This window comes from Pseudomonas californiensis (genome assembly GCF_021147775.1).
GTDB lineage: Bacteria > Pseudomonadota > Gammaproteobacteria > Pseudomonadales > Pseudomonadaceae > Aquipseudomonas > Aquipseudomonas californiensis.
This window is the reverse complement of the sequence record NZ_JAGTPK010000015.1, coordinates 57,672-159,022: the sequence shown is the minus strand read 5'-3', so window position 1 is coordinate 159,022 and position 101,351 is coordinate 57,672. Positions and strand designations below refer to the sequence as shown.

The following is a 101,351-nucleotide window of genomic DNA, read 5'->3' as shown; positions in this document are numbered from 1 at the left end:
AATCGATGGTCTCAATCTCTATCGGTTTGCCAGGAACAACCCGAGCACCCTGAGTGATCCTGACGGGATGCAGCCGGAGGTCACGTTGCTGTATGGGTTCAGCGATGCTCGCAGTGCATATCTGCTCAATGAGGAGAATGAAAGGCCCGAGCGCAGGATGATAACGATTAATGAGCTTAATGCTGCCCTGGGTATAGATTTCTCATCGGTGGGTGGAGATTTTGGGCTTATCACCAAGCTCAAGGAAGGTATGGAAGTGGATGAGAGTAAAGTGACCAGGCTCATGGAAAACTCGCTTCCTAAATTCAACAGCACTCGCGATGAGGCACGCACAATGCTGGAAAGTTGGACGCATTATCTTGCTGACCATTCCAGCGCGTTCGACTTGAAAACAAAAATCAATTCGAACACCACCACCGCCAAGGTGGATGAGTTCTGGAAGAAGAACCTCAGGTGCTACGTGCCCGCCGACATCACCGATCGTTCAACGAAACTGTTGATAAGAAGTCCCTATGCTTTTATGCAATCCGGCGAGATATACATCTATAAGAAAGATATGCGTAAGGCAGCGGTCACTTGGCTGTTCCGGCGTATATCCAAGCTAGGGCTTGATTGGGTCATCAGCGGGTCAGCACCTTTACCAATCGTTGTGGAGTTTCTGAATGTCGGATTCAGAACAACAGCGTATTCTGATGTGGAATGGGGAGACCTGACGATGGAAGAGGTATTGGTTCAGCCCCACAAAGAGGCCGACTCTTGCGGTTTTCAACCAATCACATTCTCCGAAAGACGTCATCTTGAGCGCAACCGTTCCTCATTGTCGACACGCGTCCGATTCATCGGCAAGGCTCAGATGATGGGGGGATAGCACCCGAAAACAGGACGCACACGACGAAAAAAGCCCCGACTCTTGCGAGGCGGGGCTTTTGCTTGCAGCGCTGCGGTGTCAGACCAATGGGTCGCCGACGTGCAGGATCTTCATGCCATTGGTGCCACCAATGGTGTGGTAGCTGTCGCCCTTGGTGAGGATGACCCAGTCACCTTGCTCGACCAGCCCACGTTTGAGCAGCTCGTCGACCGCGGCCTGGCTGACCTGACCTGGCGGCAGGGCTGCCGGGTCGAACGGTACGGTGTAGACGCCACGGAACATCGCTGCACGCGCCTGAGTACCACGGTGCGGGGAGAACGCGTAGATCGGCACCGAGGAGCGAATGCGCGACATGATCAACGGGGTGTAGCCGCTTTCAGTCAGTGCGATGATCGCTTTCACGCCAGGGAAGTGGTTGGCGGTGTACATGGCGGCCAGCGCGATGCTTTCGTCACAGCGAGTGAACGAGTGGCCGATGCGGTGGCTGGAGGTCTTGCCGGTCGGGTGCTTTTCAGCGCCAACGCAGATACGCGCCATGGCCTGAACGGCTTCGATCGGGTAGGAACCGGCGGCGCTTTCAGCCGACAGCATGACGGCGTCGGTGTAGTCGAGCACGGCGTTGGCCACGTCGGATACTTCAGCGCGGGTCGGCATTGGGCTGGAGATCATCGACTCCATCATTTGCGTGGCAACGATCACCGCCTTGTTGTGGCGACGTGCGTGCAAAATGATGCGTTTTTGTACGCCAACCAGTTCAGCGTCACCAATTTCTACGCCCAGGTCGCCTCGGGCAACCATGACTGCGTCACTGGCGCGAATCAGTGCGTCGAGGACTTCGTCGTTGGCGACGGCTTCAGCGCGCTCGATCTTGGCAACCAGCCAGGCTGTGCCGCCGGATTCGTCACGCAGCTTGCGGGCGTATTCCATGTCAGCGGCGTCGCGCGGAAAGGAAACGGCCAGGTAGTCCAGGTCCATCTCGGCAGCGAGCTTGATGTCCTGCTTGTCTTTTTCGGTCAGCGCAGGTGCTGTGAGGCCACCGCCGCGACGGTTGATGCCTTTGTGGTCCGACAGCGGGCCACCGATCAGTACCGTACAGTGCAGCTCGTCAGCGGTTTGGGTATCAACGCGCATGACCACGCGACCGTCGTCGAGCAGCAGCTCGTCGCCTACGCCGCAGTCCTTGACCAGATCCGGGTAGTCGATGCCCACGATCTGCTGGTTACCGCTGGTCAGCGGGTGTGCCGTTGAGAAGGTGAACTTGTCACCGACTTTCAGCTCGATCCGCTTGTCGGTGAACTTTGCGATACGGATTTTCGGACCTTGCAGGTCGCCCAGCAGAGCGACGAAACGCCCGTGCTTGGCGGCGATCTCACGGATCAGCACGGCGCGCGCCTTGTGCTCATCCGGGGTGCCGTGGGAGAAGTTCAGGCGAGCAACATCCAGACCCGAGAGGATCAGTTGTTCGATGACTTCCGGCGAGTTGCTGGCAGGGCCAAGTGTGGCGACGATTTTGGTGCGGCGAACGGTCATGCACAAACTCCTTAATTGAAGCGCAGCGAGAGGCTACTCCTGTCTGTGCCTTTAGTCATTGTTCCTTTGCACTACCTTGCTGCCATCGGGCAGGGCAATCGGCTGACGACTGGCGCTCGATTTGCCTGAAGAAATCGGCGTTCGAGCCGATAGAGGGCAGAGAACAGGAGAGTCCCATGCGTATTGTAACGATTGTTGTATTACTGGCTGCGGTCAGCGGTTGCACCCGTTGGGCAATGAACTCCAATCTGGATCATGCCTACCGTGCCTATCAGGAAGGCGACTGCGACCGGGTCATGCTCGACCTGTCAAAGGTCGAGCGTCAGAGTCGTGCACGGCGCTACGTGCAGCCGGAAGTTTCGATGCTGCGAGGTCAGTGCCTTGAGCGGCAGAAACTGTACGTCGATGCGGCGCAAACCTATCAGTTTCTGTTGGCGCAATACCCTGGCAGCGAGTACGCATACCGTGCACGCGCGCGTCTCGATACGCTGGCGCAGTTGGGCCATTATCCGCCCGCGCAGCCAGCGAGGCCCATCCCTGCTTCAAAATAATTACACTCGAATGAGTGAAAATTATCGTATATGAGTGGATCTTGGAAAGATTTGCGCTAGGCTGACTGTCAAGGGAATGAAAGGGCCACGGCTCTTCGTCAAGGGAGTTTCCTGCAGCAACGCATTAAACGACTGCGGCGAATTCGAGGTTTTTATGTGGCCATGCAAGTGGCCTCTGAAGGCGGCCTGCCATGTATACAGATAGAAGAATCGAGCGACACCAGTTGCGGGATTACCTTCAGGTTTTCAACCAGCACAACGACAAGCTTCTGGGCTGTCTGGGCAACATTTCCGAGGAAGGACTGATGTTGATCAGCAGCCTGCCATTGTTGGTAGGTGCCAGATTCGATTTGTGCCTCAAGGCACCTCGTGGAGAGGGGCATAGGACCATTGATGTGCATGCGACATGCCTGTGGTGCCACGAAGATGAGACACCCGGTTGCTATGATGCTGGTTTTGAGTTGACCGAGGTGTCCGCTGAGTACTTTGAATTGATCGAGTCGTTGCGCCGATACTTTTGCTTCTACCCCTCAATGGAAGCCTCAGCCTGAGGTAGCAAAGACGCAGCCTGTCACAGCGTCCCTGCTTTTTTCCAGCTCATATAGCGATTTACCAGTTGCGCGCCCAGCTCTCCAGGGCGCGCGTCCAGCACGTTGACGCCATGGGCAATCAGCCGCTCATGCAGTGAGTGACGTGCATTTACAAAATTGACTGACCCGCAGTAAACCAGCGCTTGTTCATACGTTTCGACGGGTGAATGGCGAAGCCTGTCCAGTACTTCCTCCCTGAGGCTGGCAACCAGTACGCGGTGCTGGCGCCCCAGTTGTTTGACGGACATCATCAGTTCTTCATCGTCTTCATCCCGTACATTGGTCACCAGTACGATCAATGCACGCTTTTTCTGCCGCGTCAGTAACTGACGTACCGCGGCGCCATAGTCGGCGGGGCGCTGGGTCGTTTGCAGGTCGAAGACGGTGTTGAGCATCCGGTTCAACTGGCTCGGCCCCTTGACCGGCGACAGGTAGCGATTCTGTTCACCTGCGAAAGTCGTCAGCCCCACGGCATCCCCCTGTCGAAGTGCGACGTAACTCAGCAGCAGGCACGCATTGAGTGCATGATCGAAATGCGAGAAGTCGCCATCCTGACTGCGCATCCTCCTTCCGCAATCAAGCATGAAGATGATTTGCTGATCACGTTCGTCCTGATATTCGCGGGCAATGGGTGCGCGTTGCCGGGCGGTGGCTTTCCAGTCGATCTGGCGCAGGCTGTCGCCTTCACGAAACTCACGCAGTTGATTGAATTCCAGTCCCAGGCCCCGACGCTGCAACTGACGCACGCCCAGCTGGCTCAGCCAGTTTTCCACCGCCAGAAGCTGTCCACCGTAAACGCGGGTAAAATCGGGGTAGACGCGGGTCGTATCGGGCAACGGCAAGTATCGTCTGGTCGACCATAAACGCAGCGGGCTATGCAGCTCTATCTCGCACTGTTCAAACGTAAAATTGCCACGGCTCAGCGGGCGTAGTCGATAACCGATTTGAGCAGTGCCCTTTGCGGGCAGCATGATTGATTGCGGCAGCTGTCCGGATTCGAGGCCGTGCGGCAGGTGATCAAATACGCGGGCTCGGGTGGCCGCTGTTCCGTCGTATTGCAGGTCCAGTTGTATGGCATGCCAGCGGTCAAGTGTCATGCTGCCCGGCAAATGGCGTTGCAGCCGGGGTGAGGGCAGGAGGCCCGCGCGCCAGCCGTCCAGAATGCTTACCCCGGCAAGCGTCAGCAATCCGGCCCAATAGAAAGCGTTCAGGTGCGCGGAATACTCAATGCCCAGTGCATTGAGCGTACCCGACAGTATGGCTACGCCAGCAAATCCGCCAACCCAACGCAGCAGCAATGTCGAAGGCTTCATGACCTGCTTCATAGGCGAGGGGCCGGCACCTGATCGAGTAACTGGCTGAGTACCTGGTCCACCGAAAGGCCTTCGATATCCAGCTCCGGGGATAACCTCACTCGATGTCGCAATACGGCCAGCGCGCAGCCCTTGACATCATCCGGGATGACGAACTCGCCGCCCCGCAGTAATGCGCGAGCCCGACCGCCGCGGATCAGGGCAATGGACGCGCGAGGGCCTGCGCCCAATGTCAGGCCGGGCCAACTGCGAGTACTGCGCGCCAGACGAACTGCATAGTTCAGCACTTGCTCATCGACAGGCAACTCGCTGGCAATGCGTTGCAGGGCCTGCACTTCGCGCGCTTGCATGATCACCCTGAGCGGCCGCACGTCGAGCATGTCGGCGCGCGTCGAACGGGTGACCTGGCGAACCATGCTCAGTTCATCATCGAGCAATGGATAGTCCATGCGCAGCTTGAGCATGAAACGGTCCAGTTCTGCTTCAGGCAGTGGATAGGTGCCTTCCTGCTCAATCGGGTTCTGGGTGGCCAGCACCATGAACGGCTGGGCAATGGGCAATGCTCGACCTTCCAGCGTGACTTGCCGTTCCTGCATGGCCTCGAGGAGCGCTGCCTGAGTTTTGGCCGGAGCCCGGTTGATTTCATCCGCCAGCAACAGGTTGGTGAAAATCGGCCCTTTGCGCAGCTTGAACTGTTCAGTCTGCAGGTCGTAGACGGCGTGACCGGTGACGTCGCTAGGCATCAGATCAGGCGTGAATTGTATGCGGGCGAATTCGCAACCCAGGCAACTGGCGAGGGCGCGCACCAACAGGGTTTTGCCCAGCCCTGGCACCCCTTCTAGCAGAACGTGACCGCCACCTATCAGCGCGGTCAGCACATCGTCGACGACGGCACTCTGGCCGATCAAAGCCTTTTGCAGTTCGGCACGCAGCGCCTGAGCCAATTGGCTGGCGCGTTGTCGCTGCTGTGCCTGAGTGCTCGCAGTGGTTTCCGGCGTTGTCGCCGCCGCTGGCTGGGCAGGCGGTTCGATACTGCCTGAGGGGTCGGGCGATTGATCGCTCATAACGCATTCCTGAGAGTTTGCAGGTGGGCCACCTGACGGGTGAATTCGCTGTGTGAGAGGCGCTGCTGCGGTCTTGGGCGCAGTGCGTCGCTGATGGCGCTGGTGGGTTGTCGCGTCAGGCGTGACAGGACTTGCCATTGATCGGCGACGCTCAACAGCTCAAAGCCGGGATGGAGCAGTCGCGCGCGCCGCAGGACGTCCTGTTGCAGGCTCTTGAGCGGCGTCTGCTGGCCACCGTGCCTGCGTAGAAACTCGGCGCTGGCGCTCAAATGCTCGGTCAACTGACGCCTGGCGCGAGTGGCGGGTAATTGCACAGCGCCTTCGCGGACCCCCAGATGCCAAAGGCCCAGGCCAAGCAGCAGGCCCAATGCGGCCAGTGCCAATGAAAAGTGGTGCAGCAGCAGGCTCAGCAGGTTGTCGTGCCCGGTTTGCAGTACCAGCGTCACGTCGCTGTCCTGAGTCAGGTACCACAGCAGCCAGGCATTGTCGTATTGGTCGATGGCGCTGGTTTTCCACAGGTCGGCGTCGGTCAGTACAGTGATCAGTCCAGCGCCCTCGCTGATCTGCAGCATGTGGGTCGCGTTGGCGCTATTGGCCCAGGCATGCGCGAGGTCTTCAGGGTCTTCCAGGTGAAAGGCAGGATCGAAACTCATGTAGGCCGGCGCCTCTTCATTTTCGAGATACAGACGAGTCAGTTCCGGCCATTTGACCTTCCGGGTCGCGGGTTGCGGCATCATCAACGGTATTGGCAGCGCTGGGCGGGCATCGCTTTGCTGCGGGTCCAGGGTGTCGAGGTCTTTGCTCAGGTACTGACGAACCTTGATCATGTCGAGCAACAGATCGTCGCTGCGACCTTTCTGGTCATCCCACAGCTGTTCGGCCACGAACAGCAGGTGACCGCCCGAACGTGCCCAGTCCAGCAAGCGCTCCGCCTGTATGGGCGTCATGTTGCTGCGGTCATCGAGCAGCAGCAGTGTTTGCGATCGAAGGTGCAAGTCCGGGAGGTTGGCCAGGGTGTCGGTGATCTGTACCGGAGTCGCACGGTGACGCAGAAAATGGGTGGCTGCCAGATAAGGGTTCGCCTTGGCTTCTGGAGAGGGGCCGTGATCAACGGTTTCCTCATAGCGTTCCAGATGACTGCCGACATAAAGGCCGATGAGCATCAGCGGTAGCAAAATGGACAGCCCGATCAGAAACCGTTTGCGCAGGCTCATGGCTGCACGCGCGCGTTGAAGAGGTCACGCCAGCCGCTGCAGAGTTCCTGCTGCACATGAGTGGGAGGCAGTCGATGGCCGTAGGCAAGATTCTGCCAGTGGGTCATCAGGCTGTGGCTGAATGCGCTCAACTGCGGTTTGTTGAGTTGGTCGATACGCGCCAGCACCTGTCCTTCGGTGTCGGCATTTTTCAGCGGCAGTCGATAGTCCGTCAGCAGTCTGCTGAGCAGGGCGCGGTACAAAAGGCTCAGCGCCTCACGCGGTGCTTGTGACCAGAGAGCTTCGGCACTGGCCGCGACGTCATTCGGAAGGCTGTCTTCACTGACCTGCAGGCCGAAGAGTTGCTGTGGTGTTTCGCGTTTATGCACGGGTTTGCGGGCGTCACGGCTGACAAACGTTTTCAACCACAGACGGTAACGCCAGATCAACAGGCCCACCAGCAGCAGGACGGCTGTCCAGATCAGCAACTCGAACAGGCTGGCCAGCGCGCCTGCGAACTTCATCAGGCCGTTGAGCCAACTGATCAGGCCGCTTTCGCTGCCTTTTTTGGCGGTCTTCTCGAGCCCTTTTTCAGACTCCGGGAATCGCCAGCCGGAAACGATCGTAGGGTTTTTGAACGGTGGCTGCTGTAACAGCGTGGTGATTTCGCTTCTGGCCGCTTCGCTGGTCAACGCCTGGTGGGTAAGGCGCGGGGTGTCGGGTGGCGGCAGTGTTTCGGTGGTTTCGGGCTCTGCCATGTCGGGGCGCGGGCAACTGTAGCTTTGCGTTTCGGCCCATGCTGGCCCTGGCGCAGTCGAGAACGTCAGGCCCATGGCCGTGATTATCAGCAGGGCATAAGCGCTGCCCGACAAACGTTGACGCAGCCGCCTGAACGTCAGTTCGATGTCCCAGGCTTCAAGCACGGTTCGCCGGTTGAGGTAGAGGGTAAAGCCGCAGGCAACGTAGACAGGGCCCCAGATGATCAGTGCCAGCGCGTAAAACAGGTTGGTCAGGTGTTCAAGCCAGTTCAAGTCGGCGTGGGTGTCGAGCAGGCTCATCCACTGCCAATCGACTTCGACCTGTTGCGGTATGAAGGCATAGAACAGGATGATCAGGCCGATCCATAACGAGCACTCCAGATGAGCTCCTGCGATGGTGAGCAACCGTGCGGCCCAGCTGTCTTTCAAATCGAGCAGGTTGATACGCAGCGCACGCTCTGTGCCGGAGAGGTTTTCCAGTTGCTGAACCGGCAGGTGAAAGCTGCGACTCAGGCTCAGGCGCCGCCAGAGCAGGCTGGGTAGTAACTGATTCCTGAGAGTTGCTGGCCAGGCCTTCAGCGCTTGCTTCAAAGTCGGTGCTGAGCCGAACAATGCCTGGGAAAGAATCAGTAGAGGCAGGCGTTCATAAGCTGGCTTGAGCCACCAGAACAGAAAGATCGCCAGAGAAGGATAATCCCAGAGCACCACAGAGAGCAGCGTGAACAGGGGCAGCGTGACGATGGCCCAGCTGGTCATCAATAAAAACCGGTGTTCACGCGCCAGCAGAATGCCCAGATCAATAGCTTCCCAGGCTGGACGTGGGCGGATTGCAACGCTCGATTCAGTCAGGCGCATGCGGAGTCCGCCCGGCCAGTGTCAGGTACAAGGCCACCAGCAGCCAGAGGGTTGCGCCCACCAGATACTTGATCAGCGGCGAGGGCCAGGTCATCGATGACCAGTAAGCTTCAATGAATGCCGCAATCAGCAGCAACAGCATCACTCCGCCGATCAGTCGCACGCTGCTTTGTGCCGCTATTCGTAACGCCTCGCTGCGTGTCAGGTGTCGGGGCGCCAGCAGCGCCCAGCCCAGCTTCAAGCCAGCAGCGCCGGCGAGCGCGATGGCAGTCAATTCGAATGCACCGTGGCCGATGACAAACGACCAGAACGTCTGTCCGGAGCCGATGTCGGTCAGATGGCCAGCAACGGCGCCGATCATCAGGCCGTTGAACAACAGAAAGAACAAGCTCCCCACGCCAAACAGCAACCCGCTGGCATAGGTCTGAAAGGCGATGCCGATATTATTCATTATGTAGTAACCGAACATCATCCAGTCATCGTCGGATGCACGCTCCAGCGCCTGACCAATGCGGCTCGCCGCCGGGTCGTACTGGGTCTGGATATCGCTGAGCTGTGCCGGGCTGACGATGCTGTAGATCAAGTCGGGGAAACCGTAAACAAGGAGCCCCATGCCTGCCAGGCTGCCAAAAAACAATAGACTGGCGACCAGTACGAAACGCCACTCGGCACGCACTTGTCGAGGAAAGCCAGCAAGGATAAAGCTCAAGAAGCGTGCACCAATGGCGCTGCGATGGCGATAAAGCTGCTGATGGCCGCGCATCGCGAGTTGGTGCAGCTCATCAATGAGGTGGCTGCTGTAGCCTCGCTCCTGAGCCAGCGCCAGTTGATGGCAAAGACGGCGATAGTCGCCTGGGAAGTTGTCTTGGGTAGCGGGGTCGTTCTTGCCACGCTCCAGGGCATCCAGACATTCACGCAAGCGCTGCCACTGCGACTGATGCCGGTTTTCAAACTGGCTCTGCTTCATGACTGACCCAGCAGGCTGCGGGCCATGCCGTTGACGTGTGCGATCGCCGTGTTGACAGGTATGCGCAGGGGCTCGGCGAGGATCACGGCCAACTCCTGGGTACGTGCTTCTGACAGTTCAACCTGACGTTCGGCAAGGCTCAGCAGCGCACGTTGTTCTTCGATCAGCAGCGCGACCGGTATCAGTACAGGTGCCGCCGTTGGCAGGTTCGGGCGCTGAACGGGAAGGTCGGTATGGATCACCAGTGTACCGGCGGCCAGGTCTCCCAGACGTTTGAATGCTGGATGGTTCAGGCAAGTGACGGCTCCGACGCCGTAGCCCAGCGGCAACATGTCGATGAAGCGCAGCAGATTGCGAATCAGTGAGGAAGCCCAGCCGATCGGCGTGCCGTCATCATGAACGACACGCAAGCCCATGGCGCGTTTGCCCGGCGTGCGTCCCTGGTTCAGTACCTCGAACAACACCATGTACCACCAGTTCACCACGAACATCGTGATAGCGCCCAGTCCGATACCGAATGAGCCAAACAGCTGGAACAGCAGCAACAGCGCCCCGATCACCGCGATGCGGATGCCCAGGTCAATACCGAAAGCCAGGGCACGACAAACCAGACCGGCAGGGCGAAGGATCATATCGATGCCTTCCGGGGTTTCGATAGCAATGCGGGTATCCAGCGTCGATGGCTGCGCTGCGTTCCCTGGCGAGGGGGGAGGGGATAGCATTATCGGAGGGCGATACCTGAAGACGAAAGCTGATGCTAGCTACCGCGGCCGTGCTAAGCAACCGACCATTGAAAGCAGCGCCTGTAAGAAAACGTTTCACAGAGCAGCGGACATCGCCCGATTAGCTAATTACGGGTTGCAAGCCCTACACTTCCAGGGTCTTTTGTTCAGGATCAGCCCGTGACCTCCAGCATCTTCTGGTACGACTACGAAACCACCGGTATCAACCCGCGCAATGATCGCGCCTTGCAGATGGCGGGCATTCGTACCGATGCCGACCTCAACGAAATTGCGCCTCCCGTCAATCTCTACTGCCAACCCAGTGATGACATCCTGCCTCATCCTGCCGCATGTGTGATCACCGGGATAACGCCTGCGCGATTGGCCGAAAAGGGCCTGTGTGAAGCGGATTTCATGACGCGTGTGCACGCTGAACTCTCTGCGCCAGGGACTTGCGGCGCAGGCTACAACACGCTGCGCTTCGATGACGAGGTGACTCGTTACAGCTTGTATCGCAACTTTTTCGATCCGTATGCCCGGGAGTGGCAGGGCGGTAACAGCCGCTGGGATTTGATTGATATCGTGCGTGCCGCTTATGCCCTGCGCCCTGACGGCATCGTCTGGCCGCAGGAAAATGGAAAGGTCACGCTCAAGCTGGAGCGTCTGACAGCCGCCAATGGTATTGATCACGGTCAGGCTCACGACGCGTTGTCTGACGTGCGTGCAACGATTGCGCTCGCGCGCTTGATCCGGGAAAAACAACCGCGTCTTTTCGCTTGGCTTTTTGCACTGCGCAGTAAACAAAAGGTTCAGGAACAGATTCAGCTGATGCAGCCACTGGTGCATATTTCGGGGCGCTTCTCCGCTGCCCGTAATTATCTTGGCGTGGTGTTGCCCCTGGCGTGGCACCCGAATAACCGTAATGCGCTGATCGTGTGCGACTTACATCAGGACCCGTCGCCCTTATTGGAGCAGGATGCTGAAACACTAAAGCACCGTTTATATACCCGTCACGAGGCGCTGGGCGAAGGCGAGCTGCCGGTGCCGCTCAAACTATTGCATATAAATCGATGCCCTGTGATTGCACCCTTGAGCGTGTTGCGCGAGCAGGATCAAGAGCGCTTGCAGCTGGACATGGCCTGCTATCAGTCACGGGCGGTGCAATTGAGCGAAAGCCAGAAAGTTTGGGAGGACAAAGTCCGCGCCCTTTACGGCAAGGAGGATTTCATTGCAAGTGAAGACCCCGAGCAGCAATTGTATGATGGCTTTATTGGTGATCGGGACCGTCGCCTGTGTGAGCAAGTACGCAATGCAGAGCCCGAACAACTGGCACGTGACGCCTGGCCTTTTGACGACGCGCGATTGCCTGAGTTGTTATTTCGCTATCGGGCCAGAAACTTCCCCGAGACCTTGAATGAAGAAGAGCAACAGCGCTGGCGTCATTTCTGTCAGACACGGCTGTGTCAGCCGGAACGGGGTGCGCCCAACACGCTGCAAGACTACGCGAGCGCACAGGCTGAGTTGTCGCTTAGTGCCACGCCAGAGCAGCTGGCGGTGTTGCGGCAGTGGCAGGATCATGTTGATCAACTGCGCGCACGGCTGTCGATCTGAGGCGTTGCTGAACAAATCCTGAACAATAAAAAACGCCAGCAAGCTGGCGTTTTCACGTCGGGTTAAATGACGCGGTGAAGCTTAGCCCAGCAGAGTGGCCCAGCTTTCAACCTCGTCACCGCCCCACTTGAGTTTCCACTCTTTCAGCGTCTTGTGGTTGCCACCTTTGGTTTCGATGACTTCGCCGTTATGCGGGTTCTTGTATTGCTTGACCTTGCGAGCGCGCTTGGTGCCGGTGGTTTTCACAGCGCCGCCACGCGGAGCCTTATTAACCTTGGAGTCCGGGTCCAGCAGAGCAATGATGTCACGCAGCGATTTTTGATATTCGCCCATCAGCGTGCGCAGTTTGCCTTCGAATTCCAGCTCGGTTTGCAATTTGTCGTCTTGCGACAGATTCTTCAAACGGGCTTGCAGTTCTTTGATTGCTTCTTCTGTAGCACGGTATTCGTTGATCAGGGACATGAGGGTGACCTTATGTTGTGAAGGGTGGCAGGGAGACAGTGACGCAATAATAGTCAGAGGGCTTGATCAAGTAAACATTAAATAAAAGTTTTATTTGAATTATTTAGAAATATACGACTGTCCTACAGAATCCCAAACTAGAAGGCGGTGACGTTCATTACTAACGCGCGCCGCTATAAAGCGCCGTTTAACTACGGCGCTTGTTTAGCAATTCGGCATGATAGCGCGGTAATGGCGCGGTGCAGACTTTCAGGTCTGTTTCGCCTCGCGCCCCGTCTGAATTCAGGCCACACAGATACTGCAGTTTTGGCGCACAGTCGCTAGAATGGCGCCTTTGCGAAGTTCTGGAGTTTCCCTAATGCGCACTTTTCGTCTGGTCATTGCCTGCCCGGACCGTGTCGGCATCGTTGCCAAAGTCAGTAACTTTCTGGCCACTCATAACGGCTGGATCACCGAAGCGAGCCATCATTCGGATAACCTCAGCGGCTGGTTTTTCATGCGCCACGAGATTCGTGCTGATACGCTGCCGTTTGATCTCGAGGGTTTCCGTGAGGCCTTCACGCCTATCGCCGAAGAGTTTTCGATGGACTGGCGCATCACGGATTCGGGCCAGAAAAAGCGTGTGGTGCTCATGGCCAGCCGTGAATCTCACTGTCTGGCGGACTTGCTGCATCGTTGGCACAGTGATGAGCTTGATTGCGACATCGCGTGCGTGATTTCAAACCACCAGGACCTGCGCAGCATGGTCGAGTGGCATGATATTCCGTACTACCATGTGCCGGTTGATCCGACGGACAAAGAACCTGCTTTTGCCGAGGTATCACGTCTGGTCGGCCATCATCAGGCCGATGTCGTGGTCCTGGCGCGTTACATGCAAATTCTGCCGCCACAGCTGTGCCGTGAGTACGCTCATCAGGTAATCAACATCCATCACAGCTTCCTGCCGTCTTTCGTAGGAGCCAAGCCTTACCACCAGGCGTCGCTGCGTGGCGTGAAGCTGATTGGTGCAACCTGCCATTACGTGACTGAAGAGTTGGACGCCGGGCCGATCATCGAGCAGGACGTGGTACGCGTCAGTCACCGGGACAGCATTGAAAACATGGTGCGCTTTGGCCGTGACGTCGAGAAAATGGTCCTCGCGCGTGGCTTGCGCGCGCACCTCGAAGACCGCGTACTTGTGCATGACAACAAGACCGTCGTATTTGACTGATCGGTTGCGGCAGGGGCGCTCTGCTGGCGCTCCTGTCATCTTCCATTGGCTGCACGACCTTTCAGGCGGACAATTCAATGACCGACCCTCTCGATAAAGCGACTTCAAGCGCGCCTGGCACTCTGGGAGAGGGCTGCCTCAGCCGTTACGACCCCGACGAGCTCACTCCAGAAAACGGTACTGACTTCGAGGGCGCAGGCGAGCTGTGGCGCCAGCTTCATCCGCGTGCCGACGAGCAGGCCACTGAAGACGACGCTGACACCTGAGCATTGAGCCAGGCGATTTTGGTCATAGGCTGGCGGCCATCTTCCAACAAGCGTTTCAGCACGTCGAGCCAGTAGCGACGTGAGCTCTCGTGCAGCATGTCCACCGGGTGCAGGCCCAGACGTATGACTGGCGCTTTACGCAGGCGGATTTCAGTCCATTCGCTGTAGATTCTTGAAGCGACGCGTCGCCACGCGGTTCCGGCACTCCAGACCAGTCCCGGTGCCTGGATCTCTTTGAAGTCCGGCAGCCAGAACAGGTGCCGTGCGTCACTCGTATAGTTCAACGGCAACTGACGCAGCGCTGCTTTTGTGCCCTGGCTCATCAGCCAGGCGGGCGCCACGAAGCCGTAAAGTGGCCAGTCGTTGCGCTTGAAGACTTCGATTCCGGCCTCCAGGCGTGTCAGCGCCTGCTGCTGATCCAGACTGTAGAATTCGCCTTCCCATGTGTAGATACGCCGCATGAACCAGTCATGCAACGTGCGAGGGGTTGGCCCGTCGTCGCAATGGTAGTAACCGTGTAACGCCAACTCGTCCCCGCGCACCAGACGGTCATGCAGCCGCTGCTGAAACCATCTGGCCTCACTCAAGGGGTTGCGTCGGTGGAAGTCGGGGACCACCAGCCAGGTGATGTTTACACCTGTCAGCTCATCGACAGCTGTTACAAAAGGCGCGTATACTCCCAACTGCACGGTGCGACGTCGTGCAATACCAGCAACACGCTTTTCTCAGCCATGCGCCAGCCTCGTTTGGCGAATGCCAAGTACGGCTTGGTACTGTTCGATCAAGCCTGCTACCACCACGTCCCAGCTGTAATGATTTTCTACGTGCCGCCTGGCTAGCCGGCCTTTCTCGCGCACATCGTGGCTAAACAGTTCGATAACGACGGCGGCCATGCACGCGGGACTGTTTGCTTCGCACAGCACAGCACACCGCAGTGGGCAGGCACGATCTCAGTGAATGCCCCGGCAGCCACTGCTACCACCGGGATACCACTGGCCATGGCCTCCAGTATCACCAGACCGAACGTCTCCTGATCACCTGCGTGTATGAGTGCGTCAGCGCTGGCCAGCAGGCGCGCCAGTTGAGTTGCTTTGCAGAAACGGTTGATGACCGTGACGTTGTCAGGGGCTTGCGCAGGCATGTGCGAGCCGACCAGCAACAGGTGATAGCGCGTCCCGAGGTTTTTCATGCAGTCGAGCAGTACCGGCAGGTTTTTCTCTTTCGAACCGCGCCCGGCGAAGATCAGCAGTCGGGTGTCGTCAGTCAGGCCCATCTCCTTCTTGAGGTGAGCGTCTCTGTAGCGGGGATTGAACGCCTCCAGGTCCACGCCCAATGGCTGGACATACACATTCTCGACGCCCAGACCGATCAGTTTGTCCGCCATGATCTGGCTGGGTGCCAATACCCGGTCGAAGTTGCCGTAAAGTTTGCTGATGTAAGCTTCGACGTTGGTGCTCATCCAGTGGCCCATACGATTACGCACCAGCAGCGGAAGGTCGGAGTGGTAAAAGCCGATCACCGGTATACCCAGTTGGCGACGTGCGTCGAGTGCCGCCCACGCTGTCAGGTAGGGGTCGCCCGCTTCGATAAGGTCGGGTTGCAGCGTTCGTAGCGCCGTGCGCCAGGGCGCCACCCGCACGGGGAAACGGTAGCCATTGCCAAACGGTACGGCGGGTGACGGCATTTTGTAGATCCCGTCGAGATGTGTGGCGTGTGCGCCGGGGATCAACAGGCTGTGGCGAACGTCTGGCTGACGTGCCAGCCGTTGGTGTTTGGCATCGAGGTAGGTGCGCACGCCACCGCTGGCTGGCGCATAGAACATCGTCATGTCCGCAATGTGCACGGCAACACTCCTCGGAACGGGGCTCGTCCTGTTCTTGACCCTTCTTCAGAATAGTTGTTGAAGCGTCTGTCCGCTGTCTGACGCAGGGTGGTGCGACAGGCTGGACAGGTCGATACTGCAATCACTGCGCGACCGGTCTGCGCGTCTCACGTTTGAAGAGGGTTATCCATGCACGATTCTCAGGAAATGATTTTAGGTGCCGACCCTGCGGGGCTACCTATTTCCCAGGATTTGCGACTGGCCAACCGCCACGGTTTGATCGCGGGCGCCACCGGCACCGGCAAGACGGTGACCCTGCAGCGTCTGGCGGAGGCATTCAGTGATGCAGGTGTCGCGGTTTTTGCAGCAGATATCAAAGGTGACCTTTGTGGTCTGGGGGCGGCAGGTAACCCGCAAGGCAAGATCGCTGAACGAATTGCCGGCATGCCCTGGCTTGACTATGGGCCTCGGGAGTATCCGGTGACCTTGTGGGATATCGAAGGCAAGTCCGGTCATCCGCTGCGTACCACCTTGAGTGAAATGGGCCCCTTGTTGCTGGGTAACTTGCTGGAGCTGACCGACAGCCAGCAAGCTGCGCTGTACGCGGCGTTCAAGGTGGCTGATCGTGAAGGGCTGTTGCTGCTCGATATCAAGGACCTCAAGGCTCTGCTCAATCACTTGCGTGAGCACCCTCAGTTGCTGGGCGAAGACAGCGCATTGATGACAACAGGCTCAAGCCAGGCATTGCAGCGTCGTCTTGCCGTGCTTGAGCAGCAGGGGGCCGAAGCGCTGTTCGGTGAGCCTGCGCTGCAACTCGAAGATATCCTGCAGCCTGCCGGTGATGGACGAGGGCGTATCCATCTGCTGGACGCCAGCAAATTGGTGCACGAAGCACCGAAGGTGTATGCGACGTTTCTGTTGTGGCTGCTGGCCGAGCTGTTCGAGCAATTGCCCGAGCGCGGCGATGCTGACAAACCGCTGCTGGCGCTGTTTTTTGACGAGGCGCATTTGCTGTTTGCCGACACGCCCAAGGCCTTGCAGGAGCGGCTCGAACAGGTGGTGCGTCTGATCCGTTCCAAGGGCGTGGGGGTCTATTTTGTGACGCAGTCTCCTGGCGACTTGCCCGATGATGTGCTCGCTCAGCTCGGTTTGCGCATCCAGCACGGCCTGCGTGCTTTCACTGCCAAGGAGCAGAAATCGCTGCGTGCCGTAGCTGATGGCTTTCGACCAAACCCTGCGTTCGATGCGCTCGGTGTGCTGACCGAGCTGGGTATTGGCGAGGCGCTGGTGGGCACCTTGCAGGACAAGGGCACGCCCGCCATGGTGCAGCGCGTACTGATCGCGCCGCCGCAATCACGTATCGGGCCGCTGACCGAAGCCGAACGCGCCGTCCTGATCGCCCAGTCGCCGCTTGGCAGGCGCTATGAGAAGCCCATTGATCGTGAGTCAGCCTACGAGATGCTGGCAGCCCGCAAGGTGGCTGAACCGCAGCCGGCGGAAAAGACGGACATGCCTGCTGACAAGCAAGATGAGAGTTTCAGCGACAAGGCGGGCGCGTTTCTGGGCGGTCTGGCGGGGCAGGCGATGAAGAACGCTATGCGTCAGGCGGCCAGTCAACTGGGGCGGGAGCTGGTGCGGGGTTTGATGGGGTCGTTGCTGGGGACGAAGAAGCGCAAGTGATCGGGTCAGACGGTGCGAAGGTCGCACCGTCTGACATGCTTCAGATCAGGACAGCGCCTTGGATGCCAGCCAGAACAGAGCGGCAGACAGGGCAACGGTCGCAGGCAGGGTCAACACCCAGGCCAGCAGAATGGTGCGAACGGTCCCGCTTTGCAGGCCGCTCTTGTTGGCGACCATGGTGCCAGCAACGCCCGACGACAGAATATGCGTGGTGGAAACAGGCAGGCTGAACACGTTGGCCAGACCAATGGCACAGGCCGTAGTGATTTGCGCCGACATGCCTTGAGCGTAGGTCATGCCCTGTTTGCCGATTTTCTCGCCAATGGTCAGAACCACGCGCTTCCAGCCGACCATGGTGCCGATGCCCAGCGCCAGCGCAACCGCCAGAATTACCCAGAACGGCGCATATTCAGTCGTACCGGTCAGGTCCTTGCGCAGCTTCTCAAGGTCGGACTTTTCACGCGCAGCCAGGTTCGGCAGCTTGCCGACCTTGCGTGCGGTGTCATCCAGGCAGAGCAGGTAGCGACGCACTTCGATACGGGTTTCAGATGTCAGCGAGTGGTAGTCGGAAACACCTTTCAACCGGTCGAGCAGAGCGTCGATGGTTGGTTCAGTCTGCTCCGGGTTGCACGCCGAGCTGGACGGCAGATCGCCTTTTTCTGCCTTGCCCATCGCCAGGTACTCGCCCAGCGTGCTGCTGTTGCGCTGGTAGAACTGGCTGAGGTGCAGGGTGGCGTCGCGGGTACGTTCAATCTGGTACGTGGTGCTGTTGAGGTCCAGTACAAATTGGCTTGGCACGATGCCTATCAACACCAGCATGATCAGGCCGATACCTTTCTGGCCATCGTTTGAACCGTGCACAAAGCTGACTGCCATCGCGGAGATGACCAGCACCAGACGATTCCAGAACGGCGGATGCTTTTTGTCATCGAGTTTGCGGCGTTGCTCAGGTGTCTTGTGCATCTTCGACAGCGGACGCCACCATTTGAGCCCGATGAGCACAAGCCCCGCCACCACAAAGCCCGCCAGCGGCGAGAACACCAGCGATGCACCGATATCAATGGCTTTCTGCCAATTGACGCCGTCTGCCAGCGGGATGTCGTTGATCAGGGCGTTGGCCAGGCCAACCCCCAGGATCGAACCGATCAGGGTGTGGGAGCTGGACGCCGGAATACCGAAATACCAGGTGCCCAGATTCCAGGTGATGGCCGCTGCCAGCAGCGAGAACACCATGGCCAGCCCGTGACCTGTATTCACGTTGATCAGCAGTTCTACCGGCAACAGGTGGACGATGGCGTATGCAACGCCGACGCCGCCCAGCAGAACGCCGAGAAAGTTGAACACGCCGGAAAAGAATACGGCCAGGTGAGGCGGCATGGCTTTGGTGTAAATGACAGTCGCCACCGCGTTGGCAGTGTCATGAAAGCCATTGATGAACTCGAAGGTGAGGACGAAGGCCAGGGCGAGCAACAGGCTCACAAGCACCCAAGCATCTAGCCCGCTGAATAATTCGATCATGTAGATTTTCTGACCCGGTCTGAAGGGGGCGCGATTATGACAGAAAAAATACCGAACGATGCGACGGCCTCGGACCTGTGTCGCCTGAAACCAAAAAAAAGACGCATGAACGCCGCGTCTCTGATGAAAGGACGAGTAGCTTCATATCGATTCTGGTTGGCGAGACACACCCTGAGGGGGGCTGGAACCGTTCAAACCCTGATGGTTACGGCTCTTCTTTCAAGTCCTGTTCCATTTTCTGCAATTCCTGTTTGAAAGCCTGATCCAGGATGCTTGCTCTCTTGCGCCAAGGCTTTCGCTCCGGTTCCGGTTGTGCGGCGTAAGTGGTTATTTCCCCGCCGTAGACATCCTTGAAACGTTGCTCCTGGCGCTCAAGTTCCGCGCGCAGTTCATCTTTAGTCACTGTATTACCTTATCAAGTCGATTGAAGTCTGGTGATCACGCGAGGTACTGCAACGCTGTTCACTTCCGTGGGGTGCAGGACAGCGCAATGCGTGAAGCATGCAATCCAGGCAGTCCGGAAGATGTTTGAACAGCGTGTCGCCGCTCGCGGCTACGGGCACCAGTAAACAACTGTCGTAGCGACATTCGATTATGGGTACAAGCAAAACGGTCTGCATTGACATTCGCGGGCAGCGGGTGCGTCGAACACAGTGTGTTCATGCGTCGATTAAAAATGCTACCGCGAATCGTGAGCAGTGCGCTGACAATAAAGCACTGTCCAGTCAATGGACGGACACTATCTCCAAGAAGTTCAATGCCGTCAACTACGGCGACTGCATTTGAAACGAGCCGGCAGGTGTAAGAATATTCCGAATTACCGGTCGGCCACATATATGACGAAACTTTCATCCGCGAGTGTCTGAAAACCCAGGCAAGCAATTGATACTCATGCCGGATCCTGACAATTTCACAAAAAAGAAGCAGGTCGGGCGAAGGAGGGAGTGACGTGTTGCGCAGATGGCCTGTTTATCAAGCTCGAATATGATACGGGCTGTAATAAAAACGGCCTCGCTTCGTGGGCAAGGCCGCTGCCTTTGGACTTCTCAGTGGGTACCTGACCAGTAATTTCCAAGAAGTCACTTCATGGCAGTGGTAAAGGTATAAGTATATTTATGGCGGGTCAATTGCGATTATCGGCCATTGGTTCGATAATCGCGCAAGCCGAGGTTGGCGGATGCGTTGCATCGGTCTGAAACCAGCGGCACACAGGGCCTGGAAGGGTGTTACTGAGGGTGCGGTAATGAACGATGAATTGCGTAATTCTTTTGCGTCGCTGGCTCCACCTATTGTGGCATCGCCTGCCAAACGCATTCAGGCACTGACCGGCGATCCTGATTTCATGACCTCGCTGGCGCGTGGACTGGCCGTGGTTCATGCGTTTCAGGAGCGCAAGCGTCATCTGACCATCGCGCAGATCAGCCACCGAACCGAGATACCTCGCGCCGCGGTACGCCGCTGCCTGCACACTCTGATCAAGCTGGGCTACGCCACCACCGATGGCCGCACCTATTCGCTGTTGCCCAAGGTTCTTACCCTGGGGCACGCCTACCTGTCTTCGACACCTTTGGCAATTTCGTCGCAGCCTTATCTGGACCGAATGAGCGACCAGCTGCATGAGGCGTGCAACATGGCGACGCTTGAAGGCGATGACATTCTGTACATCGCTCGTTCAGCTACGACACAGCGGCTCATTTCCGTGGACCTGTCAGTGGGTGGCCGTTTACCTGCTTATTGCACGTCGATGGGGCGCATATTGCTGGCAGCGCTGGATGACGTGTCGTTACAGGAGTACCTTGACCATGTCGACCTTCAGCCCAAGACCAGTCGTACCATTCGCACGCCTGAGGCGTTACTCGAGTGCCTGCAGCAGATTCGTCAGCAAGGCTGGTGTATTGTCGATCAGGAGTTGGAACAGGGTCTTCGTTCCATCGCTGTGCCGGTCTATGACGCATCGGGTCAGGTACTTGCTGCGCTCAATGTCAGCACCAGCGCCGGGCGCGTGGCTCGCAGCGAACTGGAGCAGCGTTTTTTACCGATCATGCTCGATGCCAGCCGCGACCTGAGTACGCAGTTGTTTACCTGACTTTTTACCAGGCTCACACCACTCGATACGGTAAGTGAATTTGTTCGATTAACGAACAGTTAATCGATTATCGGATTGTTTGCCGCAGTGCTCAGGCATAACCTCATTTTCATTCCGGCGCAGAGTTTCGCGCTGATCAATGAAACGTGATGTTGGGTTCGGAGCACCTCATGGCAGAAATTCTTTCTCTACGCGATGCAGTGAAGCAACTGGTCAACGATGGCGACACCGTTGCACTGGAAGGCTTTACGCACCTTATTCCCACGGCGGCGGGTCATGAAATCATTCGTCAGGGCAAGAAAGACCTGACGCTGGTACGCATGACCCCAGACTTGATCTACGACCAACTGATCGGTGCTGGCTGTGCGAAGCGTCTGATTTTCTCGTGGGGTGGTAATCCGGGCGTTGGCTCGCTACACCGTCTGCGTGATGCCGTCGAAAAGCAATGGCCGCGGCCGATGGAAATCGAAGAACACAGCCATGCCGACCTGGCGAACGCCTACGTAGCCGGTGCATCTGGCCTGCCATTCGCGGTGCTGCGCGCTTATGCGGGCTCTGACTTACCCAAGGTCAACCCGTTGATCAAGACCGTAACCTGCCCGTTCACGGGCGAAGTGCTGGCTGCTGTGCCTTCGGTGCGTCCTGACGTAACCGTTATTCACGCACAGAAGGCCGACCGCAAGGGTAACGTGCTGCTCTGGGGCATTCTCGGGGCGCAGAAAGAAGCTGCTCTGGCTGCCAAGCGTTGCATCGTCACGGTCGAAGAGATTGTCGATGACCTAAAGGCACCCATGAACTCCTGCGTGCTGCCCACTTGGGCATTGAGTGCCGTTTGCCTGGTGCCTGGTGGTGCTCACCCGTCGTACGCTCACGGTTACTACGAACGGGATAACCCGTTCTATCAGGCCTGGGACCCGATTGCCCGAGACCGTGAAACCTTCAAGGCGTGGATTGATGAATACATCCACGGCACTGCGGATTTCAGTGAATTCCAGAGCAAGCTGGCTCGCGCATCGGAGGCAAAATAATGTCGTACACCACCAGTGAAATGATGACGGTGGCCGCCGCTCGCCGCCTGCGCAACGGTTCGGTCTGCTTTGTCGGTATCGGTCTGCCTTCCAAGGCGGCGAATCTGGCGCGTCTCACGTCGTCGCCTGACGTCGTGCTGATCTACGAATCTGGCCCGATCGGTGCCAAGCCGACTGTACTGCCGCTCTCTATCGGTGATGGTGAGTTGGCCGAAACCGCTGATACCGTGGTCTCCACCAGCGAGATTTTCCGCTACTGGTTGCAGGGCGGTCGGGTCGATGTGGGCTTCCTCGGCGCGGCGCAAGTCGACCGCTTCGGCAACATCAATACCACCGTCGTAGGCGATTACCACAACCCGAAAGTGCGGCTGCCGGGTGCTGGCGGTGCGCCGGAGATCGCCGGGTCTGCCAAGTCGGTACTGATCATCCTCAAGCAGTCGGCACGCTCGTTCGTCAACAAGCTCGATTTCATTACTTCGGTAGGCCATGGTGAGGGCGGTGATTCACGCAAACGCCTGGGTCTGCCCGGTGCTGGCCCCGTGGGGATCATCACCGACCTGTGCATCATGGAGCCGGAGGCGGGCACCCACGAGTTCGTGGTGACCACGCTGCACCCCGGCGTGACGCGTGAGCAGGTCGTTGCCGCCACGGGCTGGGACATTCGTTTTGCCGACAATGTGGTCTTTTCCGAAGAACCTACCGACGTCGAACTCACTGCGCTGCGTGATCTGGAAGCCCGGACCGCAGCCGCCCACGGCCAGGTTGCAGGAGAAGCATGATGCGTGATGTCTTTATCTGCGACGCGATTCGCACGCCGATCGGCCGTTTTGGCGGCGGCCTGTCCTCGGTACGTGCCGATGATCTGGCCGCTATACCAATCAAGGCGCTCATGGAGCGCAACCCGTCGGTCAACTGGGAGGAGGTCGACGAGGTGTTCCTCGGTTGCGCCAATCAGGCGGGCGAGGACAACCGCAACGTGGCGCGCATGGCTGCGCTGCTGGCCGGCTTGCCGAAAAGTGTGCCGGGCGTGACTCTCAATCGTTTGTGCGCCTCCGGAATGGACGCCATCGGTACAGCGTTTCGTGCCATTGCGTCGGGTGAAATGGAGCTGGCGATTGCCGGTGGGGTCGAATCCATGTCGCGTGCGCCGTTTGTGATGGGCAAGGCTGACGCCGCGTTTTCGCGCAACATGAAGCTCGAAGACACCACCATCGGCTGGCGCTTCGTCAACCCGGCTATGAAGGCCCTGTACGGTGTGGATTCCATGCCGGAAACCGGTGATAACGTCGCCGCAGACTTCAAGATTTCTCGAGCCGATCAGGACGCTTTCGCCCTGCGCAGCCAGCAACGCACTGCCGTTGCACAGGCTGCGGGCTTTTTCGAGGAAGAGATCGTGCCCGTGCGTGTCGCGCACAAGAAAGGCGAAACCATCGTCGACAAGGACGAGCATCCGCGTGGCGATACCAGCCTGGAAACCCTGAGCAAGCTCAAGCCGGTCAATGGCCCGGACCAGACAGTGACGGCAGGCAATGCCTCTGGCGTTAACGATGGTGCCGCCGCGTTGATTCTCGCCTCGGCCGAGGCCGTAAAAAAGCACGGCCTGACACCGCGCGCCCGTGTGCTCGGTATGGCCAGCGCCGCAGTTGCACCTCGGGTCATGGGCATCGGTCCTGTGCCTGCGGTGCGCAAACTGGTCGAGCGTCTGGGCATGGCGGTGTCCGACTTTGATGTCATCGAGCTGAATGAAGCATTTGCCAGTCAGGGCATTGCCGTACTGCGCGAGCTTGGACTGGCGGACGACGCACCGCAGGTCAACCCCAATGGCGGCGCGATCGCGCTGGGGCACCCGCTGGGCATGAGCGGCGCACGCCTGGTGCTGACCGCCTTGCATCATCTGGAAAAAACCGGCGGCCGCAAAGGACTGGCAACCATGTGCGTCGGCGTAGGGCAGGGCCTCGCTCTGGCCATCGAGCGATAATCGTTCTGGCGTAGCCAACCGTTCAGCGACCCGGGTCACTGTTTGCCTTCACGAAAAGGCAGATCGGTGGTCCGGGTTGTTGTGCTGGGCGAGCTACGGTGTTACAGATTGTTTCTTACGATTCATGTCAGGGAAAAATAATGACAACCACATCCACATCCAAAGCACCGCATTACACCGGCGAGGAGCGCAGCAAAAGAATCTTCGCGATCGTCGGTGCATCTTGTCGAATGGTTCGACTTTTATATTTATGCCTTCTGTGCGATCTACTTCGCGCCTGCCTTTTTTCCTTCCGATGATCCAACGGTGCAACTGCTCAATACGGCAGGCGTATTTGCCGCCGGCTTCCTGATGCGTCCTATTGGCGGTTGGTTGTTCGGTCGGGTAGCGGACAAGCATGGTCGCAAGAACTCGATGCTGATTTCGGTCACCATGATGTGTGCCGGCTCGCTGATCATCGCTTGCCTGCCGACCTACGCCTCGATTGGCGCCTGGGCTCCGGCACTGCTGTTGATGGCGCGCCTTCTGCAAGGCCTGTCGGTAGGCGGCGAGTACGGTACGACCGCAACCTACATGAGCGAAGTGGCGCTGCGTGGACAGCGCGGCTTCTACGCTTCTTTTCAGTATGTGACGCTGATCGGCGGCCAGTTGCTGGCGGTCCTGACGGTTGTCATCCTGCAGCAGTTTCTGACCACCGAAGAGCTGCGTGCCTACGGCTGGCGTATCCCGTTCGTGATCGGTGCCGCTGCAGCAGTGATCGCCTTGCTGCTGCGTCGCACGCTCAATGAAACCACCACCGCCGAAAGCCGTCAGGACAAGGATGCGGGCAGCATTGCGGCGCTGTTCAAGCATCACAAGGCTGCTTTCATCACTGTGCTGGGTTATACCGCTGGCGGCTCGCTGATTTTCTATACATTCACCACGTACATGCAGAAGTATTTGGTCAATACCGGCGGTATGGAGGCCAAGACGGCCAGTTACATCATGACCGGTGCGCTGTTTCTGTACATGTGCATGCAGCCTTTCTTCGGCATGCTCGCGGACCGCATTGGTCGGCGTAACTCCATGCTGTGGTTCGGTGCGCTGGGTACTCTTTGCACCGTGCCTATTCTGATGACGCTGAAAACCACCACCAATCCGTTCATGGCATTTGTGCTGATCACCCTGGCGCTGGCCATCGTCAGCTTTTACACCTCGATCAGCGGGCTGGTGAAGGCCGAGATGTTTCCGCCTCAGGTTCGCGCGCTCGGTGTGGGGCTGGCCTATGCGGTGGCCAACGCAGTGTTCGGCGGTTCGGCCGAGTTCGTGGCACTGAAGCTCAAGAGTGCTGGAATGGAAAACAGCTTCTACTGGTATGTGACGGCCATGATGGCGGTGGCTTTCCTGTTCAGCCTGCGGCTGCCGAAGCAACCGGCCTACTTGTATCACGACCACTGATCGCTCATTTGCAGGGCAAAAAAAACCCACCGTAAGGTGGGTTTTTTATGAGCGCTGCGATCAGAACAGCTGAACCGAAGGCTTCTCTTTGGAGATGGTTTCGGTCTGGCCTGTTGTCTCGTACCAGCCGCCGCCGAGGGCCTTGTAGAGATTGACCTCGCTGTTGAGCTGGGCCAGTCGATCAGTGATCAGCGTTTGCTGTGCGCTGAACAGCGAGCGTTGTGCATCGAGGAAGGTCAGGTTGCTGTCGATCCCGATGCGGTAACGACGCTCGGCCAGACGGTAGTAGTCCTGGTTGGCGGTGACGAAGTCACGTTGCGCCTGGAGCTGCTCGTCGTAGGTCTTGCGTGAGGCCAGCCCGTCGGACACTTCCTGGAAAGCGGTCTGAATCGCTTTCTCGTAGTTGGCGACGCTGATTTCTTTCTGGATCTTGGAGTAATCCAGACTGGCGCGCAGGCTGCCTGCGTTAAAGATCGGGATATTGATGCTTGGCTGGAACAGCCAGGTCCTCGATCCGCCCTTGAACAGGCCTGACAACTCGCTGCTGCCGGTGCCCGCACTCGCCGTCAGACTGATGCTTGGGAAGAATGCTGCACGTGCTGCCCCGATGTTGGCGTTGGCGGCCTTGAGCGTATGCTCGGCTTGCAGGATGTCCGGACGACGTTGCAGCAAGTCGGACGGCAGACCTGCCGGCATCTCGGTCAGCATGTCGGAAGCAAGAAGCTGGCTGGCTGGCAGGTTGTCAGGCAAGCCTGTGCCCAGCAACAACACCAGACCGTTCTGATCCTGTGCGACCAGACGCTGGTATTGCGCCAGACGGGCGCGCGCGCTTTCGACGGCGGTACGCGACTGACTCAGGTCCAGTGCCGAAGAAACACCGACTTCATTACTGCGCGATGTCAGGCGGAAGCTCTCTTCGTAAGTCTTGAGCGTGTCTTGCGTCAGCTTGAGCAGTTCCTTGTCGGCCTGCCAGGTCAGATAGGCGTTGGCCACGTTGGCGACCAGGCTGATCTGCGTGCTGCGACGTGCTTCCTCGCTGGAGAAGTAAGTCTCCAGCGCCTGTTCGCTGAGGCTGCGTACACGACCGAACAGATCCAGCTCATAGGCGCTGACGCCCAATGTCGCTGAATAGCTGCTGGTGATGGCCGACTGACCTGTCTGGGTCTGGTCGCCAGGTACACGCTGACGGCTGCCGCTGCCGTTTGCCGAAACAGCAGGCAGCAGGTCTGCGCGCTGGATGCGGTACTGCGCACGGTAAGCGTCAATGTTCAACGCAGCGACCCGAAGGTCGCGGTTGTTGACCAGCGCGGTCTGGATCAGACGCTGCAGCGCCGGGTCACGAAAGAATTCGCGCCAGCCTTGCTCGGCTGCTGCCATTTTGGCCGCTTCGGCCGGCGCGTACGCCGGGCCTTGCGGGTATTGAGCGGCAATCGGAGCCTCCGGTTGCTTGTACTCGGGGATCAAAGAGCAACCGCCGAGCACGAACGCGGCGACTGCCAGAGAGATCAGTGACTTGCTCATTGGCCAGCCTCATCATGTTTAATAGGTTTCTGCTTGCCCTTGAAGAGCGCCGAGACCGAGACGAAGAACAAAGGTACCCAGAAGATCGCGAGGATAACAGCGGTGATCATACCGCCGATCACGCCGGTACCGATCGAGTGCTGACTGCCCGAACCTGCGCCCGTAGAGATCGCCAGCGGGACAACGCCCAAGATGAACGCCATGGACGTCATCACGATCGGACGCAGACGCATGCGGCAGGCTTCAATCGCTGCGTCGGCCAGGCTCTTGCCCTGTTCGTGCAACTCTTTGGCAAACTCGACGATAAGAATGGCGTTTTTCGCGGCCAGACCCACCGTCACCAGAAGCCCCACCTGGAAGAACACGTCGTTGGACAGACCTCGCAGGCTGGTCGCCATCAATGCACCGATGACACCCAGTGGTACCACGAGTACGACGGCAATCGGAATCGACCAGCTCTCGTACAGCGCTGCCAGACAGAGGAAGACCACCAGCAGCGACAACGCGTACAGCGCAGGCGCTTGCGAGCCGGACAGACGTTCCTCGTAAGACAGACCGGTCCACGAGATACCAACGCCCTGCGGCAGTTTCTTGGCTAGCGCTTCCACTTCAGCCATCGCGTCGCCGGTGCTGTAGCCAGGTGCCGGAGTACCGAGGATTTCCTCTGCGCCCACGCCGTTGTAGCGCGACAGTTTCGGCGAGCCGAAGACCCACTTGCCGCTGGCGAATGCCGAGAACGGCACCATCTCGCCCGAGCTGTTGCGCACATACCACTTCTTCAGGTCTTCCGGGGTCATACGCGCCCCGGCGTCACCCTGGATGTAAACTTTCTTCACGCGACCGCGATCAATGAAGTCGTTGACGTAGCTACCGCCCAGTGCGATGGACAACGTGTTGTTGATATCCGACAACGTGATGCCCTGCGCACTGGCGCGCTCGTCGTCGATGATCAACTGGTACTGTGGCTCGTCGTTCAGGCCGTTCGGGCGCACGCCTGCCAGGATCTTGCTCTGGGCGGCCATGCCGAGGAACTGGTTACGGGCTTCCATCAGCTTGGTGTGACCCACACCGCCCTGATCTTGCAGGTAAACGTCAAAACCGGTGGCGTTACCCAGTTCGAGTACCGACGGCGGAACCACAGCGAACACCATGGCATCGCGGAAGCTGAAGAAGTGCGCCTGCGCTCGCTTGGCCAGCTCGAATACGCTGTTGTGCGCGTTACGCTCTTCCCACGGCTTGAGCATGACGAAGGCGATCGCCGAGCTCTGGCCACGGCCAGCGAAGTTGAAGCCGTTTACCGAGAAGACCGACTTCACCGCATCTTTTTCTTCGGTCAGCAGGTAGTTGCGCATGTTGTCGATGACTTCTTGCGTACGCGCCGTCGAGGAACCTGCTGGCGTCTGAATCTGGGCAAAGATGACGCCCTGATCTTCTTCTGGCAGGAACGCAGCCGGAATCCGCATGAACATCCAGACCATGCCTGCGCAGATCAGGATATAGCCCAGATAGGCTGGCCATTTATGCTTGAGCATGTTGCCCACACCGCGCTCGTAGCTTTGAACGCTGCGATCGAAGGTGCGGTTGAACCAGCCGAAGAAGCCGCGCTTGGGTTTACCGTGGGTCTTGGGGTCGATCGGCTTGAGCATGGTGGCGCAAAGGGCAGGGGTGAAGATCAACGCCACCACAACCGAGAGGGCCATGGCCGATACGATGGTGATCGAGAACTGCTTGTAGATCACGCCTGTGGAGCCGCCGAAGAATGCCATCGGCAACAGCACCGCCGACAGCACCAGTGCGATACCGACCAGAGCACCCTGGATTTGCACCATCGACTTGATGGTCGCATCTCGAGGCGACAGCTTCTCTTCCTCCATCACCCGTTCGACGTTTTCCACCACGACGATGGCATCGTCCACCAGCAAACCGATGGCCAGTACCATGCCGAACATCGTCAATGTGTTGATGGTGAAACCGAAGGCGGCCAGGATGCCGAACGTACCCAGCAACACCACCGGAACCGTCAGAGTCGTGATGACCGTGGCGCGGAAGTTCTGCAGGAACAGGTACATCACCAGGAACACCAGTACGATCGCTTCGCCGAGCGTGTGAACCACGCCTGAGATCGATTCACTGACGACCGGAGTGGTGTCATACGGGAACACGACTTTCATGCCAGGCGGGAAGAACGGCTCCAGCGACGCAACGGTCGCGCGGATCGCCTTGGCGGTGTCCAGAGCGTTGGCGCCTGTTGCCAGCTTGATCGCCAGACCCGAGGCAGGCTTGCCGTCGAATTGTGAGTCAGTGCTGTAGTTTTCCGCACCCAGGCCCACGGTGGCGACGTCTTTCAGGCGAACCTGCGAGCCGTCGGTGTTGACCTTGAGGAAAATGTTGCCGAACTGCTCAGCTGTCTGCAGCCGAGTCTTGCCAATGATGGTGGCGTTCAGTTGCTGGCCGCTGATGGACGGCAGGCCGCCCAATTGACCGGAAGACACTTGAACGTTCTGCGCGGTGATCGCGTTTCTCACATCGACTGGCGTCAGCTGAAAGTTGTTCAGCTTGGCCGGGTCCAGCCAGATACGCATGGCGTACTGCGAACCGAAAACCTGGAAGTCACCCACACCGGAGGTACGGGAAATCGGGTCCTGCATGTTCGACACGATGTAGTTGGCCAAGTCTTCCTTGCCCATGCTGCCATCTTCGGACACCAGGCCGATCACCATCAGGAAGTTCTTCACTGCCTTGGTCACGCGGATACCCTGTTGCTGCACTTCCTGCGGCAACAGTGGCGTGGCCAGGTTGAGTTTGTTCTGAACCTGAACCTGTGCAGTATCGGGGTTGGTGCCCTGATTGAACGTTGCGGTGATGGTCATGCTGCCGTCGGAGTTACTTTCCGAACTCACATAACGCAGATTGTCGATACCGTTGAGCTGCTGTTCAATCACCTGAACCACGGTGTCCTGCACGGTCTGTGCAGAGGCGCCTGGGTAGGTCACTTGAATGCCAATCGCTGGCGGCGCAATGCTCGGGTACTGGTTGATCGGCAGGCTGGAAATGGACAGCGCGCCGACCAGCATGATCACGAGGGCAATAACCCACGCGAAAATGGGGCGATCGATAAAAAATTTCGACATGGGTTACTCCCCTTTGCTGCCTGCGGCTTTATCAGTGGCCGGGGCAGGCGCCGGGTTAGCTCCTTTGACATTGGTTGCTTCGGCGACTTTTACTTCAGCGCCAGGGCGAACGTACTGCAAGCCTTCGGTAATGATGCGATCACCTTCTTTCAGGCCGTCTTCAATCAACCAGTCAGAGCCGACGGTACGGTTGGCTACCAGCGTGCGCAGCTCAACCTTGTTGTCCTGATTGACGATCAGCGCAGTCGGGGTGCCTTTGAGGTCGCGTGTCACGCCCTGCTGAGGTGCCAGAATGGCCTTGGCGGATACACCGGCCTGCAGCTTGGCGTGGACAAACATGCCCGGCAGCAGGCGGTGTTCAGGGTTCGGGAACACCGCACGCAGCGTCACGGAGCCGGTGGTCTGGTCAACCGAGACTTCGGAGAATTCGAGCTTGCCTTCCTGTGCGTAGGTGCTGTTGTCTTCCAGGGTCAGCTTGACCATGGCGGCGTTGTCGCCTGCCTTCTGCAGCTTGCCGCTCTCCAGATCTGCGCGCAGCTTGAGCATGTCTACCGAGGACTGGACCACGTCCACGTAGATTGGATCGAGCTGCTGGATGGTCGCCATTGCATCTGCCTGGGCGCTGCTCACCAGAGCACCTTCGGTAACGGCCGAGCGTCCAATGCGGCCCGAGATCGGCGCAAGAACCTTGGTATACCGCAGGTTGATCTGGGCGGTCTGCAGCGCAGCCTGTGCTTCCTGAGTCGAAGCCAGTGCTGTGTCGTATTCCTGGCGGCTCACTGCCTGTTCGCTGACCAGTTGTTTATAGCGGTCGGACATCGACTTGGCAGACTGCAACGTCGCCTTGGCACTGTTGGCATTGGCTTCATAGACCGCTGGATCGATCTGATACAGCTGCTGGCCAGCTTTGACGTCGGCCCCTTCAGTGAACAGGCGCTTGAGGATGATGCCGTTGACCTGCGGTCGGACTTCGGCTGCACGGAACGCCGTAGTGCGGCCTGGCAGTTCGGTGGTCAGGGTGTAAGGCTGGGCTTTGAGAGTGACGACGCCGACCTGAGGGGTTTGAGCGGGCGGCGCCGCTTGTTCCTTCTTGCCGCAGCCACTGAGCAGAGTTGCCAGGGCGACGGCAGTGACCAGAACGGTAACAGCTGGCTTGAATTGCATGAAGATCCTCGGGGCAGGAGCCTGATAACTGAGCAGAAATTGAAATGTAAAAAAATATTACGGCTAGATAAGTAGCATGCTAAGGAATATACTTACATTCACGGTTGTTTGTAAATACCTCCAGTGTGCATTCAGCCACTATTCAGGGGGTATAAAGCGGGTTCGGGACAAGGCGACACAACTGCCGCCCGGTCAAATCTCCAGGCATTTGATGCAACACACGCCTGAAGGAAACATTTTGAGGTTTTATTGCCATGGTTCGTCGCACCAAAGAGGAAGCTCAGATCACCCGAATCCAGATTCTGGAGGCTGCTGAACAGGCTTTTTACGACCGGGGCGTTGCCCGTACGACGCTGGCTGAAATCGCGACGTTGGCGGGTGTGACACGAGGTGCCATTTATTGGCACTTCAACAATAAAGCCGAACTGGTGCAGGCAATGCTCGACAGCCTGCAGGAACCGCTGGACGAAATGGCCGAAGCCAGCCAGAGCGAGGAAGAGCAGGACCCATTGGGTTGCATGAAAAATCTCTTGGTTCATCTCTTTCATCAGCTCGCACTCGACCCGAAGACTCGCCGCATCAATGAGATTCTTTTTCACAAATGCGAGTTTACTGACGAAATGTGTGATTTTCGTCGTCAACGCCAGGACAACACCGTTCACTGCCACGACCGGATCCGCAGAGGCCTGACCAATGCGGTTCGCAGGGAACAGCTGCCAGCCAATCTGGACACTGCTCGTGCTGCGGTTGCTCTTTTTTCCTATATCAACGGTTTCATCCACCAGTGGTTACTGGTTCCCGAGAGTTTTTCACTGCCAGGCGAAGCTGAGCGGCTTGTCGACGTCTGTCTGGACATGCTGCGCTTCAGTCCGTCTTTGCGGAGCCCATACGCGGCCAACCCGGTAAATGACCTATCGTATCGCTCAGCAGTTCCTGACGAGCGTAACTGACGTTAATTTAATGTTGGAGCGCCATAAAGTTTACCGTTTGTTTAGGCCAGGACTGGTTAATGCCGCTCGGCGGCGTCAAATTTTTTGACGGTTTGGCCTGAAATTGTAGGATCCCGGTAGGACATTTCCGGATACATGTAGCTGATTTCCCAAACTAATTTGCGTGTATTGATCCGCTGGAAAACTCCCTTCACTCTTCTCCCCCTAATCGACAAAAGGAAGGGGAGATTGCATGTTTGCGTCGAGTCGTGCGCCTGTGTGCCCTAAAATCAAAGGCAATCCTGAAGCTGACCGGGAGATGGACGGTTGCGGCGATTCGCCAGGCGTTTCAAGGGTAGACGCTGCGTTATCGAGTTTGAATTCTGCTCAAGCGAACAGCGTGTTTACTTCATGCAACCGCGAGGTGGGCAACTGATGGCGGACAACGCGACTGCCATGGTGAGCTCGTTGAACCGACTTGAACGTCAATCGGAACGCATCGCCGTGGATTCAGCACTGGGCATGCCTATCGTGCGCCTGGGGCTGATCACCACGTTGTATTTTCGACAGGGTCATACACCGGATGTCAAACGCCGCGTAGAAGCCTGCTTTGCACGCTTCTACGAGACCTTCAAGCCGATGCTGAAATGGCAGCTGTACAAGCGGATGCGCCGGTTGACGCCGTCCGGGTTCGCCTCGTGCAGGCGTCACATCGTGCATAGCTGTCCGGAAGATCAGTTTGTCTGGTCAATTTCCAGTGCCACGCAGGCTGAAGTCGCAACGTATAGCCTGTTTGTGATGAACACTGCCGAGGGGCAGGCCGAAAATGATCGCTCGTGTCTGAAGATGGTGTTGCCCTGGTCGTACCTGGTCGAGCCCGGAGGGTTGAAAAAATACGAGGCGTGGATTCGCTATCTCAGCAGTGAGGTAAATGCCGAGCATGGTTTTGGTGGGCTGGCATGCGTGCTGCCCTGCGACGGCCACCAGTACCTGTCGTGGGAATTCCAGCTGGCGCAGCGCTACATCGGCCTGATTGTCGATCCGGGTCCGCATATAGAGAGCTTGAGATTACTGGACCGAATCAAGGGTGTTGGTTGGTATACGGTCCTCGGTGACACGTTTGTCAGACGGCTGGGAGGCAGCGACCGATTGCGGGGCGAGTTGAGCGCGCACAGCGACATCGTGTTTCACAGTTATACCAGCGGATTGATGATCAGGGCGGGGGACGTACCGGAACTTGGCAGCATCGAAAGGGCTGACTTCTCTCCTTACAGAGCCGTCAATCGGGTGATCAAACCGGTCCGTTTGCAGGACACGGGCAATCTTCATCCTTATCTGCCGCCGGGTGCAGGCTTCAACAAGCACACTACCGCGCAGTGGTTCGCGCGTTTCGACGAAAAAGACCAACCACCGGTGGACGGAGGGAAGCCTTGCCCCCGTGCGGGCTACTGGTTCAGCAATGCGCTGGCACGCTCCCGGCGTTTGTTCGACGAGGGCGAAACCATGCCTGCCTTCGAGCACATCAGAGGCAAGCGTACCCAGTGGTTCTGGGCAAACCAGGCCCCTGACTGAGCCGAAATCCGATGTGGGGACCGGCCTTGGGGTGTTTTATCCCCGCCCGCGCAACAGGTTATTGGGCATCGCCCATGCTGCGGCCAGACCGAACAGAGAGATTGCAGCACTGGTCAGCAGCAGGTGCTTGAACGTCAAGGCAAGCTCTGCGCGCAGAGTGTCCAGCGCCGGGCCGGTGGTGGCGTTGAGGCTGTCGAGCAACACATTTCCTGAGCCCGCTTCATGGCCGATGGCACCTGCACCGAGTTGCCCGACGCCGGTGTGCTGCAGCATCGCCAGCAGTAGGGCGGACATCAGGGCAACTCCGACTGCGCCGCCCAGCGAACGGAACAGGTTGGTGGTACTGGTCGCCACGCCCATTTCTTTCACGTCGACCGAGTTCTGCGTCCCCACCAGTGATGTCGGGAACTGCATGCCGGTCGCGATGCCGGTCAGAACCATGAACAGGCTCATCAGCACTAATGACTGAGGTGGTGTGAAGGCCATGCCTGCAATAGCGATGGGCATAAGCAGCGCACCGGTTGCGATCAATGGTTTGTAGCGCCCTGTCGATGCCGTGCGCCGTCCGGCGAAATACGCGCCCATGGGCATGCCGATGGCCAGTGGGAGCAGGTGCAGCGCAGCGCTGTCGGCTCCACCGCCGGTCACTGTCTGGTAACGCAGCGGCATCAGAACGATCAGCGAGATGGCCTGAAAACTGGTGAAAAAAACGGTGCACCAGCACAGCACAGCACTGCGGTTGGCGAACAGGTGCATGGGCAGCAGAGGCTCGGGAGCACGTCGTTCGCACCAGACGAATATCGCCAGCGTAAAAAGTGCGATCGCCAGTAACAACTGAACTTCTCGATCATCGAGGCCATGGCCCTGACCGATTTCAGTGATGCCCAGCAAAAGAGCCGTAAGGCCAATGATCATCAGCACCGTGCCCAGGTAGTCGATGATCGGCTTGCGTTGCGGAACCGGCAGGCCGTTTAGGGTGCGATATGCAACAATCAACGCCAGTGCACCCAGTGGCAGGTTGATCAGAAATACCCATCGCCACGACAGGTATTCCGTCATCAGCCCCCCCAATACCGGACCTGCAACGCTGGCGACTGCGTACATACTGCTGAAATAGCCCTGATAGCGTCCGCGTTCTCTTGGCGGGACAATGTCGGCAACGATTGCCTGACTGACCGATACCATCCCTCCCGCACCAATGCCCTGTAGTACGCGAGCCAGCACCAGTTGCTCCATGCTTTGTGCAAGCGCGCAGAACAGTGACGCCAGCGTGAACAGGCCCAGGCCAAACAGCATCAGCTTGCGTCGCCCGTACAAGTCGCCGAGCTTGCCGTAGATCGGTACTGCCACGGTCAGCGAAACCATGTAGGCCGATATGACCCAGGCAAGCAGGTCGATGTCCTTGAATTGGGCGGAGATGGCTGGCATCGAGACCGCAACAATGGTCTGGTCCAGCGCGCTGAGCAGCACAGCCATCATCAGCGCAAACAGGATGCTGCGAATGGCGGGAGGTGTTTGATTTAGACTGGTCAAGGCAAAACCTGATGGCCGTGTTGACCCGCCCGAAGCGTGGCGGGAAGAGTGTGGCCAGTCTAATCCGATAGCTTGCTAATCGATAGCTGCCTTTATTCGATTGCTGTGATCATGCCCGCAGGTCGATGATCATCGCAATGCGCTGAACGTTGCATCGGTGGGTACACAGTGGCCGAACGAGCAACTGGCCACGGTGGGCGCCTGTCGTGTCAGTTCATTGCGGTAGGCGCCGGTGGCATAGAGACCCAGTACAGCGAGAAAACCGATAACAGCCGCGCATTTTTTTGTTTTTACTTTCATGACGCACTCCTTACTTCAGCTACAGAGCAGTTTGAAAGGACTGATTGAAGTGTAGGACAAGGAATGGGTGCGTGTGAGGCAAGCGCGGTCATCAGTGATCTACTGTCGTAACCTGGCGCGCCAGAGCGTCATGCCGGTCGGCAACACACCATCAGCCGGACAGGCTAAGATCCTTTTTTGATTTTATTGGCAGGGTTCAATACTGATGGCGCGCAAAGAGTACGACGAGTTCGAGGCGGTTTCGGCCGTGATACCGGGTGAGCAGGGCTACCGCGCGGCCGTTGCCGTTAAAGCTCGGGCTGGCGGTGCGCCGCGGTTTCATCCGGTACTGCCCGGTGAAACATTCAAGACCGCCCACGAAGCCGACCTGGCTGCTACTCAAGAGCTGGAGCGGCTGGCCAGTGTCGACGCCGAAGGCGAGCTGGTGTGGGGCGCTGCTTGATCAGGATGTGGGCCTGTGCATTTTGAACAAGGCTTCCGGGCCCAGCTGGAAGTAGTCTGCCGGGCCGCCGCCGCGCAGAATCGGCTCAGCGGCCGCAGTGTCGTAGACGCCATCCTTGAGTAACCATTTAGCGATGTGCACGGCGACGACTTCTCCCAGAATCAACCAGCTTGGGACCAGCTCCTTGTCTGCGCGTTGCAACTGGATGATTTGCGTCACCTTGCATTCGAACGAGACCGGGGTTTCCAGCACCCTGGGCACCGCGACGATGTCAGAGGCCAGTGGCGTCAGGTTTGCCAGCTCGAACTCGCTGACGTCCGGTGCCACTGGCGCACAGCTCTGGTTCATTGCCTCGGCGAGTGAGCGTGTGGCCAGGTTCCAGACGAACTCCCCGGTCTGCTCGATGTTATTAAGGCTGTCTTTACGACCGACGCTGCAAAAGCCAATGATCGGCGGAATATAATTGAATGCGTTGAAAAAGCTGTAAGGCGCCAGATTCAGCTTGCCGTTGGCGTCCTGAGATGAAATCCAGCCAATAGGGCGCGGGCCTACAATCGCGTTGAACGGGTCATGCGGCAGGCCGTGACCTTTGGAAGGTTCGTAGGAGTGAATTGCGTCTGACATGCTCGATTCCTGATGAACTCAATGACAGTAGATAGGCACATAGTGCTTTGCATCGCCAACTGATGCCAGCGTGTCATGTGTTTCACCCCGAAACTGACAAGCCCGGCATACGCCGGGCTTGGGGTCATACGGTCTGACAATCAGCCCAGACGATTTGCGCCTACGTGATCCGCACCATCAGCAGCCAGACGGTTTGCACCGACGTGGTCAGCACCATCGGCAGCTTGACGATTTGCGCCTACGCGATCCGCACCATCAGCAGCCAGACGGTTTGCACCGACGTGGTCAGCACCGTCTGCAGCCTGACGGTTTGGACCTACGCGATCCGCACCATCAGCAGCCAGCCGGTTTGCACCGACGTGGTCAGCGCCGTCTGCAGCCTGACGGTTTGGACCTACGCGGTCAGCGCCATCAGCGGCCAGGCGGTTTGCACCGACGTGATCAGCACCACCGGCAGCCTGACGGTTTGGACCTACGCGGTCAGCGCCATCAGCAGCTACGCGGATCGAACCAACGTTGGTGTGCTTGGTGCCGCCTTCTGCAACGATGGTTGCGTGGGACAGGTCCTGAGCGGTAGTGACGGCTGGCAGTGCAAACGCGCTGGAAGCTAGAACAGAGAATGTGAGGCCGAAGATCAATTTGGTGGTTTTCATGAGAGTGTCTCCAATTTGTTGGGGTGAGATGTCATCCCGGTATGGAGGCAATGCTACGCGCTGGGTAATTATTAAGAAGTTAATAGGATTGCTAGCGACCATCGCTGAAAATGATAGTAAGCCACAGCGCTCTGTTTTCGGGCCTTTTGGAGGTAAACGCGTCATGTCGGTGCAAATCGTGAAATTTCCCGTAACAAAGCCTCTTGACAAAATAAATACAAAGTTGATTCATAGGCTTATGTCAAAAAACGGGAAAGAAACCGCACCAGTTTGAAACGCTCGGTTACACGTGAGGATGATTCCTCATCAGCGTCGTTATCACTGCCGCGCGAGGCGAACAGCATTGCTGGCATGCTCGAATGATAGGTATGAAAAAAGGCAGCCCTGACCGCTGGCTGCCTTTTTGACCTTGTGAAGCGCAGGATCAGTCGGTTTCGATTCGCGAATGGGTTCGAGTGTCTTTCATGAATACGTACACCAGTAGCGAGCAGGCGATACAGGCAGTGACGTACCAGTAGTAGCCGGTCTCCATGCCAATACTCTTGAACCACAACGCGATGTATTCAGCCGTGCCGCCGAAGATCGATACGGTCAGCGCGTACGGCAGGCCTACGCCCAGTGCGCGGATTTCAGTCGGAAACAACTCGGCCTTCACCACGGCGTTGATCGATGTGTAACCGCTGACGATGATCAGCGCCGCCATGATCAGGAAGAACGCACCCCACCAGGTCTGGATGGTGTGCAGAGTCGTAAGGATTGGCACCGTGCAAAGCGTGCCCAGAACGCCGAACGCGATCAGAATGGGACGCCGTCCGATCTTGTCGGAGAGGGCGCCAATTACCGGTTGCAGCATCATGAACAGAAACAGGGTCGCTGCCGAAATGCTCGTCGAATCAGTAATGCTCATGCCTACGGTGTTCACCAGATACTTCTGCATGTAGGTGGTGTAGGTGTAGAACGCCAGCGTGCCGCCCATGGTCAGGCCGACCACGGTCATCAGTTCCTTTGGATGACGCATCAACGTGCGCATCAGGCTTTCCTTGGCCTTTTCTTTTTTCTTGCGAGTAAACGATTCGGTTTCTTCCATCCCGCGACGCAGGAACAGTGCAACCACTGCGCACAGCGCACCGATCACAAATGGGATACGCCAGCCCCAGGCATACAGCTGCTCAGTGGTGAGAGTCTGCTGCAGCACGATCAGTACGCCCAGTGCGATGAGCTGGCCGGAGATCAGTGTTACGTACTGAAAACTCGAGAAGAAGCCGCGACGCTCCTTGGTTGCCATTTCACTCAAGTAGGTCGCCGAGGTACCGTATTCGCCACCTACCGACAAGCCCTGCAAAAGGCGGGCAAAGACCAGCAGAATCGGCGCGCCGACGCCGATGCTTTCATAGCCAGGCGTCAGTGCAATGATCAGCGAGCCGAAGCACATCAACAGTACCGAGGCCATCAGCGCAGCCTTGCGGCCTTTATAGTCAGCGTAAAGCCCCATCAGCCAACCACCGATCGGACGCATCAGGAAGCCGACGGCGAAAATGGCAGCGGTGTTGAGCAATTGGGCGGTGGTGTCGCCTTTGGGGAAAAAGGCTTTTGCGAAGTACAGGGAGAATGCAGCGTAGACGTACCAGTCATACCACTCGACCATGTTGCCGACCGAGCCACTGAAAATGGACTTTAGACGGCTGGAAGTGGTTTTCTCGGCGGCAGGTGCGCCCGCCGAACCTTTCGCAAGGGGATTGGAAATTTCCATGGTGTTCCTTTCTTTCATTATTTTTAGAAGGAGGCATCGAGGCCCTGGCTCCTTACATAGCAGGAGCTGTGCCACACCAGAGAGGCTTGATCTAGAGGGGTTAATCAATTTTTATGAGCGACAATCCGCTCATCGAAGGCTTTTGAATGAGCGGATTATTGCCGATGGCAGGGCGCAGAAGGCTGAAACACCTCTCGACGGGTGAGCCTCTTCAACAGGCAAGCGGCGTTCTCAGGCGTTCTGCACCGTGTTGCGGCATACCGCCTTGTGCAGAATGGCTGTCAGGTCTTCCATCGAGTAGGGCTTTTGCAGCAGATCGAAGCGATACGTATCGTCTTGCGCGAAGTGGGCGAATTCGTCGCTGTAGCCCGTGGTCAGCACTACTGGCATCCAGGGGTGGCGCGATTCGATCTCGGCACATAACTCGATACCGCTCATGCCTGGCATGGCGATGTCGGAAAACACCACGTGAAAGCGCTCAGGATTGCCGGAAAGCTCTTGCAGCGCTTCACTGCCGCTCGTGACCCAGCACACCTGGAAACCCAGTTGTTCAAGCATGGGGCGGGTATAGGTACCAATGTCCTGGTTGTCTTCGACCATCAATACGCACAACCCTGCCTGCTCAACCAGGGTGCGGGTTTTGTTTTCAGGGATGACGTCATGTTCATGCGCGCTGGGCAGGCACAGTGTAAAACGGCTGCCACTGCCCAGTTCGCTCTCGACGAACACTTCGCCGCCCGACTGCTTGGCGAATCCGAACACCTGCGACAGGCCTAGGCCAGTGCCTTGCCCCACACTTTTGGTGGTGTAAAACGGTTCGAAGATCGCGCTGAGTTTGTCTTTGGCGATGCCAGAGCCGGTGTCGGTCAGCGACACCGTGACATATTCGCCCTCGGTGAGTGCAGGCGCGAGCTCGGTGCATGGTCTCCCCGAGCGTTCAACCTTGATGGTCAGAAGGCCGCTGCCCGCCATCGCGTCGCGGGCATTGACCACCATATTGACCAGCGCGGTGTCGAACTGGCTGCCATCAGCGAATATATAGCAGGGCTCATCGGGTACCTCTATGTGGACCTGAACACGCGAGCCGGTGAGGGTGTCCATCATCTCGCCAATGCGCGCCACGCTTTCGCCCACATCAAATACTTCAGGCTGCAAGGCCTGTCTGCGTGCAAACGCCAGCAGCTGTCCAGTCAGGCGGGCAGCGCGGTCCACCGTGCTCGAGATAGCTTCGACGTATTTGATGCGCCGCGCTTCGTCCAGGTCTGCTGGCTTGAGGAGGTCGCTGCAAGAGCGAATAACTGTCAGCAAATTATTGAAGTCATGCGCCACGCCGCCGGTCAATTGGCCGATAGCTTCCAGTTTCTGGGCTTGATGCAGGGCCTCCTGCGACAGCCTCAGCGCTTCATTGGCTTCTTCTTCTGCCTGAATGTCACGTCCCACCGCGTGGATGAATTGCTTGTCCGGTACCGCTGTCCAGGAAATAGTCCTGTACGAGCCATCGATATGGCGGTAACGGTTCTTGAAATGAGGAATGTTCTTGCCATTTTCCAGGCCGCTCATCGCCCCTAAGGTGCTTTGCACATCCTCAGGGTGCACCAGTTGCAGAAACTGGCTTTCCAGCAATTGGTCTTCTGACCAGCCCAGTGCCTGAGTCCAGGCCGGGTTAACGGCTGATATTGTGCCGTCAAATTTTGCCACCAGCATCAGGTCGGTCGAAAGCCGCCATATGCGGTCGCGGTCCTGAGTCCGTTCTACTACGCGCTGTTCGAGGGTTTCATTAAGGGTGCGAAGGGCTTCTTCTGCGTCTCTGAGCTGGGTCATGTCACGAGAAACGCAGAGGATTTTTTCCGGTTTTCCGTCGTGGCCAAAAATGGGGCTGACTTGCACATGCCACCATTTCAGATTGCCCGCCATGGTCTGTGCCGAACCCATGAAACTGGCATTCCTGCCCATGCGAGCCGCTTCGACAGCCGCCCTGGCGTCCAGATTGCCCTGGTTCTGCCAGAAGTCCGGCCACGGACAGCCGCGAATGGCATTGAAGTCACTGACTTCCATGATGCGTTGGCCGCCGTCACTCATGAACGTCAGCCGCGAGTCCAGATCGAGCACTTTGATGCAGTCATTGATGCTCGACAGGACGCGGTCGGTGAACGCCTCGGTTTCGTTATGTCGTGCCTCGGCCAGGACCTGCGCGGTGGTTTCATTGACCCGGCAGAACACGCCTTCGATCAGGCTGGTATCGCCGAATAGTGGTGAGTAGGACAGCGACCACCAAGTCTGCTCGGGCTTGCCGTTACGATCAACGATGCGTTGAATATTGTCAGAGCGACAGCTCTCTCCAGCGAGCGCGCGCTCAGCCAGGTAGCGAACGTCTTCCCACGCATCACCCCACACGGAACCGATGGGCTGGCCCTGTGCTTTTGAGGCGGCAACGGGTAGCACGGCGCGATAGGCGTCGTTGAAGAACAGTGTGAAATCCTTGCCCCAGAGCAAGTACATGCTGTCTGGGCAGTTGAGCATCAAATTCATGGACGACAGCAGTGCCAAAGGCCAGGCTTGCTTCGGTCCCAGAACAGACGTCGACCAGTCTGTCTCTCGGATGAACTGGCCCATGTCGCCGCCGCCCAGTTGGAGATCGAGGGGAGTATTCACGGTAGAAAATGCCCCATTTTTCGAACTGCCAAAATCAGCTGGAGAGTAGAGTTGAGCATGATGTCATTGTGCCCTGTTGATATCCAGCTATCACGACCAAAGGTGACCGCAACAGTATGCAGACAGGGCTCTCGCGCAAATGTTCGGTTATGCCCGAAAGAAGTCTATGGGCCCGAGCCGGTAATCAACCAAGAAACATCTCGCGGACCAGACCATGGCGCTGCATTTTCTCATTGAGGGTACGGCGTGGCAGTTGCAGTTCGCTGAGCACGGCCTTGATATCGCCCTTGTGCCGGGTGAGGGAGGCCCGTAGACACTGGGCCTCAAAGGCCTCTTGCTGGGCGGCAAGCGATTGCCCGGAGCTATCCGTTTCGGTGCCTGAATCAGACTCGGTCAAACCCAATGCCTGACGCTCGGCAGCGTTCGCCAGCTCGCGCACATTGCCCGGCCAGTCGTGGCTGAGCAGCTGAGTCAGGCGCGTCGCGCTGACGGTCGGCGCTGTGCGACCCATCCGTTGCGCCGCGGCATTGGCAAAGTGGCTGAACAGCAACGGGATGTCTTCCCGCCGTTCGCGTAGCGGGGGTAATCGCAGCTCGGCGACGTTCAGACGGTATGCCAGATCTTCGCGAAAACGGCCGGCGCGTGCCTCTTCCAGCAGGTCAGGCTTTGTGGCGGCGATGATCCTCAAGTCGACCTCGATGCTCTGGTTCGAGCCCAGTCGTTCAAGACGCTTGTCCTGCAGGACGCGCAGCAGCTTGACCTGTTGCGCCATTGGCATGCTTTCGATTTCATCGAGAAACACAGTCCCGCCGTCGGCGTACTCCAGTCGGCCGATCCGCTTGCCCTGTGCCCCGGTGAACGCGCCGCTTTCGTGGCCGAACAACTCTGCCTCGAAAAGATGCTCGGGGATCGCCGCGCAGTTCAGCGCAACGAAAGGTTTGCCCGCGCGCGGTCCGAAGTCATGCAGGCAGCGTGCGACCAGCTCTTTTCCGCTGCCTGTTTCACCACGAATGATCACGTTGACCGGCAGCTGCGACAGCTCCAGCACCTGACGGCGCAAAGTCTGCAGGCTGGGTGACATGCCCAGCAGGGTCACGTCGAGACGGGAACGGGTGTCCGCCTGTTCGTGCAGACGACGGTTTTCCAGGATCAGCTGGCGCTTCTCCAGCGCCCGTCTCAGGTTGCTGATCAGCGTTTCCGGGCTGAATGGTTTTTCCAGAAAGTCATACGCACCTTCACGCATTGCATCGACCGCCATGGGTACGTCGCCATGGCCGGTCAGGAGGATGACCGGCAGATCCTTGTCACGGCCTTGCAGAAGGGCCAACAGTTCCAACCCGCTCATGCCCGGCATGCGCACATCGGTGAGCACCACGCCAGGGAAGTGTTCAGGCAACTGCTCCAGGCAATCCTCGGCACGCGCAAAGACTTGCACCGTAAAGCCGGACAGCGTCAGCCATTGCTCGACTGCCTGTCGGATAGGGGCTTCGTCATCTACCACGATCACCGAATTCAACATGTCGGGTCAGATTTCCAGAAAGTCATTGGGCAGGCTGAACCAGAATATCGCGCCCGTGGCGTGATTCTCCGCAGTCAGTTGGCCGCCCAGTTCATGAATGATCGCGTATGACACGGCCAGCCCGAGGCCAAGGCCGTCTCCTACCGGTTTGGTGGTGAAAAACGGATCGAAGATATTGGCCAGGTTTTCGGCAGCAATCCCCGAGCCGGTATCGCTGACGCTGAGGCGCCATTGATCATTGAGGCTGTCAATACGCACTTCCAGTTTCCTTGACGTGCTGTCACGCATGGCGTCCAGCGCGTTGCGTAAAAGATTGATAAGCACCTGCTCCAGCCGAATCGCATCGCCGCGTACCCAGGCGGGACGTGCCAGGTGTAGAACGCAATCGATATGTTCTTCGCGCAATCGAGGGTCCAGCAGCAACAGTGCCTGATCAACCACCGTGGCCAGGTCCAGTCGCTCACGCAAGCCGCTGGGGCTTTTACGCGCGAAGGTCTTGAGGTGCCCGGTCAGGGCCGCCATGCGGGTCAATTGCTGGTCGACGGGGACCAGCGCTTTGCAGGCTTCGTCGATACGGCCTTGGTCAAGCAGCAGGCGCAAGGTTGCCAGTTGCATGCGCTGGGCAGTCAGAGGCTGGTTGATTTCATGGGCCAGCGCCGCTGACATCTGTCCCAGTGCCGCCAGCTTGGCAGATTGCACCAGGCCGTCCTGGGCGGTCTGCAGATCGCGGGTGCGTTCAAGAACCAGGCGCTCCAGCTCGTCCCGGCTGCGCTCGCGCAAGCGGGCCAGCCGCCAGCGCTGATAAAGGAACAGGGCCAGAAAGACCAACGCCAACCAAATGCCGGCAGCAGCGAGCCCTGCATTGCGAATGTCCTCGTTGGACACCGGCGGTTTGCGCAACAGGTGCAACGTCCAGTTTTCATCGGGCAAGGGTAATGACTGCCAGAGGTAGTCAGCCGTACCGTCCGGGCCTTCGACACGATTCAGATTGCTGTGCGGACCTATGCGATCAATGAGTCGACTGCGCAGCGGCGACAGCGGCTTTTTATCGTATTGGCGGGTGCGCAAAAGCTCGGTGCGATTTTCGACAGAAATGGGCTCCAGCTCGCGGTAACGCCAGCCGGGCTGATTGGCGATAAATACAATACCCTTGTCATCACTGACCAACAGCAGGTCTTCGCCCTGGCCCCATTCCTTTTCAAGCGTGGGGAACTCCAGCTTCACCACCATGGCGCCAATGAACGTGCCCTGGTCGTCCAGCACTGCACTGGACAGGAAGTAGCCAGGGATGCCTGTGGTGACACCCACGGCGTAGAAACGCCCGACGCCCTCGGCGCGGGTTTGCAAAAAATAAGGGCGAAAGCCGTAGTTGTGGCCAACGTAGCTGTTGGGCGTACGCCAGTTGCTCGCGCCGATGGCCAGACCATGACGGTCGAGCAATTCGAGTGTCGACGAGTGGGCGGTGTCGTTGATCTTTTCCAGCTTGAGATTGAGCGCCTGCTGCTCGCTCTCACTGATCGGTGCCTTGAGGGCGGCACGTATTTCAGGGTCAAGTGCCAGCACCGACGGCAGCGCGCGGTAGCGTTCGATCAGGGTATGCAGGGTGTTGGCGTATAACGATAACTGCCCGCTTGCGCGGACAGCGTCTTCCGACACAGCGTGGCGCTGCGCCTGATGCATCGCCAAACCGGCCGAAAGAGCGGCACCTGCCAGTATCAGCAGCACATACAGGGCTAAGCGCAGATAGCGATGCTTGAACGTCATGTCACGTGCACTGCCTGACGAGTTGGATGGGCGCGCTCGTGGGCAGGGTGCTCACGCGTGCGCCATCCGCAGTATTACAACAGGGTGAAGGTCGCTTCTTTCACGGTTTGGGAGTCCAGACCGATCATCACCTTGAAGTCGCCCGGCTCGGCAGCGTATTTGAGCTGCGAGTTGTAGAACTTCAGGTCATCTTCGCTGAGCGTGAAGGTAACAACTTTTTCCTGGCCTGGCTCAAGCTCGACCTTTTCAAAGTTTTTCAGTTCTTTGACGGGGCGGCTGATGGACGCTGCAATATCGCGCAGATACAGCTGCACCACAGTGGCACCGGCAACCTTGCCGGTGTTCTTGACGGTGACGCTGGCGGTCAGTTTGCCTTTACGTGCCATGTTGGCGTCCGACAATTTGATGTCCGAGACGTCGAACTGCGTGTAGCTCAGGCCGTAACCAAACGGGAACAGCGGGCCGTTGGGTTCCTCGTAATAGTGTGAGGTGTAGTTGCCCGGCTTGCCTTCATGGTACGGACGACCGGTGTTCAGATGTGCGTAGTAGACCGGCAGTTGCCCAATGGAACGCGGGAACGACATGGCCAGCTTGCCTGACGGGTTGTAGTCGCCGAACAGGACGTCAGCCACGGCATTGCCGCCTTCGGTGCCGGGGAACCACGTTTCGAGCATGGCGTCGGCCTGCTCCTGTTCATCGACCAGAACCAGCGGACGGCCGTTCATCAGAACCAGTACCAGTGGCTTGCCGGTTGCTTTGAGCGCCTTGATCAGGTCCCGCTGTTTGCCTGGAATGGTCAGGCTGCTGCGGCTTGCCGACTCATGTGACATGCCACGTGACTCACCCACTACCGCCACGATCACATCGGCCTGTTCCGCAACCTTCACGGCTTCGTCGATCATTTCCTGAGCCGGGCGTGGATCAACTTCCACCTCCTTCTCGATGAAATTCAGGTAGTTGAGGATGTGCTCGTTGTCGCTGACATTGGCGCCACGGGCATAGACCAGTTTGGCCTTGTCGCCCACGGCGTTGGCCAGACCTTCATACACGGTCACCGACTGGTTGGGACGGCCAGCGGCCGACCAGCTGCCCAGCATGTCGAGATGACTCTGTGCCAGGCTGCCGATCACAGCGATGGTGCCCTGTTTTTTCAGCGGCAGGGTGTCGTTCTGGTTTTTCAGAAGCACCAGCGTCTTGCGGGCTACGTCACGAGCTTCTGCACGGTGCAGACGGTCGTCGGAGTAGGTGTCGGCAGGATCATCCGCAGCAACGCCGATGCGGCCATAAGGCGAAGCAAACAGGCCCATGTCGTACTTGGCACCCAGCACTTCGCGCACGGCGTTGTCGATTTCCTGTACCGAGACTTCGCCGTCTTTCACAAGGCCTGGCAACTGCTCGCCGTAGGCGACGTCGTTCATGCTCAGGTCAACGCCAGCCTTGATGGCCAGCTTGGCGGCTTCGCGGTAATCCTTGGCCACGCCGTGTTCGATCAGTTCCTTGATCGCGCCGTGATCGCTGATGGTCACGCCCTTGAAGCCCCAGTCCTTGCGCAACAGATCCTGCATCAGCCATGTATTGGACGTGGCTGGCACGCCATTGATCGAGTTGAGCGCAACCATGATGCCACCCGCACCTGCATCGATACCGGCACGGTAAGGCGGCAGGTAATCCTGGTACATGCGGGTCATGCTCATGTCCACGGTGTTGTAGTCACGTCCGCCTTCCACCGCACCGTACAGGGCGAAATGTTTGACGGCAGCCATGATGCTGTCATTCGCGCTTACATTTTTGCCCTGGAGCGACCGGACCATAACGTCTGAAATGCGCGACACCAGATAAGTGTCTTCGCCGAACCCTTCAGAGCTGCGACCCCAACGTGGATCGCGGGAAATATCAACCATCGGAGCGAAGGTCATGTCGAGGCCGTCAGCGCTGGCTTCCCTGGCCGAAACCCGGCCTGTCAGAGCAATGGCGTCCATGTCCCAGCTGGAGGCCATACCCAGGCTGATCGGGAAAATGGTGCGATGCCCGTGTACCACGTCGTAGGCGAAGAACATCGGGATTTTCAGGCGGCTCTTGGCGACGGCAGCCTCTTGCAGCGGACGGTTTTCCGAGCGCGTAATGGAGTTGAACGTGCCGCCAATGCGGCCTGCGGCGATTTCCTTGAGGATCATGGGCTGGGGCATTTCTGAGCTGATACTGATCAGACGCAACTGGCCGATTTTTTCATCCAGAGTCATTTGTTTCATGAGCTTGGAAATGAACGCGTTCTTGGCCTGAAGCGGGACTTTCTCGGAAGGCGCAGCGTTCTGGGCCAGTGCCGACTGGCTGGCAAGACCGACCAGTAAACCTAATACACACAGCTTATTCATGAATAATTTCTCAAGGCTTTTGTCGGTAACTCGCGTTTAATATCCGACAGCCAGTTTTTGGGTTATAGACCTTTGGCGTTATTGTTCGAGCAGGGGGCAACGAGGGCGCGTGCAAGCATGGGTGCGCAAGGTCTCTCCCTGTTGCGTACTGAAACAATCATTTTTGACTGATCTTTGTACACGCTAGCCTGGTCAACGATTGATCGATTCCTGGTCTCTGGCGGGGGATTATGCCGGGGAACTTCTGTTTTGGCTAAGCGTGTCGATTCACTGGATTCAAAAAGTACCGGAGGTCCGATTTTGAAGTGTGTGTTACCGATTATGTTGTTCCTGTTAATGGCGGTGGGAAGTGTGTTTCGAGCCCAGGCAGAACCGCCTGCGCTGGTCTTCCCACCCATGACCGGCAGTGTGATTGACGCTGCCCAGATGCTGGACAGCCAGACCAGCGTGCGTCTCTCCAAACTGCTGCGTGCCCATGAGCAGGCCACCGGTGAACGCGTGGTCGTTGTGACGCTGGCTGATTTGCAGGGCGCCAGCCTGGAAGATTTCGGCGCTCGCCTTGGTGATGCATGGGGCCTCGGCCGGGGCGGCAAGGCCAAAAGCGTGCTCATGCTGATCCATCGTGACAAACGCAAGGTGTTCATTGAAGTGGGTTCCGGGGTGGAGAACCGTCTGACCGGCGCTCAGTCTTCACTTATCGTCGATATGCTGATGATGCCCGAGTTCAACGAAGGCCGTTTCGCAATGGGCATCGAGCGCGGCACTCAGGCAGTGGTCACCGCGTTGGGTGGTCAGGTGCCTGATTATCCCGAGCTGTCCGGAGTGCTCGGCGGGGCTGAGGAGCAGGGCAGGGATAATCAGGTATGGTTGTTGGCGATGGCCTTGACGTTGGTGGTACTGATCATTGTGGCCGTCAGTATCCGGCGCGGTTCTACAGGGCGGGTAGGCAAATGTGACGAGGCATGTGGTCGCAACGGCGGCCGTTTTGGCGGCGGCGGCGCTTCAGGCAACTGGTAATTGACCCGTCAGGGAATGAGAGAGCAATGGCTTTACTGAACAAAGAAGAACAACAATTGGTAGCGCAGGCGATTGATCGCGTCGAACAGCGAACCGATGCCGAACTGGTGACCGTCCTGGCCGCGCGTGCCGACGATTATGCCTATATGCCCCTGATCTGGGCCGGTCTGCTAGGGTTGTTGTTGCCGGGCAGCATCAATTATTGCCTCCAGTGGCTGAGTGCCGATGAGCTGATGCTCGCGCAAATGAGCACCTTCATCGTGGTGGCTCTGGCGTGTCGGATTCCGCAAGTGACCGCCCACCTCGTACCTGCCTCGGTCAAGCATTGGCGGGCCGGTAATCTGGCCAGGCGACAGTTTCTCGAACAGAACCTGCACAAGACTCAAGAAGGCACCGGCATTCTGGTGTTTGTCAGCGAAGCCGAGCGTTACGTGGAGATTCTTGTCGATCATGGCATCGCCAGTCGTCTGCATGACGATACCTGGAAAGCCATGGTTGATGTGTTCACCCAGCAGGTGCGGGACGGCCAGACGCTGCAAGGGTTTCTGGGCTGTATCCATGCCTGCGGTGAGCTGCTGGCCGACCATGTGCCGGTCACGCATGGCAGAAACGAGCTGCCCAACCGGCTGGTCGTGCTTCGCTGAAGGACGCAAGTGCCATTGATTTTCGGGCACAAGGTCAGCGCGTGTTCCACCTGCTGTCCCAAATAACGCTGCCCATGGCCTTCACAGACGCTTAAAATGTGCCTCTGGATTTTTTGAGTCCCGTTCGGGACGACTGAGGCACTTTTTGATGTCAGTTTCTCCTCCCCCGTCCGCTGCCGTGTCCGATCACCGCGCGCAGTTCCTGGCCTTGCTGGACACCAGCCTGTCGCAAAACTCTCTGGTCAAGCTGGTTCTGGCCAAACACGTGGGCAGCGAGGTCGAGTTGCAGCGGGTCATCATCAAGCCGCTGATCGTCAAGGACCAGCCGTGCCTGTCGTTTGTCTATCGCTACAAGACGCGTGACATCACCAAGAATTTTCCGCTGGCGGAGGCGTTGGCGGTTGTTGCAGGCCTGCTGCCTGAGTCGTTCAAAAATGCGCACCTGTTGTCTCTGACCGAAGAGGTCCAGCTGGAATTCAGCAAGAAGGGCAAAACCACGCTGTTCAAGAGCAAGGCACAGCAAGAGCGCGAAACGCCTTCAGCCGGTCATGACCGTGAAAAGAAGCGCTATCTGGAGCTTACTCGTCCGTTTCTGACTGACCTGGGCGTGACCAACAAGCAGCATGAGCTGATCCCGGCCATGTCGCGCAAATGGAAACAGATCAACAAGTTCATCGAGGTGTTTTCCCACGCACTGACTTCATCGCCCTTGAAGCTTGATCAACCGATCAAGGTCGCGGACTTCGGTTCGGGCAAGGGCTACCTGACGTTCGCCATTCATGATTACCTGCGCAATACGTTGCAGGCAGAAGGGATGGTGACCGGCGTCGAGTTGCGTGAGGACATGGTGACGTTGTGCAACAACGCCGCGGCGCGACTGGAACATCCCGGCCTGGCGTTTCAACATGGCGATGTGCGTACGGTTGCGCCCAGCGCGCTGGATGTGATGATTGCGCTGCATGCCTGTGACATCGCGACGGACTACGCCATTCACATGGGAATCCGCTCCGGTGCCTCGATCATCATGTGCTCGCCGTGCTGCCACAAACAGATTCGCCTGCAGATCCAGAGTCCTGTCCTGTTGAAACCGATGCTGCAATACGGCCTGCACATGGGCCAGCAGGCAGAAATGGTCACCGACAGCCTGCGTGCCTTGCTGCTGGAAGCCTGCGGCTATGAGACGAAAGTATTCGAGTTCATTTCGCTGGAACACACCAACAAGAACAAGATGATCCTTGCGGTCAAACGCGCCGAGCCGGTTGATCCGACGCATTTGCAGGCGCGTATTCAAGAGCTGAAAACGTTCTACGGAATTACCGAACACTGCCTGGAAACCCTGCTCCGGGGCGACGGTACTCTGAACTGAAAGAGCGTTAACTGGCGGCTTCGACCGCCCTGGGCGCAATGACCGATGTCTTGCGCCCAAGCATGACGGTGGCAATGACTGCGGCGGCAAACACCCAGGTCATCGGCTCGATATGTTCGCCAAAGAACAGGGCGGACAATGCGATGGTGAAGAAGATCTGCAGCAACTGAACCTGACTGACCCGAGAAATCCCGCCCATCGCCAGCCCTGAATACCAGGCAAAGAAGCCAATGAACTGCGAAAAAAACGCCACGTAGCCGAACGCCCACCACGTGCCGAACGAGATCGTGCCCTGGTGCTGTGCCGCCAGATAAAGACACGGCCCCACCAGTAGGGGGCTTGACAGCACCAGCGCCCAGCAGATGACCTGCCAGCCGCCCATTTCCCTGGCCAGTCGACCGCCTTCAGCATATCCCAACCCGCCAACGGCAACGGCTCCGAGCATCCACAGATCGCCCGCTTGAATACTGCCAGCGCCGCTCATCAGTGCGTAGCTCAGCACCAGCGCGCTACCCAGTGCCGCACACAGCCAGAACGCTTTTGAAGGCCGCTCATGAGAAAGCCACGCGGCATAGATCGCGACGAACAATGGTTGTATGCCGTTGACCAGTGCGCCGTGTGATGCCGGCAGGGTCTGCATGGCCCATGCCGACAGAATGGGAAAGCCGATGATGACTCCGGCAATCACCAGCAACAGCCCCTTGAACTGTTGACGCGTCGGCCACTTCTCGCGCCGCCAGTACAACAATGCGGCCGCAGGAATGGCGGCGAGCAATGCCCGGCCCAGACCATTGAGCAGTGGATGGATTTCCTGCACCACGACGCGGGTCATGGGTAGCGTCAAACTAAAAATAACCACTCCCAGCAGGCCCAGGGCCATACCGGTGTTTTCACGAGACGACATGATTGCGATCCAGTCTTTTTGTTGTGTTTACAAGGACAAGTATCTAGCCATAGTTCGCCATGGCTTGCCTTTACAGCTACCGACGGATTTGGCCGTACAGTTTGCTGGCGTCTCGAAAGGACTCAGGTCGCCGGTTGCCAGCGAGTGCCGGCACGGCGGGTGAGCGGGAGCGCGGAAGATTTGAAAGGGAGTACCGGTTTTTCGAAGCGCCACGCATTTGCCGTTGGCAGGACGCGTGACGCCTGGTTCAACTCAGGTCCCCGATTTGATTTTGGTCCATGCTCGGGTGCGGGCCCGCTCTGCCGCCGCAGGCAGCGGTTGCAGGGTATACAGCGTTTTCATCGCTTCTTCGGTCGGGTACAGATTCGGGTTGTTGCGGATCTCGGGCGTTACGAGATCGTTGGCATTCATGTTGGGGTTCGGGTAACCGACAAAATCGCTGATTGGCGCAATGACTTTGGGTTGCAGCAGGTAGTTGATGAAGGTCAGCGCGTCCTGAGTATTCTTCGCCCCTTTTGGAATTGCCAGCATGTCGAACCAGATCGGTGCACCTTCTTTTGGCAGGCGCATGTCTACGGTCACGCCATTTTTGGCGTCTTTGGCGCGGTTGGCGGCCTGGGAGAAACTGCCTGAATAGCCGACCGCCACGCAGATGTCGCCGTTGGCGATGTCGGCCATGTATTTCGAGGAATGGAAGTAGGTAATGTAAGGCCTGATTTTCAGCATCAGCGCTTCGGCTTTCTTGTAGTCATCCGCCTTGGTGCTGTTCGGCGGCAGGCCCAGATACTGTAATGCCAGCGGCATGATCTCGGAGGGCGAATCGAGCAGGGCGACGCCACACTGTTTGAGCTTGCTGATGTTCTCTTCCTTGAAGATCAGGTCCCAGCTGTTCACCGGTGCGTTTTCGCCCAGTACGGCCTTCACCTTGTCCGGGTTGAAACCGATCAGAATCGTCCCATACATGTAGGGCACGGCGTATTTGTTGCCGGGATCGTTTGCCTCCAGCAGCTTCATCAACTTGGGGTCGAGGTTGGCGTAATGGCTGAGCTTGCTGCGGTCCAGAGGCTGGAACACACCCGCTTCGATCTGCTTGGCGAGAAATACGTTGGACGGCACCACCACGTCGTAACCCGAATTGCCGGTCAGCAGTTTGGCTTCCAGCGCTTCGTTGGTGTCGAAGATGTCGTAGATCAAATTGACTTTGGTTTCGCTTTTGAAGTCGGTGAGCGTCTGCGGGGTGATGTAGTCGAACCAGTTGTAAACGCGCAGCGTGCGTGGCTCGTCGGCCTGTACCGTCGTACAAAGCAGCGATGCGCACAGCAAGGGGATAAAGCGCTTGAGTCGTTTCATCGTTATCTCCAGAGATTAAAGTCAAACGCGTTCAAAACCTTCCAATACATTCACGGCATTGATGCCGATTTCTTCGACGGCGTAACCGCCTTCCATCACGAACAGCGTGGGCTTGCCGAGACGTGCGAGGCGCTCGCCCATAGTCAGGTAATCGTCGCTTTCGAGTTTGAACTGTGAGATCGGATCGTCCTTGAACGTATCAACGCCCAGCGAGATCAGCACGACGTTCGGGTCATAGCGTTCCACCTCCTTGCATGCCTGTTCCAGTGCCTCGCTCCAGCGATCCCAGCCACTGCCGGCGGCCAGCGGGTAATTGAAGTTGTACCCCGCTCCGTCACCTTCGCCGGTTTCGTCGCCATAACCGAGAAAGAACGGGAACTCCGCTTCCGGATGACCATGAATGGAGGTGAACAGAACGTCGCTGCGCGAGTAGAAAATCGACTGCGTGCCGTTGCCGTGGTGATAATCCACATCAATGATCGCGACTTTCGCGGCGCCCTGATCGAGAAAGGCCTGGGCGGCGATGGCAACATTGTTCAGGTAGCAATAGCCGCCCATGACGTCGCTGGCGGCATGGTGGCCGGGCGGCCGACACAACGCGAACGCGCTTCGGGCTCCTGCGTTCATGGCCCGTTGTGCGGTCAGTGCGACTTGTACGGCGCTGTAGGCTGCCTGCCAGGTACCCGCTGTAATGGGCGCACCCGCGTCGAAACTGTAGTAACCCAATTCGCCGTGCAGACTTTCAGGTATCACGCCACGCAACGTGCGGGCGGGCCAGGTGTAGGGCAGCAGATCGCCGTCACGGCCCATGTCGTTCCAGCGCGCCCAGGCTTGCTGAAAAAAGGTCAGATACGCTTGGGTGTGCACGCGCAGCAGCGGGGCCAACCCAAAATCGTCCGGCGGCAACACGGGTCCGATGTTACGTGTGCGAATACGCTCAAGCACATGATCGGCGCGCGATGGCATCTCGAAGCAGGGCATCAATTGCCCGTCAATCAGCTCGCAGCGGCCATGGTGCAGACGGTGGTCGTCCGAATAGATCGTCAGCATTGTTATTTTCCTCGCGGCAGGTTGCTCATTCTTGGCGAGCAGCACCCGTGGCGGGAACGATCATTACGGCCAAAAAAGGATTGATTCGGCCATAAATATTGACCTGATATCGCCCCTTATTGAGGCGCGACGCCCCGTTTGAAGGCAGTTTCAGTTGCGGTAATGACTCGGCGCGACGCCGCTCCAGCGCGTGAAGGCGTGTCGAAAGCTTGCGGTCTCGCTGAAACCCAGCTCTTCGGCAATTCGATGAATAGGAAGCCGGTCTTCGTGTAACAACTCCTTGGCCCGTTCGAAGCGCAGTTCGTCGAGCAAGGCCTGATAAGTGCTACCGTTTGCAAGCAAGTGACGACGCAGGGTGCGCTCTGAGCAGTTCATCTGTTGTGCAACAGCGCCCAGACTGGGCGCGCCTTTCAGTTGGTCGGTGATCAGCCGGCGAACGCGCGCCAGCCAGGCCTGGCGCCCGGTGAACTCGGTGTTCTGTCGCCGACACCGCTCATGCATGTCGCGATGGGTGATGCGGTCAGCCAGCGGCAGGCCATGGTCGAGCCAGATGCGCGCAAATCCGAACGCATTCTCGCTGTGATCGAACTGCACGGGGCTTGCAAACGTTTCGTCATAGCGTTGCAGGTAATCAGGTGCCGAATGCTTGAACCGTGCGCCAATCAGGGGCAGCGGATGCCCCAGCAGGTCGTCGCAGATAAGCTTGAGTGAGGCCAGACACATTTCGGTGTTGAACACCGTCAGTTGCTCATGTGCGCCATAGTTGCTTGCGCCGAGCCAGACTGTGTCTCCATCGTCTACCAGGTGCAGTTCAAACAACGTCCCCAGCAGGGCGGGGTAAGCTAGCGCCAGACGCAATGCATCCCCAAGTGTGGCGCTGGTGAGCAATGCGTAACCCAGAATGCCGTAAGACGACACGTGCATCCGCCTGCCCAGCTCCAGCCCGACATCGGGGCGCAACGCCACCGCATTGGCGTACACGCGCATTTCCTGATGCGTAGTGATGCGGATCTCGGCCCGTTCGAGTTCTGCCACATTGATCCCGCTGCCTTCCAGCAACGCTTCGCGTGTAAACCCCTGCGCGACAAACGTTTCGAGCACCAGTGAAACGGCGTTCAGGGTGGTGAGATGAGCATGCAGCATCGGCGCTTTCCGTTGGCTGACAATCCTGGGCAAAAGATGCACAGCCTGTACCGCCTTGTATATATTGAATGCATGAGTTGCGAACCTGTTCACATCACCTTGGCCGGTATACAACACGCGATCAGGTTGGCTTCACGGACTGAATATTCTCAGGCTCAGAGAGAAGGCTCGCACATGGACACGTTAAGGCCATACGCCCTCATGGATCGGGATGCCTGTCTGCACATTTTCGATACCAATACGCCGCATTATTTTGACCCTTCGGAACGAGAGAAATTTGCCAACTTTCTGCTCGCCCCGCTGGGGGAGTACTTTGTGGCCCAACGCAATGGCGAGACATTGGGCTGTGGCGGTTTTCTTGTTCTGACCGACTCATCGTTAGCCGAACTGACGTGGGGCATGGTGGACAGTCACCACCACGGAAAAAACCTGGGTCGCTTTCTGACTCTGGCCCGGCTGGAACTCATGAAGTCGATCCCCGGTGTGATCAGCGCTTACATCAATACCAGCCAACATGTTCAGGGCTTCTACGCAGGACTTGGCTTTGCTGTGAACCATATTGAGACTGATGCTCATGGCTCCGGTATTGACAGCGTCAAAATGTCGATGACGATTGGACGCACTCCGCTTTCAATAAAAGCGTGTGGAAACACAAAAAGATGAGGCGTTAAAACCTGTACAAGAACACTGCAAATATTCATAAATGTACAAGAATAGTTTTTATGTACTAACAGCAGGCTCGCCATTGATATTTATAGGGAACGTCTCATTTTCAAGACTTTCTGACCGTTAATGACGTATCAAATTGACTTGTCTCAGGAAGACCATGAACGCCTACCGACTTTCCATGCTTGAAATAAAGCACATGATTGAACAATCATTGCTTCCGCATCGCTGTGAGTGGGCCATGGCAGATGGGGGGTCATTGACGTTGACGCTGACCAGCGCCACAAGTCCTCAGGACATGATCTGCATGACCGGTATCAAACTGTCCAGCCTTGCCTCGAGCAGGGCCATTTCCGAGCTGGTGGGTGAGGCTCGGTATCTGTTGTCGATGAGCGGGACGCAAAGTATTGCTCTTGCCGATCAGCCAGCGCCCATGAAGCACTGGAAGTAATACAGCTTTTTCTGTCAGGCGAGATTCCTGTGGGCCTGACGTGTTCGTCGCACGTGTCGGGCGATAACTGCCGCGACACGTTGATTTATGAGTATTAGCCGCCATCACCGTGACGGAATGTCCTCGATATCTCTGACGATATTACGAGGCAAAACGCTGATGAAAAACCTCTCGGTGCGGGAATTTCCTTTATTCGTCACTATCTTGGCCAAGGTTTTCCAGTTTTCCAATTCGCCCCTTATACCGCCCGGCTGCAGGCGCTCAAGGTGCTTGCCGAAATGCAGCACCTCGCTGCCGGACTTCTTCACTGAAATCTGATAGCCGAAATCGACGCTCAGCAGGACGGTATTGTCATCGACGATTGACGATATCAGCCCTCCTTGGTAGTCATTGATTCGGCGCGTGTACACCGTGCTGACGTCCAGCAGGTAATCCGCATCGTCTTTGCTGGCAGCGTAACGATTGGCCTTTTTCAAGCCGTTGATCAGCTCAAGCTCAAATCCGTCTTTCACTTGATCACGGGTCATGAATCTCTCGTTTTCACCCTCCAGCTTGAGTTCGAATGTCTCGACCCAATAGGTGGCTGTTTTCGGGATGTGCGCCGGAGTGGGGGAGATGTAGTAGTCAGGCGTGGAAGCGCAGCCGGCAACAAAGGCAACGGCCAGCAACAGGGCAGCAAAGCGCATTTTTCGTCCTTGAGAAATGGTGGGTGGTAATTCAAATACAGGCCCTTGGTCGGCAAAATCCTGTACAGGTTCCCGTCCCGCACACCTGAGTGCGGATGGCCTGGAGTCGTTACGGCTGAACCGTTTCTGGACGTTTGGTCCGTCCAGGCCTAGCTGAGGCCGTGGTTCTGCGTTGCCTGACTATTATTGAGTCTGGCCGATTTCTGTAACGCAGCTCGCATCTGGAGAAAATTCATGTCCACATTCGACACCGTTGGTTTTCTGGGCTTTGACGTATTTGGCACCGTCGTCGACTGGCGAAACGGCGTGGCCCGCGCGGCTGCGCCGTTTCTGCATCGCCATGACGTGAGCGCAGACCCGCTCGATTTCGCGGACCAATGGCGCGCGCTGTATCAGCCGTCCATGCAGCGTGTGCGTTCCGGCGAGCGCCCCTACGTGACTCTGGATGTGCTTAACCGTGAGAATCTGGAAACCGTGCTCGCCCGGTACGATTTCGATTTCGGCGCGGCGACAGACGCAGAACTCGTTGAGCTCAACCGCGCGTGGGAACAGTTGGATCCCTGGCCGGACGCCGTCGCCGGTCTGACCCGCTTGAAGCGCAAATTCGCGATTGGCGCCCTGTCGAATGGGCATATTGCCGGGATGCTGAAACTGGCGAAATTCGGCGGCTTGCCATGGGACGTCATCCTGGGTGCCGAGATCGCGGGCACCTATAAACCTCAGCCGCAGGTGTATCTGAAATCGGTCAAAACCGCGGGTTTCTCACCTGAATCAGCGGGCATGATTGCGGCGCACAATTCCGACCTGGCGGCCGCTCGTGCCAATGGCCTGAAAACAGCGTTCGTTCGCCGACCCACCGAATACGGCCCCAATCAGACGCTCGATCTGAGCCCGGCGAAAGACTGGGACCTGATCGTTGGTTCCCTGACCGACGTTGCCGATGCGCTGGGGTGTTGAAATGATAGGTGCACGAATGCCTCAACGGTCATACGGCACCACTGGGTAAAAATCATGGATCGAACAGAGGATGGGTCTTTCAGATGAACAGCTGCCGCGTTGCCATTGATTCTGCGGCAGGACCCAAACGTTATTACTCAGGAGAAAGTCATGTCATCCAGCCGCCCCCTCGCTCTGGTCACCGGAGGTTCGTCAGGCATCGGTTTTGAACTGGCCAAACAGTTTGCTCAGAACGGTCACGACGTAATCATTTCCGGGTCCAGCGACAAAGTAAAAACGTCCGCGCAGGAAATCGGCGCGTTGGGCGTCGAGTGTTTCGCCTATCAGGCAGATGCGTCGACGTACGACGGTGTCGAAGCGCTGTGGAATTACGTCATGTCTCTTGATCGTCGACTGGATGCCGCAGCGTTGAATGTCGGCATCGGCCAGGGCGGGGCGTTCGTCGATAACCCGCTCGAAGACGATTTGAAGTTGATCGCCATTAACATCACCGGCACCGTGCACATGGCCAAGCGGGTGGCGACGCACATGCTGGCCAACAAAAAGGGCCGAATCCTCATCACCTCTTCCATTTCAGCCACTCAGCCCACGCCCCATGAAACGGTGTATGGCCCCTCCAAGGCATTCGGATTTTCCTTCGCTGAGTCGCTTCGCGAAGAATTGCGCGGAACAGGCGTCACCGTGACAGCGCTGCTCCCCGGCGCAACTGACAGCGAGTTTCACAAAAAGGCCGGGATGGGCAGCAGCAAGATCGGCAGGTCAGAGAAAAATGACAAGACCGAGGTGGCCAGGCAAGGTTTTGAGGCGTTGATGAATGACGTCGATCATGTTGTGGGTGGCGATGAAGCGACCAAACAGCAGGCCATCGACAACCGCACCACGCCAGAAACGGTAAAGGCGCACAACCATGCCGAGAATGCCCGGCTTCACTAGACGCTTGCCGTCGACGCACCGAGAGGCGCCGCCGGATTGCCCAACGACCTCTGGAACGTGTTCATGAAGAAAAGCGAACTTCCCGTCAAAACCTGCGCAGTCTGCGGCCTGCCGTTTACCTGGCGTAAAAAGTGGGCAAGGTGCTGGGACGAAGTTCGCTACTGTTCAGAGCGGTGTCGGCGTAATAAAGGCACGTGAGCGCTGAGCAAAGGCCCTGAGTCGGGAGATAGCATTTTGCAGAGTGGGGAATGATTTATTCGGGGGTGTAAAGCGAGCCGCCCAGACATGTCTGAATGCTGAGTTTTGGAAGGCTTCTGTTTGATTTCATTGAAGAATATGGAGCGGGTAGAGGGAATCGAACCCTCAACTAAAGCTTGGGAAGCTTTCGTTTTACCACTAAACTATACCCGCATTTAAGCGTTGTTACGGTACGCGTTCGCGAGCCGTTCTGTCAGAACTGTCGCCCTGAAGGGCACCCGCTTTGAGCGGCTGACTTTGTACCAGAAGCAGACCTTGATTTGAAGCGCTAATTTTTTCCGGCTGCAGGTTCAGTGCAGGTGCCTGCCATGGGAGGCCAGCCGCCGAGTGCCGTTGTTCGTGCACTGGCGGTGGTTTCCCCGGCTCTGTCGAGCGCTGGTGTCAGAGGGCGAAGGCATGATGGTTCGGGACCAGGTTGTAGGCGTGGCGCGAGGGCTCGGTCAGGGTTGTTTGCGGTTGCAGAAAGCTCATCAGCGCCAGTTTCGAGTCTCGGCAGGCGGCCTTGTGCTCCATGTCCAAGAAGTGACCGGCGGCCTCAATGGTGCTGAAACGGCTGTTTTTTACGTACTGAGCGAATTGCCTGGCGTCGTCTGCGGCCGTGTATTCGTCCCAGGCACCGTTCATGAACAGTACGGGCACGTTGATGCTGGTGGCTGCCATCAGATAGTTGCCCGGATCGATATCCAGAACCTGACTGATGTGGTGAAGCATCTGGTCATACTCATGCAGGTCCAGGCTGCTCACATGGCGATAATTAAAACGCTTGAACAGTGACGGCAGGTGTTTGCCGATAGTGTCGTTGATCAAGTGCCCCATTTCATGCCGATTGTGGGCGCTCAGGTGGGTGAGGCCGCGTTGCAGGTAGCTGCGCATGTGTTGGTTGATGACCGGCGAGAAGGAGCTGATGACTGCACTTTCAACTCGCTTCGGTCGATGGGAAAGCGCAACGAGCGCGGCGGCTCCGCCCCATGAAAACGACATCACGTGTTCGGCATTGAAGTGGTCGATCAGCTCCAGCAGGATCTGGCCTTCCATTTCCCGGGTGAGATGCGTCTGGTGCAGGTTATGAGGCTTGGATTTCCCGGCGTATGGCTGGTCGTAAAGCACGACGTTCAGCCGCGGGTTGAGATTGCGTACGGTCTGGGCAAAGGATGCCGTAGTGGCCAGTGAGCCGTTGACCAGAATGATGGTCTTTTCAGCGGCCTCTGCGCGATAGAATTCCGTGTAAACCCGAAACTGTCCTTGTATATCAAGCACCGCTTTTTCTGGCGACATAGGTGTAACTCCTGGCGTAAACAGGTAAACGCGCAAACAACATTGCACGAGTTTCGTGACAGGCAGGCATAGCCGATTAAAGGCCCATGTCGATCCTAACGATCTGTTCGACAGGTATTATTATTGGCGGGCAATTTGCCGTGAGCGCTTGGCTCTATACGGCAAAAGGTTTCTTGGAATAGTGGTTTGACTCGTCAGTCACATGCGGACTGACGATCTGGATTCAAACAGGCGAAATCGTAACCCGCAAGGTTCGAGCGGCGGTTGTTTTTTTAATCCGCCGAACGGTTGTGACTTTTCAGAACAGTGCAATTTCCGCAGCATGCAGTTCACGGTAGCTCGCGGGCTCAAGCGTGGGGTCGAGCGGCAATGCGCCCATGCTTTCCCGATGCAATATCAACACTTTATTGTCGAAGTGACCAAACATCCGTTTTATTTGATGGTACCGGCCTTCAACAATACTCAACCGTGCACATCGAGGTCCCAGCAGTGTCAGTTGTGCAGGTTGTGTGGTGATATTTTCGAATGAAAAATAAAAGCCTTCTTCGAACTTCGATATATACCGTTCGTCGATCAACTGCTCGGTTTCGACGTAATAGACTTTCGGCAATTTAGTGGTGGGCTGGGTCAGTCGTCGCGACCATTGTCCATCGTTGGTAATCAGCATCAGCCCCGTCGTGTTGAAGTCCAGCCGTCCGGCGATGTGCAACTCGTGTTTGTCAGGCTCATCGAGCAGGTCAAGCACGGTGGGGTGTTGGGCATCGATTGTCGCGCTGACGCAACCCTGGGGCTTGTGCAGCATGAAATAGCGCGCAGCCTTGCCAGCCTGCAACACTTCGCCATCGAAGGCCACGCAACTGAATTCACGCACGTCGTGGTGTGGATCGACGGTTTTGTGGCCATCAACCGTAACCCGCCCGTTGGCCAGCGCCAGGCGTACGGCCTTGCGATTGAAGCGGGGCAGGTTGCTGAGGAAGCGATCAAGACGCATGACGTTGACGACGTTACGTAGACAGGGAGCGCATGGTACGCGATCTAGCGCGTCGGTTGGCCGGGTGCCGCGTCTGCGATCCCTGCACAACGCGGGCACAGACACGCCTTGTCGCGCAGTTCTTCAGGCAGCGCCTTGAGCACCGCCGGGTCGATGGTTTCTGAAAAGCACCAGCAAGGCTGGCTGGCCGTACGCGGATCGGCAAGGCTGCACTGGTTGCTATAACCGCACACAGGGCACAGTTGGGTCTGGTTCTCGACGGGGTTCATGGCGATGCACGGTCTTGTGGTTCGGGTCACGGTATCTTAGCAATCACAGGCCTCACTGTCGGTGCACGATACACGGGTGAGCGGCCCATCAGCGATGCCAGCGCGGCGCAGCGGCAGTGCACCAGCAGAATCCTGTCGTAATGAATGCCTTGCGCCGAGAGTTTGTTGAAGAGGTCTGCCAGCGTCGGCGACGCACTGCCAAAGCGGTTTCGTACGGTCAGGACGTCCATGGGTATTGCTGGCAACTGCCCACTGAGCGGTGAGCTGTTCGAGTTGCGTACGATGTGTGCGATGTCGTCATAGGTTTCGTCCCTGAGCGTCTGAAATTTGGACAGTGTGTAGTTCTTCAATCTCCCGGTCAGCGACGTGCCTGCCATGACCATGTCGGTGATGACCAGCGGCGCCAGCGTCAGCGGTTGTATCGGTGTATTCCGCGCTGCGGTGGAAGCGGCAAAGGCCTGGACACGGTTGCTGACGACACGGTGCAGTCGCGGGTCAACAAGTTCGTAACCATGAGGGGCATACGTGCGAATCTCCGTGCCGTTGGGGATCTTGACCGTCGAGGTCCATGGCAAGTAATGCCCGTGAGTGCTGACCACCAGGGTTCGGGCCTGACCTCTGTCCGAGGTCCACAACAGAAACCTGCGGCCCAGCTTCCAGGCATGGACAGGCGTGGCGCCAAAGTTCGGATGGCTGACCACGGTCCAGCGCTTGAGCAGGGCGTTGGTGTGGAAGAACTGTACAAGCCGGGTCTGACGCGGGTTTAGGGATGCAGTGGGCCGAAAGCTGATACCCCTAGGTGTCGTTGCTGCCTTTTCCAGCGCCTGCGTGGCGATGCCGGACGGTTTTGATAGCCTGTTCAGCGAGCGCAGCATCCTCGGCGTCTGCGGCCCAAGGTGCATCAAGCCCAGTGACAGCGCAGACAGCAGCGCCTGGTTTTTCTCGGGGTAGCGACTGCCTGGCAGGCGTGCGGAAGCGATATTCAACGACGTGATGCCGGCTTCCGTTACCAGATAGGCGATGAAGGCTGGTGTCAACAGCGGCGCCAGAGGCGCCAGCAAAGATTGCAGATGACGCAGGCGGTTGCTCCAGGCTTCTATCGATATCTGCGAAGACGTGACGATTTCGTCCTGCGCGTCATACAGCGCGTTCTGCTTCAGGACTTGATGCAGAAACGCGAAGAGCGAGCCGCTCAATTTTTTCTGGGTCAGTGAATGACTCATGGCTTTGTGCGTATCGGGGTTGTACAGCGCATCGGTCCACGGGCGAAGGATGGACGCGGGCGCAGACGGTGCCTGCACGCCGCCCCACACGCTGAGCAGGTAGGTCAGACGCTTATGATGCCTGACGGGCACGTAGCGCAGGACGGCGGTGCGCCAGGCTTCGCTCGCCGCGGCCAGTCGCAGATGACGGTGCAGTTCATCGTCGCTGTGAAACTCGATAAAACTCGTCGAATGACCCGCCTGATACAACACGCTCGACCCACCGGGTTGTTCCAGCAACAGCAGCCCCGTGTACTGCTGTTCCATGCCGTCGATCAGCGAGCCCTGCACGTAGAACCCCAGCGTGGACCAGCATGCAGCATCAGGCGCCAGCAGAGCCTGCACTATCGCGTCGAAACCGCTGCGTTTGAGGCTGCCAAGTCTGAGGCTGATCAGTGCGTAAGTGATGAAAGTCGACCTGAACGCGTCTTCAATGGCACCTCTTTGAAGGCTCCAGAAAGTCTCCAGTCGTCGGGTCATCAATGACAAAAAGTCGAGCGATTTTATGTAGTCTTCAACGGCCTTCGGCGTGATGGAAAGCGCCTGTTGATCGGTCAGGCTTGCGGTGCCGCTGGCGTCGTGAAACACCAGACTACGACCGTCGTGGTCGATATAACCGCTTGGGTAGTCGACCCGATAGTTACGAATCAGCGCCTCGCTCAGCGTGATCGGTTTCTCGTCGGGCGTATGAACATGGGTGGATGGCGTGCGGGCATCGCCCAGCGGGGTGATCGAGTTGCCGCGCTGATACGCGATATACACCTGCTCAGGATTGAGCGTCAGCCCGTGATGCTCGCGCAAGTAGTCTGCCATGACCTGGTTTGCGACCGTCGATGGCTGAGGCAATTGTTCGAGTATCGCAGGGCGGGTCTGCCAGAAGTCCACCGCACTGGCCAGGGCCAGGCTGCGGGCGACAGGCTTCAACAGATCAATGCTGTCATAGGCTTCTGTGCTCAGCAGTGCGTAACCAAACGCCTCGTGGGCTCTGGTCATTTCAGCAAACACATCCCCCTCGATCACTTGCGACTCTGCAACAGGCGTGGCGTCGGCGGTTTGCTCCAGCGCACTCAGTACCTGTCGATGCAGGGCGGAGTCGTTGAGGGCGGCGATCAATCTTCTGGTCATCTCTGCGGGGTCATCGCTGATGTATTCGATGATTTTTTCGCGGGCCCCCAGCACATGAATGAAGCAGTGCGAGGTGAGCCTGGACCTGAACTGGAAAAGGCCCGGCACCTGCTCGCCGTTGACACACAGCGTTCGGGTTTCGGCCCTGACATCGAGCGCCGGATCAACGGTCGATGCCGCGTCGGAGGGGAAGTCGGCCAGTCCCATGGCATTGAGCGACAGCAGATAACCTTCCCGAGTGATGCGCGTGCTCGCGTAGTGGCGTGACAGATCGTCGAGGAAGGCCAGCCGCCATAAGGTGCAATAGGTCGCTCGGTGCCGTGTCCAGAATGATTCCAGGGCAGCGGTGTAGTCGTTGCTCCAGGGTGAGTGGAGGATCAACTTGAACGCTTGTGCCGCACTGAGGTTCGAGTCCTCATCTGACAATGGAGCCGGCTCGATGCTGCTTCGAAAAAGCGCCATGGCACGCGGGCCATCGAAACAGGCCAGTGCCGTATCGGTCAGCGACAGGCGCAAGCGGTATCGCTCGCGCCCATCGGTTGCCACCGAGGGATGGGTATCGGTGATAAAGGTGATGTACGACTGGTCCGGATCCATCGGCCAACCAACCTGGTTGATGAGCAGCTCGGCCAGTTGTTCGCGAACGTAATGGCGTCGTCGGGGCGTAAAGTCCATGTCCAGTTGGCAGGCCTCCAGAAACAGTACCGAGTCCTTGATCAGTGCGAAGCCAGGGCTTTTTCGTAGCGCTTTGAAGCGTCGTACAAGCGCCTTGCTTTTATCGGCCACAGGTTCGCCTGCAAAGGGTGGCGGGCCATGTTCGAGAGAAGAAAAAGGCTGCAACGACAGAAAAAACGGCAGAGGCTTTTCGAGCCTTGCGTGCATCGCGCTGCGGTAATCGGGCAGCGGCAGGGCCGTGGATTGTGCAAACGTTGCGGCAAAAGGGTTAAACGGGGTGTCCTGGCGAGGCGGACTCCAGACGGTGTTCATGACGACCTATCGAAGTGAGTGGGTTGCCCACTCACTATGTCGAGAAGACGCCGCAGGGAAGGCATAACTATCTATTGATGGCCTGAAAACGCTTTGGCGGCATGCGTGAGCGTGCCGCCGTCAGCTGCCTTTTCAGCTGCTTTTCTGTTCCAGATAGGCACGCCAGCCGCCCAGGTGGCTGATGTTCAGCGCGCCGTCCAGTCCATAGCCTTCGCAGATAAAGCCGGTTTCCCAGCGTCCGTCGGCGAGTTGTACTTTACCCAACCCCAACGGTGCGGGGATCCCGGTGAGAAAAGAACCCAGCTCGGCGCTCGGCAGTTCCCAGACCTCCACGGCAATCGCCACTCCGTGCTCAGCCACTCTGACCATGCCGGGCCGAAACGGCGGGCCGCCTGCCAAGGCATAGAGCTGGTAATCAGGTGAGCTTTGAGTAGCCTCCAACAGCCGTGCGCCGCGCTGTTTGAGCTGACCATTCAATGCCAGCCCGTCCAGATGCGCGCCACACACCACCAGCCTCGCCTTGTCGTTGCGCGCTGGCTGAGCGATCGCGGGCAGCTGCGGCGACTGGCCTGCAACCAGCGCCAGAGCGCTGTGGCGCTGAAAGGCGTCGGCCAGGCTGAGCAGATACTGATCGGTGAACGCTCTGCCGAACAGGGTCACGCCCCATGGCAGCCCGTTCTCCATGAAGGCGGCGGGAACGGCGACGGCGGCGTAATCGAGCAGGTTGACGAAGTTGGTGTAGTAGCCGAGCTCCGAGTTGCGCAGCACCGGCTCGGCAGCCAGTTCTGCCGATGTCACGGGACGGCCGATGCTCGGTGTAACGACGCAGTCCAGACCTTCCAGTGCCTTGTCGCAAACAGCCTTCAGCGCTTGCAGGCGGTATTGTGCGCGGAAAGTATCCACAGCCGTCACGGCCGGGGCCTTGGCCAATACCGCACGAATGACCGGCAGCACCGCCTCGGGATTGTCCTGCATCAATTGCCCGGCAACGCTGTAGCGCTCGGCGACCCAAGGGCCGCCGTAGAGCAGTTTTGCGGCCTCCAGGAAGGGCGACAGGTCAAGCGTCACGGCTTCACCGCCCATTGCGGTCAGGTGATCAATGGCATCGCTGAACAGCAACGGCCCCTGGATGCAGCCGAAAAACTCCAGGTCTTCGGCACGCGGGACGCCGAAGCGAAACGGGCGTGGCGAGCCGAACGCGCTGGCGTCATTCCAGGCCGGATTGCGCCGGCTGTACTCATCGAGTGGGTCGAGTGTTGCGACCAGCCCCAGCAACTGGCTGGCTTCTCTTGCTGTGGCGGTAAAGGTCGACACACAATCCTGCGTGCGACAGGCCGGTACGACACCAGCGGTAGAGATCAGTCCTTTGCTGGCCTTCATGCCCACCAGATTATTCAGTGCAGCGGGCACGCGTCCGGAGCCTGCGGTATCGGTGCCGAGCGAGAAGCTGCTGACGCCCAGCGCGACTGCCAGTGACGAGCCCGAGCTTGACCCGCCTGATGGATAGTCCCGCAGGACGCTGTTGGGGCATGCGCCGTAAGGCGAGCGACTGCCGTTGAGACCGGTGGCGAACTGGTCCAGATTGGTCTTGCCCATCGGCACCGCGCCGAGCGCGATCAACTGGTCGACGATGGTTGCCGAGCGCTCTGGCGTGTAAGCGTAAGCGGGGCAGGCTGCGGTGGTGGGGATGCCCGCCAGGTCGATGTTGTCCTTGATCGCGAACGGCACGCCATACAAGGGCAGGTCCTTGGGTTCGTGACCTTCCAGCGCAGTCAGATAAGGCTCGAGTTCGGCACTGCTGAGCAGGTGGATGAAGAGGTGGTAGTCAGGGTTCAGCGCTGCCGCTTTCTCCCTCAGCGACAGAATCAATTGGCGGGGTGATACCTGCCCGGACTGGTACGCGGCGCGGACGCTGTCCAGACGAAGATCGCTCAGCAGTGGGGTGTCGGTCATGGCAAGGTCTCCTTGAAATTGAAAGGTTTGATTCAGTCTGCTTCCAGCACCACAACCCGCTGCCCTGCGCGTACCGCAGAGCCAGGTTGCACGCGCACGTCCGCAACAATGCCGCCGACCGTGGCGAGTACCGGGATCTCCATCTTCATTGATTCGAGAATCACCAGCACATCGCCCGCTTTGACTCGCTCGCCTGGCTGCACCTGAACTTGCCAGAGGTTGCCGGCAATCGGGCTGTCGACGCCTTGCTGGCCCTTCTGCAAAGGCAATTCTTCAAGTGCGGGCGCGACGCCTTCGTCGCTCTGAAAGTCGGCCTGACCATTGGCGATCCAGCGATCACGTTCGGCGTTGAACGCGGCTTGTTGCTGCTGACGGAACGCGGCGATGCCATCCGCTTCACGGGACAGGAAGGCCTGGTAGTCGGTCAGGTTCAGGCTGCTGTGCTCAATGTTCAGCACGAAGCGGCCCAGCGGGAAGTCCCGACGAATGCGCAGCAGTTCATCGGCGCTGACCGGGTAAAAACGGATCTGATCAAAGAAACGCAGCAGCCAGGGTTTGCCTTCGAAGGCGGCGACGTCGCGGTAGCGGTTCCACATCTGCAGCGTGCGACCGACGAACTGGTAGCCGCCGGGGCCTTCCATGCCATACACACACATGTAGGCGCCGCCGATACCGACCGAGTTTTCGGCCGTCCAGGTGCGTGCCGGATTGTACTTGGTGGTCACCAGACGATGACGCGGATCGAGCGGGGTGGCGACAGGCGCGCCGAGGTAGACATCGCCCAGGCCCATGACCAGATAGCTGGCATCGAACACCGTGCGCTGCACTTCGTCGAGGTTGGGCAGGTCGTTGATGCGGCGAATGAACTCCAGGTTGCTTGGACACCACGGCGCGTCCTTGCGCACGGTGGTCATGTATTTCTCGATGGCCAACTGGCAGGCCGGGTCATCCCATGACAAGGGCAGGTGCACGATACGCGACGCGACGTGCAGGTCTTTGGCGGCGCACACCGCGTCCCATTCGCCCGCGACGATGTCGAGCAGCGTCTTGAGGGCAAGCTGTTCCGGGCGATAGTGAACTTGCAGGGAGCGAATGCCTGGCGTCAGGTCGATCACGCCGGGCAGCGCCTTGGCTTCGAGCGCCAGCATCAGGGCGTGACCGCGCAGGCGCAGCACCAGATCAAGCTCGGGCGCGCCGATCTCAAGCAGCACATGCGTATCGCCTGACACGCGTGCCACCAGCCGGGTGTCGTCCTGACCGATGTCCAGAATGACCGGGCTTTGCAGGCGGGCGCTCAGTGGTGTGTCTGAGTGGGCGATGCCTTCCCCGGTATCGCCTTCGCTTGCTCGCGAAAAGGCCCACTCAGCCCCCGATGTGCTCAGGCCATGACACGACTCGATGCTCACCGGATGGAAGCGCACCTTGTCGCCCGCCTTCAACTGGCCCAATTGCCACAAGTCCGCTTCGATAATGGTCACCGGGCACACGAAGCCGCCCAGGCTCGGACCGTCCGGACCGAGGATCACCGGCATGTCGCCCGTGAAATCCACCGCACCGATCGCATACGGATTGTCATGAATATTGGAAGGATGCAGCCCGGCCTCACCGCCGTCAGCGCGTACCCATTCAGGCTTGGGACCGATCAGCCGCACGCCGGTACGGCTGGAATTGAAATGCACCTCCCAGTCGGTGGCAAAAAAGGTGTCGATGTACGCTTCGGTAAAGTATTCCGGCGCAGCGTGCGGGCCATAGATCACCCGGATCTGGCGGGTGGCGGCCAGATCAACGAGTTCGTCTGCTGCGATGGCCTGACCGACACTGCGATCAACCAGTGGCGCAACATGCAGCACGTCGCCAGCGCGCAAGGCCCGGCCACCGTGACCGCCGAACTGGCCCAGCGTGAAGGTGCTTTTGCTGCCCAGATAATCCGGCACGTCGAGCCCGCCGCGTACGCACAGGTAACTTCGCGCGCCGGCTCCTGCGATGGTGCCCAAAGCCAGTGTCGAGCCTGCCCGCACCAGCAATGCGGTGTTCACGGCGCACGGCTCACCATCGATGCTCACCGGAATCACCGCCCCCGTCACCGCCACAACCGCGTCAGTATTGAAGCGCAGCAACGGGCCGCTCATGGTGACTTCCAGTGCGGCGCAACCTTCGGCATTGCCAAGCAGCCGGTTGCCTTGACGTAACGCACGGCTGTCCATCGGCCCTGACGGTGGGACACCGACCGCCCAGTAACCCAGACGTCCCGGATAGTCCTGAACACTGGTCTGAGTGCCACCGCTCAACACTTCGAACGTGTCTGCGTGATAAACCAGCCCTTCCAGACAACGGGTCCAGGGTTGGCCGCTGGCGAAGGGGGTGTCGGCGATGATCTGGCGCAGATAGTCGCGATTGGTTTCCACACCGTACAGACGCGTTTCGTTCAGCGCATCGGCCAGCCCTGCGCTGGCTTCATCGCGGGTGGGCGCCCAACTGATCAGCTTTGCGATCATCGGGTCAAAGTAAGGCGGGATCTCACAACCGGCCTCGACCCAGGTGTCGATACGCAACGTTTGGCCGTCGGCCGACGGGAAACTCACAGCGGTCAGCAGGCCTGGGCAGGGCTGGAAGTCGCGGCCCGGGTCTTCGGCATACAAACGCGCCTGGATGGCATGCCCCGCCGGCTTGAGGGTTGTTTGCAGCGTGCTGAGTGGCGGCAGGTCACCAGCGGCCAATTGCACCATCCAACTGACAAGATCGACACCCCATACCTGTTCCGTAACACCGTGCTCAACCTGCAGGCGCGTGTTCACTTCCAGAAAGTAGAAGCGCTGGTCCTCGCTGTCGAAGACGAATTCCACGGTGCCGGCGCTGCGATAATTGACCGCCTTCGCCAGCTTGATAGCGGCGGCGCACAGTTCGTCAGCCATGCCCGCAGGCAGATTCGGAGCAGGCGTCTCTTCAAGCACTTTCTGATTGCGGCGTTGCACCGAGCAGTCGCGAACACCGAGCGAGAGCACCTCACCCAAACCATCGCCGAAGACCTGCACTTCCAGGTGGCGGGCGCGCTGGATGTATTTCTCGATGAATACACCCGCGTCGCTGAAATTGTTCTGGCCAAGGCGTTTGACCGCTTCGAACGAGTCAGTCAGTTCTTCGGCGCTGCGGCAGACACGCATGCCGATACCGCCACCGCCCGCGGTGCTTTTGAGCATCACCGGATAGCCGATGGTTTCAGCAGCGGCAAGTGCCGACGCCAGACTGTCGAGCAGTTCGGTGCCTTCCAGCATCGGAACACCGTGTTGCCTGGCCAGCGCACGCGCCGTGTGCTTGAGACCAAAGACACGCAGTTGCTCAGGTGTCGGGCCGACGAAAGCGATGCCAGCGTCTTCGCAGGCTTGGGCGAACGCAGCATTTTCAGACAGAAAACCGTAGCCCGGATGAATCGCGCCAGCCCCGCTGGCTTTGGCGATGGCCAGAATCTTGTCTACCGCCAGGTACGTCCCGGCAGCACCGCCTTCGCCCAGGCTGTGGGCTTCGTCAGCCTGCATCAGGTGCAGACTGGCGGCGTCGGCTTCGGAATACACTGCCACGCCCTGAACTTTCAATGTCCGCAGAGTGCGCAGAATACGGCAGGCGATGGCGCCACGGTTGGCGATCAGCAGTTTGTCGAACATGGCATAACCCCGGAAACCCGGGCGTACCCGGTTTCGTGATGGGAAGCGGGCCGTCCCGCTATTGGTTTTCTAAGCAACGGTCGTCCGTCGCTGCCAGAAGGCATTCGGGTGGTATCAGTCGCGAATCAACAACTGCGCAGGCGTCGGGTTGTAGCCGTTGCAGGGGTTGTTCAGTTGCGGGCAGTTGGAGATCAGCACGATCACATCCATCTCTGCACGCAGTTCGACGTACTTGCCGGGGGCAGAAATACCGTCTTCAAAGGTCAGGCCGCCGTCAGCGGTCACCGGCACGTTCATGAAGAAGTTGATGTTCGGCCCGATGTCGCCCTTGGTCAGGCGGCCGTCGTGCAGGCAGGCGCGCAGGTAGTTGTCGCGGCAGCTATGCATGTGACGCTTGTCCAGCGCGTAACGCACGGTGTTGCTCTCCTGGGCGCATGCGCCGCCGAGGGTGTCATGCCGACCGCAGGTGTCGTCGACGATGGTCAGCATCGGTTGGCCGAGGTTGGAATACAGCACGCTGCCCGTGGTCAGGTACACGCTGTTCTGGCGGCGCAACGTGCGCTGCACGTCGTAGCGCTCACGCGGGTTGGCAAGGCTGAAGAACAGCGTGTCAACCGCCTGGTTGCCTTCCAGATCGAGAATACGCACGGTCTGTCCGGCTTTGACCTCGGTCAGAAACGGCTCGCCAGCGGCAATGGTCGCGTCGCAGCAATGATGGGCGTTCAGGTTCATGACAGGGCTCCTCAGGCGAACAGGCGATCAGTGTTGATAAAGCCGCGCTCGTTTTCCGGGCGTGATGTGCGGCAATGCTCGGCGACGCTGGCGTCGGCTTTCATCCAGCTCAACTTGAGCGGTTTCGGGGCGTAGTGCGGGTTGGGGTCCATCGGGTGTTGCAGGGCAGTGAGCACCACCAGCGTGTCCATCGGGGCGTAGAGTTCGATGTAGTCTCCGGCTTTCGAATTGTTCTCAGCAAAATGCAGTGTGCCCTTGTCGTCCACGTCGACCCGGCTGAACAGGTTGAGGGTCATCAACAGGTCCGACAGGCCCAGGCCCCATTTGCCCAGCTCGACCATCAGGTTGTCGACGCCGTTGCGAAAGAAACCGTTGCGCAGTTCCTGATAGCGGCCCTGTCCGTATTTTTCAGCGACTTCCTGCGCATTCAGCACTCCACCGATGCTGTCGCTCCAGCCGCAGGTGTCGGTGACGATGGCAGCGAGTACGCGGCCCATGTCCGAGTACAGGCAGTGGCCGCTACTGAGCCGGGCGGTGTGTTGGCATTTGAGGCTGTCCGGCAAATTCAGACGCTCGGTTTTTTCATGGGCGTTAAGCAGGGTCAGGCTGACGTTGGCGTTGCCGTCCAGGTCAGTCAGGCGCAACAGTTCGCCACGCTTGAGGACGAACGAGCGGTGGGCGCCGCCGGGCAACAGTTCTTCAGCGAAAACGGGGTACAGCGTGGTGGAATCGGTCATTGAACGGGTTCCTCTTTAACCGGTTGCAGCGAATCGAGGGCGGCGCGCTCGGCGCGGCGTTCGCTGTTGAGGGGGATGTCGTATGTGATGCGCGCGCCATAAGCTCCGGGTTCGTGCGGGTCATGGCGGATTTTGTCGAACACCAGCAGACGGGTGCCGAGGTTGAAGCCTTCGGACAGGTCGTGAGTGACCATGAAAACGGTCAGCTTTGTTTCGCGCCACAGCTCCAGCAGCAGGCTGTGCATGTCCTTGCGGATACCGGGGTCCAATGCGCCAAAGGGTTCGTCGAGCAGCAGCACGCGGGGTTTCATGATCAGCGCCTGAGCAATCGCCAAGCGTTGTTGCATGCCACCGGACAGTTGCGTCGGGTATTTGTCCAGCGCGTGACCGAGGCCGACTTTGTGCAGCAACTGCGCTGCCTGCTCGCGGGCGTCCCGTTTGGCTTGCCCGAACAGGCGGCCGATCCAGGGCGAGCGGGGCAGCTCCAGGCCCAGCGCCACGTTGTCGAGCACAGACAAGTGCGGGAACACCGAATAACGCTGGAAAACCACACCGCGGCTGGAATCCGGCTCGTTCGAGAGCGGCTGACCGTCCAGCGTGATAGAACCTCGGCTGGATGATTCCTGACCGAGCAGCAGGCGCAGGAAGGTCGATTTGCCGCAGCCAGAGGCGCCGACCAGTGTGCAGAACTCACCCTCGGCCACGTCCAGATTCAGGCCTTCCAGCACCACCTGGTCGTCGTATTGCTGCCAGACGTTGCGCACGCAGATAAAGCTCATGCTCGTGATCCTTCGTACCAGGGGAACGCACGGCGTGTCAGGGCTTTCAGGCCCCAGTCCATCAGCCAGGCCAGCAGCGTGATCCAGACCACGTAAGGCAGAATCACGTCCATTGCCAGATAACGGCGCACCAGAAAAATTCGATAGCCCAGCCCGTCGGTCGAAGCGATGGCCTCGGCCGCGATCAGAAACAGCCAGGCCGAACCCAGCACCAGCCGCAGCGCGATCAGCAGGCGTGGCAGCAACTGCGGCAGGATCACCCGCAGGATCAGCGTCCAGGTCGAAGCGCCGAGAGTCTGGGCCTTGATCAGCAGCTCGACCGGAATTTCACGGGCGCGCTGTTCCAGGTCCCGGGCAAGGATCGGTGTGATACCGATCACGATCAGCATCACTTTCGACAGCTCGCCCAGGCCGAAAACAATGAACAGGATGGGCAGGATGGCCAGCGGCGGCACCATCGACAGCACCGTCAGCAACGGCGACAAGGGTGCACCGAACATCGGCAGGATGCCTGCCGCTATGCCCAGGCACAGCCCCAGTAACGCGCTGATCCCAAGCCCGATCGCCAGGCGTTGAAGGCTTGACGCGGTGTCCTGCCACAACAGGTATTCCCCGGTTCGCGTGTCGGCGGTAAAAGCCATGCGGTTGACTGCATCAGCCATCTGCACGGCGCTGGGCAGCAATTTGTCGTTGGGGTTCTCCGCGAGCCGCGTCGCTGAGCCCATGAAATAGGCGAACAGCAACAGGGCGAACGGCAGGAGCACCAGAATCAGGCGACCTGCGCGGTCCGGATGGCGGTTTATCAAACGCATGGCAATGACCTTTGTGCGAACGGTGGATTACAGCGTGCCGTCGGCAGCCATCTGCACGTAGCTGGGGTCGAAGTGCAGCTTGAGGTTGGCCTTGTCGCCGGTGGTTACGTCATTGGCGAACGTCATGCCGACAGCGCTGGAGTCCTTGGCACCTTCGCCCAGCAAACCGTGACCGAACGAGAAGTCGGCGACTTTGCGCTGGGTTTCCGGGAGCTGTTTGCTGGTCGCGAACTCAAGCGCCTCCTTGGGTGTGGCGAACAGTTTGGTGGTGTTCAACTGCGCCTGGAAACCTGCCAGATCAGTACCGGATGCCTTGGCCATGTGCTCCAGCGCGGCCTTGCTCTGGGCATTTTTTGCGTTCATCAGTGCAACCACTTCAAACCACGCGCCGGTCAGCGCCTTGCCGAGGGCCGGGTTGTCTTTGAGGGTCTGAGTGTTGACGACCATCATGTCCATGATTTCGCCAGGGATCTGGCTGGAGTTGAACACTTCGGTCACGCCAGGCTTGGCTTTGATATCGGCCAGCATGGGGTTCCAGGTGGTAACCGCCTTGACGTCGCTGGTATTGAAGGCAGCAGAAATATCGGCATCCGAGGTGTTGACGACCTTCAGGTCTTTTTCACGCAGACCGACGCTGTCCAGGGCGCGCGCCAGCAGGTAGTGCGAAACCGAAAGCTCGACTAGATTGACGTCCATGCCTTTGAGGTCGGCCACTTTCTTGCCTTCACCCTTGAGCACGATGCCGTCGTTGCCGTTGGAGAAGTCGCTGACGATAAGCGCAGTGCTTTCCACGCCTCCCGCTGCCGGGATGGTCAGCGCGTCCATGTTGGTCATGGTGCAGCCGTCGAACTGGCCAGCGGTGTACTGGTTGATCGATTCGACGTAGTCGTTGAGCTGTGTCACATCAATCTTGATGCCGTACTTTTTCGCCCACTTGTCGACGATGCCCTGTGTGCCGGCATATTCCCACGGCATCCAGCCCGCGTAGATGGTCCAGCAGACATTGAAGTGATCTTTGGGAGCGGCGTGCGCCGAAAAGCTCAACGCAGCAAGGAGACCTGCACCGAGCAGGCTGAGGAAACGAGACTTTTGCTTGTGCATGTCGAGAAATCTCCAGTAGAAAATAGGGCGGCGAGGAGCAACGTGACACCACTGGTGTCCTGTCTCCCGGGCTTTTTTCCCGCCGTGTAACCTCTACTGGAGGTCGCCAACTCTCGGACCAGCCACTTGCCTTTCGGCAAGCCGGAACCCTAGTCGGCTATTGCAAATTGTGGTGCCGCGAACCTGTGTTGACTCCTGCACGAAGAGAACTAAGCGAGAGTTGTGCCAACTCGGCAGAAGCTTTGTGATTGAAGGCTCGCAGGTCATTCTCGGCTGATTTACTGCCGTTACGTTGCCTCTTGCTGGTGCAGCCTCGCACCGCCATGAAGCGCTTGAGGAAATGTTTTGTAGCATCTTTGTAAAAAACGGAAATGTGACGATGTGCCTTGATCGCAAAGGATTTTGAGCAGTATTTGCTTCAATCGCCATTCTGGGAGCCGTCGGGAACTCAGGCACTAGAAGGCCTTTTCGCTGTCTGATCTTTCGTCCGCCAACCGCTTGGTGGACGCCGACCAGCGTCGCTGGTTTGTGCCCAATCGCGGTCCGGGAGGCCGCCATGTATCGAAGACCCTTGCTTATCGTTTTGCTGACCCTTTTCCTTGCTGGTTGCTACGGAGGCCCTGGTTACTACGAATCCGATGTGTACACGCAGCCCACTACAGTGGTGGGTGGCGGTTACGCTTATGACAATGGTTACCGCTCTACCTACTATCAGGAACGGCGCATCTACGTAGCGCCTCAACAACGCTATTACAATCAACCGCGCTATTACACACCCGCACCGCGCTATTACGCGCCGCCACCGGTGCCGCGTTACTACCAGCCGGGTCGTCCGCCCGGCTATGGATGGAGAGGTGACGGCCCGCGCGGCAACGACGGCTACCGAGGTCGTGGAAACCGTGGCTGGGATGACCACGGAGGCCGGGGCGACCGCGGCGACAGAGGCGGACGTGACCATGGGCGTGGCGACGGCCGCGGTGGTCACCGTTGAACCTTTGCGGTTTATCGCTGAGCTGGATCGTTGAACAGACCTGATCAAAACCGCTCCGCCTTCTGGCGGAGCACTTGTTTTGGCCCCTGAATCAATATTCCGACAGATCTGCCAGCGGGTGCCGCCCTTCCCAGACTTTCTCGAAATGTGCCTCGATGACGGCACGCGGTACCTTGGTGACGTCCTGCCAATGCCAGTGCGGCGTCTGATCCTTGTCGATCAGGCGCGCGCGAACGCCTTCGGTGAACTCAGGGTGGCGACAGCAGTTGAGGCTGATGGTGTATTCCATCTGAAACACCTCGGCCAGCGAAAGATGGCGTGCCCGATGGATCTGTTCCCACACCAGATGTGCCGTCACCGGGCAACCCTGGGCGAGATTTTTCGCCCCTCGCGCCAGCAGGGCATCGTCCTGATGCTGCAGATGAACGAGAGCGTTCCAGGCACAGGCCAGATTGCCCACGTCCAGCAAGGCGTCAATCTGCGGCCTGCGCGGCAGCCACTGCGCGTCCGGCAACTGACCGAGCGCTTCGTGTTGCAAGGCCTTGAGCAGGCTGTTGAGCTGAATGTCTGTCTGTTCCTGCCAGTTGAGCTGCAGCAGCCCTTCAATCAGGTCTTCCTGCTGTTCGTCGAGCAGACAGCGGTCGGCGAGGTCCAGGTCAAGTGCATCTCGCCCGTTGATGTGCGAACCGGTCAAACCCAGAAACAAGCCGAGCTTGCCGGGCAGGCGGGACAGGAACCAGCTGGCCCCTACGTCAGGGTACAGACCGATGCTTATTTCCGGCATGGCCAGACGGCTGCTCGGTGTAACGATGCGAATACTCGCGCCCTGCAACAGCCCCATGCCGCCACCCAGCACATAGCCGTGGCCCCAGCAGATCAGCGGTTTGGGGTAGGTGTGGAGTCGATAATCCAGACGGTACTCCGCGCCGAAGAACTGCGCGGCGAGCGGCGGTACGGTGCCCGGGGATGTGCGACAGGCTTCCACCAGGGTGCGCACATCACCGCCGGCACAGAAGGCTTTGGGTCCATTGCCGCGCAGCAGCACGCATACGATCTGCGGGTTGCTGGCCCAGGCTTCCAACTGTTCGGAAAGCGCCGTGATCATCGGCAGCGACAATGCATTCAGTGACTGTTCTGCATCCAGTGTTGCGATGCCAATGCGGGCGCCGCCCTGCGCGTGGAGTTCTTCGAATTGCAGATTCATCGTGGCCCTCTCTTGCGTGCACTGCAGATAACGTTGGTCTGCGCGGTGCACAATTAAGTTGCAAAGGGATGTCTGAGGCTGAGTGTAGGAAAGGACGCGTGACAGCGTCGTACATTTGACTTTGCGGACGAGCTTTCCTAGTGTCCGCGCATTGTTTTTACGGATTTGATCATGACCACTGACGACCGCATCAAACTTGAGCCCAGCTGGAAAGAAGCGCTGCGTGACGAGTTCGAAAAGCCTTACATGAATCAGTTGCGTGAATTCCTGCGCCAGGAACACGCCGCCCACAAAGAGATCTACCCGCCGGGCCCGTTGATATTCAATGCGCTCAACTCGACGCCGCTGGATAACGTCAAGGTGGTGATTCTTGGGCAGGACCCGTATCACGGCCCGAACCAGGCTCATGGTCTGTGCTTCTCGGTACAGCCGGGCGTGCCGACGCCGCCTTCGCTGGTCAATATCTATAAAGAGCTCAAGCGCGATCTGAATATCGACATTCCCGGCCACGGTTGCCTGCAATCATGGGCCGATCAAGGCGTCCTGCTGCTTAATACCACCCTTACAGTAGAGCGTGCCAATGCAGCCTCCCATGCGGGCAAGGGTTGGCAGCATTTTACGGACCGAATCATTCAGGTGGTCAGTGAGCATCAGCCGCACCTGGTGTTTCTGCTGTGGGGCGCGCATGCACAGAGCAAGCAGAAGCTGGTCGATGCCACCAAGCATCTGGTTCTGACGTCCGTTCATCCCTCGCCGCTGTCGGCTTATAAAGGCTTCCTGGGCAACGGGCATTTTGGACGGGCCAACAAGTATCTGGAGCAGAACGGAATCGCCCCGATTGACTGGCGGCTGCCCAACATCTGATCGAAGCTCAGCCTGCAGGCTTTCTGTTCCAGCGTCGAAACAGCGGTTCTGCGAGAAACAGCACGAACAGCAGGCGCATGACCTGCATGGCTGTGACCAGCGGGACAGACAATTGCAGCACTTCGGCGGTCAGGCTCATCTCGGCAATACCGCCGGGCATCATGCCCAGCGTCAGCGAGCGCACGTCGAGATGGGTGAGGGCGCTCAGGCCAAGGGCGGCGAGGGCGGCGATCAGCATCGTCAGCGCAGTGCCCAGCAAGGTGCGGGCGAGAAAAGACGGGGCCCTGCGAAAGAACTCCCGATTGAAATGACAACCCAGCCCGCTGCCGATCAGCAACTGGCCCAACTGGCTGGCACCGTTGGGCAAGCCGATTCTCAGGTCCCAGACCACGCTGACCACCGCGCTGAGCAGCAATGGCCCAAACAACCACGGGTTGGGTTGCTTGAGTCGTTGCCACAGCCAGGCCAGCGCTGCGCCTACCGGCAGCAGAAACGCCAGCCAGCGCCAATCGACGCTGGTTGCGTGCAGGGCGGGCGCGCCGTCACCCAGCAGGTATTTGAAGATGGCCGGTACGCACAGGACCACTGCGAGCACCCGCAGGCTTTGCGCGGCTGCAACGCTGCTGAGCGTGGCGCCGTTGCGTGCACCCAGATTGACCATTTCGCCGGAGCCACCCGGCATGCTGGAAAAAAAGGCAGTAGGGCGATCTTCGCCGGTGCGCAGCATCAGCCAGACACCGACCAGACACGACAGGCTGGTGACCAGCGCACCGAAGAAAATCAGACCGAAATGCGCCAGTACCTGTTCAATCACGACGGGTGTGAAATGTAGGCCGATGCCGATCCCGATGATCAATTGGCCGCATTTGCGGCCACCGGGAATCTGCGCCAGCTGCCAGGGTGTCAGGCAGCGTACAAGAATGATGGCCAGCAGCGAGCCGACCATCCACGGTAAAGGCCAGCCGACCTGGCTGGCGAGGTAACCGCCAAGCAGGCCGACCAGCGGCGTCGCCCACCAACTGCGCAGAGATGAATCAGGCATTGGCGGCGGTATGCCGTTTGGCACGCTTGCGCCAGATGCGGATCACCGGGAACAACAGCATGAAAATGGTGAGCACCCAGACACCCAGAGTGATCGGGCTGGACCATAGGATCCCTAGCTCGCCATTGGAGATGGACAGCGCACGACGCAGATTCTGCTCCATCAGACCGCCGAGAATGAAGCCCAGCAGGATCGGCGACAGCGGGAAGTCCAGCTTGCGGAGGATGTAACCGAAGATGCCGATGCCGACCATCAGGAACAGATCGAAGGTTGTGGCATGTACGGCGTAGACACCGATCCCGGTGATGATTGCGATCACCGGTACCAGCGCCCAGTTCGGCACGGCCAGGATGCGGGTAAAGATGCGGATCATCGGAATGTTGAGGATCACCAGCATGATGTTGGCGATGAACAACGATGCGATCAGACCCCATACCAGATCCGGTTGCTGTTGGAACAGCATTGGCCCAGGGGTGATGTTGTACAGCGACAAGGCGCCGATCATCACGGCAGTGGTGCCAGAGCCCGGAACGCCCAGAGTCAGCATTGGTACCAGAGCGCCGCAGGCGGTTGCGCCGATAGCGGTTTCCGGCGCTGCGAGGCCGCGCATGTCTCCTTGGCCGAACGTGCCTTTGGGGCCTGCAATACGTTTCTCGGTCATGTAAGCGACAGCACTGGCCAGTGTCGCGCCGGCCCCTGGCAGTACGCCGAGAATGAAGCCCATCAGGCCGCAGCGAATGTTGACCGCAAACACCGCCGCCGCTTCCTTGAAGTTGAACATCATGCGTCCGGTGGCTTTGACCGCTTCCTGCCCTCGGTGGGTTTTTTCCAGCAGCAAAAGAATTTCGCTGATGGAGAACAGGCCCAGTACCAGCACCACGAACTGAATGCCGTCGGTGAGATGGATGTTGTCGCCAGTGAAGCGATACACACCACTGTTGGCGTCGATACCGACGGCTGACAGGAATAGGCCGATCAGCGCGGCAATAAACGTCTTGAGGGGTTTGTCACCGGCCATGCCGCCCAGGCAGACGATGGCGAACACCATCAACACGAAGTATTCCGCCGGGCCGAAGGCAATTGCCCATTTCGCAAGCAGCGGGGCGAACAGCACCATGCCGCAGGTAGCGATGAAGGCGCCGATGAACGAGCTCCAGGCCGAAAGCGACAGCGCTACACCAGCCAGGCCCTTGCGAGCCATCGGGTAGCCGTCGAGCGTGGTCATCACGGTCGAAGCTTCGCCCGGAATGTTGAGCAGAATCGAGCTGATACGGCCGCCGTATTCGCACCCCAGGTAAACGGCCGCGAGCAGAATCAGCGCTGATTCCGGCGGCAGCCCCAATGCGAAGGCAATCGGTATCAACAGTGCGACGCCGTTGATTGGCCCAAGCCCCGGCAGCAGGCCGACGATGGTGCCGATCAAGGTGCCGGACAGTGCGGTTATCAGGTTGTAAGGCGTCAGGGCCACGCCGAATCCGTGGCCCAGGTAGCTGAAAGTATCCATGTTTAATTCTCCAGAACGCTGAGAAGACCCAAAGGCAACGGAACGTCCATGGCTTTATCGAACAGCAGGTAGAGGCCAATGCTCATCAGAATCACCACGACAATGCTCGGTACCCAGCGTCCGCCATACAGGCGCGCCATGGGAATGCCGATCAGAATGCTGCTGAGGATGAAACCCAGTGGCTCGAACAGGCCGGCAAACACGAGTAACAGCGCAATGCAGATACCGATCTTGACCAGGGTTTCGCGGTCGAGCGGGGGCTCTTCCTCGGTGTGCACGATCGGTGTCGGGCGAAATACCAGGTAGAGCAAGGCAGCGCCCATCAGGGCGAGCATCAGCAGCGGAAATGCACGCGGCCCGACTGGTTCATAGGAAAAAGGTGCCTGATACGGCCAGGCCATAAGCGCCAGGCCGATGCATGCGAGCAGCAGCACGGCGGCAAAAATACGTTGTAAGACCATGGAAAGCTCCTGAGTCGCGCCCGTCCGGCGGGCGCAACCGAAAGTCAGTCAATTGCGTTCAATTACTGAACCAGGCCAAATTCCTTGGCCAGCAGCTTGTAGTCGGCCACTTGCTTTTTGACGTAGGTATCCAGCTCCGCACCGGTCATGGCGAACGGGAACAGCTCGCGTTGGTCACGCAGCTTGGCGAAGTCTTCCGAGGCCAAGATCTTGTCGAACGCAGCCTTCCACCAGTTGTACTGTTCGTCGGTGACTTTCGGGCCCAGGTAGAAGCCGCGAACCACTGGCCAGACAATGTCGTAGCCCTGTTCCTTGGCGGTAGGGATGTCTTTCATTTCAGGTTCGTCGATGCGCTTTTCGGCAAACACAGCCAGCAGACGCATATCACCACTCAGGATGTGCGGCATGGAGTCGGAAATGTCGGTACTGCCCACCTGAATGTGCCCGCCCAGCAGTGCCGTGGCGATTTCACCACCGCCTTCCAGTGCCACGTAGCGCAATGCGCGCGGGTTGATACCGGCTGCCTTGGCAATCAGCGCAGTTTGCATCCAGTCCTGGCTGCCGACGGTGCCGCCTGAACCGATCACCACTTTGCTCGGGTCAGCCTTCAGCGCGTTGACCAGGTCGTTGAGGTTTTTGTAAGGCGAGTCACTTTTGACCGCGATGGCGCCATAGCTGGTGCCGACCGCCGCCAGCCAGCGCACAGCGTTCTCGTCGAAGCGTCCGAACTTGCCTTGCGCAAGGTTGAGCAGCGACCCGCTCGACCAGGCCACAAGGGTGCCCGCATCGGCTGGGCGCTGTGCGACCACCGCGTTATAGGCTACTGCGCCGACACCGCCGGGCATGTAAGTCACGCGCATCGGCGAAGTCAGGATCTTTTCATTGATCAGCGCGCTCTGGACGAGTTTGCAGGTCAGGTCGAAGCCGCCGCCTGGAGAGGCCGGCGCGATGCACTCCGGACGTTTCGGTTCGTCGGCAAACAGTTGGCTTACAACCATCATGCAACCAGTGGCCACGGCTATCTGACGCAAGGAAAATTTCATGTGCAGTCTCCTGAGGTGTTTTTGTTTTTGGATGAGGGAAGCTGTTGGGTACTCGTGGACGTCAGGCAGGCGACAAGAGGCCGTGCGCTGACAGGGCTGTCATCGGCGCAAAAAAATGCATTGAAGTCGGGAAGAGGGGCGCTGAACCGTTAGGTCCGTGGAGCGCACGCAAGCGGAAAAGCAATTGCTGACGGGTAGTCGAGCCTGGGATGGCGTAGACATGATGTAACTCCATTCACTGATTTATTGTTTTTATTGTTCAGACGTATCCGGACGCCTGTTCACGTACCCGTTTCAGGGTCGTGCCCCGATGCTAAATGACGAACCTTTCATAAACCTTTCAATTACCTTTCAGGTGGTCGTCCAGGGATCTCGAGGTGTTTCAGTGCTTCACAGGCCGTGGCACGCCTGTAAACTCCGCCTCCACGAGCCTCGATAAAAACACTGACAATCAGGAGACGGCGATGCGTGTTCTTCTTGTGGAAGATCATCTGCAATTGGCTGAAAGTGTCGCGCAGGCGCTCAAGAGCGCGGGTTTGACGGTTGATGTGCTGCATGATGGCGTCGCTGCCGACCTTGCGTTGACCAGCGAAGAGTATGCCGTCGCTATCCTCGACGTCGGACTGCCCCGGATGGATGGCTTTGAAGTGCTGGCTCGTTTGCGCGCGCGCAGCAAGAACCTGCCGGTCCTGATGCTGACGGCTCGCAGCGACGTCAAGGATCGGGTGCATGGCCTGAACCTCGGCGCTGACGATTACCTGGCAAAACCCTTTGAACTGTCCGAGCTTGAAGCCCGGGTCAAGGCGTTGCTGCGTCGCAGTGTGCTGGGCGGTGAGCGCCAGCAACGCTGCGGTGTACTGGTATACGACCTGGACACGCGGCGCTTTACCCTGGGTGACGAATTGCTGACCCTCACCTCGCGCGAGCAGGCAGTGCTTGAAGCACTGATCGCAAGGCCTGGACGCGTCATGAGCAAGGAGCAACTGGCCGCGCAGGTTTTCGGGCTCGACGAAGAGGCGAGCCCCGATGCCATCGAAATATATGTGCATCGGCTGCGCAAGAAGCTCGACGGGCATGCGGTGGCTATCGTGACCTTCCGCGGCCTCGGCTACCTGCTGGAAAGCCGCGATGATCAATGACAGCCTGCGCTGGCGGCTGCTTTGGAACCTGGCACTGCTTCTGGTTGTGCTGATGCTGGCCAGCGGTATGAGTGCTTACTGGAATGGACGAGAGGTAGCGGACACTGCGTACGACAGGACCCTGCTGGCCTCGGCCCGAACCATCGCTGCCGGGCTGACGCAGCGGGATGGCACGTTGAGTGCCGATATCCCTTACGTTGCGTTGGACACCTTTGCCTACGACAGCGAAGGGCGCATCTATTACCAGGTCAATGACATCCACCAGAAATTGATCTCAGGCTACGAAAATCTCCCGTCTCCACCGCCCGGCACTTTGCGTACCGACGATTATCCGGCGCTGGCCAAGTTCTACAACGGTAATTATCAAGGGCAGGACGTACGCGTCGTCAGTCTGCTCAAGCCTGTCACAGATCCAGGCATGAACGGCACCGCCGAGATTCGAGTGGCTGAAACCCAGGAGGCCCGCAAGGGTATGGCGCGTAGCCTGATGGCCGACACGCTGTTGCGACTGGGCATGCTCGGCGGCGGTGCGTTGCTGTTGGTCTGGTTCACGGTCAGCGCTGCCTTGCGGCCACTTGAGCGGTTGCGTACGGCTGTTGAAGAGCGCCAGCCCGATGATCTTCGGGCATTGCCCATGGTCGAGGTACAGCATGAACTGCGACCGTTGGTCGGCGCGCTCAATCACTTCACCGAGCGCTTGCGGCTGCAGTTCGAGCGTCAGGCGCAGTTCATTGCTGACGCAGCGCACGAACTGCGGACCCCGCTCGCGGCGCTAAAGGCGCGGGTCGAACTGGGTCTGCGCGACAAGGATCCGCAGCAATGGCGCACCACACTTGAATCGGCAGCACTTGGCACCGACCGCTTGACCCATTTGGCCAATCAGTTGCTGTCGCTGGCGCGTATCGAAAACGGTGCTCGTGCAATTGCCGAAGGGGGCGCCCAGCAACTGGACCTGAGCCAGTTGGCGCGTGAACTGGGCCTGGCGATGGCACCTCTTGCCCACTCGCATGGCGTTTCTCTTGCGCTGGAAGCTGACGAGCCTGTGTGGCTGCGCGGTGAGCCCACGCTGCTCAACGAGCTGCTGAGCAATCTGATCGACAATGCGCTTGCGCATACTCCGTCCGGTGGCAATGTAGTGTTGAGGGTTTATGCGCCGGGCATCCTGGAAGTTGAAGACGACGGCGCGGGCATCCCGCAGGAAGAGCGCGAACGAGTATTCGAGCGCTTCTATCGCAGTACCCAGCAGGGAGGTGGCGCGGGCCTGGGACTGGCGATCGTCGGGGAGATATGTCGTGCGCACCTGGCGCGGATATCGCTGCATGACGGCGCTGAACGTGGCTTGAAAGTAAGGGTCAGCTTTGGCCTGAATCAGTAAAGCATGTCCATTGCTTCGTCCATTTCGGCGCTCAACAGCCCGCTAGCGGTATGCAGTCTCAACTGGCTGAACGCTGGCAGATCGACGATATCGATCTGGCCAAGAGGGTGCGCGGTATTTCTGTGGATATGCACGGCTGCAACTTGCACCAGATCAACATAGTCGGGGCTGCGCGAAACGCGTGTGAGGTCCTGAAACTTGGCCGGTACGCAGGCCAGAGGCTCGGGAAAGTCCCACGAGCGCAACAGTCGCTCGCCAATCACCGGGTGAATGTTGTCGATCACGTGATTGAGGCTGACGGGGTCTGCAAGCAGATCGAAGTGATCTTCGGCATAGGTCAGGATGGGCAGGACGCCAATCAGGTGTACCAGCCCGGCCAGAGTGGCCTGGTCCGGCTTCAGTTGGGTGTAGTTCTGGCACAGTGAATAACTGATCCCTGCGACCTGCAGACTTTGTTTCCAGATTTCACGCATCTTGTGTTCGACCACTTCAGACTTGGCGTGAAACATCTGCTCGACCACCAGCCCGATCGCCAGGTTGCAGGTGTAATTGACCCCCAGACGGCGAACGGCGGTGATTACGTCGCTGACTTCGAAATTGGGACGTAGCAGCGGGCTGTTGGCCACTTTGATCAGGCGAGCGGAAAGGGCAGTATCGCTGCCAATCACCTTGCTCAACGCCGCAATGCTGATCTCTGTGTCCTCGGCGGCAAGGCGAATCTTCAGTGCTACTTCCGGCAGGGTAGGCAGGAACAAGGCATCTCTATCGATGGCCTTGATCAAATTTCTCTGCACCTCGTCAGCCATCTTGCTCATGTTGCGTCTCGCAGCCGTTGGGGGTGTCCAGAGTGTGCCGGGCGCTCTGGGAGCGCCAGCGTGCTGGGTCGCTTAAGACAATAGGAACCTTGCCGCGTTCGGTGATTCTACCGCTGAGTTTCGAGCTTGCTGTCCAGAATGTAGGGCAGTTCACGTATTTCCAGGGCAGTGCCTTGCGGCGAACCAAGATGTATCTGACCGTTTTCTGCAGCATCACCCTGCAGGATTGCGAGCAACTCGACGGTTTGCCCAGACTGCGCTGCAACCACGACATTACCTACGGCACTGGCATGTACCGGCGAGAACACCGGGGTTCCGGGCGCGGGTATCTCGTTGCTGTCCACCGAAAGGCGATACAGTCGACGCTTGAGCTTACCCAGGTACTGCATGCGTGCGACGATTTCCTGGCCTGTGTAGCAACCTTTCTTGAAACTGACGCCACCCACAGCCTGCAAATTGATCATTTGCGGAATGAATTCTTCACGGGTTTCGCTGAACACCTGGCCGATGCCCGCCTGGATCTGGCCAAGCAGCCAATCGTTGAGAGAGCCTTCGCTCAATTGCGATGCCAGTCGAGACTTGATGCTGTCTGCCTGTTCTGCGCGTACCCAGAGTTCTGCGCGAGCAGGCGAGACCCGGATTGCGATCAGGTCATTGGCCCGCACGACAGCGTCGGTTTCCTGCGCCAGATCCAGCCCCAGGCTTACCAGCACACCGTCACCATCCTGCAAGCCAAAGCGCACCCAGGTGTCGCTTTCGTCGGTCAGTTTGGACTTGGAGAACACTGCGTATTTACGCAGGTCCAGCAACTGCGGTTCGATCAGTTCTCTGGCCATCGCCAGCAGGCAGCCATCGCCTTCGAAAACAATTCGAAAGCTGGATTGCATTCGGCCTTTCTGGGTGCAGCGAGCACCAAGACTAGACGTGGTTTCGTTCAGGTAGTTGATGTTGCAGGTCAACTGCCCTTGAAGAAATTTGCCGGCATCCACGCCGCGAACGGCGAGAACGCCTTCATGGGATAGCGTGCAGAAAAAAGCTGTGTGGGCCATGGTCATCGCAAATGGAAAAAGTCTGGGCCCCATCATAGTGCGCAGGAGTGGATATGAATACGGGGTAGGTGAAAACTGCTGCGACCATTGTGCGATTCGCTCAGTCGGCTCACCGCTGTATACTCGCCGCCTACTTTGAGGAGCGCTCCATGGTCGAAGACGTTGAACTCAACCGCCTGTACTGGCACAGCCGCCGCGGCATGCTTGAACTGGACGTGCTGCTGGTGCCGTTTGTACGCGAGGTTTATCCGCATTTGGATGACGTGGATCGCGATCTCTATCGTCGTTTGCTGACGTGCGAGGATCAGGACATGTTCGGCTGGTTCATGCAGCGTGCCGAATCCGAAGACCCGGAATTGCAGCGCATGGTTCGCATGATCCTGGACCGTGTCCAGCCCAAGTGAGCATTTCGAGTGCCGCTGGCAGGCTTCGCGCCTGCTGCGGAGCGCGTACGCTGTTACTCAGGTCCTGGCGCTGCTGGCGCTGTTCTGGCTTGATGTTTCTCCCTGGTTTTTGGTGGTGGGCGTAGCGCTGTGTGTTGCGCATGCAGCGTGGGTGATGCCCCGTTCCATTCTGCTCAGTCATCCTGCTTCAGTGACCGGCCTGAAGCGCGACCAACACGGCTGGTCTGTGTTGAGTCGGCGCGATGGCTGGCAGCCTGTTCAGCTGTGTCAGGATAGCCTCGCGCTCCCGCTGGTGGTCGTACTGCGCTTTCGACTGATGTCAGGTTCACGACCTTCACGCCATACAACAAGCTGCTGCATACCTCGCGATGCGCTGTCGCCGGATGTGCACCGGCGCTTGCGCGTTCGCTTGAAATTCAGTCGACGTAGGTGGGCGGTACCAGAATAGTGTCCAGTGCCTCAGGCAGCATATCGGGGTAATCCAGCGTGTAATGCAAGCCACGGCTTTCCTTGCGGTCCATGGCTGACAGGATCATCAATTCGGCCACTTGAGCCAGGTTTCGCAGTTCAATGAGGTCACGGCTGACCTTGTAATTGCTGTAGAACTCGTCGATTTCGTCCAGCAGCAAGCGCACCCTGTGCTGAGCACGTTGCAGGCGTTTGTTGGTGCGCACGATGCCCACGTAATCCCACATGAAGCGCCGCAGTTCGTCCCAGTTGTGCGCAATGATGACGTCCTCATCCGAGTCGGTGACCTGACTGGCGTCCCAGGCCGGCAGATTGACTGGCATCTGTACATCATCAAGCTTGTTCTCGATGTCTGCCGCCGCCGAACGTGCGTAGACAAAACACTCGAGCAGCGAATTGCTGGCCATGCGGTTGGCGCCGTGCAGGCCGGTGAAACTGGTTTCGCCAATGGCGTAAAGACCAGGCACATCGGTATGGCCCTGATTGTCGACCACCACGCCGCCACACGTGTAGTGCGCAGCAGGCACCACCGGGATCGGTTGGCGGGTGATGTCAATCGAGAACTCCAGGCACCGCTCGTAGACGGTCGGAAAATGCGTCTTGATGAAATCGGCGGGCATGTGGCTGATATCCAGGTAGACGCAGTCGATACCCAGTCGCTTCATTTCATGGTCTATGGCTCGCGCCACGATGTCGCGAGGCGCCAATTCTGCCCGTTCGTCGAAACGGAGCATGAACCGTTCGCCATTGGGCAGCTTGAGATACGCACCTTCGCCGCGCAGTGCTTCGGTAATCAAAAAGCTCTTGGCCTGCGGGTGGTACAGGCAGGTCGGATGGAACTGGTTGAATTCCAGGTTTCCGACCCTGCAGCCCGAGCGCCAGGCCATGGCAATACCATCGCCGCACGCGCCGTCAGGGTTGCTGGTGTACAGATAGACTTTTGCTGCGCCGCCCGACGCCAGCACGGTAAAGCGGGCGCCGTGGGTTTCCACGTCTCCGGTCTTTCGATTGAGCACGTACGCGCCCAGGCAGCGCTGACTGTCCAGGCCCAGCTTGCGCTCGGTGATCAGGTCGATGGCGGCGCGCTGGTCAAGCAATTCGATGTTTGGGCGTTTGCTGGCTTGCTCGAGCAGGGTGCGGAAGATGGCCGCGCCAGTAGCGTCGGCGGCATGAATGATCCGTCGATGACTGTGTCCGCCCTCGCGCGTCAGATGGAACTCAAAGCCGCTTTCCTCGGTGTGGGAAGGATCGTCACGAGTAAACGGGACACCTTGGTCGATGAGCCATTGAATGGCTTCGCGACTGTGTTCGACCGTGAAGCGAACCGCCTCTTCGTTGCAAAGCCCTGCTCCAGCATTCAGCGTGTCGTCGATATGAGACTGCACGGTATCGGTGTCATCGAGCACGGCGGCCACGCCGCCCTGAGCCCAGAATGTCGAGCCATTGGACAGATCGCCCTTGCTCAATACAGCGATACGCAGGTGGTCGGGAAGAGTGAGCGCCAGGCTCAATCCTGCTGCGCCGCTGCCGATCACCAGTACGTCGTGCTGAAAATGTTGACTCATCTCTGAACTCTGCCCTTGACGGCCACTAGTATAAGTATGGGGGGATCGGCACAATAGCCGCGCCTTCATGGCATTGTGAGACCACGGCGGGTTCGGATTGTGCTCCAGTCCCTGACGTCATGCACATCGTTTTCGTCCGATTCAACGTCTGAAACGCTTTCAGTTCATGGGTTGAGGTGTGGCGGTGTGTGGTTTTTGGCTCACGCCTGCATAAGGCCCAATGGAACTTTTCAATAAGCTCCGGGCTCAATAGCAGGTTGCCCATAAAGGAACAGCGTCGGCTTGCGCAGGGTTAGATAAGTGATCATCGACTGCGGATCCGGCGACAAGACTATTCACGCAGTCGGCCTGGTCGTGCTGCGTTTTTCGTGCAGGTCTAACGATTGCTTGCAGGAAACTTGCTTGAAGGGGGAGAACTTTTGCGAAAAGCCCGAGTCTATGTTTGCGAGCCTGAACAATGTCAGTTGCGACACTCCCTTGAGCTCAATGAGGAGTGTTCATGCTAACCCAGGAAGAGGATCAGCAGCTTGTCGAGCGCGTACAGCGCGGTGACACTCGAGCATTTGATCTGTTGGTGCTGAAATACCAGCACAAGATTCTAGGGTTGATCGTGCGATTCGTGCACGACACCCACGAGGCTCAGGATGTTGCGCAAGAGGCCTTTATCAAGGCGTATCGCGCACTGGGCAATTTTCGCGGCGACAGCGCTTTTTATACATGGCTGTACCGCATCGCCATCAACACGGCGAAAAACTATTTGGTATCGCGCGGTCGGCGGCCACCAGATAGCGATGTGAGGTCTGAAGACGCGGAGTTCTACGATGGCGATCATGGCCTCAAGGACATCGAGTCGCCAGAGCGTGCATTGTTGAGGGATGAGATCGAGGGCACTGTCCATCGGACCATCCAGCTTCTGCCAGAAGATTTGCGTACTGCGTTAACTTTACGTGAATTCGATGGTCTGAGTTACGAAGACATTGCGAGCGTCATGCAATGTCCTGTTGGTACCGTGCGCTCTCGTATCTTCCGCGCTCGGGAAGCCATCGATAAAGCCCTGCAGCCGTTGTTGCAGGAATCCTGAGACAGCGGCGATAGCCCAAGAGAGGAACCCGCCATGAGTCGTGAAGCCCTGCAGGAATCGCTGTCCGCAGTGATGGACAACGAAGCGGATGAATTGGAATTGCGTCGGGTATTGAATGCTATTGACGATGCCGATACGCGTGCAACCTGGTCGCGTTATCAAATTGCCCGTGCAGCAATGCATAAAGAGTTGTTGATGCCTCATCTGGATATTTCGGCTGCTGTATCCGCCGCGATCGCCGATGAAGTAAGCCCGCCCAAAGTTGCGCGTGGACCTTGGCGTACTCTGGGTCGCATGGCAGTTGCAGCGTCGGTTACCGTTGCGGTGTTGGCAGGTGTCCGCCTGTTCAACCAGGACGAGATCACCAGCACTCAACTGGCACAGCAGACACAGCAGTCGTCGAACCTGATCGCTCCACAGGTCAAGGGTCCGGCAGTGCTGGCTGGTTACACTGAGACCGAGCAGGCTCCAGGCCCTATGGCCCACGGCGTCTTGCAAGGTCAGGCTGCTGAAGGCGACAAGCGTCTGCCTGGCTACCTGCGTCAACATGCTCAGGAAGCCGCGTTGAAGGGTACTGAAAGCGCACTGCCTTACGCACGCGCTGCCAGCCTGGAAAACCGTTAAGGAGGATCATGCGAGCCGTCCCTCTATTGCCGTTGTTGCTTGGTGGATGGCTTGCCCTCCCGGTACATGCCGATGATGCGCAAGACATGCTCAAACGTCTTGCTCAGGTAGACCAGCAGCAGAGTTATCAAGGTACATTTGTATACGAGCGCAACGGTAGTTTTTCTACCCATCGGATCTGGCACCGCGTAGCGGATGGCAAGATACAGGAGCGCTTGTTGCAGCTTGATGGTTCTGCGCAAGAAGTATTGCGTGTTGACGGGCTTACACAGTGCGTCAGCGGCATGCTTGAAGCGGGCGTAGTCAATGCGTCCGACTCTTCTTCCCGTGCTTTCGATGTCAAAAGACTGTCAGCCTGGTACGACATGAAAATTGTCGGCAAATCCCGGGTAGCTGGTCGTGCCACCACTATTGTGGCGCTGACGCCGAAAGACCAGCACCGTTATGGTGTAGAACTGCATATTGATAACGAAACCGGTCTGGCACTCAAGTCGCTGTTGCTGAGCGACAAGGGGCAATTGCTAGAGCGCTTTCAATTTACCGATCTCGATCCCGTCGACAAGCTGGCTGATGAATCACTGCAAGCCAGCGCCGACTGCAAGTCGGTTGCGCCGGTCAAGGCTGCCAAGCCAGTCGCGCAGATATCCCCGGTACCTTGGCGCTCCGAATGGCTGCCACCGGGTTTCGACCTGAGCAGTAGCGGAGTCCGCAAGGATCCTGAATCGCACGCGCCGGTTGCCAGCATGATGTATGGCGACGGGTTGGCCCGATTCTCGGTGTTCATCGAGGGCGTCAGTGGTAAATCGTCTTCGGATATCCGCACCCAGCTTGGGCCTACCGTAGCGGTATCACGCCGTCTCACTACACCTCAGGGCGACACCATGGTGACTGTCGTGGGCGAGATACCTATGGGGACTGCCGAACGCATTGCGCTGTCGATTCGCGCAAACGAAACGCCTGCGAAAAAGTAATCAGCCAGCCTGAATTGCCCGGGATGTAAAACTCTTCATCTTGGGTCAGGCGAGCCGCCAGCCCCCATTAAAGCTGGCCTTGGCCGAAATACTGAAATGTTTGGTGAGGTTTGCAAGTTGCAAAATCTTTCTTTTTTTTCTATAGGTCACAGCCTCGCAGCTCTGGCCTTTGTCGTTTTTGGGCTGTAAAGCTGGTCTGGAAATAAAGTGCTGCCCGGTCGTGACAGGCTTGGATTTTCGGGGTCAGTTGATCTGTACTGCTTAACTTGCGTTATGAACGGGAGTCGTATGTTGATACCACGCGTGAAATCTTATCTATCACTGGTCACAGCGGTCCTGATGCTCGGACAGATTGCCGTTGCTCAGGCTGAAAACCTGCCCGATTTCACCGATCTGGTTGAGCAGGCGTCGCCAGCGGTGGTGAATATCAGTACCCGCCAGAAGCTGCCGGACCGTGCCATTGCCAATCAGCAAGTGCCGGATCTGGAAGGCCTGCCTCCGATGCTCCGCGAATTTCTTGAGCGCAGCATGCCGCCAGGAACTCGTCCACCAGGCAAGGGCGGTGATCGTCAGCGTGAGGCTCAGTCGCTGGGTTCGGGCTTCATCATTTCCCCTGATGGCTACGTACTGACCAATAATCATGTGATTGATGGCGCCGACGAAATCCTCGTTCGCCTGTCCGATCGCAGTGAGCTGAAAGCCAAGCTGGTGGGGACCGATCCTCGTACCGACGTGGCGGTGTTGAAGATCGAAGGCAAGGACTTGCCCACTGCGAAGCTGGGTAACTCCAACAAGCTCAAGGTAGGTGAGTGGGTGCTGGCGATCGGCTCGCCGTTCGGTTTCGATCACTCGGTGACCAAAGGCATTGTCAGCGCCAAGGGCCGTAGTTTGCCGAACGATACCTACGTTCCTTTTATCCAGACGGACGTGGCGATCAATCCGGGTAACTCCGGCGGCCCGCTGTTCAACATGGCCGGCGAAGTGGTCGGTATCAATTCCCAGATATTTACCCGTTCGGGCGGTTTCATGGGGCTGTCGTTCGCGATCCCTATTGATGTTGCGATGGACGTTGCCAATCAGCTCAAGGCCAGTGGCAAGGTCAGTCGCGGCTGGCTGGGTGTTGTGATTCAGGAGGTCAACAAGGATCTGGCCGAGTCGTTTGGTCTCGACAAGCCTGCTGGCGCGCTGGTTGCGCAGGTACTTGACGATGGTCCCGCTGCCAAGGGCGGTCTGCAGGTTGGTGACGTGATTCTGAGTGCCAACGGCCAGCCAATCGTCATGTCGGCAGATTTGCCGCACCTGATCGGCAATCTCAAGGATGGCAGCAAGGCGGAGCTCGAAGTGATTCGTGACGGCAAGCGTCAGAAACTGACCGTTACCGTGGGCGCCTTGCCTGACGAAGGTCAGGAAATGGCCGGTCTTGGTGGTTCGACTGCCGAGCGCAGCAGCAATCGACTGGGCGTTTCGGTCGTTGAGCTGACTGCAGAGCAGAAGAAAACCCTCGACATCAAGAGTGGCGTGGCGATCAAGGAAGTGACGGGTGGTCCTGCGGCGCTGATCGGCCTGCAGGCTGCCGATGTGATTACTCACCTGAACAATCAGGCGATCACCTCGGCCACGCAGTTCACTGAAGTCGCCAAGAGCTTGCCCAAGGATCGCTCGGTTTCGATGCGTGTCCTGCGTCAGGGGCGCGCCACGTTCATTACCTTCAAGTTGTCTGAATAACGCAGACGCTTCATGAGAGAGGGCGGCAATGGCCGCCCTTTTTTGTGCCCGTCTCACGAGTGGTGACTGATCGGTTTGCCTGTTAGCGTGACGCGTCTTGCTTAATTCAGGTACAATTCCCGGCTATTTTTCGGCGGGCAATCTGTCTGCAACCTTTTTGAGTGTTGATCCGTGAGTGATTTGAGTCATATCCGCAATTTCTCCATCATCGCCCACATTGACCATGGCAAGTCGACGCTGGCCGACCGCTTCATTCAAATGTGCGGCGGTTTGTCCGAGCGCGAAATGGAAGCGCAGGTGCTCGATTCCATGGATCTTGAGCGCGAGCGCGGGATCACCATCAAGGCCCACAGCGTTACTCTGTACTACAAGGCCAAAGACGGTATCACCTACCAGCTGAACTTCATTGACACCCCGGGGCATGTGGACTTCACCTACGAAGTCAGCCGTTCCCTGGCCGCGTGTGAAGGCGCGTTGCTGGTCGTGGATGCGGGTCAGGGCGTTGAAGCGCAGTCGGTTGCCAACTGCTACACCGCTATCGAGCAGGGCCTTGAGGTCATGCCGGTGCTGAACAAGATGGACCTGCCACAGGCCGATCCGGACCGCGTCAAGGAAGAGATCGAGAAGATCATCGGTATTGACGCGACTGACGCAGTGGCCTGTAGCGCCAAGAGTGGCATGGGCGTTGACGAGGTGCTTGAGCGCCTGGTGGCGACCATTCCAGCACCGACCGGCAATATCGAAGATCCGCTGCAGGCGTTGATCATCGATTCCTGGTTCGACAACTACCTGGGCGTTGTCTCTCTGGTACGCGTGCGCCATGGCCGAGTGAGGAAGGGCGACAAGATTCTGGTCAAGTCTACCGGCAAGATCCATCTGGTGGACAGCGTGGGTGTATTCAACCCCAAGCACACGGCTACCGTTGATCTGAAAGCAGGCGAAGTAGGCTTCATCATCGCCGGCATCAAAGACATTCACGGTGCGCCAGTCGGTGACACCCTGACCTTGAACACCACCCCGGACGTTGACGTTCTGCCTGGATTCAAACGAATCCAGCCGCAGGTTTACGCCGGTCTGTTCCCGGTCAGCTCCGATGACTTTGAAGACTTCCGTGAAGCGTTGCAGAAGCTGACACTCAACGACTCTTCGCTGCAGTACCTGCCGGAAAGCTCCGATGCACTGGGCTTCGGTTTTCGTTGTGGCTTCCTGGGCATGCTCCACATGGAGATCATCCAGGAGCGCCTCGAGCGCGAATACGACCTGGACCTGATCACCACCGCGCCGACGGTAATCTTCGAGCTGTTGCTGAAGACCGGCGAGACGATCTATGTCGATAACCCGTCCAAGCTGCCTGACCTGTCGGTCATCGAGGACATGCGCGAGCCAATCGTTCGGGCAAATATTCTTGTGCCTCAGGAGCACCTGGGCAACGTCATTACGCTGTGCATCGAGAAGCGTGGCGTACAGCACGACATGCTGTTCCTTGGGACTCAGGTCCAGGTGACTTACGATTTGCCGATGAACGAGGTTGTCCTCGACTTCTTCGATCGTCTCAAGTCAGTCAGCCGCGGTTATGCTTCCCTGGATTATCATTTTGATCGTTACCAGTCTGCCAATCTGGTCAAGCTCGATGTTTTGATCAACGGTGAGAAGGTCGACGCACTGGCGTTGATCGTTCACCGGGACAATGCGCACTACAAAGGGCGCGCGTTGACCGAGAAAATGAAAGAGCTGATTCCACGGCAGATGTTCGACGTTGCAATTCAGGCTGCCATTGGTGGTCAGATTGTGGCCCGGACAACCGTCAAGGCACTCAGAAAGAACGTATTGGCCAAATGCTACGGCGGTGACGTAAGCCGTAAGCGTAAATTGCTGGAGAAGCAAAAGGCCGGTAAGAAACGCATGAAGCAGGTCGGCAACGTGGAAATTCCACAGGAAGCTTTCCTTGCAGTGCTCAGGTTGGAATAGTCAGGTCCTATGTCACTAAATTTCCCGCTGTTGTTGGTCATCGCTGTGTTCGTCTGTGGCGTACTTGCATTGATTGATCTGGTCTTCCTGGCGCCTCGTCGCCGGGCGGCCATTTCGACTTATCAGGGGAGCGTCGGAGAACCTGACCTTGCTGTCGTCGAGCGACTCAACAAAGAGCCCTTGCTGGTCGAATACGGCAAGTCGTTCTTTCCCGTGTTGTTTATTGTCCTGGTGCTGCGCTCGTTTCTGGTCGAACCGTTCCAGATTCCATCTGGCTCCATGAAACCGACACTGGACGTGGGTGATTTCATTCTGGTCAACAAGTTCTCCTACGGCATTCGTTTGCCCGTACTGGACCAGAAAGTGATTCAGATCGGCGATCCGCAGCGTGGCGACGTCATGGTCTTTCGCTACCCGAGCGACCCGAGCGTCAATTACATCAAGCGGGTTGTGGGGCTGCCGGGCGATCGCATTCGTTACACCAGTGACAAGCGTCTGTTCGTCAACGGCGAGCTGGTTGCCAAAAAGCTGATAGGCACAGAGCCCGGCACGCTGGGCAGCGCTGAACTCTATGAAGAGCAACTGGGCGCCGTCGAGCACCAGATCCGTCAGGAAATGAGCCGTTATCGTGCCCCGCCTGATACCGAATGGACGGTGCCAGCCGCGCATTACTTCATGATGGGCGACAACCGGGACAACTCCAACGACAGCCGTTACTGGGATGATCCAAATATTGCCAAGGACGAGCTGGGCATGGTTCCAGACAAGAACATTGTAGGCAAGGCGTTCGCTGTCTGGATGAGCTGGCCCGAGCCCAAACTGAGTCACTTCCCCAACTTTTCGAGGGTGGGGTTGATCAAGTAATGGATACGGCGCTGCATGAGCAGCGCCGTATGTCATTTGGAACAGCTTCAATACCCGCTCAACGATGAGTCAGTCGGGGCGGGCAGGCGGGAAGACCAGGAGGTCGGAAGTGAACATGACGTTCTCTGCATCTCAGAAAGGTGCGTCGCTTTTGGGAGGTCTGTTGGTGCTTGTGCTGGTCGTTTTCACGGCGAGTACCGCATTCAAGCTGGTCCCTCATTACCTTGACTACATGACGATGAAGAAGATCATCGAGACGGTCGAGAGCAATCAGAGCCTGGCGATCACCACAGCCAGTGATTTTTACAGTTATGTCGACAAGAGCATGCAGCTCAACAGCATTCGGGATATAGATTTGAACAAGGCGTTAAGAGTGACGGTGGAGAACAACACGTTCAACGCTCATTTGAATTACGAGCAACGCGAGTCGTTGATCAGCAGCATTGATGTGGTCATCAAATTCGACAAGCAAATGAGCGTGGGCAAACTGTGAGCGTATCCTTGAGCCGCCTTGAGCGTCAGCTCGGCTATACCTTCAAGGATCAGGACCTGATGGTCCTGGCCCTGACCCACCGCAGTTTTGCCGGCCGTAACAACGAACGGCTCGAGTTTCTCGGTGATGCCATTCTCAACTTCGTGGCGGGTGAGGCGCTGTTCGAGCGCTTTCCTCAGGCTCGCGAAGGCCAGTTGTCCCGCTTGCGGGCGCGATTGGTCAAAGGGGAAACCCTGGCGTTGCTGGCGCGCGGTTTTGATTTGGGTGAATACTTGCGTCTGGGCTCTGGCGAGCTCAAAAGCGGCGGTTTCCGTCGTGAGTCCATTCTGGCCGACGCGCTTGAGGCCTTGATTGGTGCAATCTATCTGGATGCCGGCATGGAGGTTGCGCGTGAGCGAGTGCTGGCGTGGCTGACGACCGAGTTCGACAGCCTGACCCTGGTCGATACCAACAAGGACCCGAAAACACGACTGCAGGAGTTTCTTCAGTCGCGTGCGTGTGAATTGCCGCGTTACGAAGTAGTGGATATCCAGGGTGAGCCGCATTGCCGGACGTTCTTCGTCGAATGCGAAATCGCCTTATTGAATGAAAAAAGTCGAGGTCAGGGTGTCAGCCGACGGATTGCCGAACAGGTAGCCGCAGCGGCAGCACTCATTGCACTTGGCGTGGAGAACGGTCATGACTGATACAACTGCAACACGCTGTGGCTATGTTGCCATCGTCGGCCGCCCTAACGTAGGCAAGTCCACGCTGCTCAACCATATTCTCGGTCAGAAGCTCGCGATTACCTCGCGCAAGCCGCAGACCACTCGGCACAACATGCTGGGCATCAAGACCGAGGGCGCTGTTCAGGCCGTCTATGTCGATACCCCGGGCATGCACAAGAATGGCGAGAAAGCCCTCAACCGCTACATGAACAAGACTGCTTCGGCCGCGCTGAAAGATGTCGACGTGGTGATCTTTGTTGTGGACCGCACTCGCTGGACCGACGAAGACCAGATGGTGCTTGAGCGTGTTCAATACGTGCAGGGTCCAGTCATTCTGGCGATCAACAAGACCGACCGCATCGAAGACAAAAGCGAGCTGATGCCGCATCTGGAATGGTTGCAGGGCCAGCTGCCAAATGCGTCTATCGTGCCGATTTCCGCGCAACACGGGCATAACCTCGAAGCGCTGGAAAGCCTGATCGCAACGCACTTGCCGGAAAACGAACACTTCTTCCCGGAAGACCAGATCACCGACCGCAGCAGTCGTTTTCTGGCCGCCGAACTGGTTCGCGAAAAAATCATGCGTCAGTTGGGTGCAGAGCTTCCGTACCAGATCACTGTCGAAATCGAAGAGTTCAAGCAGCAGGGTCGTATTCTGCATATCCATGCGCTCATTCTCGTCGAGCGTGATGGCCAGAAGAAGATCATCATTGGTGACAAGGGCGAGCGTATCAAACGCATCGGCAGTGACGCCCGTCGTGACATGGAGCTGTTGTTCGACTCCAAAGTCATGCTCAACCTGTGGGTCAAGGTCAAAGGCGGCTGGTCAGATGATGAGCGGGCACTGCGCTCGCTCGGTTACGGCGACCTTTAAGCCGCTCTTTTGCTGGGTCCATGAGTATTTCACGGACCCAGTGAATACCTTCTTTTCAGAGCCCGTCCGATGAGCACGCCCACCGGTCAACCCGCCTATGTGCTCCACAGCCGTGCCTACCGCGAAAACAGCGCGCTGGTCGATTTTCTGACTCCACAGGGTCGTCTTCGAGCAGTACTGCGCAGTGCCAAGGGCAAGGCCGGATCGCTGGCGCGTCCCTTTGTCCCGCTCGAAGTCGAGTTTCGTGGCCGTGGCGAGCTGAAAAATGTCGGGCGTATGGAAAGTGCAGGCGTCGCCACCTGGATGACTGGTGAAGCGCTGTTCAGCGGCATGTACCTCAACGAGTTGCTGATTCGCCTGTTGCCTTCCGAAGACCCTCATCCCGCCGTATTCGATCATTATGCGGCCACGCTGTTGGCACTCGCCGAAGGGCGTCCCCTTGAGCCGTTGCTGCGCTCGTTCGAATGGCGCCTGCTGGACGATCTCGGTTATGGCTTCGAGCTGACCGTCGACGTCAACGGTGAGCCCCTGGCAGCCGATGGCATGTACCGCCTGCAAGTCGATGCCGGTCTTGAACGGGTTTATCTGTTGCAGCCCGGACTGTTTCAAGGCGTTGAATTGCTCGCCATGTCGCAAGCGGACTGGGCAGCGCCTGGCGCGATGTCCGCTGCCAAGCGTCTGATGCGTCAGGCACTGGCCGTGCACCTGGGCGGCCGCCCATTGGTCAGTCGTGAACTGTTTCGCAAGCCGTGATCAGGCTTTATGCTTTACGGCCTGCTTCGATCAAACCTCAGGAGATACCTGTGACCCAAAGTACCCGCATCCTTCTAGGCGTGAACATCGACCACGTGGCCACGCTGCGTCAGGCCCGCGGTACGCGTTACCCGGACCCGGTCAAAGCAGCCCTGGACGCCGAAGAAGCAGGTGCCGACGGCATTACGGTGCACTTGCGTGAGGACCGTCGGCATATCCAGGAACGCGACGTTCTGTTGCTCAAGGAAGTGTTGCAGACCCGTATGAACTTCGAGATGGGTGTCACCGAGGAAATGCTGGCGTTCGCCGAGCGTATTCGTCCGGCTCATGTCTGTCTGGTGCCTGAAACCCGCGAAGAGCTGACTACCGAAGGCGGTCTTGATGTGGCGGGCCAAGAGGCGCGCATCAAGGCGGCGGTGGAGCGTCTGGCGAAGATCGGGTGTGAGGTTTCGCTGTTTATCGACCCGGACGAGCGCCAGATTGCCGCGTCAAAGCGTGTCGGCGCGCCCGCCATCGAACTGCATACAGGCCGCTATGCCGACGCCGAAACCCCGACTGAAGTGGCCGATGAACTGCAACGAATCGCCGATGGCGTAACGTTCGGCATCGCTCAGGGACTGATCGTCAATGCTGGCCACGGCCTGCACTATCACAACGTACAGGCGGTGGCTGCGATCAAGGGCATCAATGAACTGAACATTGGCCACGCGCTGGTGGCCCATGCACTGTTCGTCGGTTTCAAGGCTGCCGTTGCCGAAATGAAAGCACTGATTGTCGAGTCTGCCCGCTAACGACTACGGTTTTCGCCCTACGATCACTGCCCGCATCGGCGCGGGCAGTCCTTCGACGGTTTTGCTGTGATCGGCAGGGTCGAGGAAGTCGCCCAGTGACTGAAAGCGCATCCACTCGGTGCTGCGCTGCTCCTGGACCGTCGTGTTGCTGACGTCCACGCAACGTACATCTTCGAAACCCGCGCGGCGCATCCACAGCTCCAGCGCGGGCACTGATGGCAGGAACCAGACGTTGCGCATCTGCGCGTAGCGGTCTTCCGGCACCAGCACCTGATGCACATCACCCGGCACCACCAGTGTTTCCATTACCAGTTCGCCGCCCTTGACCAGGCAGTCTTTCAACGCCAGCAAATGGTCGATGGGGGATTTTCGGTGATAGAGCACGCCCATCGAAAACACTGTGTCGAAGCCTTCCAGATTGGCTGGCAAGTCTTCGAGCGCGAATGGCAGATGCCAGGCTGGCAGGTCGGGCAGATAGCGCTGCATGGCCTGGAACTGGCAGAAGAACAGCCAGTTGGGGTCGACACCAATGACACTGTCAGCGCCAGCACCCAGCATGCGCCACTGGTAATAACCGTTGCCGCACCCCACGTCCAGAACCCGCTTGCCTTTGAGGTCGAGGTGCGGGGATACCCGTGACCATTTCCAGTCCGAACGCCATTCGGTGTCGATGTGGACGCCAAAGACATTGAATGGCCCTTTGCGCCACGGTGACAGCCCCATCAGTGCCTTGCGCAGTACGGTGCGGGTTTCGCCATTGCATTCGGTTTCAAGGGTAAAGCTGTCGGCCAGGTCGACGCGGCCCGGTTGCAGGTCGGGTAGCGCATCCAGCGCCGCCTGCCAACGTTGCAGATCGCCATGACCCTTGGCCATCTTGAGGTCGAGTTGTGCTTGCAGGCCGTTGGCCCATTCAGCCAGTGGCGTTCGCGCCAGGCGGCGGACAAGTGGAGCGAGATCAATCATGGCAGGGCAATCAACGAGGCAAAGTTAAGACATTGGAACCATGGCACCACCCTGGAGAACCCCGCGGCAAGCAGGCGTTGGCGGTGTTCTTCGAGGCTGTCGGGCTTCATGACGTTTTCAATGGCACTGCGTTTCTGGGCTATTTCCAGATCGCTGTAGCCGTTGGCGCGTTTGAAGGCGATGTGCAGGTCGGTCAGTAGAGCGTGTTCCTGATCGTCGTTGAAGCGCAGCTTTTCCGAGAGGATCAGTGCGCCGCCCGGCACCAGTGCGCCGTGAATGCGCGTCAGCAACCCTAGGCGCAGTTCTGGAGCGATGAATTGCAATGTAAAGTTCAGCGCAACGACCGATGCCGGTTTGAACTCCAGCCCCAGAATATCGCCCTCGATGACGTCCACCGGCAGCAGCTCCTGAAACATGGAGTTCTGTGCGTTCAGGTATTCGCGGCAGCGCTCGACCATCGCGCTTGAATTATCCACAGCGACGACGCTGCAGCCTTCACTGCGAACATGGCGACGCAGGGCCTGAGTCACGGCACCCAGCGAACTGCCCAGGTCGTACAGCACGGTGTCAGGCTGGGCAAACTGCGCGGCGAGGACGCCGAGGTTCTCGACGATCGTCGGATAGCCGGGGACCGAGCGCTTGATCATGTCAGGAAATACCCGCACCACGTCTTCATTGAAGGCGAAGTCAGGCACCTGAACCAGTGGCTGGGCGAAAATGCGGTCGGGTTCTTTGCTCACGGCGGTTCCGGCGAAGGCTTTGAAAGGCGGGCATTCTAGCCAAGTTGTTGCCGGTCTGCATGATGCAGAGCGAGTTGTCGGATGAGGCGCGGGGCAGCGCCTGCCAAACGCTTCACTTCACGGTGATGGAGCAGTCAAAGGTCTGCTCAGGTGCAACCTCGGGTGCCCAGGGTTGTTGATAGACCATCATCAGGTGGCCGGTACCCTTGTCCGCCGCTTTGTAGCGCCAGACGGATTGTCCGCCACTGCCAATCACTTCCTTGCCTTCGGTGGCGTACACCTCTGGCCCCAGGCTGCGCAGAATGCCTTGGGCAGGGTTCTGGGTCAGCCA

At 58.3% G+C, this 101,351-nt stretch carries 88 protein-coding genes, 1 tRNA gene, 3 pseudogenes and 1 riboswitch (1 of these 93 only partly in view); of the genes and pseudogenes, 40 read left to right on the top strand and 52 right to left on the bottom strand.

Annotation, left to right across the window (positions count from 1 at the left end):
- Nucleotides 1–868 (top strand): RHS repeat-associated core domain-containing protein (locus tag KDX37_RS16665; protein ID WP_231653778.1); only part of this gene is annotated, 868 nt, incomplete at its 5' end.
- Between the two features lie 78 nt (nt 869–946).
- Here KDX37_RS16665 and pyk read toward each other — a convergent pair.
- Nucleotides 947–2,398, bottom strand: coding sequence for a pyruvate kinase (gene pyk, locus KDX37_RS16660; RefSeq protein WP_231653777.1), 1,452 nt, complete (start codon nt 2,396–2,398; stop codon nt 947–949).
- A 176-nt stretch (nt 2,399–2,574) separates the two neighbouring features.
- Between pyk and KDX37_RS16655 the strand changes: the two genes are divergently transcribed.
- Together KDX37_RS16655 and KDX37_RS16650 are read left to right on the top strand one after the other, a co-directional pair.
- On the top strand, nt 2,575–2,949 hold the full coding sequence (locus KDX37_RS16655; protein ID WP_231653773.1) for a tetratricopeptide repeat protein: 375 nt from the start codon (nt 2,575–2,577) through the stop codon (nt 2,947–2,949).
- A gap of 191 nt (nt 2,950–3,140) precedes the next feature.
- A complete protein-coding gene (locus tag KDX37_RS16650; RefSeq protein WP_231653772.1) occupies nt 3,141–3,500 on the top strand; it encodes a PilZ domain-containing protein in 360 nt (119 codons plus the stop codon).
- Between the two features lie 20 nt (nt 3,501–3,520).
- On the opposite strand, the gene KDX37_RS16645 is transcribed toward KDX37_RS16650, so the two are convergent.
- The 6 genes from KDX37_RS16645 to KDX37_RS16620 are packed head-to-tail and all read right to left on the bottom strand — an operon-like array spanning nt 3,521 to nt 10,411.
- Nucleotides 3,521–4,864, bottom strand: a complete 1,344-nt coding sequence (locus tag KDX37_RS16645; protein ID WP_231653771.1) for a DUF58 domain-containing protein — start codon at nt 4,862–4,864, stop codon at nt 3,521–3,523.
- Nucleotides 4,861–5,916, bottom strand: a complete 1,056-nt coding sequence (locus KDX37_RS16640; RefSeq protein ID WP_231653770.1) for an AAA family ATPase — start codon at nt 5,914–5,916, stop codon at nt 4,861–4,863. The genes KDX37_RS16645 and KDX37_RS16640 overlap by 4 nt, the downstream gene beginning before the upstream one ends.
- Nucleotides 5,913–7,130 (bottom strand): DUF4350 domain-containing protein, encoded by a 1,218-nt coding sequence (locus KDX37_RS16635; RefSeq protein WP_231653769.1) that lies wholly within the window; start codon nt 7,128–7,130, stop codon nt 5,913–5,915. The genes KDX37_RS16640 and KDX37_RS16635 overlap by 4 nt, the downstream gene beginning before the upstream one ends.
- The gene (locus KDX37_RS16630; RefSeq protein WP_231653768.1) at nt 7,127–8,722 is read right to left on the bottom strand and encodes a DUF4129 domain-containing protein; all 1,596 of its coding nucleotides are present in this window, start codon (nt 8,720–8,722) and stop codon (nt 7,127–7,129) included. The genes KDX37_RS16635 and KDX37_RS16630 overlap by 4 nt, the downstream gene beginning before the upstream one ends.
- Nucleotides 8,709–9,689: a stage II sporulation protein M gene (locus KDX37_RS16625; protein ID WP_231653767.1), complete on the bottom strand. Its 981-nt coding sequence runs from the start codon at nt 9,687–9,689 to the stop codon at nt 8,709–8,711. The genes KDX37_RS16630 and KDX37_RS16625 overlap by 14 nt, the downstream gene beginning before the upstream one ends.
- The gene (locus KDX37_RS16620) at nt 9,686–10,411 is read right to left on the bottom strand and encodes an RDD family protein (RefSeq protein WP_231653766.1); all 726 of its coding nucleotides are present in this window, start codon (nt 10,409–10,411) and stop codon (nt 9,686–9,688) included. Before KDX37_RS16620 ends, KDX37_RS16625 begins: the two co-directional genes overlap by 4 nt.
- 180 nt (nt 10,412–10,591) lie before the next feature.
- Between KDX37_RS16620 and sbcB the strand changes: the two genes are divergently transcribed.
- Nucleotides 10,592–12,022: an exodeoxyribonuclease I gene (gene sbcB, locus KDX37_RS16615; RefSeq protein WP_231653765.1), complete on the top strand. Its 1,431-nt coding sequence runs from the start codon at nt 10,592–10,594 to the stop codon at nt 12,020–12,022.
- 81 nt (nt 12,023–12,103) lie between these two features.
- Here the strand turns inward: sbcB and mvaT are convergent, their stop codons facing one another.
- On the bottom strand, nt 12,104–12,484 hold the full coding sequence (gene mvaT / locus KDX37_RS16610) for a histone-like nucleoid-structuring protein MvaT (protein WP_231653764.1): 381 nt from the start codon (nt 12,482–12,484) through the stop codon (nt 12,104–12,106).
- Nucleotides 12,485–12,842: 358 nt separating this feature from the next.
- Here mvaT and purU point away from each other — a divergent pair, with 358 nt between their 5' ends.
- Nucleotides 12,843–13,694, top strand: a complete 852-nt coding sequence (gene purU / locus KDX37_RS16605; RefSeq protein ID WP_231653763.1) for a formyltetrahydrofolate deformylase — start codon at nt 12,843–12,845, stop codon at nt 13,692–13,694.
- A gap of 77 nt (nt 13,695–13,771) precedes the next feature.
- Nucleotides 13,772–13,960 carry a hypothetical protein gene (locus KDX37_RS16600; protein WP_231653762.1) on the top strand — a complete coding sequence of 63 codons (189 nt, stop codon included), beginning with the start codon at nt 13,772–13,774 and terminating at the stop codon, nt 13,958–13,960.
- Here KDX37_RS16600 and KDX37_RS16595 read toward each other — a convergent pair.
- Nucleotides 13,912–14,693, bottom strand: a pseudogene (locus tag KDX37_RS16595) (DUF2334 domain-containing protein). The gene KDX37_RS16600 and the pseudogene KDX37_RS16595 sit on opposite strands and share 49 nt — an antisense overlap.
- Nucleotides 14,686–15,803, bottom strand: a pseudogene (locus KDX37_RS16590) (glycosyltransferase family 4 protein). Before KDX37_RS16590 ends, KDX37_RS16595 begins: the two co-directional pseudogenes overlap by 8 nt.
- A gap of 168 nt (nt 15,804–15,971) precedes the next feature.
- Here KDX37_RS16590 and KDX37_RS16585 point away from each other — a divergent pair.
- Nucleotides 15,972–17,462, top strand: a complete 1,491-nt coding sequence (locus KDX37_RS16585; protein ID WP_231653761.1) for a helicase HerA-like domain-containing protein — start codon at nt 15,972–15,974, stop codon at nt 17,460–17,462.
- Between the two features lie 45 nt (nt 17,463–17,507).
- On the opposite strand, the gene KDX37_RS16580 is transcribed toward KDX37_RS16585, so the two are convergent.
- Together KDX37_RS16580 and KDX37_RS16575 are read right to left on the bottom strand one after the other, a co-directional pair.
- Nucleotides 17,508–18,980, bottom strand: a complete 1,473-nt coding sequence (locus KDX37_RS16580) for an inorganic phosphate transporter (RefSeq protein ID WP_231653760.1) — start codon at nt 18,978–18,980, stop codon at nt 17,508–17,510.
- A gap of 205 nt (nt 18,981–19,185) precedes the next feature.
- Entirely contained in the window at nt 19,186–19,383 is a 198-nt protein-coding gene (locus KDX37_RS16575; protein ID WP_231653759.1) for a hypothetical protein, read from the bottom strand.
- Nucleotides 19,384–20,223: 840 nt separating this feature from the next.
- On the opposite strand from KDX37_RS16575, the gene pcaR reads away from it, so the two are divergent.
- The 5 genes and pseudogenes from pcaR to KDX37_RS16550 all read left to right on the top strand — a co-directional run bounded on the left by pcaR (nt 20,224) and on the right by KDX37_RS16550 (nt 25,509).
- Complete coding sequence (gene pcaR, locus KDX37_RS16570) at nt 20,224–21,066, top strand: pca regulon transcriptional regulator PcaR (protein ID WP_231653758.1); 843 nt, start codon at nt 20,224–20,226, stop codon at nt 21,064–21,066.
- A gap of 170 nt (nt 21,067–21,236) precedes the next feature.
- Nucleotides 21,237–22,094: a CoA transferase subunit A gene (locus tag KDX37_RS16565; protein ID WP_231653757.1), complete on the top strand. Its 858-nt coding sequence runs from the start codon at nt 21,237–21,239 to the stop codon at nt 22,092–22,094.
- A complete protein-coding gene (locus KDX37_RS16560) occupies nt 22,091–22,873 on the top strand; it encodes a CoA-transferase subunit beta (protein WP_231653790.1) in 783 nt (260 codons plus the stop codon). The genes KDX37_RS16565 and KDX37_RS16560 overlap by 4 nt, the downstream gene beginning before the upstream one ends.
- Entirely contained in the window at nt 22,870–24,072 is a 1,203-nt protein-coding gene (pcaF, locus tag KDX37_RS16555; RefSeq protein WP_231653756.1) for a 3-oxoadipyl-CoA thiolase, read from the top strand. The genes KDX37_RS16560 and pcaF overlap by 4 nt, the downstream gene beginning before the upstream one ends.
- A 140-nt stretch (nt 24,073–24,212) precedes the next feature.
- Nucleotides 24,213–25,509, top strand: a pseudogene (locus KDX37_RS16550) (MFS family transporter).
- A 60-nt stretch (nt 25,510–25,569) separates the two neighbouring features.
- Here KDX37_RS16550 and adeC read toward each other — a convergent pair.
- Genes adeC through KDX37_RS16535 form a run of 3 tightly spaced genes read right to left on the bottom strand, consistent with a single transcriptional unit; the run spans nt 25,570 to nt 31,325 of the window.
- The gene (adeC, locus tag KDX37_RS16545; RefSeq protein ID WP_231653755.1) at nt 25,570–27,030 is read right to left on the bottom strand and encodes an AdeC/AdeK/OprM family multidrug efflux complex outer membrane factor; all 1,461 of its coding nucleotides are present in this window, start codon (nt 27,028–27,030) and stop codon (nt 25,570–25,572) included.
- Nucleotides 27,027–30,161 carry an efflux RND transporter permease subunit gene (locus KDX37_RS16540; protein ID WP_231653754.1) on the bottom strand — a complete coding sequence of 1,045 codons (3,135 nt, stop codon included), beginning with the start codon at nt 30,159–30,161 and terminating at the stop codon, nt 27,027–27,029. Before KDX37_RS16540 ends, adeC begins: the two co-directional genes overlap by 4 nt.
- A 3-nt stretch (nt 30,162–30,164) precedes the next feature.
- The gene (locus tag KDX37_RS16535; RefSeq protein ID WP_231653753.1) at nt 30,165–31,325 is read right to left on the bottom strand and encodes an efflux RND transporter periplasmic adaptor subunit; all 1,161 of its coding nucleotides are present in this window, start codon (nt 31,323–31,325) and stop codon (nt 30,165–30,167) included.
- A 254-nt stretch (nt 31,326–31,579) separates the two neighbouring features.
- On the opposite strand from KDX37_RS16535, the gene KDX37_RS16530 reads away from it, so the two are divergent.
- Together KDX37_RS16530 and KDX37_RS16525 are read left to right on the top strand one after the other, a co-directional pair.
- Entirely contained in the window at nt 31,580–32,275 is a 696-nt protein-coding gene (locus KDX37_RS16530) for a TetR family transcriptional regulator (protein WP_231653752.1), read from the top strand.
- Nucleotides 32,276–32,689: 414 nt separating this feature from the next.
- Nucleotides 32,690–33,826, top strand: a complete 1,137-nt coding sequence (locus KDX37_RS16525) for a DUF3396 domain-containing protein (RefSeq protein WP_231653751.1) — start codon at nt 32,690–32,692, stop codon at nt 33,824–33,826.
- Nucleotides 33,827–33,862: 36 nt separating this feature from the next.
- Here KDX37_RS16525 and KDX37_RS16520 read toward each other — a convergent pair whose 3' ends face one another.
- Together KDX37_RS16520 and KDX37_RS16515 are read right to left on the bottom strand one after the other, a co-directional pair.
- Complete coding sequence (locus KDX37_RS16520; RefSeq protein ID WP_231653750.1) at nt 33,863–35,359, bottom strand: MDR family MFS transporter; 1,497 nt, start codon at nt 35,357–35,359, stop codon at nt 33,863–33,865.
- Between the two features lie 129 nt (nt 35,360–35,488).
- Complete coding sequence (locus KDX37_RS16515) at nt 35,489–35,659, bottom strand: hypothetical protein (RefSeq protein WP_231653749.1); 171 nt, start codon at nt 35,657–35,659, stop codon at nt 35,489–35,491.
- 205 nt (nt 35,660–35,864) lie between these two features.
- Here KDX37_RS16515 and KDX37_RS16510 point away from each other — a divergent pair, with 205 nt between their 5' ends.
- A complete protein-coding gene (locus KDX37_RS16510; protein ID WP_231653748.1) occupies nt 35,865–36,101 on the top strand; it encodes a hypothetical protein in 237 nt (78 codons plus the stop codon).
- Here the strand turns inward: KDX37_RS16510 and KDX37_RS16505 are convergent, their stop codons facing one another.
- The 7 genes from KDX37_RS16505 to bglX form a co-directional block, all read right to left on the bottom strand.
- Nucleotides 36,102–36,725, bottom strand: a complete 624-nt coding sequence (locus tag KDX37_RS16505) for a flavin reductase family protein (RefSeq protein WP_231653747.1) — start codon at nt 36,723–36,725, stop codon at nt 36,102–36,104.
- Between the two features lie 140 nt (nt 36,726–36,865).
- Nucleotides 36,866–37,378 carry a hypothetical protein gene (locus tag KDX37_RS16500; protein ID WP_231653746.1) on the bottom strand — a complete coding sequence of 171 codons (513 nt, stop codon included), beginning with the start codon at nt 37,376–37,378 and terminating at the stop codon, nt 36,866–36,868.
- 424 nt (nt 37,379–37,802) lie between these two features.
- Nucleotides 37,803–39,128, bottom strand: coding sequence for an MFS transporter (locus KDX37_RS16495; RefSeq protein WP_231653745.1), 1,326 nt, complete (start codon nt 39,126–39,128; stop codon nt 37,803–37,805).
- 231 nt (nt 39,129–39,359) lie between these two features.
- Nucleotides 39,360–41,741: a PAS domain-containing protein gene (locus KDX37_RS16490; protein ID WP_231653789.1), complete on the bottom strand. Its 2,382-nt coding sequence runs from the start codon at nt 41,739–41,741 to the stop codon at nt 39,360–39,362.
- Between the two features lie 223 nt (nt 41,742–41,964).
- Nucleotides 41,965–43,299, bottom strand: a complete 1,335-nt coding sequence (locus KDX37_RS16485; RefSeq protein WP_231653744.1) for a sigma-54-dependent transcriptional regulator — start codon at nt 43,297–43,299, stop codon at nt 41,965–41,967.
- 6 nt (nt 43,300–43,305) lie between these two features.
- Nucleotides 43,306–45,063 (bottom strand): sensor histidine kinase, encoded by a 1,758-nt coding sequence (locus KDX37_RS16480; protein ID WP_231653743.1) that lies wholly within the window; start codon nt 45,061–45,063, stop codon nt 43,306–43,308.
- Nucleotides 45,064–45,137: 74 nt separating this feature from the next.
- The gene (gene bglX, locus KDX37_RS16475; protein WP_231653742.1) at nt 45,138–47,435 is read right to left on the bottom strand and encodes a beta-glucosidase BglX; all 2,298 of its coding nucleotides are present in this window, start codon (nt 47,433–47,435) and stop codon (nt 45,138–45,140) included.
- 321 nt (nt 47,436–47,756) lie between these two features.
- Here bglX and KDX37_RS16470 point away from each other — a divergent pair, with 321 nt between their 5' ends.
- The 3 genes from KDX37_RS16470 (at nt 47,757) to KDX37_RS16460 (ending at nt 50,462) form a co-directional block, all read left to right on the top strand.
- A complete protein-coding gene (locus KDX37_RS16470; protein ID WP_231653741.1) occupies nt 47,757–48,452 on the top strand; it encodes a TPM domain-containing protein in 696 nt (231 codons plus the stop codon).
- A gap of 26 nt (nt 48,453–48,478) precedes the next feature.
- Complete coding sequence (locus KDX37_RS16465) at nt 48,479–49,096, top strand: TPM domain-containing protein (RefSeq protein ID WP_231653740.1); 618 nt, start codon at nt 48,479–48,481, stop codon at nt 49,094–49,096.
- 148 nt (nt 49,097–49,244) lie between these two features.
- Nucleotides 49,245–50,462: a class I SAM-dependent methyltransferase gene (locus KDX37_RS16460; protein WP_231653739.1), complete on the top strand. Its 1,218-nt coding sequence runs from the start codon at nt 49,245–49,247 to the stop codon at nt 50,460–50,462.
- A gap of 7 nt (nt 50,463–50,469) precedes the next feature.
- Here KDX37_RS16460 and KDX37_RS16455 read toward each other — a convergent pair whose 3' ends face one another.
- From KDX37_RS16455 to KDX37_RS16440, 4 genes are all read right to left on the bottom strand, one after another.
- Nucleotides 50,470–51,366: a DMT family transporter gene (locus KDX37_RS16455; RefSeq protein WP_231653738.1), complete on the bottom strand. Its 897-nt coding sequence runs from the start codon at nt 51,364–51,366 to the stop codon at nt 50,470–50,472.
- A 252-nt stretch (nt 51,367–51,618) separates the two neighbouring features.
- Nucleotides 51,619–52,716 (bottom strand): polyamine ABC transporter substrate-binding protein, encoded by a 1,098-nt coding sequence (locus KDX37_RS16450; protein WP_231653737.1) that lies wholly within the window; start codon nt 52,714–52,716, stop codon nt 51,619–51,621.
- Nucleotides 52,717–52,737: 21 nt separating this feature from the next.
- Nucleotides 52,738–53,766, bottom strand: a complete 1,029-nt coding sequence (locus tag KDX37_RS16445) for a histone deacetylase family protein (protein ID WP_231653736.1) — start codon at nt 53,764–53,766, stop codon at nt 52,738–52,740.
- Between the two features lie 150 nt (nt 53,767–53,916).
- A complete protein-coding gene (locus KDX37_RS16440) occupies nt 53,917–54,909 on the bottom strand; it encodes an AraC family transcriptional regulator (RefSeq protein ID WP_231653735.1) in 993 nt (330 codons plus the stop codon).
- Between the two features lie 174 nt (nt 54,910–55,083).
- Between KDX37_RS16440 and KDX37_RS16435 the strand changes: the two genes are divergently transcribed.
- Nucleotides 55,084–55,572: a GNAT family N-acetyltransferase gene (locus KDX37_RS16435; protein ID WP_231653788.1), complete on the top strand. Its 489-nt coding sequence runs from the start codon at nt 55,084–55,086 to the stop codon at nt 55,570–55,572.
- A 163-nt stretch (nt 55,573–55,735) separates the two neighbouring features.
- Nucleotides 55,736–56,026 carry a DUF1652 domain-containing protein gene (locus tag KDX37_RS29430; RefSeq protein WP_231656669.1) on the top strand — a complete coding sequence of 97 codons (291 nt, stop codon included), beginning with the start codon at nt 55,736–55,738 and terminating at the stop codon, nt 56,024–56,026.
- A 104-nt stretch (nt 56,027–56,130) separates the two neighbouring features.
- Here the strand turns inward: KDX37_RS29430 and KDX37_RS16425 are convergent, their stop codons facing one another.
- Nucleotides 56,131–56,712: a hypothetical protein gene (locus tag KDX37_RS16425; RefSeq protein WP_231653733.1), complete on the bottom strand. Its 582-nt coding sequence runs from the start codon at nt 56,710–56,712 to the stop codon at nt 56,131–56,133.
- A gap of 234 nt (nt 56,713–56,946) precedes the next feature.
- On the opposite strand from KDX37_RS16425, the gene KDX37_RS16420 reads away from it, so the two are divergent.
- The 3 genes from KDX37_RS16420 (at nt 56,947) to KDX37_RS16410 (ending at nt 58,800) form a co-directional block, all read left to right on the top strand.
- Entirely contained in the window at nt 56,947–57,669 is a 723-nt protein-coding gene (locus KDX37_RS16420) for a haloacid dehalogenase type II (RefSeq protein ID WP_231653732.1), read from the top strand.
- Nucleotides 57,670–57,819: 150 nt separating this feature from the next.
- Nucleotides 57,820–58,602, top strand: coding sequence for an SDR family NAD(P)-dependent oxidoreductase (locus KDX37_RS16415; protein WP_231653731.1), 783 nt, complete (start codon nt 57,820–57,822; stop codon nt 58,600–58,602).
- Nucleotides 58,603–58,665: 63 nt separating this feature from the next.
- Nucleotides 58,666–58,800, top strand: a complete 135-nt coding sequence (locus tag KDX37_RS16410) for a DUF2256 domain-containing protein (RefSeq protein ID WP_231653730.1) — start codon at nt 58,666–58,668, stop codon at nt 58,798–58,800.
- A 139-nt stretch (nt 58,801–58,939) separates the two neighbouring features.
- Here the strand turns inward: KDX37_RS16410 and KDX37_RS16405 are convergent.
- The 12 genes from KDX37_RS16405 to KDX37_RS16350 all read right to left on the bottom strand — a co-directional run bounded on the left by KDX37_RS16405 (nt 58,940) and on the right by KDX37_RS16350 (nt 74,542).
- Nucleotides 58,940–59,013 (bottom strand) — tRNA-Gly (locus KDX37_RS16405).
- Nucleotides 59,014–59,241: 228 nt separating this feature from the next.
- A complete protein-coding gene (locus tag KDX37_RS16400; protein WP_231653729.1) occupies nt 59,242–60,135 on the bottom strand; it encodes an alpha/beta fold hydrolase in 894 nt (297 codons plus the stop codon).
- Nucleotides 60,136–60,433: 298 nt separating this feature from the next.
- Nucleotides 60,434–61,126: a 16S rRNA pseudouridine(516) synthase gene (locus KDX37_RS16395; RefSeq protein ID WP_231653728.1), complete on the bottom strand. Its 693-nt coding sequence runs from the start codon at nt 61,124–61,126 to the stop codon at nt 60,434–60,436.
- A gap of 44 nt (nt 61,127–61,170) precedes the next feature.
- Nucleotides 61,171–61,395, bottom strand: a complete 225-nt coding sequence (locus KDX37_RS16390; RefSeq protein ID WP_231653727.1) for a cysteine-rich CWC family protein — start codon at nt 61,393–61,395, stop codon at nt 61,171–61,173.
- A 26-nt stretch (nt 61,396–61,421) separates the two neighbouring features.
- The gene (locus KDX37_RS16385; protein ID WP_231653726.1) at nt 61,422–64,769 is read right to left on the bottom strand and encodes a dermonecrotic toxin domain-containing protein; all 3,348 of its coding nucleotides are present in this window, start codon (nt 64,767–64,769) and stop codon (nt 61,422–61,424) included.
- Between the two features lie 132 nt (nt 64,770–64,901).
- Complete coding sequence (gene atzF, locus KDX37_RS16380) at nt 64,902–66,722, bottom strand: allophanate hydrolase (RefSeq protein ID WP_231653725.1); 1,821 nt, start codon at nt 66,720–66,722, stop codon at nt 64,902–64,904.
- A 32-nt stretch (nt 66,723–66,754) separates the two neighbouring features.
- Nucleotides 66,755–70,381 (bottom strand): urea carboxylase, encoded by a 3,627-nt coding sequence (uca, locus tag KDX37_RS16375; RefSeq protein WP_231653724.1) that lies wholly within the window; start codon nt 70,379–70,381, stop codon nt 66,755–66,757.
- 114 nt (nt 70,382–70,495) lie between these two features.
- Nucleotides 70,496–71,113: an urea amidolyase associated protein UAAP2 gene (locus tag KDX37_RS16370; protein ID WP_231653723.1), complete on the bottom strand. Its 618-nt coding sequence runs from the start codon at nt 71,111–71,113 to the stop codon at nt 70,496–70,498.
- Nucleotides 71,114–71,124: 11 nt separating this feature from the next.
- Nucleotides 71,125–71,850: an urea amidolyase associated protein UAAP1 gene (locus KDX37_RS16365; RefSeq protein WP_231653722.1), complete on the bottom strand. Its 726-nt coding sequence runs from the start codon at nt 71,848–71,850 to the stop codon at nt 71,125–71,127.
- Nucleotides 71,847–72,629 carry an ABC transporter ATP-binding protein gene (locus KDX37_RS16360; RefSeq protein ID WP_231653721.1) on the bottom strand — a complete coding sequence of 261 codons (783 nt, stop codon included), beginning with the start codon at nt 72,627–72,629 and terminating at the stop codon, nt 71,847–71,849. The genes KDX37_RS16365 and KDX37_RS16360 overlap by 4 nt, the downstream gene beginning before the upstream one ends.
- Nucleotides 72,626–73,441: an ABC transporter permease gene (locus KDX37_RS16355; protein WP_231653720.1), complete on the bottom strand. Its 816-nt coding sequence runs from the start codon at nt 73,439–73,441 to the stop codon at nt 72,626–72,628. The genes KDX37_RS16360 and KDX37_RS16355 overlap by 4 nt, the downstream gene beginning before the upstream one ends.
- Nucleotides 73,442–73,468: 27 nt before the next feature.
- On the bottom strand, nt 73,469–74,542 hold the full coding sequence (locus KDX37_RS16350; protein ID WP_231653719.1) for a putative urea ABC transporter substrate-binding protein: 1,074 nt from the start codon (nt 74,540–74,542) through the stop codon (nt 73,469–73,471).
- Between the two features lie 61 nt (nt 74,543–74,603).
- A riboswitch (guanidine-I (ykkC/yxkD leader) is annotated at nt 74,604–74,706 on the bottom strand.
- Between the two features lie 476 nt (nt 74,707–75,182).
- On the opposite strand from KDX37_RS16350, the gene KDX37_RS16345 reads away from it, so the two are divergent.
- On the top strand, nt 75,183–75,533 hold the full coding sequence (locus KDX37_RS16345) for a hypothetical protein (protein ID WP_231653787.1): 351 nt from the start codon (nt 75,183–75,185) through the stop codon (nt 75,531–75,533).
- A 91-nt stretch (nt 75,534–75,624) separates the two neighbouring features.
- Here KDX37_RS16345 and KDX37_RS16340 read toward each other — a convergent pair whose 3' ends face one another.
- Nucleotides 75,625–76,737, bottom strand: coding sequence for an enoyl-CoA hydratase/isomerase family protein (locus tag KDX37_RS16340; RefSeq protein WP_231653718.1), 1,113 nt, complete (start codon nt 76,735–76,737; stop codon nt 75,625–75,627).
- 168 nt (nt 76,738–76,905) lie between these two features.
- Here KDX37_RS16340 and ung point away from each other — a divergent pair, with 168 nt between their 5' ends.
- The gene (gene ung / locus KDX37_RS16335) at nt 76,906–77,601 is read left to right on the top strand and encodes a uracil-DNA glycosylase (RefSeq protein ID WP_231653786.1); all 696 of its coding nucleotides are present in this window, start codon (nt 76,906–76,908) and stop codon (nt 77,599–77,601) included.
- Nucleotides 77,602–77,608: 7 nt separating this feature from the next.
- Here ung and KDX37_RS16330 read toward each other — a convergent pair whose 3' ends face one another.
- The 4 genes from KDX37_RS16330 to KDX37_RS16315 form a co-directional block, all read right to left on the bottom strand.
- Complete coding sequence (locus tag KDX37_RS16330) at nt 77,609–78,643, bottom strand: AbrB family transcriptional regulator (protein WP_231653717.1); 1,035 nt, start codon at nt 78,641–78,643, stop codon at nt 77,609–77,611.
- Entirely contained in the window at nt 78,636–80,147 is a 1,512-nt protein-coding gene (locus KDX37_RS16325) for a tripartite tricarboxylate transporter permease (protein WP_231653716.1), read from the bottom strand. Before KDX37_RS16325 ends, KDX37_RS16330 begins: the two co-directional genes overlap by 8 nt.
- A gap of 2 nt (nt 80,148–80,149) precedes the next feature.
- On the bottom strand, nt 80,150–80,608 hold the full coding sequence (locus KDX37_RS16320; RefSeq protein ID WP_231653715.1) for a tripartite tricarboxylate transporter TctB family protein: 459 nt from the start codon (nt 80,606–80,608) through the stop codon (nt 80,150–80,152).
- Between the two features lie 62 nt (nt 80,609–80,670).
- A complete protein-coding gene (locus KDX37_RS16315; protein WP_406642555.1) occupies nt 80,671–81,657 on the bottom strand; it encodes a Bug family tripartite tricarboxylate transporter substrate binding protein in 987 nt (328 codons plus the stop codon).
- A gap of 458 nt (nt 81,658–82,115) precedes the next feature.
- On the opposite strand from KDX37_RS16315, the gene KDX37_RS16310 reads away from it, so the two are divergent.
- Together KDX37_RS16310 and KDX37_RS16305 are read left to right on the top strand one after the other, a co-directional pair.
- The gene (locus KDX37_RS16310) at nt 82,116–82,790 is read left to right on the top strand and encodes a response regulator (protein ID WP_231653714.1); all 675 of its coding nucleotides are present in this window, start codon (nt 82,116–82,118) and stop codon (nt 82,788–82,790) included.
- The gene (locus tag KDX37_RS16305; protein WP_231653713.1) at nt 82,780–84,165 is read left to right on the top strand and encodes a sensor histidine kinase; all 1,386 of its coding nucleotides are present in this window, start codon (nt 82,780–82,782) and stop codon (nt 84,163–84,165) included. Before KDX37_RS16310 ends, KDX37_RS16305 begins: the two co-directional genes overlap by 11 nt.
- Here the strand turns inward: KDX37_RS16305 and KDX37_RS16300 are convergent.
- Together KDX37_RS16300 and ygfZ are read right to left on the bottom strand one after the other, a co-directional pair.
- On the bottom strand, nt 84,159–84,980 hold the full coding sequence (locus KDX37_RS16300; protein ID WP_231653712.1) for an HDOD domain-containing protein: 822 nt from the start codon (nt 84,978–84,980) through the stop codon (nt 84,159–84,161). The genes KDX37_RS16305 and KDX37_RS16300 overlap by 7 nt on opposite strands.
- Before the next feature lie 107 nt (nt 84,981–85,087).
- Nucleotides 85,088–86,029, bottom strand: a complete 942-nt coding sequence (ygfZ, locus tag KDX37_RS16295) for a CAF17-like 4Fe-4S cluster assembly/insertion protein YgfZ (protein ID WP_231653711.1) — start codon at nt 86,027–86,029, stop codon at nt 85,088–85,090.
- A 149-nt stretch (nt 86,030–86,178) separates the two neighbouring features.
- Between ygfZ and KDX37_RS16290 the strand changes: the two genes are divergently transcribed.
- Both KDX37_RS16290 and KDX37_RS16285 read left to right on the top strand, forming a co-directional pair.
- Nucleotides 86,179–86,433, top strand: coding sequence for an FAD assembly factor SdhE (locus KDX37_RS16290; RefSeq protein ID WP_231653710.1), 255 nt, complete (start codon nt 86,179–86,181; stop codon nt 86,431–86,433).
- On the top strand, nt 86,417–86,881 hold the full coding sequence (locus KDX37_RS16285; RefSeq protein ID WP_231653709.1) for a protein YgfX: 465 nt from the start codon (nt 86,417–86,419) through the stop codon (nt 86,879–86,881). The genes KDX37_RS16290 and KDX37_RS16285 overlap by 17 nt, the downstream gene beginning before the upstream one ends.
- Here KDX37_RS16285 and nadB read toward each other — a convergent pair.
- Nucleotides 86,850–88,466: an L-aspartate oxidase gene (nadB, locus tag KDX37_RS16280; protein WP_231653708.1), complete on the bottom strand. Its 1,617-nt coding sequence runs from the start codon at nt 88,464–88,466 to the stop codon at nt 86,850–86,852. The genes KDX37_RS16285 and nadB overlap by 32 nt on opposite strands.
- A gap of 499 nt (nt 88,467–88,965) precedes the next feature.
- Between nadB and rpoE the strand changes: the two genes are divergently transcribed.
- From rpoE to pdxJ, 11 genes are all read left to right on the top strand, one after another.
- The gene (rpoE, locus tag KDX37_RS16275) at nt 88,966–89,547 is read left to right on the top strand and encodes an RNA polymerase sigma factor RpoE (protein WP_002554912.1); all 582 of its coding nucleotides are present in this window, start codon (nt 88,966–88,968) and stop codon (nt 89,545–89,547) included.
- 33 nt (nt 89,548–89,580) lie between these two features.
- Nucleotides 89,581–90,171: an RseA family anti-sigma factor gene (locus KDX37_RS16270; RefSeq protein ID WP_231653707.1), complete on the top strand. Its 591-nt coding sequence runs from the start codon at nt 89,581–89,583 to the stop codon at nt 90,169–90,171.
- A gap of 8 nt (nt 90,172–90,179) precedes the next feature.
- The gene (locus KDX37_RS16265; RefSeq protein ID WP_231653706.1) at nt 90,180–91,142 is read left to right on the top strand and encodes a MucB/RseB C-terminal domain-containing protein; all 963 of its coding nucleotides are present in this window, start codon (nt 90,180–90,182) and stop codon (nt 91,140–91,142) included.
- Nucleotides 91,143–91,481: 339 nt separating this feature from the next.
- Complete coding sequence (locus tag KDX37_RS16260) at nt 91,482–92,867, top strand: DegQ family serine endoprotease (protein ID WP_231653783.1); 1,386 nt, start codon at nt 91,482–91,484, stop codon at nt 92,865–92,867.
- Between the two features lie 171 nt (nt 92,868–93,038).
- Nucleotides 93,039–94,835 carry a translation elongation factor 4 gene (gene lepA / locus KDX37_RS16255; protein WP_231653705.1) on the top strand — a complete coding sequence of 599 codons (1,797 nt, stop codon included), beginning with the start codon at nt 93,039–93,041 and terminating at the stop codon, nt 94,833–94,835.
- Between the two features lie 9 nt (nt 94,836–94,844).
- Nucleotides 94,845–95,699: a signal peptidase I gene (gene lepB, locus KDX37_RS16250; RefSeq protein ID WP_231653704.1), complete on the top strand. Its 855-nt coding sequence runs from the start codon at nt 94,845–94,847 to the stop codon at nt 95,697–95,699.
- A gap of 115 nt (nt 95,700–95,814) precedes the next feature.
- A complete protein-coding gene (locus KDX37_RS16245) occupies nt 95,815–96,192 on the top strand; it encodes a DUF4845 domain-containing protein (RefSeq protein WP_231653703.1) in 378 nt (125 codons plus the stop codon).
- Nucleotides 96,189–96,878 carry a ribonuclease III gene (gene rnc, locus KDX37_RS16240; protein ID WP_231653702.1) on the top strand — a complete coding sequence of 230 codons (690 nt, stop codon included), beginning with the start codon at nt 96,189–96,191 and terminating at the stop codon, nt 96,876–96,878. The genes KDX37_RS16245 and rnc overlap by 4 nt, the downstream gene beginning before the upstream one ends.
- Nucleotides 96,871–97,773, top strand: a complete 903-nt coding sequence (era, locus tag KDX37_RS16235; protein WP_231653701.1) for a GTPase Era — start codon at nt 96,871–96,873, stop codon at nt 97,771–97,773. Before rnc ends, era begins: the two co-directional genes overlap by 8 nt.
- A 69-nt stretch (nt 97,774–97,842) precedes the next feature.
- Complete coding sequence (recO, locus tag KDX37_RS16230; protein ID WP_231653700.1) at nt 97,843–98,526, top strand: DNA repair protein RecO; 684 nt, start codon at nt 97,843–97,845, stop codon at nt 98,524–98,526.
- Nucleotides 98,527–98,576: 50 nt separating this feature from the next.
- Nucleotides 98,577–99,317 (top strand): pyridoxine 5'-phosphate synthase, encoded by a 741-nt coding sequence (gene pdxJ / locus KDX37_RS16225; RefSeq protein ID WP_231653699.1) that lies wholly within the window; start codon nt 98,577–98,579, stop codon nt 99,315–99,317.
- Nucleotides 99,318–99,320: 3 nt separating this feature from the next.
- Here pdxJ and cmoB read toward each other — a convergent pair whose 3' ends face one another.
- The 3 genes from cmoB to KDX37_RS16210 all read right to left on the bottom strand — a co-directional run.
- Entirely contained in the window at nt 99,321–100,280 is a 960-nt protein-coding gene (gene cmoB / locus KDX37_RS16220) for a tRNA 5-methoxyuridine(34)/uridine 5-oxyacetic acid(34) synthase CmoB (protein WP_231653698.1), read from the bottom strand.
- Nucleotides 100,277–101,020: a carboxy-S-adenosyl-L-methionine synthase CmoA gene (gene cmoA, locus KDX37_RS16215; protein WP_231653697.1), complete on the bottom strand. Its 744-nt coding sequence runs from the start codon at nt 101,018–101,020 to the stop codon at nt 100,277–100,279. The genes cmoB and cmoA overlap by 4 nt, the downstream gene beginning before the upstream one ends.
- 112 nt (nt 101,021–101,132) lie before the next feature.
- Nucleotides 101,133–101,351, bottom strand: the 3' portion of a protein-coding gene (locus tag KDX37_RS16210; protein ID WP_231653696.1) for a protease inhibitor I42 family protein. It continues 171 nt past the right edge of the window; the window shows 219 of its 390 coding nt (coding positions 172–390); the start codon falls outside the window, past its right edge — the gene reads right to left on this strand; it ends in the stop codon at nt 101,133–101,135.

Coding starts and splice junctions, on each gene's coding strand:
- KDX37_RS16350 (WP_231653719.1), bottom strand. CDS start 74,542: ATGCACAAGCAAAAGTCTCGTTTCCTCAGCCTGCTCGGTGCAGGTCTC.
- KDX37_RS16355 (WP_231653720.1), bottom strand. CDS start 73,441: ATGCGTTTGATAAACCGCCATCCGGACCGCGCAGGTCGCCTGATTCTG.
- KDX37_RS16650 (WP_231653772.1), top strand. CDS start 3,141: ATGTATACAGATAGAAGAATCGAGCGACACCAGTTGCGGGATTACCTT.
- KDX37_RS16525 (WP_231653751.1), top strand. CDS start 32,690: ATGGCGGACAACGCGACTGCCATGGTGAGCTCGTTGAACCGACTTGAA.
- bglX (WP_231653742.1), bottom strand. CDS start 47,435: ATGAATAAGCTGTGTGTATTAGGTTTACTGGTCGGTCTTGCCAGCCAG.
- KDX37_RS16530 (WP_231653752.1), top strand. CDS start 31,580: ATGGTTCGTCGCACCAAAGAGGAAGCTCAGATCACCCGAATCCAGATT.
- KDX37_RS16480 (WP_231653743.1), bottom strand. CDS start 45,063: ATGACGTTCAAGCATCGCTATCTGCGCTTAGCCCTGTATGTGCTGCTG.
- KDX37_RS16630 (WP_231653768.1), bottom strand. CDS start 8,722: ATGCGCCTGACTGAATCGAGCGTTGCAATCCGCCCACGTCCAGCCTGG.
- KDX37_RS16485 (WP_231653744.1), bottom strand. CDS start 43,299: ATGTTGAATTCGGTGATCGTGGTAGATGACGAAGCCCCTATCCGACAG.
- KDX37_RS16385 (WP_231653726.1), bottom strand. CDS start 64,769: ATGAACACCGTCTGGAGTCCGCCTCGCCAGGACACCCCGTTTAACCCT.
- KDX37_RS16450 (WP_231653737.1), bottom strand. CDS start 52,716: ATGAAACGACTCAAGCGCTTTATCCCCTTGCTGTGCGCATCGCTGCTT.
- KDX37_RS16515 (WP_231653749.1), bottom strand. CDS start 35,659: ATGAAAGTAAAAACAAAAAAATGCGCGGCTGTTATCGGTTTTCTCGCT.
- era (WP_231653701.1), top strand. CDS start 96,871: ATGACTGATACAACTGCAACACGCTGTGGCTATGTTGCCATCGTCGGC.
- adeC (WP_231653755.1), bottom strand. CDS start 27,030: ATGAGCAAGTCACTGATCTCTCTGGCAGTCGCCGCGTTCGTGCTCGGC.
- pcaR (WP_231653758.1), top strand. CDS start 20,224: ATGAACGATGAATTGCGTAATTCTTTTGCGTCGCTGGCTCCACCTATT.
- KDX37_RS16640 (WP_231653770.1), bottom strand. CDS start 5,916: ATGAGCGATCAATCGCCCGACCCCTCAGGCAGTATCGAACCGCCTGCC.
- KDX37_RS16310 (WP_231653714.1), top strand. CDS start 82,116: ATGCGTGTTCTTCTTGTGGAAGATCATCTGCAATTGGCTGAAAGTGTC.
- KDX37_RS16625 (WP_231653767.1), bottom strand. CDS start 9,689: ATGAAGCAGAGCCAGTTTGAAAACCGGCATCAGTCGCAGTGGCAGCGC.
- cmoB (WP_231653698.1), bottom strand. CDS start 100,280: ATGATTGATCTCGCTCCACTTGTCCGCCGCCTGGCGCGAACGCCACTG.
- KDX37_RS16400 (WP_231653729.1), bottom strand. CDS start 60,135: ATGTCGCCAGAAAAAGCGGTGCTTGATATACAAGGACAGTTTCGGGTT.
- KDX37_RS16585 (WP_231653761.1), top strand. CDS start 15,972: ATGCACGATTCTCAGGAAATGATTTTAGGTGCCGACCCTGCGGGGCTA.
- KDX37_RS16620 (WP_231653766.1), bottom strand. CDS start 10,411: ATGCTATCCCCTCCCCCCTCGCCAGGGAACGCAGCGCAGCCATCGACG.
- KDX37_RS16490 (WP_231653789.1), bottom strand. CDS start 41,741: ATGGGCCAGTTCATCCGAGAGACAGACTGGTCGACGTCTGTTCTGGGA.
- KDX37_RS16410 (WP_231653730.1), top strand. CDS start 58,666: ATGAAGAAAAGCGAACTTCCCGTCAAAACCTGCGCAGTCTGCGGCCTG.
- KDX37_RS29430 (WP_231656669.1), top strand. CDS start 55,736: ATGAACGCCTACCGACTTTCCATGCTTGAAATAAAGCACATGATTGAA.
- KDX37_RS16395 (WP_231653728.1), bottom strand. CDS start 61,126: ATGCGTCTTGATCGCTTCCTCAGCAACCTGCCCCGCTTCAATCGCAAG.
- KDX37_RS16635 (WP_231653769.1), bottom strand. CDS start 7,130: ATGAGCCTGCGCAAACGGTTTCTGATCGGGCTGTCCATTTTGCTACCG.
- KDX37_RS16320 (WP_231653715.1), bottom strand. CDS start 80,608: ATGGTCTTACAACGTATTTTTGCCGCCGTGCTGCTGCTCGCATGCATC.
- KDX37_RS16360 (WP_231653721.1), bottom strand. CDS start 72,629: ATGAGCTTTATCTGCGTGCGCAACGTCTGGCAGCAATACGACGACCAG.
- uca (WP_231653724.1), bottom strand. CDS start 70,381: ATGTTCGACAAACTGCTGATCGCCAACCGTGGCGCCATCGCCTGCCGT.
- KDX37_RS16340 (WP_231653718.1), bottom strand. CDS start 76,737: ATGAATCTGCAATTCGAAGAACTCCACGCGCAGGGCGGCGCCCGCATT.
- KDX37_RS16580 (WP_231653760.1), bottom strand. CDS start 18,980: ATGATCGAATTATTCAGCGGGCTAGATGCTTGGGTGCTTGTGAGCCTG.
- KDX37_RS16460 (WP_231653739.1), top strand. CDS start 49,245: ATGTCAGTTTCTCCTCCCCCGTCCGCTGCCGTGTCCGATCACCGCGCG.
- lepB (WP_231653704.1), top strand. CDS start 94,845: ATGTCACTAAATTTCCCGCTGTTGTTGGTCATCGCTGTGTTCGTCTGT.
- KDX37_RS16565 (WP_231653757.1), top strand. CDS start 21,237: ATGGCAGAAATTCTTTCTCTACGCGATGCAGTGAAGCAACTGGTCAAC.
- KDX37_RS16655 (WP_231653773.1), top strand. CDS start 2,575: ATGCGTATTGTAACGATTGTTGTATTACTGGCTGCGGTCAGCGGTTGC.
- atzF (WP_231653725.1), bottom strand. CDS start 66,722: ATGACCGACACCCCACTGCTGAGCGATCTTCGTCTGGACAGCGTCCGC.
- KDX37_RS16470 (WP_231653741.1), top strand. CDS start 47,757: ATGTTGTTCCTGTTAATGGCGGTGGGAAGTGTGTTTCGAGCCCAGGCA.
- pcaF (WP_231653756.1), top strand. CDS start 22,870: ATGATGCGTGATGTCTTTATCTGCGACGCGATTCGCACGCCGATCGGC.
- KDX37_RS16305 (WP_231653713.1), top strand. CDS start 82,780: ATGATCAATGACAGCCTGCGCTGGCGGCTGCTTTGGAACCTGGCACTG.
- KDX37_RS16535 (WP_231653753.1), bottom strand. CDS start 31,325: ATGCAATTCAAGCCAGCTGTTACCGTTCTGGTCACTGCCGTCGCCCTG.
- KDX37_RS16455 (WP_231653738.1), bottom strand. CDS start 51,366: ATGTCGTCTCGTGAAAACACCGGTATGGCCCTGGGCCTGCTGGGAGTG.
- KDX37_RS16415 (WP_231653731.1), top strand. CDS start 57,820: ATGTCATCCAGCCGCCCCCTCGCTCTGGTCACCGGAGGTTCGTCAGGC.
- rpoE (WP_002554912.1), top strand. CDS start 88,966: ATGCTAACCCAGGAAGAGGATCAGCAGCTTGTCGAGCGCGTACAGCGC.
- KDX37_RS16445 (WP_231653736.1), bottom strand. CDS start 53,766: ATGCTGACGATCTATTCGGACGACCACCGTCTGCACCATGGCCGCTGC.
- KDX37_RS16505 (WP_231653747.1), bottom strand. CDS start 36,725: ATGTCAGACGCAATTCACTCCTACGAACCTTCCAAAGGTCACGGCCTG.
- KDX37_RS16500 (WP_231653746.1), bottom strand. CDS start 37,378: ATGAAAACCACCAAATTGATCTTCGGCCTCACATTCTCTGTTCTAGCT.
- KDX37_RS16420 (WP_231653732.1), top strand. CDS start 56,947: ATGTCCACATTCGACACCGTTGGTTTTCTGGGCTTTGACGTATTTGGC.
- KDX37_RS16270 (WP_231653707.1), top strand. CDS start 89,581: ATGAGTCGTGAAGCCCTGCAGGAATCGCTGTCCGCAGTGATGGACAAC.
- KDX37_RS16645 (WP_231653771.1), bottom strand. CDS start 4,864: ATGAAGCAGGTCATGAAGCCTTCGACATTGCTGCTGCGTTGGGTTGGC.
- KDX37_RS16440 (WP_231653735.1), bottom strand. CDS start 54,909: ATGCTGCATGCTCATCTCACCACCCTGAACGCCGTTTCACTGGTGCTC.
- KDX37_RS16600 (WP_231653762.1), top strand. CDS start 13,772: ATGACCGACCCTCTCGATAAAGCGACTTCAAGCGCGCCTGGCACTCTG.
- ygfZ (WP_231653711.1), bottom strand. CDS start 86,029: ATGGCCCACACAGCTTTTTTCTGCACGCTATCCCATGAAGGCGTTCTC.
- recO (WP_231653700.1), top strand. CDS start 97,843: ATGAGCACGCCCACCGGTCAACCCGCCTATGTGCTCCACAGCCGTGCC.
- purU (WP_231653763.1), top strand. CDS start 12,843: ATGCGCACTTTTCGTCTGGTCATTGCCTGCCCGGACCGTGTCGGCATC.
- KDX37_RS16425 (WP_231653733.1), bottom strand. CDS start 56,712: ATGCGCTTTGCTGCCCTGTTGCTGGCCGTTGCCTTTGTTGCCGGCTGC.
- KDX37_RS16370 (WP_231653723.1), bottom strand. CDS start 71,113: ATGAACCTGAACGCCCATCATTGCTGCGACGCGACCATTGCCGCTGGC.
- mvaT (WP_231653764.1), bottom strand. CDS start 12,484: ATGTCCCTGATCAACGAATACCGTGCTACAGAAGAAGCAATCAAAGAA.
- KDX37_RS16465 (WP_231653740.1), top strand. CDS start 48,479: ATGGCTTTACTGAACAAAGAAGAACAACAATTGGTAGCGCAGGCGATT.
- KDX37_RS16290 (WP_231653710.1), top strand. CDS start 86,179: ATGGTCGAAGACGTTGAACTCAACCGCCTGTACTGGCACAGCCGCCGC.
- KDX37_RS16435 (WP_231653788.1), top strand. CDS start 55,084: ATGGACACGTTAAGGCCATACGCCCTCATGGATCGGGATGCCTGTCTG.
- KDX37_RS16260 (WP_231653783.1), top strand. CDS start 91,482: ATGCTCGGACAGATTGCCGTTGCTCAGGCTGAAAACCTGCCCGATTTC.
- KDX37_RS16325 (WP_231653716.1), bottom strand. CDS start 80,147: ATGGATACTTTCAGCTACCTGGGCCACGGATTCGGCGTGGCCCTGACG.
- pyk (WP_231653777.1), bottom strand. CDS start 2,398: ATGACCGTTCGCCGCACCAAAATCGTCGCCACACTTGGCCCTGCCAGC.
- KDX37_RS16495 (WP_231653745.1), bottom strand. CDS start 39,128: ATGGAAATTTCCAATCCCCTTGCGAAAGGTTCGGCGGGCGCACCTGCC.
- KDX37_RS16265 (WP_231653706.1), top strand. CDS start 90,180: ATGCGAGCCGTCCCTCTATTGCCGTTGTTGCTTGGTGGATGGCTTGCC.
- KDX37_RS16365 (WP_231653722.1), bottom strand. CDS start 71,850: ATGACCGATTCCACCACGCTGTACCCCGTTTTCGCTGAAGAACTGTTG.
- KDX37_RS16245 (WP_231653703.1), top strand. CDS start 95,815: ATGACGTTCTCTGCATCTCAGAAAGGTGCGTCGCTTTTGGGAGGTCTG.
- KDX37_RS16510 (WP_231653748.1), top strand. CDS start 35,865: ATGGCGCGCAAAGAGTACGACGAGTTCGAGGCGGTTTCGGCCGTGATA.
- KDX37_RS16390 (WP_231653727.1), bottom strand. CDS start 61,395: ATGAACCCCGTCGAGAACCAGACCCAACTGTGCCCTGTGTGCGGTTAT.
- KDX37_RS16300 (WP_231653712.1), bottom strand. CDS start 84,980: ATGAGCAAGATGGCTGACGAGGTGCAGAGAAATTTGATCAAGGCCATC.
- KDX37_RS16540 (WP_231653754.1), bottom strand. CDS start 30,161: ATGTCGAAATTTTTTATCGATCGCCCCATTTTCGCGTGGGTTATTGCC.
- KDX37_RS16330 (WP_231653717.1), bottom strand. CDS start 78,643: ATGCCTGATTCATCTCTGCGCAGTTGGTGGGCGACGCCGCTGGTCGGC.
- nadB (WP_231653708.1), bottom strand. CDS start 88,466: ATGAGTCAACATTTTCAGCACGACGTACTGGTGATCGGCAGCGGCGCA.